This window comes from Paenibacillus sp. FA6 (genome assembly GCF_051550225.1).
Classification (GTDB): Bacteria; Bacillota; Bacilli; order Paenibacillales; family Paenibacillaceae; genus Paenibacillus_AQ.
In genome coordinates this window covers 1,095,755-1,211,097 of the sequence record NZ_CP188820.1, presented here as the reverse complement: position 1 = coordinate 1,211,097, position 115,343 = coordinate 1,095,755, and the positions used below count along the sequence as shown (strand labels likewise).

Below are 115,343 nucleotides of genomic sequence, written 5' to 3'. Positions count from 1 at the left end.
GCTGCCTTTTCAAGCACAATTAATCTTTTCCCTGTAACTAGCGTGATGTAGGTATCAGGTGTTTCTTCTACCATTTCAATGAGAAGAGCATTTAACCACATTTCGGAACCGTTTATTCTTGTTAGTGAGATCATCGTAAGCCTCCTATGAAAATTCGGGAGAAGAGATCCCCTCCCCTCCCGCTAAATCATTAGCGTTTCAAATTCACAACTTCTTGAAGGATCTCATCTGATGTAGTTATAATACGCGAGTTAGCTTGGAAACCACGTTGTGCAACAATCATTTCTGTGAACTCACTCGTGAGATCAACGTTTGACATTTCCAACTGTCCAGATATAATAGCTCCTGTTCCTTCCTCTGCATCATTAGCAGCAAATATTTCATATTCACCCTCTGGAGTTGCATTTAAGGTCACTCTATATAAGTTTCCACCAATTTTCTCAAGACCCTCCGGGTTAAGTATCTTAGCTACCCCAAGTTGTGCCCCTGGCTCTGTCGTTCCATCAGCCATTTTCTGAACAATGGTTCCATCCTGTGCAATTGAGAACGAAGTAACGTCATCCCCAAGTTGAATAATGCCACCACCAATGTCTGTCACATATAATCCATCTGATGTGACCAAATTTCGATTTGCGTCAACATGGAAATCACCCGCTCTAGTCAGAAAAGGTACCTCTTGATCTTCGGTCATTATCACAGTAAAGAATCCATCTCCATCAATCCGTAAATCTGTTGGTTGATTTGTTGTCATCGCGCTACCAGCCAAATGTATCGTATCAATGGATCCCACAGATACACCTAGACCGATCTGCTTAGCATTCACTCCACCTTGAGTTCCCTCATTGGGAGGTGTTACACCTGAAGTCGTTTGGCTCATAATATCTTTGAACATCACGCGACCTGACTTAAATCCAATCGTATTGACGTTGGCAATATTGTTACCAATAACGTCTAGTTTCGTTTGAAACCCCTTCATACCTGAAACCCCTGAGTACATAGATCTTAACATCCACTATTCCCCCTTATTAATTACATGGACTATATCAATCGATCAATAGTCCACTGGCTTCCGGTTCGGGCCAGCCAGTTATGAAATAATTACAGCACTATCAATATTCGTAAATACATTATCCTTCATTGATCCACCGTCCATTGCTGTTACAACAGTACGATTCTTAATATTCACAATCAATGCCATATCGTTCAACATTATTAGCGATTCTTTACTTCCTTTTGCTGCGGCCTGATCAACTGCATCTGATATGCGTGCTAACTGTTCTTCAGGAATAACAATACCTCTTTGCTCTAAGCGTTTTACAGCATGATTGCTGAACTTGAGCATATTTTGCTGTAACAATTGATCAAATGAGGTACTATTCACTGCCCCCTGTGAATGACGTACATTTCTAGCAATGGAAGTAGAATTTACTGGGGTAGGAAACATCTGTCCAATCATTAGCCGTTCATTCATATGATTTCCTCATTTACTTCTGGTTCTGGTTCTGGCTCAGTTACAGGAGGTTCCTCACTCTCATCCGGTTCAGTTACAGGTGGACTTTCATTCTCAACTGGATTTCCAATCTCAAGAATTAGATTTACCGGAACAGCTGTCTTTCCAACGGTTGCATACTGAACACCATCACGAATAACAATAGAATTCACAATACCTTTTAAGATTTCTGACTTACTATTATCCGATGAATCAATCCAACTTATTTCTTTACCAATCAGCCCTGAAACACTGCCTAATGATTGATTCAATGTATTTAATTGACCCGAGATATTCATCAACTGCTCAACGGACGTAAACTGCGCCATCTGAGCTATGAACTCCTTATCTTGTAAAGGTTGCATCGGATCTTGATTCTGAAGTTGCGTAATCATGATCTTAAGGAATTGGTCCTTCCCCATTGTTGTAGTATCTTTCTTACTTGCCTCTTTAACATTATTGGTAGAATAATTAGGCCAAATGTTATTGGTTCCCTTAATTTCCGAAGCCACAAGTTAACCCCCATTCTTTACGCTTTTGCTGTAAACGTATTTCCTTGTTCACCATTAACTTGTTCTGATAACCAATCGTTCATTTCCTCAGTGAGTTCAGCCACCGCTAATGAATCATCCGTTTGGTCTTCCCGTTCTTTAGATCTTTGATTCGATTGTTGCTGACCTGCACTTGGTTGACGACCTTCATTGTACATATGTGATTGAAGGGATTGGTTTTGCGTCACCTCCAGCCTCTCAACCTGTAATCCTTGAGATTGTAGTGCTGTGCGGAGTTGTGACATTTGTTGTTCAAGTAACCCCTTAGCTCCAGCATGTTCTGTCATAAAGGTAGCTATCAATTGGCCATTCGACATCGTAATTTTAATATCAACTTGCCCCAAATGTTCTGGATAAAGAGATATTTTCGCTTCAGTCATGCCATTCAGCTTCACAATATCCAATTTACTAACTAAAAGCTTTGCCACTTCTTCAGGGAATTTCTCAACAGGGACTGGCGCTGCCTTTAATGGATTCTTGATTCCTTCTCTCATCAATAGCTCTCCAGCTGTTAATATCCCTTGGTCTGGCGTAAGTTCAGTACTCTCTGTAGCTACAGATTTCTGCACCGTAATCGCAACATCTTCATCGCTTGGAATCGATGCTGTTCCTTGTAAAACTCGAATAAGTTGATCTAATTTCATTGGTGTCAACACCTGAGAACCATTAGAATTAACAACCATTTCGGTTTTATTTGGAATAGTTGTACCGTCAGCTTGTGCTAACTTATTTACATTAGACTGTAATAGCACTGATCCCTTTGCACCTTCCTTATCCGTAACTTCAACAGGAATAACGGCTGTTTGCGGTTCATCCTTATCGACTTGTTGCAATAAGTTATGAACTGAAGCCAACAATTGAATAGCTTGCGAACTGGAATTACTCGTAAGATCATTCTTCGGTAGCATAGATAACAATTGACTTACTGCATCTTGCACTGCAAATCTGATCGTTTCTGGTTGTTCTGCAAGCATGTTAGATAACAGTGCGCTCTGATCCGCTCCACCGTCCTCAGTCTCATGGGAAATTAACAATGTATTCACTTGTTGCAACCAACCCTTAAGCAACAACATAAGTGACGGATCTGCCTCGATCGCCTCATCCACTTTGGTGATTTCATCGGTAAATCCTTGTAAAAGTTGATTAAGCAAGTCCGATTCCGTCGACGTAGTCCCTTGCACAGGTACATTCTGAAGAAGACCTTCTAATAGTGAAGCTACATCTGAGGAGGTGAGTATCGTTGTCGGAGCTGACCCCTCTCCCATCATTTGCGAGAAGGTATGCTCTGCTAGCACATTAGAACCTTCAATCACATTTACAGTAGAATCACTAGACACTTTTCCACTTGTCGTTCCGCTTTTACTTGAACTCGCATTATTCATAGCCATGTTTTGAAATATTAACGTCATTTATTTTCACCTCCCTTCAAGTCATATCTATTTAAATTCACTCTACTTGCTCATGAGCTTATTAAGTATTATGGCTGTTGTAGATGGATCAATGGATGACATCTGTCCAAGTAATGACGAACGCGTGGCATCAGTAACTGATCTTAGAATCTCTAACGTCTTATCTGGACTAATCTTGTAAGTCTGAAAGAGAAGGTCAGCAGCACTTTTTGGTGTCATATTGGCAAAGGTCTGACTCAACTGGCTCTTATTCAAGTTAGTTGGAGTTGGAACTGACGTTGTATCATTCTTCTTCAAACGCGATTGCAGTGCTGCAATCTGCAAATCAAGAGCTGATTTTGTATCTTTCATCAACATAGTTACTTCAGCCGCAACTTTGGGATCCATTTTTTCAAGTATTGCCATTCTACTATCATTTTTCATTGAATTAAATAATAGAACTGTTTCTTCCAACGTCATATTTTGCAAAATTGGCGCTGCTTTACTAGGACTCATGTTGGCATACATTTTCGCAAGATCATCGATCTGTTTCTGGTACTCAACATCGATATTTTCTTCAGGAACTTCCTCAACACTTTCCTGTTTCAAGGCTTCCAACTTAGACGCTAAATCGTTCAATTGGGCTTCCTGTTGAGCATTACTCTCACGTTCTTGCTCTAATTCTGTTTCTTTAGCAACCAGCTGGTTCTTTAGTTCCTTTACTGTAGCTTCCACACTTTTCATCTCTTCTTTGCTCTCTTGCAGCTTGGTCTTTTCCGGATCGAGATTAGGTTCAGGCACCCAATTCTGTACGATTGGAACTTTTTTAGCGAATCCAAGAACTGAATTACGTATATCCATATTAAAAAGAATAAGTAATACACCTACGAGAACAATGGTGAAAATAATAGGGATAATTAACACTAAAAACCGTTCAAAGCCCCCTGCTGATTCCTTTTCGTCCTCAAAGTCTTTATCATTACGTGCCACTTTTATTCCCTCCCTAAGGGGCAAGACATTTGTACATTCTCCCGATTAAGTTTCTATCGAAGATTCATAGCAAACCTTACAGTTGCTATTTCATCAAGTTCATTTTGTTCCCGGAGTAGCGTTTCATGTTGAAATTTGTTCTTTGCTTTCTCACGAGATTTCGTCCATACTTTTTCATCCAACATCTTATCTGTTAAATGACTTTGACTCTTTCGCACAGCCACATTAGCTTTTCGAACATCCGCATGCTTTCTGATAATACATTGTTCTAGATGCTCTACATACGTTTGAATAGCTTGGACTTTCACGGCAGGAGCTGAATTCTCAATTTCCAATTGAAGTTGATTCGTCATTTCATGCCTCATATTCTCGAATTCTTGTAAGGAGTTCTCTTCTTCCTGCAACTTAGCAATGGCATTAGACAATATCCATTCTGCTTGTGTCTTCTCGTTCCCCTTTAAATTCACGATATTCTGGAATGCATAATGAAATCTCATGCTTTATCATTCATCTCCTCGAAAATTCAGAAATCAAGCGTTCCTTCACTTCTTCAAATGTTACCTTCTCATCTACCTTTTGCCTACTAAAGTCCCAGATATTCTGAATGAAATCAATAGATTCGTCGATACTATCATTTGATCCACGATGGTATGCACCTATGTTAATTAAATCCTCAGATTCCGTATATACAGCGAGCAGTCGTTTTAAATTCTCAGCAGCCTCAGTATGTTCATCTGATGAAATATCCTTCATAACTCTACTGATGCTCGCCAGAATATCAATAGCTGGAAAATGACCTTTGTTAGCAATATTTCTATTTAGCACGATGTGTCCATCAAGAATACCTCGGACCGCATCCGCAATAGGCTCATTCATGTCATCACCATCAACCAACACGGTATAAAAGGCTGTTATCGAACCCGTAGGTCCCGTTCCTGCCCTCTCTAACAATTTAGGTAGATTAGCGAACACAGATGGTGTATAACCCCTCATAGCTGGTGGTTCACCAATGGCAAGCCCCACCTCACGTTGCGCCATCGCATAACGAGTAACTGAATCCATCATTAACATGACGTTCATCCCACGATCACGAAAATACTCTGCAATCGTTGTTGCGATAAGTGCACCCTTGATACGAATTAATGCAGGCTGATCAGATGTAGCTACAATGACCACGGAACGTTTCAACCCTTCTGGACCTAGATCACGTTCTATGAAATCCAATACTTCACGACCACGTTCACCAATTAGAGCAATGACATTGACATCAGCAGAAGTATTGCGAGCAATCATTCCCATTAACGTACTTTTACCAACACCTGAACCAGCGAAGATACCCACTCTTTGCCCTTTCCCAATTGAAAGCAATCCATCAATAGCTCTTACACCAATACTAATCGGTTCAAGTACTCTGGGGCGATTCAATGGATTTGAAGGTGGTCTAAACGTTGAACTGAATGCCATTCTCGTTGGGATCAGTGACCCATCTAGGGGTTGACCTAATCCGTCCAATACTTTCCCTAGTAATTCAGACCCCACTTGTACGCTTAGTGGCTTACCTGTACCTACCACATCACAACCTGGTCCAATAGACTGAAGGTCACCAAGTGGCATTAGAAGCACCCTGTTATCGCGAAAACCTACTACTTCAGCTTGGAGTGGCTTTGTGCTTTTACTAGGATAGATATAGCAGACATCACCGATGTTCGCATCCGGACCTTCGGACTCAACCATCAATCCGATAACTTGTGTCACTTTTCCGTTGACTCTCACGGGATCTAAATGATCCAGATGATCCAAATAACGCTGACTATCAAGCACTTTCATCCTGATTTCTCCGATCGTCATTATCTAGAGCTATACGAATCAGTTCTTTCTTAATCTCGACAAGCTGTGTATCGATTCGTGCGTCAATACTTCCGAGTGATGATCGGATGACACATCCACCATCATTCACAGTAGCATCAGGTAATATTTTCAGTTCTGCCTGTGAATCAATGGCTAGACAAAGCTCTTCTCTAGCTGCTTGTACAAACTCGTAATGAACTGGAGAAACACATAAAGTGATAACTCCTTGTTCTCTCTTCCTCGCTAAATTCTTTCTGATCAAATCAATCATAAACCCACTCTCGATTGTCAATTGCTTCTCAATAATTTTTTCAGCGATTGCAGTGCTTAGTTCTACTAAGAAAGGCTCTGCTTCTTGAATAATCTCATTCTTAACACGGTATGCTTCTTCTAGAACAACCTGAGCTTCAAGCATCATTTCTTCTATCTTCTTCTGAAGCTCTTCTTCTGCCTTTATCCGACCCTCATTATGACCTTGTTCATAAGCTTCAGACTTGATAGCTTCTACCAAATGCTCATCTTGTTCTCGACGTTCATTCCACCATTGGTCGATGGACTCTGTAGCTTTAGATAACATTTGTTCAGATTCCTGAGATGACTCACGAATCTGCCGTTCTGCAAATTCTTTAGCGTCTTGAAGTATTTCTGTCTTCAGTCTTTCTGTTTCTTCATCCATCTGAATAATGACCTCTACTTGCTCAGTGGTTACTTCTTCTATGTCCAACTCCATCTCACTGGTGTTGTAATGTTTAGACAAATCCAATTCCTTCAGCACTTCCACAGGTATATACTGGGAATGCTTAATCAAATTAGACAATGATGTCATCTCCTCCACCGCGTGCAATTATTATTTCACCGGCTTCTTCCAATCTGCGTATCGTACCAACAATACGGGTCTGGGCTTCTTCTACATCACGTAGCCTTACAGGACCCATGAATTCCATTTCTTCTTTGAATGATTCGGACATACGTTTGGACATATTCCGGAATACAACATCACGAACTTCTTCACTAGCCACTTTGAGTGCAAGTTGAAGATCTACATTCTCAATATCTCTAATAATTCGTTGAATGGATCTATTATCTATATTCACGATATCCTCAAACACAAACATACGTTTCTTGATATCCTCTGCCAATTCTGGATCCTGAATTTCTAGCGCATCGAGAATTGTACGCTCAGTACCCCGGTCAACTCCATTAAGGATTTGAACGATAGACTCAAGACCACCCGCATTGGTGAAATCCTGTGTCACTGTTGATGAAAGCTTCTGTTCAAGAACTCTCTCTACCTGATAGAGAACTTCAGGAGATGTACTATCCATAACTGCAATTCTTCGAGCTACATCTGCTTGTTTCTCCTGAGGTAATGAAGATAGGATTGCCGCTGCTTGCTCGAATTGCAAATATGAAAGTACCAAAGCTATCGTCTGTGCATTTTCATTTTGGATAAAGTTCAATATCTGACTTGGATCCGCTTTTCGCGCAAAATCAAAAGGTCTTACTTGAAGGGTTGCCGTTAAGCGACCAATAACCTCAAGCGCTTTTTGTGGTCCAAGAGCCTTTTCCAAAATCTCTCTTGCGTAATTAATACCACCCTGAGAGATATACTCTTGTGCTATACAGATTTGGTGAAATTCTGCCATAATCGTATCTTTTTCTAAACTGTCTACTGTTCGCACATTGGCAATTTCAAGAGTTAATTGTTCAATCTCTTCATCGCGTAAATGTTTGAATATTTGTGCAGAAACTTCAGGTCCCAAGGTGATGAGTAAGATCGCCGCTTTCTGACGACCACTCAACCCTTGTTGATTAGTTGACTTTGCCAATATACCCACCTCTATTCGTCAGCCAGCCATGTACGCAGCAAGTTGACGAATTCGTCTGGTTTCTTTTTCGCCAGAGTTTCGAGCTGTTTACGCACTTGACTTTCATTAGTCATACTCTCCAAATTAATGGAAGGGAATTCCGTAGGAACTTGTAATGGAACATCCTCATCAAATTCTTTGCTTTGTTTACGACGACGGAATATGAAATACCCACCTACTCCTAACAGAGCTAAAACTGCTAACCCGATCCCCCACAAAAGACCGCTAGAAAGACTTATTCCTGACTTGCTAGTATCGATAGCATTATAATTTTGAGAATAAACCGAAACTTTTTTGTCCAAGTCAGCGTCTGTATATGTAATACCGGAATCTGCAACGGAAGCTCTTACAATGTTAACCAGAACATTCTTTATCGCATCTTGCGTCGCTTCATCCAAACTATTCTGTCCAGTAGGTGGTTCAACTGCCACATTAATAGTCAAATCCTTAACAGAGTAGGGACTTGATATTATATCTCTTGTAATCCGGTTAACGTCATAATTAACTGTTTCTGACAGTTCTTCAGAAGTTGTATTGCCTGAATTAGTATCACTCGGATAATTCACAATCTCTTCCGGTCCAGTTCCAACCACACCACTATCTGGAGCACTGGTACCTGAATAATTTTTCGATATCTTCTGAACGCTGATTTCTATACCTTTCATGTCTTCTTCATTTACAGGCGTAATCATTTTTTCATTACTTTGAATTTTATCGAAATTGAGCTTGGATGCTACAAGAACTTCTACCTTACCCTCACCAGTAAATTGGGTTAGAAATTTCTTCACATTCTGGCGAACTTCATTTTCAAACCTTTTTTGCAGAGCGAAGTTAGCTTCCAATGCTGATGTTAGACCACCCTGTCCACCCTTTACCGTTGATACTAGCTCAACTTCATCATTTGTAATTGTGATATTCTCAATCGGGAGATTTGGGATGGCTGTCTTCATTAGATTGTAGTAACCGTCAATGGCTTCTTGTTTGGGATGATACCCCATCTTGAACTCCAATACGGCTGAAGCTGAAGCCTTATCTTCATTTCCTGTACTCGCAAAAACACTTTCTTCTGGTAAACTGATGAGCACTTTAGCATCCCTAATACCATTCATTCTTTTTAAGAGTTGTTCTACTTCACCGTTCAAAGCGTTATTATACTTTACATTGAATTCACTGTCTGTCATTCCGATTGCAGATGAGCTCTGCTCAAAAATCTTGTAACCAATTGAACCATTCTCGATAATACCTTGAGACCCGACATCTACTTTCGCACGTGCTGCCTGAGTGCTTGGAACGGATACACTTTTTCCATCAGGACTCAATTTATAAGGAATATTGCTTTCGTCCAAATAAGTCATTATCCCTGCTGCATCCGTTGCGTTCAAATCTTTAAATGCTACTTCATATTCAGTCTTTGATAGCATCATCGTTATAATAATGATAGAAACAAAGATAAGTGATAGCGTTGAAATAAAAACTATTTTCTGATTTTTACTGAATTGATTCCAATACTGGATAATTTTATCCTTAAATCCGGAAATTCTCTCATTCACAATGTCACCCCACCCGAAGCTTAACTAAAATGCTCTATAATTGTATTCTCATAATCTCTTGATACGCCTCAATCACTTTATTTCGGACCTGTGCAGTCAACTGCAAACTTAATAAAGCTTGTTCAGCAGTGATCATGACTTCATCAACATTCGCTTGTCCAAGTAACAGTTTCTCACTCATGACACTTCCATTAATCTCTTGATTTGACACTTGTTGAATTGCATCTTCCAAGTATGCGCCGAAATTACTAAGTGATTCTATTGGAGTAGTAGAGTCTTCCCCTTTATTGCTTTGCATCTGCAGTGGTTTAACTACTTCAGTATTGAACATCATGTTTTGAATCATTCATTTCCCTCCTCTACATATCTAATAAGCCTTATTTACTACTTTCCAATCTCCAATGCTTTCATAATCATGGATTTGGATGCGTTAAGAGCTGTAATGTTAGCTTCATAAGAACGCGAGGCTGAGATCATATCGACCATTTCCTTAGTCATATCGACATTTGGCATCATAACATACCCTTCAGCATTAGCATCTTGATGCGTAGGGTTATATACAGGCTTTAATGGAGCACTATCTTCTTCAATAGACTTCACTCTAACACCAGAACCAATACCTTTTGAAGAGTTTCCGCTCATTTGAGATTGAAGCATTTTAGAAAAGTTCGTTTCATTCGGTGAAAACACAACCATTTTTCGTCGATAAGGGACTGTTTCCCCATTGACCACACTTGCTCTTGTTGTTCCTGCATTCGCAATATTAGATGAAATAATATCCATCCGCAATCTTTGTGCAGTTAACGCAGATGCACTTATTCCAAAGCTATTACTTAAGGTCATTGTCTATTAGCTCCCTTGCACTGCTGTACGCATCATTTTTATTTTATGATTAACTAGTGCTATGTAAGAATTGTAACGAAGTTGGTTATCTGCTAAAAGTGACATTTCCTGTTCTATATCGACATTATTCAAATTGTTATTCATTACCGTTGAAGAATCCAAAGTAACAACTGACGATGGCATTTCCGTTATAGGTCCAATGGCAAAATGGCGCAGGTCAGTCCTATTCCCTTTAAGAACGGGCATATCCCCATTCATTTCTTGTTGCAGTAGACTCTCAAACGAAACTACAGAACGCTTGAAATAGGGCGTCTCAGCGTTAGCTATATTATTAGAAATCACTTGTTGCCTTGTATTTGCTGCATCCAATCCACCTTGTAACTTTTGAAAAGTTGCACCATTTAACAGATTCAATTCTGTCCCCCCTCTTTCAAAATCTTTATTTTTTAATTTCCCTTTTATTTCCAGTTTTTTTTGATCATCAAGATAGTATTTCTACAAAGAAATATGAAATCCTCTTTTTTCGACAAAATTCCTTAAAATTCAATGGTTTATTACTACTTGTTGTTTGTTGGGTAATTTTGTCGCTAAGGCTAAGTTTCTTAAATTTCGAGTATTATTACAATAAGAAAAAAGCCCTATCTTTCTTTAAAAGAGGGACTATTATCTCATTTAACATTTATACATAAGTTTTGACATCAATATAGGCATATGTAAGGGGTTTCAAAATGTATTCTCGCTTATTCAGATTCTATTTCGCAACATTTTCATGACCTAATAACGCTTTACTGCCGTTATAATTAGAACCTTTGACCTATATACTATCGATATTAATAATGTTTTCACCATAGTATTAACGAATATATTTCCAACAATAGATATTTTGCAAAGTTACCTTTGATAAGATTGATGCTCACACTCTAATTCAACAAGGTTTAAAAATCTGCTTAAATGTAAAAATATACCATCATATACACTTGATCGGGGAGTCCATGTGGTAGATCGGAAGAAATACACTGCGGATAGAATATGTATCTAATCATGATAAAAAGGTACTAGCGTTCTATTACTTCCAGAATATACAATCCCAAATGAGTGTTACAACGTGCAAAGCTACGAATTCTCGAAATATCAGCGTACTAACGTTCTTTCAAAAAGACAATCTGCTTTTGAAATTAAAAAAAAAGAGCAAGACTCGTAAAAAAGAACGAGTCTTGCTCTTCGAAAACACACGCTAGCACTGGCTGAATTCAATCTTCGATGTCGAATAGGTCTTTTGATATACTCGGTAATCAAAAGATGACTTTTTGAACATCCCCTATAATATATACTGGCTCAAGTCACGATCTTGAGCTATATTAGCCAACTTCTCACGTACATATTCAGCGGTGATCGTCATGCTCTCTAGAGTTAGTTCAGGAGCCTCAAAGGATAGATCCTCCAATAACTTCTCTAGAATAGTATGAAGTCTTCTTGCACCAATATTCTCCGTATTCTGATTGACGGTTGCTGCCATCTCCGCAATAACACGAATAGCAGCTGGATCAAATTGAAGATCTATATCCTCTGTCTTTAGCAAATGAATATATTGCTTCGTCAGAGCATTCTCTGGTTCCGTTAGAATAGATACGAAATCTTCTAACGTCAAGCTATTCAATTCAACACGTATTGGAAAGCGACCTTGTAACTCTGGGATTAAATCTGAAGGTTTAGCCATGTGGAAGGCACCTGCCGCAATAAACAAAACAAAATCCGTTTTTACAGGACCATACTTTGTCATGATTGTAGATCCTTCTACTATCGGAAGAATATCTCGCTGGACACCTTCTCGAGATACATCTGGTCCACTTCCCTTACCTGTACTGGCCACTTTATCAATTTCATCAATAAATATAATCCCCGATTGCTCAGCACGTTGAATCGATTCTGATACCATATCATCCATGTCGATAAGTTTGGTTGCCTCTTCTTGAATAAGAACATCGCGCGCATCTTTAATCGGAAGTTTCCTCTTCTTTGTTTTCCGTGGAAGCAGATTACCAAACATTTCTTGCATATTCATACCCATCTGCTCATTACCTTGTCCAGCGAATAGATCCATCATAGGCGAATTAGCATCTTCGACATCAATTTCAATGTTATCGTTCTCCAGATTACCTGATAACAAATCAAACTTAACTTTTCTCCTGCGCTCAACAATGCTACTATCCTGTTCTTTCTCTTCCGGAGGAGTCTGTTGATTACTGTTATTCCCACCAAAAAGCATTTCAAACGGATTTCGCTGATTCTTAGTACCTGTAGTGCTGGATGGAACAATAATCTCTATAATACGTTCATTAGCCAATTCTACTGCTTGTTCATGGACTTTTTCCGTACGTTCCAACTTAACCATGCGAATCGATATTTCGACTAAATCCCGTACCATAGACTCGACGTCACGCCCAACGTATCCAACTTCTGTGAACTTCGTTGCTTCAATCTTCACAAAGGGAGCATTCACCAATTTTGCAAGTCGTCTAGCAATTTCTGTCTTACCCACACCCGTAGGACCTATCATCAGGATGTTCTTTGGGACAATCTCATCTCGTACATGTTCTGGAAGCTTATTACGTCTATATCGGTTACGAAGTGCTACAGCTACTGATTTCTTAGCTTGCTTTTGTCCAATAATGTATTTATCCAACTCTGCTACAATTTGTCTGGGCGTCAAAGATTGATTAATCATCATGGTTTCCTCCACCCTATAGTGTATTAACACTTACGACCTTACAATTCTTCCACCAAAATATTCCCATTGGTATACACACAAATTTCCGATGCAATTTGTAAAGCTTCTCTCGCAATATCCTTAGCTTCAAGTTGAGGTGAATGTCTTTTAAGGGCCCTACCTGCAGCTAGTGCAAAATTCCCACCCGATCCAATAGCAATCACATCATCATCTGGTTCAATGATTTCACCGCCACCAGAAATGAGTAACATCCCATCCTTGTTCAGAACAATCATAAGAGCTTCTAGTTTACGGAGAATTCGATCTTGACGCCAATCCTTAGCCAGTTCAACAGCCGCTCGTTGAAGATTCCCGTGATGTTCTTCAAGCTTACTTTCAAACTTTTCAAACAATGTAATTGCATCAGCTACTGAGCCAGCAAACCCTGCAATTACCTGACCACGATATAGTCGCCGAACTTTTTTAGCTGTCGTCTTCATAATGACACTCTCACCGAAGGTAACCTGGCCGTCACCGGCTATGGCTGCTTTACCATCATGTCGCACTGCGCAAATCGTTGTCGCGTGAAATGATAGATCCATCCTTTGACCTCCTAATTAACTACATTCGTCTCTGCCTTGAAAGTTCGAATACTCTCGAGAGCTCTTTCAGCTAAAGCCTCATTCTTCTCTTTCTTGTTACGGTACTTCTTCTCTAGGTTAGGCAAAAGTCCAAAATTAGCATTCATCGGTTGAAAATGATTAGGATCCGCAGTCGTAATATACTGTGACATACTACCTAGTGTACTCAATCGTGGGAATACTAGACATTCCTCACCAAGGGCCATTCTCGCGGCGTTAATGCCCGCTATAAGACCCGATGCAGCTGATTCAACATAACCCTCCACTCCTGTCATCTGACCGGCAAAGAAGAGATTCTCATTGTTCTTCAGTTGATAGGTAGGCTGAAGTAGTCTAGGTGAATTTATAAATGTATTACGATGCATGACACCGTAGCGAACAATTTCTAAGTTCTCAAGCCCAGGGATCATACCAAACACGCGCTTCTGCTCGCCCCATTTAAGGTGCGTCTGAAATCCAACCAAATTGTATAGGGTGCCTGCTGCATTATCCTGTCGCAGTTGAACAACCGCATATGGAAGACTGCCTGTGTGTGGATTCACCAATCCGACAGGCTTCATCGGGCCAAACAAAGCCGTTTGTCTACCGCGTGCCATCATCACTTCAATGGGCATACAACCATCAAAATATATTTCTTTCTCGAATTCTTTGAGTTCAGCAACTTCCGCCGTTACCAAAGCATCATAGAATGCATTGAACTCCTCTTCATTCATAGGACAATTTAAGTATGCCGCTTCTCCTTTATCATAACGAGAGGCCAAATATACTTTATCCATATTAATGGAATCTTTCTCTATGATCGGAGCAGCTGCATCATAGAAATAGAAATATTCCTCACCCATTAACTCTCGGATCTTAGTAGATAATGCAGGAGATGTGAGTGGACCTGTCGCAATAACAACAATCTCTGATTCAGGTATATGTGTAATTTCCTCATTAATAACTTCTATTAAAGGATGATTATGAAGGGTCCTCGTTATTTCACCTGAGAAACCATCACGATCTACAGCCAGTGCTCCGCCTGCGGGTACCGCATTTCTATCCGCTGAGCTCAAGATCAGTGAATTCAACATTCTCATTTCCTCTTTCAAGACACCTACAGCGTTACTCAAACCATTCGCCCGTAAAGAGTTACTACATACTAATTCAGCGAATTGATTCGTGTGATGGGCCGGCGTCTTTACCACAGGCCGCATTTCATACAACTTTACAGATACACCACGGCTAGCTATTTGCCAAGCGGCTTCACTGCCCGCAAGCCCTGCACCTATCACAGTTACTCTTTGTGCTTCTGTCAACTTCACTACCTCCTGCAATTGATCATTCTGTTATATCATCATCATCATCTTCAACCAATTCAACATGGTCACATGCTGTACATTGAAGCTTATCCCCTTGTTTATTACGTTTCACAATCATTAAGGACTCACAAGTAGGACACGGCTTCAATGATGGACGATCCCATGACACATAGTCACACTCTGGATATTTATCACACCCGAAGAAAATCCGTCCTTTCTTGCTGCGTCTTTCTACGACATGACCTTCCTTACATTTAGGGCAACTAACCCCAATATCCTTAATAATAGGTTTCGTATTTCGACAATCGGGAAACCCGGAGCAAGCTAGAAATTTACCAAATCTACCTATCTTATATACTAGAAACTTCCCGCACTTCTCGCAGATCTCATCAGAAACTTCATCTTCAATTTCAATCTCTTTCATTTCTTCTTCAGCTACGATGAGACGTTTCTCGAAAGACTCATAGAAATCAGCAAGTACTTTAACCCATTCTTTCGACCCTTCACCTACGTGATCTAGGTCATCCTCCATATGAGCGGTAAATTCTACATCCAGAATCTCAGGGAAAAATTGCTCCATTTGCTCGATAATGAGTTCACCGAGCTCAGTTGGCATAAATTTCTTTTCTTCCATCGCGATGTAACCACGCTTTTGAATCGTCTCCAACGTAGGCGCATATGTACTCGGACGCCCTATACCAAGCTCTTCAAGCGTCTTGACTAGACGAGCTTCCGTATATCGTGGTGGTGGTTGCGTGAAATGTTGTTTGGGTTCGACATCTTTCTTAGTTAACTTATCTCCAGGTTCAAGCGCTGGTAAGAACTTATCATCATCCGTTGTCCCATCGTCATTACCTTCTACGTACACCTTCATAAACCCAGGGAAGCGCACCTTGGAACCAACGGCTCGGAATGTCGCTTTACCTACAGTAATATCTACAGAAAGCGTATCCAGTATTGCGGATGCCATCTGGCTTGCAATAGCCCGCTCCCAGACTAGCTTGTAAAGTCGTAATTGATCACGACTTAAAAACGGCTTTACACTTTCTGGTTCTCTTAGAATAGATGTAGGACGAACAGCTTCGTGAGCATCTTGCGCATTAGCCGCTTTCTTAGAGAATTGACGTGGCGCTTCTGGTACAAAAGCTTCCCCATATTTATTCCCGATAAGTTCTTTAATTTCTTCAGCTGCGGAAGCAGCAATACGTGTTGAATCTGTACGCATATATGTGATAAGACCAACTGTACCCTCTTTGCCTAATTCAACGCCCTCATAGAGTTGCTGAGCTACTGACATTGTCTTCGCTGCGCGAAAATTAAGCTTTCTTGCTGCCTCTTGTTGCAATGAACTAGTCGTAAAGGGAGCGGACGGATGACGCTGACGCTCTTTCTCCTTAACCTCACTGACCTTATAAGAAGCACCCTTAATTTCTTTTAATACTTCCTCCACATCTGCCGCACAGGATAGATCCTTCTTCTCCCCATGGAGGCGATGGAATTTCGCTTCAAAAGTTGCGTCTCCCTTAGCCAACTGTGCAGTAATACTCCAGTATTCTTCAGGAACAAAGGCATCAATCTCATTCTCACGATCCATAATAATCTTAACTGCAACAGATTGAACACGTCCTGCAGATAAACCCTTTTTGACTTTCTTCCATAATAGGGGGCTTATTTTGTAACCTACTAATCGATCTAGAATTCTCCGAGCTTGTTGCGCATTGACGAGATCCATATTAATTTTACGCGGCGTTTTAAAAGCATCTTTAACAGCCTGCTTCGTAATCTCATTAAACACTACGCGGCAATCTCCTGTTAGATCAACATCAAGTGCCTGTGCCAAATGCCAAGCAATAGCTTCACCTTCGCGATCCGGATCGGCTGCAAGATAGACGTATTTCACTTTTTTTCTAGCATCTTTCAATTCCTTCAATATAGAACCTTTTCCACGAATCGTAATATATTTGGGATTAAAGTTATTCTCAACCTCAACGCCAATTTGGCTCTTAGGTAAATCTCTTACGTGACCCATGGATGCTTTCACAATATATTTGCTTCCTAAATATTTACCAATCGTCTTCGCCTTTGCCGGCGACTCTACGATGACTAGTGAATCTGCTGCCATTAGTTCATCCCCTTTCAAACAATCGAACCTTCAAATTCTCAAATAACCTCATTATATAATCTTATATATAGCACCAGGCAATTGGATAATCTGCTTTTTTATGATTAAAGATAACAGAACTGAATGCAAATGTCCAAAAACCCAGTGGCTTTGCAGTAATAATTCATCCACTGTAAATGGACCCTGCTCGAGTATATGGTATAGTTCAACCTCATCAGTTGTCAAATTCTCATTTATTAAACGAAGACTTTTCACTTCGCCAAGTCTCCTTAATTCCGTGTCATCGTTTCTTTCTTTGGACAGACGAGATTCATACTCCTCCAGTATATCTTTTCCACACGTGACCATCTTTGCACCTTGCTTTATCAAATTGAGAGTGCCCTTACTCTTAGGTGAAGTTACCGGTCCAGGAACAGCATAAACATCACGTCCTGCATCCATTGCAGCATCTGCAGTAATTAATGATCCACTTCGAGCATCCGCCTCAACAACTAACGTACCCACACTCAGACCAGCAATAATTCGATTACGCTGCGGAAATAGACCCGGATGCGACGGGGTGCCCAGAGGATATTCTGTCACAATTAATCCACGCTTAACAATTTGCTCAAATAATGACCGATTCTCCGCAGGATAAATAATGTCCATTCCCGTCCCCATGACTGCAATGGTTTGTCCACCACATTTCAATGCCGCTTCATGACATACAGTGTCTATTCCTTTAGCCATGCCACTTATAACCGTTATACCTGCAACGCACAGTTCTTCAGCTAAAACCGAACCTACCCTTCGTCCATAAGCTGTCGGAATACGCGTTCCCACCATAGATACAGCAAGCGTATGAAGTAACTTCTGTTCGCCGAGACAGTATAACACCCAAGGGGGTTGATGAGTTTCTTTTAATAAATAGGGATACTGCTCATCAAATATCGTTAAAACTTCAATTCCTCGTTCTACAAGCTGTACCCTACGTTGTTCAATCCGTTCTTTCGACAATTGTCTAGTAACGGTTTGGGCTTTATCTCGCGTTAATCCAGCTTTCTCCCAATCTAAGTTACTATAATCCAACATTTGAACCGAGAAATCACCATTTTTCAACAATCGTTCAATGCTCTTCCACCCAATACCATCCAATTCGTGTAACGCTATAAGCATCATTCTTTCTTCCTCAGTTCTCATAATTGCCTCCTCAAAAATAGGTTAGAATACTCTTTAACCGAATCACAAATGATTAGTACGCAAAAAAAGCAACCTTCTATTCCTCAAAAGGGAATAAAAGGTTGCTTACCTTGTGGAGCTATTATACATGAATCTATATTACTGTGTCATGCACTTATCTAGAATACCTTGTTCTTCTAAGACACTTACTAAAGTAGAGCCCATTTCTGATGGGGTAGGAGCAACCTTGATACCACATTCTTCAAGCTTAGAAATCTTCTCCGCAGCCGTCCCCTTACCACCAGAGATGATCGCACCTGCGTGTCCCATACGTTTGCCTGGAGGTGCAGTTACACCACCAATAAAGCCAACTACAGGTTTCGTCATATGCTCACGGATCCACTCTGCAGCTTCTTCTTCTGCCGATCCACCAATTTCACCAATCATGATGACAGCGTACGTATTAGGATCCTCATTAAATAGGTTCAAAATATCAATGAATTCAGATCCCTTCACGGGATCTCCACCGATTCCTACTGCAGAGGATTGACCAATACCACGAGTCGTAAGTTGATGAACCGCTTCATAAGTCAATGTTCCACTTCTTGAAACGACACCTACATGTCCTGGAAGATGAATATAACCTGGCATGATACCGATTTTGCATTCACCAGGTGTAATGACACCCGGACAGTTAGGTCCAATCAATACCGTCTTCTTACCTTCTAAATAGCGAGAGACTTTGACCATATCTAGCACTGGAATACCTTCTGTAATACAGATCACGAGTTCTAATTCCGCATCTATCGCTTCAAGGATCGAATCTGCTGCAAAAGCTGGGGGAACATAAATCACGCTTGCTGTCGCTCCCGTTGCTTGTTGCGCCTCAATCACGGTATTAAATACCGGTAAGCTAACAGTCTCTCCATTCTCCAATGTAATATCTACATTCGTACCACCCTTACCTGGAGTTACTCCACCCACCATTTGGGTACCATAATCCAACGCGCCTTTGGTATGGAATAGACCTGTTGCACCCGTAATACCTTGGGTAATAACTTTGGTATGTTTATCGACTAAAATGCTCACGATTACTTCACATCCCCTATCGATTTAAAAGTGGTTATTGTACGAGCGCGACAATCTTTTGTGCGCCATCTGCCATTGAATCTGCAGTAACGATATTAAGTCCCGACTCTGCTAAAATTTTCTTTCCAAGATCAACATTGGTTCCTTCTAATCGAACAACGAGTGGACGTGTTAAGCCAAGCTGTTTCGCAGCTTCGACGACACCATTAGCAATGACATCACAACGCATAATACCACCAAAAATATTAATAAATATCCCTTTAACTTTTTCATCGGATATAATAATTTTGAATGCTTCTGTTACCTTTTCTGTCGTTGCACCGCCCCCAACATCGAGGAAGTTAGCCGGGTCCCCACCATAATACTTAATGATATCCATCGTTGCCATGGCTAGACCAGCACCATTAACCATACAACCGATATTACCATCCAAAGCAATATAGCTAAGGTCGTATTTGGAGGCTTCGATTTCCTTCATATCTTCTTCATCTAAATCACGAAGTTCCTGAATGTCTTTATGGCGATATAATGCATTTGGATCGAAATTCAGCTTCGCGTCCAAAGCGATAATATCACCATCGCCTGTAACTACCAATGGGTTTATTTCAGCTGTGGAACAGTCCTTATCTACAAAGGCGCTGTATAACGCCGTCATAAATTTAGCGGTTTTATTCACTAGCTCATTTGGAATGTTAATAGCGTATGCTAATTTGCGGGCTTGGAACATTTGCAGCCCAATAGCAGGATCAATTAATTCTTTAAAAATCTTCTCAGGAGTGTTCGCAGCTACTTCTTCAATTTCAGTGCCGCCCTCCTCAGATGCCATCATGATAACTCGTCCTGTTGCACTATCTACAACAACACCGACGTAATATTCTTTGCGAATATCACAGCCTTCTTCAATTAGGAGTCGTTTAACCTCTTTACCAACTGGTCCTGTTTGATGAGTAACTAATACCTTCCCGAGAATTTCCTCTGCATAAGTACGTACTTCATCCAGGTTCTTGGCTACTTTAACACCGCCAGCTTTCCCTCGACCTCCAGCATGAATTTGTGCCTTAACAACCACTACTGGGCTACCCAAAGATATAGCAGCTTCTACAGCTTCTTCCACTGAGTAGGCCACTTTTCCATTTGGAACGGAAATGCCATACTGTTTCAACACTTGCTTTCCTTGATATTCATGGATATTCATTAACAAATCCTCCTATCAACATTGCTGAAAAAAGTCGAGACTCCCGAGTATAAATGATACGCTTTCTTCATTAAAAAGAGCGTATACATTTCTACAAGAAATATAAGATAAGTATTCTCTTACATGATTACTTCTTATATTTTATTGGTAATATTTATACACCAAACTCATTGTACCATGTTTTTAAAACGCTTTCCTTAATATAGCCATTTCCAATAGACACTCTTTTGATATCGGTTTAATCCCTTATTGCGAATGGTTAGAAAAATATAGGAGATTAGTCTTCAATATATGAGCTTAACTCCTTCTTAAGGCTCAAAACCAAAACTAGTGCTTGACAAAAGCTTGTGTAGGAAACCGCTGCGATGACGAATTGTCCTTACGATCGCTGTTGCACTCTGATTAGGAGATTAAGATCGCAAAATCAGAAGCAGACATTCGTCCTACCTACTTATTCAGATAAGTGTCATATTCCTGCGAAAGTGCAGGATTTTTACCATACGGTGGTTGGTGTTGGCTCTATAGAACGATAGTAAGGTGGTTCTTAGTTTACTTCACAACTGATCAAGATCAGTATAAGGTTTAGTTGAGTACAACCGTTATCGGATCTTATCGAAATAGTTAAGCGCTGATTTCAGTGTTCATCCCTTCTTAATATTGACAATAACTTCTATTCATTCTAAGATTAAAGTAACTATTCACTCAAGCAGAATTGGCTTTGCCGTCTCTGCCCAGATATAAGAAATAGAGTATCGAATGAAACTTATAATTTCATGTATTTATAAAAGGAAGCACCTTTTTTCTAATGCGGTATACAGTCTACAACGTATCCATTAATAGAAGAGAGGTGTTTTTGGGTTATGTACGGAAAAATGCATAGTGCTTGTTTATATGGAATTGATGGTGTGATCATTCAAGTTGAAGTTGATATCTCCAATGGACTACCGCAAACTGCCATTATTGGTCTTCCAGACTCAGCTATTCGAGAAGCTGTCGAGCGAGTTCGTGCGTCCATCAAGAACTGTGGATTCCGATTTCCTATGCAAAGAGTTACTATTAATCTAGCTCCAGCAGACCTGCGAAAAGAAGGCTCAGCATTCGATCTGGCCATTGCATTAACTATTCTAGTTACTAGTCGTCAGATTATTCTTCCTTCTGAACTCCGGTTACTTATGATTGGAGAGCTTGCATTGGACGGATCATTAAGACCTGTGTCCGGCGTTCTATCAATGGTAGATCGTGCGAGGCATGAAGGGTTTAATGCTGTTCTATTACCACTGGAGAATGCTGCTGAGGCAGCTTTGATTACAGATATCCAAATCTTTAGATTAGGACACTTAAATGAACTACTATATCCTAATGCCATTCAACCTAAGACTGGGAGGAAAGAAACCGATCCTCCTGTCATCCTTCATTCGTTGGACTTTCTTCTCTATTCTCCTCCCCTTGCGCCGATATCCTCAGATTCTGAGGGGGATACTGCCGGTCATGAAGATTATAGTGATGTGTTGGGTCAACAACATGTGAAACGAGCACTGACTATTGCAGCCGCTGGCATGCATAACATTCTGTTGATTGGTCCTCCTGGTACCGGCAAAACGATGTTGATCAAACGTTTACCTACGATTCTGCCTGCTTTAACAGAACAAGAAGCTCTTGAGACGACCAAAATTTTCAGTGCAGCCGGCAAGCTAAAAGAACCTTCAACAGGATTATTGAAACGGCGTCCCTTCCGCTCACCACACCATACTATTTCTGCAGGAGGACTCATTGGTGGGGGAACGATCCCAAAGCCAGGAGAAGTTAGTCTAGCTCACCGCGGGATATTATTTCTTGACGAGCTCCCTGAATTCTCCCGTAACGTCTTAGAAGTATTAAGGCAGCCTTTAGAAGACCGCGCTGTAACGATTAGTCGTGCAAGAGCTGTTCATACTTTTCCAGCACATTTCATGCTAGCAGCTTCGATGAATCCATGTCACTGCGGTTATCTTGGAAGTGATCACCCTGAGCAACGTTGTACATGTAGTAGTGCTCGTATTGCCCAATATCGCGCAAAAATATCAGGGCCTTTACTGGATAGGATCGACCTACAAGTCGATGTTCCCAGACCTAAAGAGTGGACCAAAGAAACCAAGAGCTTGTCTTCACAGAAAATGAAAGAGCAAGTGATGAAGGCTCATCGGATACAGTTACAGCGTTACAAGCATTTGCCCTTCTCTTGGAATAGTGAGCTATCTGGAAGATATCTTCGCAACTTTACTACTCTTTCCCCAGCAACGGCCACGATGCTACAAGAGACAATCGAGGCGCTTGGACTCAGCATGCGAGCCTATGACAGAATATTGAAATTAGCAAGAACCATTGCTGATCTTGAAGGTGATAGTACTATTGGAGCTTCTCACGTCGCAGAAGCGATTCAGTATCGAAATTTGGATAGGCAACAGAGTGATATGTTGTGAACTCAACTTACTAATAGCTTCTTTATTTAATAGGCTCCGTTAATGTTTAATATTGATATACAGACAAACAAAAAAACACCCAAGTAAAGGTGTTTTTTTGTTCCTTCTTCAACTAATTTTTCATTAGTTTAACTTCAAACTTTACTTATTTCTTAGAATAAAACTTTCACTTTTATGTTTCGCGATATCAAGAAAAGAATAGTAATAAGCCCTGTGCTTGAAATTTATATGTACTGATATGAGAGCTAAAATGCATCTGTGATATGTTCCAAGCTAGATACAGTCAAGTCAGCATTCAGGATTACCGCAACAACGTCAAAACGCATCATTATGGATGCGATATCTATCTGTTTATACAATAAATAAACTTCAGCCGTTTTGCGCACCTGATTCATCTTACGTACATTTACTGACTCAGCAGGTGTTCCATATCTTGGGCTTCCACTACGGCTTCGCACTTCAACAAAGACTAAGCATTCATCCGTACGGGCCACAATGTCTATCTCTCCACTGCGGCATCGCCAATTACGATCGATGATTTCATATCCATGCTGAGCTAAGTAAATGGCAGCATGCTCCTCCGCAACGACTCCCTTTTGTTTACGTGTATCCTTCTTACCACCCTCTATATCCATCAAGGAAGCCTTCTTTCCTTGGCTAGACTATCTGTACGATAAATATATGAGAGCACTTCAGCCACAAGCTGATAGAGTTCTGTAGGAATCTGTTGATCAAGATCCAATTGAGATAGAACTTCTACTAATGCTGCGTCTTCTTGGACAGGAACGCCATGTTCTTTGGCTCGCTCTAGAATAGTCTCTGCCAGTCTACCGCTCCCTTTAGCTACAACAACTGGAGCGTCAGAATCGCCTGGCATATATTTAAGCGCAACGGCCTTTTTCTTCGAGAGAGCAAGCTCCTCCTTAGACATTTCACTCATATCCGCATATCCACCCCTTTATATGATGGAGGTGTGTACTCAGACGTCACGCTACCTTGTTTGTTGTCCACGTCTGCGACGGTTGGTATAGGTAGTGGCTCTGTTTTGAGACTTAATAACTGATATCCGATGGAGTGTATCGCTTCGGATATTTCGTCACGTCGATCTTCAATAAGAGAAGTCATCCATTCATGGTCATTGTGAACTTTGAGGCTGACAATTTTGTCGACCACCTGTACATCTATAAGTGTCGTTCCGAGATGCTTCATATCTAAATCAAACCACAGATGGCAGTTCGATGCGTCTAGCTCACCTTTTTTACCACGACGAGATTGTATGTGCACAGAAGCCGTCTCTTCACCATCCTGTCCATTCAAGGGAATAAACATCGTTACTTGTGCAAAAGGGGCCGTGCGATCTGTATTCAATAATAACTGTTGCCCTGTCATATGCTGGACTAGCTGTTGAGCAACCTCTTTCAATGCTGGCGGAAGATCACTTATATCCAACATTTGAAGTAGAATACCTTTTAAAGAGTCATGATTCATGCCTAACGCTTCCGGGCTCGCGATATTCCCGACCAATGCGGGTGAGGACATCGCCGAACGGAGCATTCCTTCCGGTCCATTTATTGTTGCTTGCGGCTGCGCTACAGCCGGAATATTAGTTGCTTGCGCTGCCTGAGCCTGCGCTGCAGTTGGAGGATTAGCTGTTTGCGCTGCAGCACTAGACTGAGCTGGCGCGCCACCGTTTGCAGCTGAAGGCTGCTGTAGCACCGGCAACGCGGTGGCTGCGCTACTTTGCTGCGCGTTCCCCGCCGCAGCTTGCGCCTGCGCTGCTTGCGGCGTGGCACCGCCGCGCACGGCATGCTGCTCATGCTCCGCACCGAGCAGCTTCAACATCTGCCCCACCCACGGTGCTTCGCCGTGGGTGGGGGCAGGGCGTAGCGAAGCCCCTGCGGGCACTTCGCCCAAAGATGCCGCCACTTGCGTTGCTGGCGGCACTACAACTACTCCTGCGCTCCCTACGGGTGCAGCAGCAGTTGCACTTGCACTTGCCGGCGGCGTTGCACCGCCGGCTTGTGGGGGCACCGGCTGCGACGCTAAGCCGGTGGGATTCCCGCCACTTGGCGTAGGCGTGGCGGGTTGCCCTGTTGCCGTCGCGCTCTGCGACGGCGGGTTCACAGGCAGCTGCGTGCCGCGCAGCTGCTGTAGCACGTCCTGCAACTTCGCCAGAAGCGGCTGCAGGGATGAAGCAACTGTGGCGACGATAGGAGCCGTAGTTGCTCCCAGCGTTACAGCTCCTTTACCACCATTTTCAACCGTTATTCCTGTCGTCGTTTGCGCTCCTGCAGAACCTTGCGCCAATTGGGATCCCACTATCGCCCCAGTCTTCCCAGAGGTATCTTGACCAGCTTGTATCGCTGTCGTTCCTGATCCGCCAGTTAAGTCTTGTCCCCCTTGTAATCCTGCCGCTATTTGCGATCCTGTCATACCTTTCGCAGGTACTGCCCCCCCTGCATTCATAGCTAAGAGGCTGAGCTGTTCAGTAAGACCAGACAACAACTGATGTAGTGGCGGTCCAAAAACAGCTTGTTGTAAGCCTCTCACACTCTCAGCTGTCATAGGTAGACCACGTTGAAAGGCAATTGCAGCCGACTGAAGCCATTGCTCCGCCGGGACACCTACTGGCTTATCCATAAGAACAGCCTTAAACAAGGCTGCATTCTCTTTCGTCAAAGGCACACCACTCGCCTGAAGTGTTTGAATCATTTCACGATTAGCTTTGGTATCCGCTAAACCAACCGATTTCAATACATCTCCCACAGAATTTGGTGAGATAGATGTATAGGGAGATTCAGTAAGTGGTTTTAGAACCATCAAACCTCCCTCTTCAGGTGCTTGTACTTGCAATAAGGTCGCTTGTCCCTGCTGTAACGGTGTTTCGAGCTTTGCATGCACCTTAACACCCTGTATTTGGATTTCAGCTTCCTTCCCATCGTCAGAGACACTAAGAACTACACCACGAACAACCTGTCCTGTCTTTACATCTAATTGTTTGATATCCCCTGCTTTTTGTTCACCAAGCAGTCCGCGGATTAATGATCCGATATTCACATGGGTTCCTCCGTTTTCAAATCGCTCTTTCTATCTATATCGGTGCCAATCCCGCTTACCTTAACATTTTCTGTTCAGAGGTTATTCAAAAAGTCATCTTTTGATTACGAAGGATACCAAGAAGATTATTCGACATCGAATATTGAATTCAGCCTGTCCTAGCATATGCTTTCGAGGTATGTTTCCTTCGGAAACATTTCAGGTGCTCACGTAGGTACTGCAAGCGTAGGCTTCCGAAGTCGTTTTCTACGAAAACGTGTAGCTCCGCTCCTCACTCCCTACCTTCATCCAATCTTCTGAAGCGTTTTAAAAAAACGCAGCATCGTAAGCATATACTTTAGTACTGAAAACCTGACTTTTTGAACTCCAACTGTTCAGAATAACATTTGCTGCTCTACTTCAATATTTCTCAAGAAGCTCCGTCGATGCATCGATGTAGCACCCAATTCTGTAATTTGTCCTCTGTGTAACTTCGTTGCATATCCCTTATGAATCGCTATTCCATATTCAGGATACTTGTCATCCCATGCTCCTTCACAGAGACGGTCGCGTGTCACCTTCGCTATAATCGATGCCGCGGCGATAGATAGACTATTGGCATCACCTTTAACAATAGCAAGTTGAGGAATTTCTGAATCTACCTTTTCTGCGTCCACAAGTAGAAAATCAGGCTGCAATGACAATCCTTCCAACGCCCTTTTCATAGCAAGGCGTGAAGCCTGTTTTATATTAATGTTATCAATAGTTATAGCATCCACATATCCCACACTAACAGCCAAAGCCTTCTCCATAATGATATCATATAGAACGTCACGCTTCTTAGCGCTTAATTTCTTAGAATCATTCACACCATCCATTTGAAGCCCTTGAGGAAGGATGACCGCCGCTGCGACCACATCTCCAAATAGACAACCTCGCCCAACTTCATCTATCCCTGCAATATGTTGATAGGATTGCTCCCAGTAGCATGTCTCATATTTAAGCATATCTATGCTATTTCCCTCTTCGTTACTTATCTTATTCACAGTATTCCTCCATCTATAGGTATATATCACGATCTTATTAGACAAGCTATCAATCTAGCTTACCATGTCTATTTATAACTTCACATCATTAATATCAATACGACCGCTACCCCCACTGCCTTTCCACTTCTGTCTTCATATTTCGATGGATTTCATAGGGAGTTTGAGATCGCAAATGGGTGTGTCTTATCGCCTTATACAACAAAAAGCCACCAAGAGATCGGTAGCTTCAAACTTCTTACTTCCTATTTTAATAAGGTGCTTCCATCGAGATTCGCCCTAATTTACCAGCACGAAGTTCTCGAAGTATAATTCGGCAGGATTTCTCTAGATCGACCCGTCCGCCACTGACAATACAGCCACGTTTACGGCCGATTTCTTCCATGATCGCGACAATTTCATCAGGACCATCGAAATCTGTTGGCTGCACACTTTCTAGCTCAAAGCGCTCTTTAAAAGGAGCCCAATAGTATTTAGTAATATATTTCAGACCAAAAAATGCAACATCCTCAACATTGAGAGTTTCCTCTTTAATGGCTCCAGTAACTGCTAGACGATAACCCACATTCATATCTTCAAACTTAGGCCATAGAATCCCTGGTGTGTCCAATAATTCCATCTCGTTGCCTACTTTAATCCATTGTTGGCCTTTCGTTACCCCAGGACGATCGCCCGTTAATGCGATACTTCGTCCAGCAAGACGATTGATCAATGTCGACTTCCCAACATTCGGAATCCCCACAATCAACGCACGAATCGCTCGCGGATTAATTCCTTTGGAGATCTGCTTATCAATTTTGGCCTTCAACAATATTTTGAGCTGTGTAGGAATTTCTTTTATCCCCGTACCTGTGGATGCATCGACTGGAAAAGCCACATGCCCCTGTTTTTTAAAGAAGTCTAACCACTCTCTTGTTACTTCAGCATCTGCTAAATCCGCTTTATTCAAAATAATGAGTCTCGGTTTTCCCTGAAGAATCTCATCAATCATAGGATTGCGACTAGAGAGCGGAAGACGTGCATCTACCAACTCAATAACGGCATCTATCAACTTTAGTTTGTCTTGAATTTGGCGGCGAGCTCTGGTCATATGACCTGGGAACCACTGAATCGACACCGTCATCACCTCATCTTCTTTACTACAACTATTCCATCAATTTCATGGGTTTAATGGTTGATCCATTCTATATCTTTCACTGGCCAAAAGATTAGATCTGCACGACCTATAATGTCACCAAGTGGAACATAGCCAATCATCCGACTATCCGTACTGTCCGAACGATTATCTCCCATGACAAATATATGGCCTTCAGGCACTTTACCATCTGAAAAGTTAGCGTTCGGGAAATCTTTATTATTATAATTCAGGTTCTGTTCATGTCTACTATCAATTTCAGCTTGTATGTAAGGTTCGTCAATAGGTTCCCCATTAACATAAACGGTATCCCCTTCCACCTTAACTGTATCTCCAGCAACAGCAATAACTCGCTTAATAAAGTCTCTTCCTTCAGAAGGAACATGAAAAACAATGACCTCGCTCTTCTTCGGTGCGCGAATATCATACAGAATCTCATTTACAATTAAACGTTCCCCAGTGTGGAAATTAGGCTTCATCGAAGGTCCATCTACAATAAATGGTTTGAAAAGAAGCCAGCGAATAAGAAACACGAGAATCACAGCAATAACAATAGCCTTAAGCCACTCCATTACTTCTTTATTGCCTTGTTTCGATGATTTATCACCACGCTTATTAAATTCAGTTGAATCCTGCTGAATTTCCAAGTCCTGCTGCATCATCCACCGACCCTCTCTTGTACCTAATTTGATGAAATACAATTGGGTTGAGGAAATTTCGTTGTATTTCCGAAAAAGAAAAGCTCCTTAGCGGAGCTTTAAAGCCTGACAAGTAGTAACCTTAGTACCATTCTTTTACTTTCTAACATTGTAAATGTAGGCATCCATCATCCGTATGCCCTATTTATCCTAAAACGAAAGGGACTTGAAATCAAGCCCCTTAACGTTGTCCGTTTATTAACGGCGCTTTTCTTTAATTCTTGCAGCTTTACCGCGTAGTTCACGAAGATAAAAGAGTTTAGCACGACGAACTTTACCACGACGAGCCACTTCAATTTTCTCGAGTTTAGGCGAGTTAAGTGGGAATGTTCTTTCCACACCAACACCGTAAGAAATTTTACGTACTGTAAAAGTTTCTCCGATTCCACCACCACGACGTTGAATTACAACGCCTTCGAACAATTGGACACGCTCACGTGCTCCCTCGATAACTTTTACATGTACTTTCAAAGTATCTCCAGGGCGAAAGTTTGGCAAATCTGTGCGAAGTTGTTCTTGAGTAATTTCTTGTAGGATATTCATTTTAGAATTCCCTCCTTCCATACAGGTGTTCTTGCTTCTTCTGGAGAATTATTATTCTCCTTCATTATTGACAGAGGACCACCGTAGTCATACACAACAGCACTTATTATAGCATAGGTTTCTATCACCTTGCAAGATTTTTTGCATTCCTTTTAAGAGGCAGTTTAAATAGCTAGCTTTTGAACTTGCAGTTTTATACCTGTTTTAGAAATTCAACAATCGTTAGAAGTCCCTTATCAAAGTTATCCAAATTAAAATGTTCATTTGGTGCATGAAGATTCTCATCTGGAAGCCCAAAGCCCATCAATACAACCGGAACGGATAATAACCGTCCAAAAGTTTCGACGATCGGGATAGAGCCCCCGTCCTTAGTGAACACTGGGCGAACCCCATAGACATCATTAAATGCATCTGCTGCCTTCTGCAACATCGGTGTCGATGGATCAATCGTGAACGGATTTCCCTTTTCACGTTGAATAACCGTAACCTTAGCGCCCACGGGAACATGGGCATGAATATGACGTTCAATTTTGTCTAGAATATCTTGTGGATTCTGATATCCTACAAGACGACATGTAATCTTAGCATGAGCTTCTTTCGGAATAACGGTCTTCGATCCTTCCCCTTGGAAGCCACCATAGACCCCGTTAAGCTCCAATGTTGGACGAGCTCCTGTTCTTTCTACAAAGGAGTAGCCTTCCTCTCCATAGAGCGCTTCAAGTCCAAGACTATGTTGTAATTTATTCTCGTCAATATCTTGTTTCACAAATTCAGCTTTCATTGCAGGTGTGAGCGCAGGTACATCCTCATAGAATCCTTCTACATTTACACGACCTTGATCATCATGAAGTGTAGACAGTAGAGAAACGATCGCATGTAGTGCATTTGGTACCCCTCCGCCAAAGGAGCCGGAATGTAGATCCGTATTTGCTGTCGTAACTTGAACATCTAATGAGCATAATCCACGTAGCCCTACACAAATCGCCGGTTTACCTTTTTCAAGAAGCGACGTATCTGAGATTAGCACGACATCTGCTGCCAATTCCTCGCGATGTAATTCTAGAAAAGAAGGTAAATTCGGACTAGACACTTCTTCCTCACCTTCGATACAGAACTTAATATTAACGGGAAGACCCTTTTCTTGTTTAAGCATCGCTTCAACGGCCTTAATATGTAGGAAAACCTGACCTTTATCATCCGTTGCTCCACGAGCATAAATCTTATCTTCTCGGATCGTCGGTTCAAACGGAGGTGTCTCCCACAAATGAAGTGGATCAACAGGTTGTACATCATAATGCCCATATACGAGCACTGTTGGTCTACCTGGCGCATGTAAATGATCGGCATATACAATGGGATGACCTTTCGTTTGGTGAATCTTCACATTCTCAAGACCAGCTTGGGATAGCGAATCTGCGAGCCAATCGGCTGCGCGCAATACATCTGGTTTATGTTCAGATAAGGCAGATATACTCGGAATGGATAACCATTCTTTTAATTCAGTTAAATGTTGCTCTTTCAGGTTTTCAAAGTAGATTTTATAATCCATTTTGTTCCTCCCCTTTCATTCTGTATATCCATATAGTATGTGTTCAAAAAGTCGACTTTTCAGCACCGAGAAGATTGGATGAAGCAAGGGAGTGAGGAGCGGAGCGTAGGCAATACCTACGTGAGCACCGGAAGGACTGGCTGAATTCAATCTTCGATGTCGAGTAGCCCTCTTGATATGCTTCGTGATCAAAAGATGACTTTTTGAACAACCTCTATTAGAGGTTATTCTGAAGCTCCTGAATATATTTCATATCCTGATCCGTGAGTGCCAGCTTGTCTAGAAGATCAGGTCGTCTTGTGAAGGTACGTTTCAATGCTTGTTGTCTGCGCCAAACCTCTATATTAGCATGATGCCCACTCAGCAACATTTCAGGCACTTTCCAACCACGAAATTCTGCAGGTCGTGTATAATGCGGATACTCAAGTAGCCCTGTGCTGAATGAGTCTGTCACTGCTGACATCTCATTTCCTAGTACACCTGGCAATAACCTTACAACAGCATCGATGACAGTCATAGCTGGTATTTCTCCACCAGTTAGTACGTAGTCTCCTACGGACAGCTCATCTGTGACCAGATGTTCACGAATTCGTTCATCATATCCTTCATAATGTCCGCATATAAAGATGAGGTGCTCCTCTTGAGATAACTCTTCTGCTTTCTTTTGGGTGAACGTTTCTCCTTGCGGGCACATCAAGATCACGCGTGGAGGGTTAGTAATAGAAGTCAACACATGCTCCACCGCAGCAAAAATAGGTTCAGGCTTAAGCACCATCCCCCCACCTCCACCATAAGGCGTATCATCGACGGTATGATGTTTATTAAAAGCGAAGTCTCTGAAATTAATCGCGTTTAAAGACACAATCCCTTTCGCGTTCGCTTTCCCTAAGATACTGCTCTCAAACACGCCCTTGAACATCTCAGGAAATAGGGTAAGCACATCTACCTTCATATTTATAACAATCCTTCCATGAGGTGAATCTTAACCTTCTTGCTATTCACATCCACATCTAATACGACGTCATCAATGACTGGAATTAAAATATCTGCGCCCGAGGTAGGTTTAACTACCCACACATCATTCGCGCCTGGCTTAATAATTTCAGTAATAACGCCTAGTGGCTTATCTTCATTCTCATCCGTAAATACACTACATCCAATAATATCGTGATAGTAATACTCGTTATCCGGCAATTCAATAAGATCATCCTGAGATACTTTGAGCATACTTCCCTTGTATTTCTCTACTTCATTGATATTCGTAAATCCTTCTATTTTCAAAATATACGTATTCTTATGGAAGCGTGTAGATATTATTGTAATCCAGAACGATGGCGTGCCGTCTCCTGGAATCAAAAATAAACGTTTCCCTGAGGCGAAACGCTCTTCCGGAAAATCTGTAATCGCTAATACTTTAATCTCACCTTTAATACCATGTGTGTTCACCAATTTACCAACTGTTAATAATTGTTCAGACATATTCTCCTCCTACAAACAAAGCGCTCTTAGCGCAGAATACGACACCATCTGTCACTCTTATGTCTTTTAGCATGTACGAAAAAGAGTTAGGACATGCATCCTAACCCCCTTTTGTAAATCTTTAAGAAATGATATCCACGGTTACACGTTTGTCCATTTTGACTGCTGCAGATGTGACAACCGTGCGTAACGCTTTAGCTATCCTACCCTGTTTGCCGATTACCTTGCCCACATCTTCTGGATGAACAGACAATTCATAGACAACAAGATGATCCTTCTCTACCGTCTTCACGGTCACATCTTCCGGATGATCCACCAAAGCCTTAGCAATAACACCAACTAATTCTTCCATAGATACTCCTCACCATCAGTCATTATTTCTGTAACTTAAGTTCATGGAACTTCTTCATTACGCCTGCTTTACTAAGCAAGTTACGAACTGTATCAGATGCTTGTGCACCTTTTTGAAGCCATGCCAAAGCTTTATCTTCATCAATCTTAACTACTGCCGGTTCTTCAATCGGATTGTAGTAACCAATTTCTTCGATAAAACGACCATCACGCGGGGAACGGGAATCCGAAACCACGATACGGTAGAATGGCGCTTTATGGGCACCAATGCGTTTAAGACGAATACGTACTGCCACAAAATTCACCTCCTTCAATAAATAAACGTTATATTTTTAACGAAAAGGAAACTTCATGCCGCCTTTTCCTGTCAAACCTTTTAACTGTTTCATAGCTTTTCCTTTAGGCCCTTTAGGTCCCATCATGTCCGAGAATTGCTTCATCATACGACGCATTTCATCGAATTGCTTGATAAGGCGATTTACTTCAGCGATATTCGTTCCACTACCAGTAGCAATCCGCTTACGCCGTTTGTGATCAATAATTTCAGGGCGTTGTTTCTCTTCCTTCGTCATCGAGAATACAATAGCCTCAATGCGACCCATCTGTTTATCATCCACTTTAATGTCCTTGGCTTGCTTCATCTTACCCATACCTGGAATCATATCCATAATCTGATCAAGAGGACCTAGCTTTTTCACTTGATCCATTTGCTCTAGGAAATCGTCAAACGTAAATTCTGCATTACGCATCTTACGTTCCATTTCTTTAGCCTTATCCACATCAATGTTTAACTGTGCCTTCTCAATCAGAGAGAGCATATCACCCATTCCAAGAATCCGAGAAGCCATACGCTCTGGATGGAAAGGCTCTAACGCATCGATCTTCTCACCTAAAGCTACGAATTTAATCGGACAACCTGTTACAGCTTTAACCGAAAGCGCTGCTCCACCACGCGTGTCTCCATCTAACTTGGTCAACACTACGCCTGTCAATCCCAGTTGTTCATTAAAATTACTAGCAACGTTAACAGCATCTTGACCCGTCATCGCATCAACGACTAGTAATACTTCATCTGGTTTGATTTCAGCATGGATCTGACTTAATTCTTCCATCAGTACTTCATCAATATGAAGACGACCTGCAGTATCTACAATCAGATAATCATTTCCGTTATCCTTAGCATGCTGTAAAGCAGCTTTTGCAATTTCTACAGGGCTCACTTTATCACCGAGTGAAAATACAGGTACTTTGATCTGTTCTCCCAACACTTCCAATTGCTTGATCGCAGCAGGACGATAAATATCACCCGCAACGAGCAACGGTCGACTATTCTGCTTCTGAAGTAGCTTGGCTAGTTTCGCAGAGGTTGTTGTCTTACCAGCACCTTGGAGACCGACCATCATTATCACAGTAGGAGGCTTATTGGCTTTTGCAAGCTTTGCCTGACTTCCGCCCATCAATTCTGATAACTCTTTATTAACAATATCAATAATGACCATGCCTGGAGTAAAGCTGTCCATCACTTCTTTACCAATGGACTTTTCTTTCACTTTGGCAACGAATTCCTTGACTACTTTGAAATTAACGTCTGCTTCCAAAAGAGCAAGACGTACTTCCCGCATCGCTTCGTTAACATCCTCTTCGGATACTTTACCTTTACCACGGAGCTTACTAAATACGTTCTGCAACCTGCCTGTTAATCCCTCAAATGCCATTCGCCGCCACCTCCTTGCCTTTATTCATACACCTGTAAACGTTCCAATACTGTGATCATCTTGTCCCTATCCACTATTGACACATCGGACGTGTCAATTAACAGTCGTAACTGCTCTAATTCATGTTTGCGTCGTTCGTATTTTTGTAGTAAGCAAAGTTTCTCTTCATAAATGTCAAGAACTTGCTCAGCTCGCTTAATATGTTCATAGATAGCTTGCCGACTAATATTGAACTCTGTCGCAATTTCCCCAAGGGAAAAATCATCATGGAAATAATATTTAAGGAACATCTGCTGCTTTTCAGTTAGCAAGTGTTCATAGAAATCGAACAATTGATTAATTCTGTTTGTTTTCTCAAGTTTATCTTCCTGAGTCATTGAGGGCACCCCCTTCGTCAAGGAAAAACACTTTACACTCAACGGATTTAATAATACATAAATCCAATAAAGATGTCAAGCGAATATCCTTGTCATCTCTACTGGATATTATCCCCTTTTCCAACTACCTCTTTAATATCTATTAGTTGGGTAGTAGATATAGAAATACGGAGAAGAAATGTAGTATGCTTCCCGCTAATACGAACAGATGCCAAATGGCATGATGATAAGGGAAGGCTCTCCATACATAGAATATAGTTCCAAGTGTATACATCAATCCACCTAAGGCGAGAAGAATCATCCCTCCCGCTGGTACCGCCTCAGTCAATGGATTCCAAGCGATAACAATCATCCAACCCATCAGGATATAGAAGATCGTGGACATGAATAGAAACTTTTTAACGAAGAACGCCTTGAACAAACAACCTAGAACTGCAAATCCCCAGACAATACCGAATAAAGTCCAACCTAGCGGTCCGCGAATAGCAACGAGCATAAATGGAGTATAGGAGCCTGCAATATAAAGATAAATAGAAGAATGGTCAAAAAATTCAAATAAATCCTTCACTTTACCTTCATTAAAACTATGTACCAATGTCGAATTCAAATATAAAATAAGCATCGTTACACCGTAAATGGTAAAGCTCACAATATGCCAAGATGTTCCCTTCAAACTAGAGAACACGATGAGCAATACAAGTGCCGCGACACTTAGAACCGCTCCGATCCCATGTGTAATAGCATTAGCTACTTCCTCACGACGGGTATAGGTATGCGTATTTGCCATAAATACATTACTCCTCTTGTACAGCTGTTTCAATATGTTCTTCGTCTTCTTGTATTAATCCTGCAAATAATGCGTGCACGAACTGTTGTGAATCGAAGGGTTGTAAGTCTTCTACCTTCTCTCCCAAACCAACTAATTTCACTGGAATATTCATTTCCTGACGAATAGCTACAACGATTCCACCCTTGGCTGTCCCATCTAGCTTCGTAAGTACTAAACCCGTCACTCCACTCTTCTCACCAAAGAGTTTTGCTTGACTTAACGCGTTCTGTCCAGTCGTAGCATCCAACACCATTAATACTTCATGCGGTGCGCTTGGTATTTCACGTTGAATAACACGGAAAATTTTGTTCAACTCTTCCATCAAGTTAGATTTACTCTGTAAACGTCCAGCCGTATCACAAATCAACACATCCACTTGACGTTGTTTGGCTGCCTGTATTGCATCGAACATCACGGCTGCTGGATCTGAACCTGCCTGTTGTTTGATCACTTCCACGCCAGCGCGCTCTCCCCAAACTTCAAGTTGCTCAATCGCTCCAGCACGGAACGTATCTCCTGCTGCTAGTAGCACTTTTTTACCTTCTTGTTTAAATCGATGCGCCAATTTACCAATTGTCGTCGTTTTTCCTACACCATTTACGCCTACGAACAGAATAACAGTTATACCATCCTTATTCATGTTTAAGGCATTATCATCATCCCCGCGAAGGAGCTCCATTAGCTTTTGTGACAAGATAGGTTGTAATTCTAAGGCATTCTCAATCTTCTGCTTCTTCACTTCAACTCGTAAATCGTCGATTAAGGTCATCACGGTGTTAACCCCTACGTCTGCACCGATGAGTATTTCTTCAAGCTCTTCGTAGAATTCCTCATCAATTTTCTTACGGCGAATCATGAGGTCGGATACTTTCTCCACAAAACCCTTCCTTGTTTTTTCTAGGCCATCACGAAATTGTTTCGTCACCACTTCGGTTTTACTTGAAATACTTTCTTTCAATTTTTTAAAGAAACTCATATGATTCCTCCATCTCTATATCTAACATACTCCGTACTAAGCAATTTCCGCTTCTTCATTCTCTAATTTAACAGAAACCAGCTTGGATACGCCGCCCTCTTCCATTGTAACACCATATAGCACATCAGCTTCCTCCATAGTTCCTTTGCGATGAGTAACCACAATGAACTGAGTCTGTTCAGAGAATTCACGTAAATATTGGGCAAATCGAACGACATTGGCTTCATCAAGTGCAGCTTCCACTTCATCCAACACACAGAAAGGAACTGGCTTCACTTGAAGTATAGCAAATAAAAGCGCCATAGCGGTCAGAGCTCGTTCTCCGCCTGAAAGAAGTTGTAGGTTCTGAAGCTTCTTACCCGGTGGCTGTGCAACGATATCAATTCCCGTATCCAACATATGCTCAGGATCAATGAGAATGAGATCAGCTCTTCCTCCCCCGAACAGCTTCATAAATACGGTACCGAATTCACGACGGATAGCATCGAAAGTCGTTTTGAAACGTTTGGACATTTCTACATCCATTTCATGAATCACTTCATACAATGTTGTCTTTGCACCAATCAAGTCTTCCTTCTGTTCATTCAAGAATTGATAGCGTTCGTTCACTCGCTCGTATTCCTCAATTGCCCCAAGGTTAACCTCTCCAAGTGATGATATGCCACGTTTCAGTTCTCGAACCTCATTCTGAACTGCTGGGACATCATCCGGAATTGGATAGCGCTGTTTAGCCAATTCATAACTAAGTTCGTAATCCTCACTAAGTTTCTTAAGGATATTATCCAGCTCTACATCCAATCGGTTTACGCTAATTTCTGTCTGACGAAGCTGCTCATCAACGCTCCGAAGTTCCGAACGCTGCTCTTTCGTTTCATTTTCCTCTAGCTCCAGTTTTTTTGAAAGCTGCATGCGAGAGGCTCTTCTGAAATCGAGCTGTTGAGATGATTCTTCCTTCTTCAACTTATACTCATTCAGACTTTCAATTTGTTCATTCGCTTCCTTAGCATTCGTGCTTAAGTCTGCTTCAATCGAAGCTAGCATTCTTTTAGTCTGATTCAAATCTCGATCCTGCGAATTGAAGTCAGTCTGCAATCGACGAAGTTGCTCTTCAAGAGAGAAGCATACTTGATCTAGCTTGCCTTCTTTTACTTTTAGCTGTGTTAACTGGATTTGAAGTTCGTCTTTAGCCGACTCACTCGCTTTACGAGCAAACTCAGCTGCTTGGAGTGCTTGGTGCACGGACTGCTCTTGTTGTTCCAACTCAGCCAGCTTCTTCACAGCTTGACCACGGCTTTGTTCAAATCCTTTATTCTCTTCTGTAAATCCACTTTTCTCCTGCCCAGAAACTTCAACCTGTTCCATCACATGTCGTAGCTCATGCTGAAGTTGTTTCAAATCTCCTGCCGCTTGCTGCTCTTCAATGCGCTTCTCGTCACCCGCTTGCCGAAGTGCATCGAGTTTGGTCTGCGTTTGATTAAGTTGACTCTTCAACTTCTGGATACCTTCTTGAAGCTTAATAAGCTGCGTCTCAGTTTCCGCAATCTCTTGATCTAAGGAATCCAACTGGCGTTTGCGACTAAGTAGACTATTATTCTTCTTATGCTGGCTACCACCTGTCATTGAACCGCCCGCATTGACGATATCCCCTTCAAGTGTCACCACACGGTATCTATATTGACACTTAGCAGCAATTCTATTGGCATATTCTAGCGTTTCCGCTATAATAACATTCCCCAAAAGGCTGCCTACTACAGGAGCATACATTGCATCATACTGAACTAAATCTGCTCCAATCCCTACAAATCCGCCAACCCCTTCAATAACAGAGCGATCACTTGCCGATACATTTCTTGCCCGCATAACATCCAATGGCAAGAAAGTTGCACGTCCTAATTGACGCTGTTTCAGAAATGTTATGGCTTGACGGGATAACGTTTCATTATCCATTACGATATGTTGTAGAGATGCACCCATCGCCGTTTCCACAGCAAGTTCTAGCTTCTCGGGTACGGTAATAAGCTCCGCTACCGCTCCATGTACACCTTGAAGTACAGATTTACGGGAAGCCTTAAGGACTTCCTTAACACCTACCATAAATCCATCGAAATCGTCCTGCATTTCTTTCATGGTATCACGCCGAGAAATCTGTGCTTCTCGCTTCTGTTCCCATTTGCGATGTGTTCCTTGGCTTTCTTCTAATAACTTCTGCACGGATTGATATCGTTCACTCTCGGTAATATATCCGCCACGAAGTTCCTTTAGCTCAGTTGCGAATGTCTCCAAAGCAATATCTAGTTCTGATTTACGCTTCGTTAGTTCTTCTTTCTGGCTCTCCCACTTACCTGTCTCTTCTTCAGCTCGATTCATTCGACGGGACAACGTCTCTTGCTGCTGGTCTGCATAACGGATTTCATTACGAGCCTGCGCCATTTCATTCATAAGTTCAAGCAATGAACTCTTCAGGGTTTCTTCCTGTTGTTGGCTAATGCCACCCGTGACTCCTAAGAGCTTTGCTTCTTCGCCAGACAGATGATGACGTAGTTCTTTCAGTTCTTCTTGTAATGCCTCAAGCTTGCTCTTCGTGAGGGACAATTCTGTCTTTCTGTCCTCGACCCGCTCGTCACCAGTAGTCAACGTCTCCGTCAGTTGCTCACGATGACCTTCAAGGTTCCTCTTCCGCTCTCTGAGCACTTCACCGTAACCTTCACTTTTCTCATAGGCTTCGCTATATTGTAGCAGTGCATCCTGCAACGACTCTACTTCTTGCTCAAGCTTACGCAGATTGGAACGATCGCTTTCTAGCTTAGCATCATGTGCTGATACGACGGTTGATAGTTTAAGTTGTTGTTCTTGTAGAACAGTAAGCTTCGCCGTGGCTTCACTCCAATGACTATGAATCTGTTCAATTTGATGAACATACATGGAAATTTCTTTGCTTTTCAACTGTTCACGAAGTTGCTTGAAATGCACCGCCTTCTCAGACTGCTCCTTCAACGGACCGATCTGAACTTCCAGTTCGCTCACCAAATCATGAATTCGCAACAAATTCTGCTCCGTCTCATCAAGCTTACGCATGGCTTCCTTCTTACGAGATTTATACTTCACAATCCCTGACGCCTCTTCAAATATGCCTCGCCGATCCTCTGAACGTGTACTAAGGATTTCCTCAATACGTCCTTGTCCGATGATCGAGTAAGCTTCCTTCCCTATCCCTGTGTCCATAAATAATTCCGTGATGTCTTTAAGACGGCAGGGTTGCTTATTTATCAAATACTCACTTTCTCCACTACGATGAACTCGGCGTGTAACCGTTACTTCGTTGAAATCAAGCGGAAGTACGTGATCTTCATTATCCAAAGTTAGTGAAACCTCGCCGAAATTAACGGCTTTACGTGTATCACTGCCGGCAAATATAATATCTTCCATCTTGCCTCCACGCAGTGATTTGGCGCTTTGCTCTCCTAAGACCCAACGTATACCGTCGGAGATATTACTTTTACCGCTACCATTAGGACCGACAACAGCTGTTATGCCTCTGACGAATTCCATTTCAGTTTTATCGGCAAAAGATTTGAACCCTGCTAATTCAATCCGTTTCAAAAACATAGTTCCCAAATCACCTCTAACCCTAATGATACCACAACACTTCTAGTGAAAATACTCAAGTAGAAACGGCTATGCCGTCTTTTTTCAAGGACGGCACCCGTTTCAGCGGAAATATAAGAATTAGAGTATCAAGTGAAACTTATACTCTCTTATATTTAAATAAATAAAGAACAAAAAGCAGTCTATGACTCATACTTAAGCCCATTATACATGACTGCTCTTTGCTCTTTAATTATGATTTATTCAAGCTTTTAAACTTTATAGTTCGAGTTCAACAGATGACTTTTTGAACTTTCTCTTATAATTTACCTAGTTTCAACTGACTAAGTGCAACCGATGCCGCTTGCTGTTCGGCTTCTTTCTTAGATCGACCATTACCTTTGCCAATACATTCACTGCCCATATAAACTTCAGAAACAAATTCACGTTCATGTGCCGGCCCACGTTCTTCTACGATCCGATATTCTAACAACTCCATATTATGGTGTTGAGTCAACTCCTGTAGTTCGGTCTTATAATCGCTCATTTGGAGCTTTCCGTTCTCCGATACTTGCGGAAATACAAATCGATCCAAGAATGAACGAGCCGCTTCAATCCCTTGATCCAAATATAGGGCACCGATAAACGCTTCAAATACATCAGCGAGTAAAGCAGGACGACTACGACCACCGGTTAGCTCCTCACCTTTGCCCAGTAATACATACTGTCCAAAATTTAGAGCTTCTGCGAACTTAACAAGTGAAGGTTCACACACAATGGCTGCACGAAGCTTCGTAAGTTCACCTTCAGGTCGTGTTGGAAAAAGATTGTACAAATATTCTGATACCGTAAGCTCCAGTACAGCATCCCCTAAAAATTCTAGACGTTCATTATCTTGATGCTGACTGAAACGGTGCTCATTGACATAAGAAGCGTGGGTAAAGGCCTGCTTCAAGAGAAGCTGATTGTGAAATTGGATATGAAGTTGTTGCTGTATCTGCTTCAGATCTCCACTCAACACAACGTCTCCTTACAAGTCAAATTTTTTCAAAATAATAGAAGCATTATGTCCACCGAAACCGAATGAATTGGACATCACTACACTTAAATCAGCTTGTCTAGCAACATTAGGAACATAATCCAAATCACAATCCGGATCAGGTTCATCCAAATTAATCGTTGGCGCCAATGCTTGATGTTGCAACGAGAGCGCGCATATAACCGCTTCAACACCACCAGCCGCACCTAGTAGGTGACCTGTCATCGATTTAGTAGAACTCACAGCTACCTTATAGGCATGATCTCCCAATGCCAACTTGATCGCCTTCGTCTCTGATTTGTCACCTACACCCGTTGATGTTCCATGGGCATTGATATAATCAATATCTTCCGGTTTAATCCCTGCTGTTCTAATGGCCATCTTCATACAACGAGCAGGTCCATCAGGATCTGGATCCGTCATATGGTGAGCATCTGCACTCAGACCATATCCAATAACTTCAGCAATGATATTCGCACCACGCTTCTGCGCATGTTCCAACGATTCCAATACTAGAACACCCGCTCCTTCTCCCATAACGAATCCATCTCGCCCAGAATCGAACGGACGACTTGCCTTCTCAGGCTCATCATTACGTGTAGACATTGCGCGCATAGCACAGAATCCCGCTACGCCCGTAGGACGTATTGTCGCTTCTGCACCACCACAGATCATCACATCTGCTTCACCGTTCTGGATCCATCTGAACGAGTCACCAATCGCATGCGAACCTGATGCACAGGCAGACACGGAAGCTGAATTCGGACCCTTAGCACCTAATAGAATAGATAAGTGACCTGAGGCCATGTTAGCAATCATCATCGGGATGAAGAATGGACTTACCCGTTTGGGGCCCTTCGTAAGCAATATATTATGCTGATCTTCCCATGTTCCCAATCCCCCGATACCTGAACCAATAATCACGCCTACACGCTCTGGATCGGAATCTTTGCCAATATCTAGACCACTATTCTGCAATGCCTTCTTTCCAGCTACCGCGGCAAACTGAACGAATCGATCCATCTTACGTACTTCTTTGCGTTCAATATACTCCTCGGGATCAAACTCTTTCACCGAAGCTGCTATTCGCGTATTGTATTCACTTACATCAAAGGACTCAATCTGTGATACACCAGATTTCCCGGCCATCAGATTACTCCATAGACTTTCTAAATCGTTACCTAAGGAAGTTACAACACCCATACCCGTTATTACTACTCTTTGATTCAACCGCTTTCACCTCTATATAGACTGCATATGCCATAATTTTCGTTATTATAAGCTTGAATTATCATCTGTCATTTTATAACCGTTAAATATGGATAAGTCCCGCCTACTAGCAGGATCGGGACTCACCATTGATTCATTTAGGTATGAGATTGTATGTAGTTAACAACTTCTCCCACACTTGTAATTTTTTCTGCATCTTCATCAGAAATTTCAATATCAAATTCATCTTCCAATTCCATAACTAATTCAACAACGTCAAGAGAATCAGCACCAAGATCATCTTTAAAAGATGATTCTAGCGTAACCTCGGCTTCATCAGCACCTAAGCGATCGACGACGATGCGTTTTACACGTTCTAATACATCGGACATCCGGTTCACCTCCTCCTCTTTGGTATTATACGAGAATTTTTTTCAAAATGCTACATTACCATTCCGCCATCTACATGCAATGTCTGTCCGGTCATATATGACGCACCATCTGAAGCTAAGAATGCAACCACTTTGGCAATCTCTTCAGGCTGTCCAAGGCGAGCTAGCGGGATGTCAGCGATAAGCTTACCTCGCAAGTCCTCTGATAACTCCTTAGTCATATCTGTATCAATAAAACCAGGGGCTATACAGTTGACTGTAATCCCACGTGAAGCAAGTTCACGAGCAGCTGATTTAGTAAGGCCAATAACGCCTGCCTTTGCTGCAACATAATTGGCTTGCCCTGCATTACCAAGAACACCAACAACAGATGAAATATTAATAATCCGTCCATAACGTTGCTTCATCATGGGACGGGTTACCGCTTTTAAACAGTTAAACACACCTTTGAGGTTCGTTTCAATCACAAGATCAAATTCTTCCTCTTTCATACGCATAATTAGATTATCTCTAGTAATTCCGGCATTATTCACCAAAATATCGATACGTCCCAATGTGTTAATAGCTTCCTTAACCAAAAGTTCTGCCTGTTCGCTACTTCCGACATTCGCTTTCAGAGCCACTGCTTCTGCTCCTAGCGCTTGAATCTCGGCAACAACTTCCTGAGCTGCAGTCTCATTACCTGAATAATTGACCACAATATTTGCACCTAAGCCAGCTAAGGTTAGAGCGATACTACGCCCTATCCCGCGTGAAGCTCCTGTTACAAGTGCAACTTGTCCACTCAAAGGTTTGATCATTTCAAATTCCTCCTTTCCCCAAGTATACGCTTGTAGCACTCATAGGTAACTGAAACTTTTATAATGCCACCTCAAGGCTTTCTAAGCTATTAATGTTGATTAGCTTCACTGTCTTATCAATCTTCTTAATTAGACCTGTCAACACAGAACCCGGTCCAATCTCAATAAATGTATCCACCCCTTGTGCGATAAGATAGCGAATACTATCCTCCCACAGAACCGGTGAGTACACTTGTTCAACTAGAAGCTGACGAATGTCATCCCCAGAAGTAACGATCTCTGCAGTTACGTTAGCTACAACAGAAATCTTAGGTTCCTGAAAAGAAATGGAATTCAATTCAACTTCAAGCTGTTCAGCTGCTACTTTCATCATGGAAGAATGAAAAGGGCCGCTAACCACAAGCGAAATCGCTCTTTTACCGCCTGCTTCCTTCACTCGCTCACTTACTGCAGCAACACCAGACTGAGAACCCGAAATGACAATTTGCCCAGGACAGTTGATATTAGCTAACTCAACGATATGTCCGCTTTCACTCACCTCTACACATAGTTGCGACAGTGCTTGCGCATCAGCCCCCAACACCGCTGCCATGGCTCCTTGCCCACCAGGTACTGCCTTCTCCATAAAGTTACCCCGTGCTCGCACGATGGCTACAGCATCCTCCAGTGAAAGAACCCCTGCAGCTACAAGCGCACTATACTCGCCCAAGCTGTGCCCAGCAACATAGTCTGCTTGTATCCCTTTAGCACGTAATGCTTCTAAATAAGCAACACTTGTAGCTAATAAAGCTGGTTGTGTATTAAATGTCTGCTTCAACTCTGCATCCGGACCTTCAAAAATCATAGTGGATAAGTCGAAACCTAACACTTTATCGGCTGTTTCAAAGATTTCTCTAGAAGCAGGAACCGCATCATATATATCTTTCCCCATACCAACTGCTTGAGCCCCTTGCCCCGGAAACACAAATGCAACTTTCCCCATGTTACAACTCCTGACCTATTCATCTTTATTATGCTACCAGACAAGTACCGAAGCACCCCAGGTCAATCCGCCACCGAAGCCAACCATCAAGACGGTATCGCCTTCCTTCATCCGACCCTGCTCAGCTGCTTCCACAAGTGCAAGTGGAATCGAAGCTGCTGATGTATTCGCATATTTATCCACGTTAATCACAACTTTTTCTGGTGGTAAATCTAATCGATTCATCGCAGATTGAATAATCCGAATGTTCGCTTGATGAGGCACGAAGAGATCGATATCCTCCTTCGTCTTCCCAGCTTTAGCTAGAACTGCTTCTGTAGCTGAACCCATAATTCGTACAGCGAACTTAAATACTTCACTACCACTCATTTGAATGAAATGCCTCTTAGCTGATACCGTATCACATGATGCAGGTTCACGTGAACCTCCAGCTGCAATCGTAAGCAGATGACCACCTGCACCTTCTGCTCCCAAATCAAAGGATAAGAAGCCACGTCCTTGCGGAACTTCACCAATCACAACTGCACCAGCACCATCTCCAAACAATATGCAGGTATTACGGTCCGTATAATCGGTAATTCTAGAAAGGCAATCTGCGCCAATAATAAGTGCGTTATTATACATTCCTGTCTTTATAAAATTCGTTGCTGTTGCTAAGCTATAGACGAATCCAGAGCAAGCCGCTGACAAGTCAAAGGCAGCCGCTTTCTTAGCTCCTAACTTATCTTGAAGAATACATGCTGTAGATGGAAACATCGAATCCGGTGTAACGGTAGCCACGATGATCAAATCAAGTTCTTCTGCCTTCATCCCTGCGGATTCCAAAGCTTTAATTGCTGCTTCATAAGCAAGATCAGATGTCGCTTGATCTGATGCGGCAATATGCCGTTCTTTAATTCCTGTTCGGCTAACAATCCACTCATCATTAGTATCGACCATTTTCTCCAAATCACTATTCGTCAGAATCTTCTCTGGAACATACATACCTGTCCCTATAATCCCTACTGGACGTAAATTATTCATTATTTCACTCACTTCCCGCTAATTTCCTTCGATATACTAGAAACCAATTCATTCTTTAATGCGATCCTAGTTTGTCCGACCGCATTTTTGATGGCGTTCCCATTAGAAGAACCATGACTTTTCATAACTAGACTGCGTAGTCCAAGCAATGGTGCTCCTCCAGTTTCAGAATAATCCAACTTTTTCTTTATCCCTTTTAACTGAGGCATTAATATCGCTGCGCCAATCTTGCTCTTCAATGATTGACTAAACTGTTCTTTCAGTAAAGTAAACATCGCCCCTGCTGTTCCTTCGATCGACTTAAGCAATATATTCCCAGCAAAGCCATCGCACACAAGTACATCGCAGTTGCCTACCATAATATCCCTAGCTTCAACATTTCCTATAAAGTGAATGGGCATCTCTTGTAAAAGAGGATACGCCTCTTTGGTTAGTTCATTACCTTTACCCGGCTCAACTCCAACATTTAAAAGCCCCACTCGTGGTTTAGCTATCCCTTGAACCTTTTGACGGTACAAGCTACCCATCAAACCAAATTGGGCCAAATGCTGTGGCTTAGAGTCCATATTGGCACCCAGATCAAGCGCAAGCACCCCAACATCATCCAATGTAGGAATGATCGGTGCAAGGGCCGGACGTTCAATCCCCGCCATACGGCCCACAATAAGTAGACCTGTAGCCATAAGCGCACCTGTATTGCCAGCGGAAATCATAGCGTCAGCCTTACCTTCTTTTAATAACCGTCCTGCTACAACCATTGAAGCATCCTTTTTATGGCGCACAGCTTTAACCGGTTCATCCTCAGAAGTGACTACTTCGCTCGCATGCTGGATACTTAGATTGGAAGGAACATCCTTGCCACTTAGCAATAGTTCTATTTGAGCTTGATCCCCCACAAGTATAATCTCTACATCTTTCCACTCGGCGGTAGCTGCTAGCGCCCCATCTACATTAGATTGAGGAGCATGGTCCCCACCCATAGCATCAATGACGATTCTCATGTTGCATTCCTCCTTCGTTGATCTCTTCCCCAGTGGATCTGTAAATGAGAAAATTACCTTGAAAGACCATTTCTTCACCCACGTAGGTAAACACTTCAACTTTAGCTTTCCCTTTTTGCTCAGGCATTGATCTAACATATGCTTTAGCTATACATTTCTCACCTAGATGAACGGAACGCAAGAATCGAATATCCGATGAAGCTGTCAGTGCTATCTCATCATTAATCACAGCGACAGCTAATGAGTTTGCTTGTCCGAATATATAATGTCCACGGGCAATATGTGTTCGCGAGAATACATGCTCTTCTCGTATTTCAAAGATGGAAATACCACTCTTATCCAGCTGTAAGTCTACGATATCTCCCACAACTTCATTTAATGGCAAGGAGCGAACCTGATCATATGAATGCTCCGCCATCTGCTTCATCCGCTCACGCAATTCAGGAATCCCAAGTTCCATTCGGTCTAGACGGATCGTCTGAATGCTAACTTTCAATTGTCTAGTCAGTTCCCTGTCCGTGACGAATGGATTCGCCTCAATCAACCCCATCAAATTCTGATGACGCATCTTCTTAGGTAAACGTTCGATGACGGTACACCCCCTTGCATTTTCATACATCTTTCATAAATGAGCTATCCTACTATGATCTTATGTATTGTCAATTCATCTCACCCGTTAGAACCAGGTACTAATATCTAGTATAAATCATGCTGTCTTAAAAAGAAAGTAGTCAAAAAAAATAGTACCTCACCAAAGATGAAGTACTACTTGTTTGAAAATTATTGCGAAATGATTTCTCTTGATTTATACGTTCCGCACACTTTACATACGTGATGAGCAAGCTTCAATTCTCCGCATTGTTCACATTTCACCATACCCGGCACTGCCAGTTTAAAGTGAGTACGACGTTTGTCACGACGTGTTTTGGACGTTCTTCTTTGAGGTACTGCCATGTTCCCACCTCCTTATTTCAATCAACCCGTCACTAACGAGATGAATGTTACATGATTATTCAAATAAACCTTTCAGCGCAGCAAGCCGTGGGTCGACTACTCTCGTGTCGCAGTTGCATGTGCTTACATTCAAGTCTGTTCCGCATTTCTGGCAAAGCCCTTTGCAGGATGCTTTACATATCGGAATCTGGGGTAAATACAGCAGAAAAGCTTCTTCCACAAATGGGATTAGATCTACTACATCATTATCCACGTAAATGATATCGTCATCTTCATCCTGAATCTTCTCAGACTGCTTCACCAACTTGAAGCGTTCGTGAAACGGAATGTTCAAATGCTTATGAACTTCTGTCAAACAGCGTGAACACGCCATTTCAACTTGTCCATTAAGCTTACCTTGAACCTCTACTGTGTCGCCGCCAACATATGATGCCTGTAAATCAACAAGTACCGATTCAGCAGTAATAATATCTTTGCGATCTTTAACGACACGATCTACATTCACTTGTTCTTGAAACTGCATGGCGCCTTCTAACTTTACAATTCTGCGAAATTCAAATTGCACTATAATCACTCCAAACAAACAAAAATTATTATACCGAGTTTTGTGTAGGTTTGTCAACATGAATCACATTACATCCCATTATTATTTCTTATTATGATGACATTTATGCTATATTCTAAAGACGAGAATACATTGTTTGTGTCTCAAAAGATCAAAATTATCATACTAGGAGGTTGAACTCAAAGTTGAGTACAGTCGTTGGCATCATAGTTGAATATAATCCACTACATAACGGTCATGTACACCATTATAGCAGAGCGAAGGAACTTTCGGGTGCTAAACATTGTATAGCCATCATCAGTGGCCCTTTTTTGCAACGTGGGGAGCCTGCTCTACTAAGCAAACATGCTCGAGCAGAGATGGCTCTTGAGATGGGCGTAGACCTCGTAATCGAGCTTCCAATTCATTATGCCGTTCAGCCTGCTGAATGGTTCGCATACGGTGCTGTTTCTCTTCTAGAGGCTACTGGCATTGTCGATTACCTTTGTTTCGGAACCGAAAGTGGGTCCCTTCATCTGCTTACCCCACTAGCCAAGCAACTGGCTACAGAGAATAACATGATGCAACAGGAGCTAGCCCGGTTATTAGATCAAGGAATCAATTATCCTACGGCATATAGCGCTGCAGCTAGCACCCTATTTTCTAATGTTGATGAAAAAGAAGAAATTCTCCGTCTATTGCTACAGCCAAATCATACACTGGGTCTGCACTACCTTATAGCTTTAGAACGATTAGGAAGTTCCATTATTCCATTAACGATCCCGCGCGAGAGCGCTGCTTATCATGATACATCACCATCACCATCTCTATCAAACATAGCGAGCGCTACCGCCGTAAGAAAACTTATCTTCGAAGGGCATATTGAAGCTGCTGCCCCCTACATCCCCCGCTACACACAAGAAATCATGAAACGGGAATTCTCCGCCGGAAAAGGTCCGATTCACTGGGAATCATTCAGACAGCCTCTGATGCATCTTTTAATGACGCAAACTTTGTCACAGCTATCTCTATTGAGTGAGGTCACAGAGGGCTTAGAGTATCGTATAAAGAAGCTTCTGCCTATACTCTCACATGCCACTGTAGCAGAACTACTTCATAGCCTAAAAACAAAGCGTTACACCCATACAAAATTACAACGTATGCTAACCCATATTCTCCTTAGCCATACCAAAGAGGAAATGTCCCCCGATGAACTAGCAAAGGGGCCCGGATATCTACGAATCCTTGGCTTCAACAGTCACGGGCAACAACTCCTGAAGCAAATGAAGAAAACTTCCACATTACCTATCGTCGTGAAAGCTTCTGCTCTTACACATGATCATCTAGAGCGAGATCTACAAGCCGCTGCCGCATACGCGAATAGCTATAACCAACCACAAGCTAGGGAATTATTTCGAGATTATTATGAACCACCTATCAGGATTTGTTCAAAAAGTCAGGTTTTCAGCACTAAAGCGTATGCTTCCGATGCTGCGTTTCTACGAAACGCTTCAGAAGATTGAATGAAGATAGGGAGTGAGGAGCGGAGCGGAGCGTAGGCAGTTCCTACGTGAGCACCGGAAGGACCGGCTGAATTCAATCTTCGATGTCGAATACGCCCCCTGCTATACTTCGTGATCAAAAGATGACTTTTTGAACTACCTCTATCAGGATGCAGTATGGAGCTTCTCCATATATTTCAAGGCTTCCTCCAAAGTAGATACTGGGATTAGCTTCATAGTCGTCCCAATTTTATCTGCTTTTATTTTGGCTTCTTGATAATTATCCTTTGGTACGAAGAATAATTGCGCCTTTTCACGATCAGCAGCAACAATTTTGTGCTTGACTCCACCAATTGGACCCACTTTTCCATCCACAGCAATGGTCCCTGTACCTGCAACTCGAAAGCCTTTAGTCAGATCTCCGGGGGTCAACTGATTATAAATCTCCATCGTGAACATTAGCCCTGCGGAGGGTCCGCCTACATTCGTATTCTTGAATTCCACTTGTTTACTTGGGTCATTGGCAGTCACCTTCTGAACGGTCCCGATGACGATACCAAATCCGACTCGCATCTCATTGGTCTCGCTATCACGAATAGATACCAAGGGAACCTTTTCTTCGAGAAGATGACCCGCTCTCTCTAACTTCACGGATATAACATCTCCTACATTCCTACTCTTTAACCGGGACGCTAGATCTATTTGATCTATGATCGGATCATGATCCACTTCCATTATTTTATCGCCTGCCTGAAAGTATTGACCTCTACTAGCATCTTTAGGAGTGGAGAATACAAAGAGATATTGTGGCAATATCTGATAAGGTATATTTGCTTTCTTATATGCCGCCTCCACCGCAGAAGATTGTGAATTACTCATATAAAACAATTGTTCTGCTGCATATTCCTTTTTACTTTTATCGCCAAGTCGCGACTGCTTCTTATCCACTTCTGCATTCGAGTTAAAAGAAGAAATAGCCAGTAGTGCGATATTAGCATAGCTCGCAGATACTGTGGTCATCATAAACGTGCCTGACTCCGTTTCATCCCCACCCTTCACCGTGAGCATTGGCTTGACCTCTTCTGCACTTCCTGGCTGGTATATGATGTACGGTGTTGGCATATATACGACAACGTAACAAAGCAGGGTGATCATCAAGAGATACTTGATTCCTTGTTTCCCCCGTGATTTATTGGATACCTTCATCTTCTTAGCCTCCCCTGAATCTTACAGTACACAGCTGGTCTTATGTCTCTGCACCCAGCATAAATTGAGTATTACATAGCTTGTTCCTTCGTATTTCAGCTATGTTTACTCAATGAGGTGATTGTATGTTTAGTCGTAGTAAATATCTATTTCGTGGACCCGTAACCACTCTGATGTTAGGGCTTCTTTCATTCCTACTCGTTATTGGTATCGTTAGTTCTCCTGAACAAACTTTTCAGACATCACTTCAAGGATTATCCTTGTGGTGGCACATTGTGTTCCCCTCACTGCTTCCCTTTCTAGTATTATCCGAAATGCTTATAGCCTATGGATGGGTTCATGGGATCGGAGTCCTGTTAGAACCGCTCATGAGAAGAGTGTTCGGTCTACCTGGAGTCAGTGGATGGGCACTTACAATGGGGATGACAATCGGCTTCCCTGGAGGGGCTCAGTCCACATTGCAAATGGTGCAGCAAGGTGACCTCACCTCCCGCGAGGCAGAACGAATGACATGGTTATCTCATTTCTGTAACCCCATGACAATCATCATTGTCATCGGAATTGGTCTATTAGATCAGCCATCTTCAGGCTACTGGTTACTAGGTATCCATTGGCTATCTGGCATTCTTGCTTTCCTTACCTCAATACCATTCAGCAGGCTAATTAGAAATAAGCAGGCTGGAACGCAAGAACTTACTAGACAACTTAACATTTCTAAATTACCTTTATTTAGAAAAGTATGGTCGGCTATCAACAAGGCACATGTTCGTGATGGACGAAGCTTCGGTAAACTCCTAGGTGAATCCGTAAGTCATTCGGTTCAGACACTGATGGTCATAGGTGGATATATTATTATGATGGCTGTCTTGATTCATCTTGTCAGTTATTACATCATCCCCGGAGTACCTACCTATTATTTAGCTGGCGTATTCGAACTACATTTAGGAGCAAAGGCTATCACTTCAGCTTCTGCCCTAACACCCATTATACAATGGTCCTTGCTATCAGCCATGCTAGGTTGGAGTGGACTATGTGCAATACTCCAATCGATCTCGCCACTCATTAAAAGCGGCGTACGATGGTTTCCTTTTATAATGATGAGATTGTTACACGGTTCCTATGCCTTTGTACTAACACTGTTCCTATGGAAACCAATGAAACTTTTAGGACTTGAGGCTCAACCCGCATTCTTCTATTGGCCAAATTACGCTACAGACTTGTCACCCATTTCTGGAATGTGGTCTCGTATCCTACTCATGCTCGGATGGCAAGGAATCATATTGATCATTTTACTTCTACTATCTTGGAGTATCGTCCTTACTTCTTCCCGCCGTTCTCCTTAACTTTCTGATGCAGGGCTTGTCCCACTTCTGGAGACACCCAGTCACTCAAATCTCCATGAAAATGTGCAACTTCCTTGACTAGACTAGAACTTAAATAGGAGTATTTGGGATTGGTCATCATAAAAATTGTCTCCACATCAGGATTCAACTTATGATTCGTAGAAGCCATTTGTAGCTCATATTCGAAATCCGTAATCGTCCGAACGCCACGTACTATGACATGCGCATTCTTATCTCTCATATAATTAGCTAGTAGATCACGGAAGCTGTCCACTTCTACATTAGGGATGTCTGCTGTCATTTTTCTCAATAAATCTTTACGCTCCTCAACTGTAAACAGGGCGTTCTTACTAAGATTGTTCAGCACAGCAACAATCAGATGATCAAACTGTTTAGATGCTCGTAAAATAATATCCATATGTCCCATAGTAACTGGGTCGAAACTTCCTGGATATACGCCGATACGTGGTACGCTAATGTATTGTTCCATGATGATCCTCCTCAACCGTAACCATTTCTGTTACCATCTTATCTGACTGATATTCATAAATTGTAATGGCCGATTCACCGTATAATGCTTTACGAATACATGTAAAAAAACTGAACTCATCCGGATACTCATATTTAGAATCATGCTCAATCACAATCGTTGCATCTTCTTGAAGCAGCGACTTTTCATGCATCTGCTGAAGTAGTTCATCAGCATTCGTCAACCGATATGGAGGATCTAGAAATACAACATCAGCAAGAATTCCCCTCTTAGCTAGCAGTTTAAGTGCCTTTTCAGCATCATTGCGGAAAACTTCTCCCTGACTCTCCAGTCGGGTTGCCTTTAAGTTTGCACGTATCGTCTCAATACTCTTCGGCTCCAGATCTATAAAAATGGCATGTTCCATTCCGCGACTTAAAGCCTCGATGCCCAAACCTCCCGTTCCAGCAAATAAATCCAATACGATCCCGCCTTCGAAATAAGGACCAATCATGCTAAATATCGCTTCTTTGACTTTATCTGTGGTCGGTCTTGTCCCTGTTCCTGGGACACTCTTTAAGGGTCTCCCCTTTGCGCTTCCCGATACAACTCTCACTGATTCTATTCACCCATTCTATTTCTAAGGATCAATGCTCTAATTCGCATTTTTATGACGATATCGTACCACACTCTTGTACATTTTGAAAAACGAACGGTTCAGAAAGTACTGATTAATCATTCAATATGTATAAAAAAGGTCGTTGAGGGAATGCTTAGTTTATCGACATCAAAAGAATGTCGTAGACAACCGCGGAGATTACTTACGTTTCCCCATAAGCTCTTCGTCTGGTTTCTCCTCTCCCATGAGGACGCCCTGTAAGGGGCGTCCAATTTTTTGTGTTTACATGTAGGAACTAGTGCTTGAACAAGTAGTGAAGGGTTACAACTACAATGACGGATTATTCTTACTACTTCGTGCATGCATTAATATCAACCTCCGTTCATATTCTAGATTCTCTTAATCTATCAAACGCTTGTGTTTCCTTTTTTATAATTACCCTATAATATAGGAATAATGATAGAATAATACTGGATTTATTTAACAAAGAAATCTAATTACATGAAGTGGGGGTTCCTACAATTGACTACTACAATATATTTTTCTTCTAATAAATTAGGTGACATCACGAATCAACAATTACAATTCATGCTTGACAGATTCAATCTAGGCAAGTTTATTTCTTCAGATAGAACAGCATATGGTGTGATGCAACAGACGATGTTTGTTTCTTCCACCAAGGGTGATTTTGTTCTAAAAGGAAATCCCCTTTTCGATGCACAATTCATAGAGGAAAAGTACTTTGTAGACCAATTGCACCAACATACGAAATTAAATGTTCCTTCGCCCTATCTGATCGACAAATCAGACGATATTTTCGGTTGGCGTTATTCCCTAATGCCTCGTCTACCTGGCAGTCATATTAATGCATCTGACATTCAAGCCCAACTTACAACCATGACAGACAAAGAAAGAATAGCTGAATTAATGGCCCAAACATTAGTCGAATTACATAGCTGGAAAGTCAAACAATATGGAGAGTTCGATCCTAAGAGTTACAGAGTACGTCCTTTCGAAGGCTCGTACAGAATTTGGTTATACAACACCATTAGATATTGGATCCATGATGCAACCAAGTACTCATCTATTACCTCTCAGGACATGGATTGGGTTGAACATATACTGCAAAGTTCACAACATGTCTTTGATAGCCTTCATTCACCAAATTTCGTAATGGGTGATTTCAAACCAGAGAATTTCCTTATCAACAAGCAGAACAATGAATGGAAAATCAGTGGCGTGTTTGACTTTACCACATCCTATTTCGGAGACGGAGTCGCAGACCTACCTAAGATGACTGCTATATATTGGATGAACGGCGAAAAAAATGTAGCACAACATTTCCTATCCCGATATATGATATTATCCGAGCAACAATCCTTCAAAGAGCGATTCAAAGTCCACATGCTTCATCATTGCGTATTACTATGGGGATGCGCCAAAGCAACGAATACCGTAACATGGGAGAAAGACCTTTCTTTTGCACAGTGGGCTGAACGCTTTACCGATTCACTCATTTAGTACAGACAACAAAATGACCTGGGAGCATTCCTCTCCCAAGCCACCTATATTATATATTAATTAACACATACCTAATCCCATTGTGATGATGACCAATAAAATAAAGAGTACAAGAATCGCTCCTGACGAATTACAAGGTGCAGGTCCAATGCCAACTCCTCCAACACATCCGCTCATGAATTTTCCTCCCTTCTAAAGGAAGTCTCGTTATACTTACAGAATAAACGCACGTGTAATAATAACTAATAAGATGAATAGAACCAAAATCGCTCCTGTTGATGTGAAAGGACTCGAGCCAACACCATAGCCAATTCCGCTCATTCCAATTCCTCCCTTCCCTTTAACATATTGTAGGATATGTTTCGATGCGTTTCATTGGTCTAGTCATTCCCCCATTTAATGTATTAATCATGCCCAATTCGCATAAAAAAAGAAGCCCTATTCAGAGCTTCCAAGTGAATCTTTAATGTTGCCACTTCTCTTTTCGTCATGCCTTGAAGACGCATATCAATCACTTTCTTCTTTGTCTCCAGACTGTATGAACTGAAAATTTGCCCTTTCTTGGCCAATATGATCACGAAAGGTTAATTCATTAGCGACTTATAAGGATGTGTTGGTTGTCCTTTAATGCCCATTCTAATACGAAAAAGATTACCCGATAACGGTTGCGCTTTCAAACCCTCAGCGTTCATCCCAACACATGCCGTCGTGATATAAAGGTCTTCCAAATCTTTGCCGCCAAATACACAGGATGTCACATGACCTGAAGGTACCGAAACCACATTTAGCAACTGACCCGTGTAAGGATTCCATCGAGCCACCCGTCCCCCATTCCACTCCGCAATCCAGAGCATACCTTCTGCATCCACTGTCATTCCATCTGGATAACCTGCATCTTCCGGCATTGTAAATACTGTCCGCCGATTACGGATGGTCCCAGTAGCCAGATCATAATCAAATGCATCGACTTGACGAGTAGGAGTATCTATAAAGTACATGATCGTACCATCTGGACTCCATCCTAATCCATTTGACGTGGAGACATTCTCTACTATTTTACGGACAGATAAATCATGGTCTAGACAGTAAAGTGACCCGCAATCCGCTTGACCTTTAAGGCTCATCGTTCCAGCCCAGAATCGCCCACTTGGATCACATTTACCATCATTAAAACGATTGTTAGGGATGTCTTGTTCAGGATTGGAGATAAGCGTAAGTTCCCCTGTAGATAAATGATATTTATGAAAACCTTCAAATAAAGCTACAATAACTTCTTCTTCCCGATAAGGAACAACAGCACCAATCAATTGTCCTATATTATAAACAACATCGTTACCCGAATCAGGATAGTAAATATGCAATAGATGACCTTCAATATCTACCCACAAAAGTCTATTGTAATTCGCGTCCCAACTTGGACCTTCACCTAATGTTGCATTAGCATGAACTACCACTTTCAATGACTGCATCTATAAGAACCTCCTAAAGGTTTTTGAGCCTATGATTACCATCCTTGATTCTTAAGCCAGCTAATACATAGACTTGTCCATTTGCCTACATCTGAAAGTTCCTTTGCGAGTCCCAACCCATGTCTTCCCTCTGGAAAAACATGCAGTTCATAAGGTATATCATGTCGGCTTAAGGAAAGTGCAAATTGGAGACTATTCTCAACCGGTACAGACTGATCATTAGCCGTATGCCATATAAAAGCTGGTGGCGTATCTAATGATACACAGGTTTCTGCACTGTACTGATTCACTATCTGTTCATCAGGTGAATGACCTATTAGTTGTTCACGTGATCCTGCATGCCCAAATGACTTCATGGTAATAACAGGGTAACATAGAATCATTAAGTCAGGTCTCGAACTTACACGTTCTACTACATGATCACTTTGCGGGTTCCCCAAATCATATGTCGTTCCTGTCATAGCGGCTACATGTCCACCTGCAGAGAATCCAAGTATCCCTATTCTCTTAGGATCGATACCGTATTCATCAGCATGTGCCCTCACATATCGCACAGCCTGACGACCGTCCATTTGTGGTGCAGGTCCATGATGAGGTGCAATTCGATATTTGAGTACAAAAGCAGAAATACCATGTTCATTAAGCCATCTTGCCACAGGCTCCCCTTCATGCTCTGCTAAATGGTGGTACCCTCCCCCAGGACAAATAATGATCGCACTCGAGCTACCTTTATGTATATAAGGAACAAGATGAGGCATATCCTCTTCTCGACCTTGGACCGCAAAAGGTGCTTGCTCTTGCCAAAGAGAAATATTCATGATGCTTACACTACCTTTCTATTCCTTCATCATCGTGAAGTTTATGAAATCATTATCATTCTAAACATATGAGTCTTTACAGTCTATAGCCAAATTAATAAATGCACAGGTTAATATAATATACGATATTGCTCTGGGGTCACCCCTTCAATCCGACGGAATGTAGCTACAAAGTGGCTGACATCGCGAAAGCCCACATGATGAGCAGTATCTTTGACTGTAATACTAGAATCACCTGTCATCCTTTCCTTCGCCTTACGGATTCGAAACATAATTAAATACGCATATGCAGTCATTCTGAAAGTCTGCTTGAACATCGTATTCAAATGACGTGGACTAATCCCAATCTCTGACGCCATCAACTCAAGACCCAAATTTGGATCACCATAGCTCTTTTCCATTAAAATAAGAACGGGTTCTAGCCGCTCTATGGCGTGTGAGATAGATGGTAGATTATTAACACGACCATGTTTCTTTAACAATATAAGGAATCGATACGTATCTCCTGACACATCAAGCTCGGATACATCCCGATCACTGCTAATTGAATCTAATACCCGTGCTGCATAGTTCTGCAACTGACTTTCCAGATCCCACTGATACAATGAAGATTGATTCAGTCCAAGTGAAGAAAGAATAGCATTCGCTTGAGTTCCCATAAATGTAATATACATAGTCTCCCATATATCCGAAGTGGGTTTATATTCATGCGGCTCATTGGGGAGTAATAGAACTCCTGAATTCTCTTTTAACAGTACAGTGTTGCCTCCGAATGTGAATTCTCCTTCTCCACGTATCGTTTGTAGCCAATGGTAGCAGGGATAACCACTAGGTCTATTAAAGTTCTCTTGCGCTTGATTAAATCCAATACTTTCCATATAGAGAGGGAGTTGTCGCTCTCCCATATTGGTAAAAAATCGACGGTGTTGTGCATGCATTGAAGTCCTTCCCCCATCCATCCAAATATCGACTAATTAGTTCCGTATTATTATATACTCATTAATTATTATTATATTTTAAAGGATATATAAATGATATATCATAGTATTATTCTTATATGAAGAGGTGAAGAACATGATTAGCAGTAAACTTCCAAAAATGTTCTACGGTGGAGACTATAATCCAGAGCAATACGATCATGCAACGCATGTAGAGGATTTGCGCATGTTTAAATTAGCTGGCATCGATATGGCCACTATTAACGTTTTTGCTTGGGCACTTAATCAACCTGATGAAGATACGTATAACTTCGAGAGACTCGATCAATTGATCGACAGCTTGTATGATAGCGGCGTGTATATATGCTTGGGTACAAGTACTGCAGCGCATCCTGCTTGGATGGCAACCAAATATCCAGATGTTCTACGTGTAGACACCAATGGACAAAAACGTAAATTCGGTGGACGTCATAATTCCTGTCCAAACAGTCCTACGTATCGCAAATATTCCGAGCGTATGGCTCTTAAGCTAGCAGAGCGTTACAAAGACCACCCTGCTATTCTTGTATGGCACGTCTCCAATGAGTACGGTGGAGATTGCTACTGTGATAACTGCGCGGCCGGTTTCCGTGTGTGGCTAAAAGAACAATACGGTACAATGGATAACCTTAACCGAGCTTGGAACACGAATTTTTGGGGACATACTTTCTATGATTGGGAGGAAATTGTGCCAGCCTCCAACCTTAGTGAGCATTGGGGCAATAATAGCTCCACATTCCAAGGTATTTCACTAGACTATGCTAGATTTAATTCAGATGGGATGCTGGATTGCTACCGTCTGGAGTACGATGCCATTAAATCGGTTATTCCAGAATCATTGATTACTACAAATATGATGGGATTCTATAAACCACTTGATTACTTCAAATGGGCTAAATATATGGACATCATCTCTTGGGACAGTTATCCAGGCCTTGATACACCGATCAGCTTCACAGCGATGGCTCACGACCTGATGCGTGGACTTAAAGGTGGACAACCTTTCATGTTGATGGAACAGACACCAAGTCAACAGAACTGGCAAGCTTACAACTCCCTGAAACGTCCAGGCGTAATGCGTCTATGGAGTTATCAAGCTATAGCCCATGGTGCGGATACCGTCTTGTTCTTCCAAATGCGTCGTTCTGCTGGAGCTTGTGAGAAGTACCATGGTGCTGTCATTGAACATGTTGGCCATGAGAACACACGGGTATTCCGTGAAGTAGCCGAATTAGGTAGAGAACTACAATTGTTGGGAGATACAACATTAGATACTGTGACTGAATCCAAAGTAGGTATTCTATTCGATTGGGATAACTGGTGGGCTGCAGAGAAGTCAAGCGGGCCAACCATTGCCCTCAATTATGTAGACCAAGTTCACAAATATTATGCTGCGTTATTCCGTCGTAACATTTCTACGGATATCATCAGTATAGATAGTGACTTCAGCAAATATGATATTGTCATTGCACCTGTCCTCTATATGGTGAAAACAGGTGTTGCCAAGAAGCTAGAAGATTTCGTTCAAGCAGGTGGAACGTTCTTAACGACATTCTTCAGCGGAATCGTTAATGAGACCGATATGGTTACATTAGGTGGATACCCAGGCGAGCTTCGTAAAATGCTTGGAATCTGGGTAGAAGAAGTTGATGCACTCTACCCAGATAAGTACAACAAAATTGTTATGAAAAACACTCTTGGCGATCTTCAAGGAGAATACAACTGTGGATTGCTATGCGATCTATTGCACAGCGAAGGTGCAGAAGTATTAGCTGAATATGGCGAGGATTTCTATCAAGGCATGCCAGTATTGACTCGCAACAAATTCGGTAAGGGTGAAGCTTGGTATGTAGCATCCGATCCAGATGATAAGTTCATCGATGGTCTCTTGAAATCCATTTGTGACGCTAAAGGAATCGAACCTTTGCTTGAAACACCAACAGGTGTTGAAGTAAGCCGTCGCTCCAAGGATGGTCAAGACTTCCTATTCATCATGAATCATAATGCAACAGAGCAAGCCGTTGAATTAGGACAACTTCAAGTTCGTGACCTCCTAACAGAAACTGACCTTACAGGTTCCGTACAAATCGCTGGCCAAGGCGTTCAAATTCTAAAGATGAAGTAAATAGAACTCAAAACCAAAACTAGTGTTTGACAAACATTGGTGTAGGATGCCGCTACAATGACGGATTGTCCTTACGATCGCTGTTACCCTCTGATTTTTTTGATTATATACCGCTTTAGCGGATGAAATCAGAGGGCAAAGGCGAACGCTACCGCTTCTTCAGGACAATTCCGTTACCTGCGCTACTTCGTGCTTCTTCATATCATCCGACCCAATCCCTTTTAGTTAGGAACTTAAGAACACGGAATCAGATGGAGACATTCGTCTTATCCTCTTGTTTAAATAAGTGTCATATTCCTGTGAAAGCGCAAGTTTTTCATTCGAAACTAATGATATCGTGAAGATATCTGCATTCATGCAGGTATTTAATCATAAGTAATTGAATTTGACCCATTAATAGGAAAAAAGATATACCATTGTAGGCTTTATACCTTATGACGTTGGTGTTGACTCTATAAAACTGTAGTAGGGTGGTTTTTAAATTACTTCTCAACGGATCAAGACCAGTGTAAGCTTTAATCGAGTCCAACCGTAATCATATTTCATCGAAATAGTCGAGCGGTAATTTCCGTATTGGGCCGTAAATAGATTGACGGATTGTCAGTTATAATAATATTTAGACCATAACAAGCTAGAGCCCACCTTTGTGTATAGGAGCTCTGGCTTGTTTTCGATGACAGCATTGATAATACCACCATTCTGTTCACCCATTGATGACCCTGTGATATAATAGACTGGTTCAACCACAAAATCAGCGATTGACTATTTAGCTGAAATCAGATGGCAAAAGATCCTATCTGATTTCGTGATCTTAAGTAATATGGCTTGAAAGAAGTACGTAGCAGCGAAGGTGACGGAATTGTCCTGAAGAAGCGGTAGCGTTCGCCTTTGCCCTCTGTTTTCAACCGCTATGCGGTATACAATCAAGAAATCAGAGGGCAACAGCGATCGGAGGGACAATCCATCATCGTAGCGGCATCCTACACCAATGTTTGTCAAACACTAGTTATGGTATTGAGCAAATAGACTTAACTATAATTTGTAATCAACGGGGTTGTTTAGATGGTAGTGAAATCAATAAGAAACGTCGGTATTTTTGCACATGTGGATGCAGGAAAGACAACAACAACAGAGCATATGCTATTTGAAAGTGGTACGATACGAAGTCTGGGCAGTGTGGATGATGGAACTTCTCAGACGGATCATTTGGAGATTGAAAGACAGCGGGGAATTTCAGTCAGAGCGGCCAACATTTCGATGGTTTGGAGAGACGTCCATGTCAATCTTGTAGATACTCCAGGCCATGTTGATTTTCTATCGGAGGTGGAGCGCTCTTTAAGAGTCATGGATGGGGCTGTCTTGATCATCTCCGCCGCTGAAGGCATACAATCCCAGACAGAAACCATCTGGCATGCGCTAGCTTCACTTGGCATCCCCACGATTATATATGTGAATAAGATGGATAGAGTTGGAGTCTCCGTAGACGGTATAATGGAACAGATTGAACGCCTACTCACACCTTTGGCTGTTCCATTACAAATTCCTCAAGGTGAAGGAGAACAATTCTCTGGAATCCTTCCCGTATGGAATACACAACAAGACGATCAGAACTTTGGAATAGATCTATCCAACGTAGTAGCTTCTATTGCAGATCAGGATGATGAGATCATGTTGCGATATATTGAAGGTGAACACATCCCAGAGGATGAACTCAAGCAACGATTTCAACGTCTCGCGAAGAGTGGGCAGTTATTCCCCATCTGCTTCGGTTCGTCCCAAAAGAACATTGGTGTGATCGAGTTAATGGATACGATTGTCGAGTATTTACCGTACCCTAAAGGTGAGTATGATGCTCCTCTGTCCGGTATTATTTTCAAAATTGAACGTGATAAAACGATGGGACGCACCGCTTACGTTCGACTGTATCAAGGCAGTCTGCGAAATAGAGATCTAATCCACAATGTAACTCGAGATATTCATGAGAAAATCACACAAATTCGTAAACTCGATGGAAGAAAGTTCATCGATCTAGGACAAGTATCCACTGGAGATATAGCTGCAGTCTATGGATTAAACCAGAGTAAGATCGGTGATATTCTTGGCAGTTCTGTTGGAATACCCCCTTTGGCAAATATCGCTGTCCCTCTACTTACAGTTCAAGTACATATTCAAGATGACCATCGATATTCGGACTTAGTCGAAGCATTACAGGAGTTAACAGACGAAGACCCACTACTTGATTTACAATGGCTTCAAGATGAGCGAGAGCTTCACCTTAAGGTTATGGGAGCAATACAGTTAGAGATTCTATCGAGTTTGCTAAAAAATCGGTTCGATCTCGATGTAACATTCGATAAACCTTCAGTCATATACAAAGAAACGCCCTCACTTGCTGGAGAAGGATTTATTGCGTATACGATGCCTAAACCATGTTGGGCCGTTCTGCGCTTCCATATCGAGCCCCTTCCACGCGGAAGCGGACTCATATACCAGTCTCAAGTACGGAGTGATGATCTTCTTATGCGATACCAGAATGAAGTGGCTCGACGTGTTCCCGAAGCATTACAACAAGGACTTCACGGCTTCGAAGTTACTGATCTCAAGGTGACGCTAACTGAAGGTGAACATCATGTATGGCACACGCACCCACTTGATTTCGTAGTGGCAACACCCATGGGCATTATGAATGGTCTTGCCAACACAGGTACGACGTTGCTAGAGCCTATTCTACGATTCAGAATAACGACACCAGAGGATTACGGCGGCAAAGTTCTTAGTGATCTCGTGCAGATGAGAGCTGAATTCACTCCCCCATCTATTCTAGCAGGTAGATTTATGGTGGAAGGTATTCTCCCCGTAGCGACTTCGCTTGAATATCCTGTGAAGCTTCGCTCGATGACGAGTGGAAAAGGTGTGATGTCTTCTTCCTTTGCTGGATATCAGGAGTGCCCGGCAAACGTCCAAGTGGATCGCCCAAGACGCGGCGTGGATCCTCTCAATCAAGCCAAATATATTCTAAGTGTAAGAAATGCGCTATCGCAGTTTTAATCGATATGATTGATTATGATTTTTCTTAATCAATAATGAGGAGGATATTATGGGTAAGTTTATTGGTTTTATGCTGTTGTGGAGGTTAGTTGGAAACCCGATCATTGCTATACTTATTCTTGTTGCAGTCATCTACTTTCTAGATCGGCGGTATGTAGGAGTATTCCCTAGCTTAACGAAACCTTTCAAAAGAATGAAGAAGATTTCCAAACTGCGCTCACAAATTCTAATGAATCCAAACGATGTCTCTTCCAAACACGAGCTAGCTTGCCTCCTTATTGAACGGAAGAAATACCAAGAAGCATTTGAGATACTCAGCAGCATTCAGGTCCAATTCGAACATTCAGCAGAATATTGGGATGATTTAGGTACGGCTAACCTGATGTTAGGTCACATCGAAGATGGCGAAGGTTATATTCTTAAGGCGCTCTCCATTAATCCACGAGTTAAATACGGCCAGCCTTACCTAAGGTTAGCATCCATATATCAGCGCTCCGATCACGGAAGAGTAGAGAAATATGTTCGACAGTATCAAGATATCCATTCTTCTTCATGCGAAGCCTGCTATCTATTAGGAATGATGTACAAGGAAATGGGACTCAAGGAAGAAGCACAGACTGCCTTCTCTGATTCCATTGATATCTATCGATCTTTGCCTAAATACAAGAAACGACAAGAACGGAAATGGGCTGTTCTAAGTATTGTGAAAAGAATGGGATAGGTCAATCATAATATGCACCCATCCCCCTTTTAATTGAGGAGGATGGGTGATTTATATTCCGCAACCCCTTGATGTCGATGATAAACAAAAGAACCCTACGCAAGCGGTCTAAATCCTAACCTATTTAGTTGTTCAGCAATGATTCGATAGCCATGGCCATTGGGATGGACTTGATCCAGAGAGAGCAGTTCCCTCTCCCTTCCCCTGAAAGAACCATATATATTGGCTACGGCAAATGTTCCGCTTGTATAGCTTTCTAAATATCGATTATATTGCTGAACATAATAGGATGCCGTCTCTACTTGCGGAAAAGGATTATATAACCCCACCGCTCGGATGATGAAAGGTCGTTTCGAGTTCGTCTTCAACTGATAAATAGATTCCATTATTCGTGAGAAGTTTATTTTACAATCTCTAAGTGTTTGATTGAAATTAAATTCCGATCCCGTCCCTCTAATCGAATTCGCCGCCCGAATCAAATCGTTCCCACCAATAGAGATCGTAATGATGTCTGCCTGACTCAGTAGATGTCTAAAGGTAGTACTCTGGGATATATACCCATACAATCCATGTGAAGTTAAACCATTAATCCCTAAATTATCATGGGCGACAAAAACCTGCAGTTTATGCTCCGCTAGCCTTTTGTATACGGGTACAAATCCGTTTCCAGGCATAGCCCCAAAACCAACCGTCAATGAATCTCCAATCGCAGTGTAATGGATGACCACAATACTCAACCTCCTGAATAGATCACTTAAATCTGAATATCTAATTACCATAGTTTATGAGTGTCGACTTCCATTGGCAACGGGAGAATGTACATTGAATTTATAAAAATGTGCATAGAGTACAACTCTATAGTTTAAAAAGAAACAGAAGTGCATCCCTTTTATGGATGCACTTCTGTTTCTACGATATATATCTTCTTTATTCCATTCCCATTATTTCCTGCGAATCCAAACACTCATCTCACCCGCTTCACGGTTTCCCCAGCTATTATAAGGTATAGCGCGTAACTTTACAGGTCTAGTTACAGTCTTTAAAGGACGATATAATTCATTTCCCCAATCGCCTTGTTCATCTAGCAGAGCATCTCCTTCAATAATCATCATTCCACCTAGAAGATCAGAATCAAACCTTGCTGACAATGGCTGATCAGTCAATACAGTAATCGAGGCTAACGGAGCATCATTATCAAATTCCTCCACACAATATACCAAGGGCCCACGCTGAATCGCGACTTTTCCTGCATTAACCCGTAACTGAGGATGGGACTGTATCAGTTGGACATCCATGGCCAGATCAAGTTGTACTATATCTCCTGCTTTCCAAGTTCTCTCTACTCTTGCATAACCATCGCGCATGATATCAGAGAGTGGACATTCTTCATCATTAATACGGAGTGTTGCATGCTGACACCAATCTGGAATACGAAGACCTAGTGTGAAAGTATGCTCATTCTCTGGAGTAAGCTCAATCTTGATCCTTCCATCCCAAGGATAATTGGTCTCTTGACGTATCTCTAAGTTTTGCCCGCCAATCGTTGCGCTTGCAACTCCACCGATATATTGGTTAACAACCAGTTCAGTGTCACTGACGGAATATATATATTCTCCTAAAGATGCTACAAGCCGAGCTACATTGGGCGGGCAACAGGAACAACCGAACCATTTCTGACGTACCGATTTAACATGATGCTTACCAGGATTGCCTTCCGATGCTTTAGGCCATACCTCTAATGGATTTACATAGAAATAGTGTTTACCATCAAGCGACATGCTTCCAATGACATTGTTGTACAGTGCTCTCTCAATAACGTCAGCATACTTACTATTCGATTCTATCTGTAACATCCGTTGTGCAAAAAATATTAACCCTATCGAAGCACATGTCTCTGCATAAATCGTATCATTCGGAAGATCATAATCAAAAGTAAATGCTTCTCCATGATGCGTTGAACCAATTCCACCCGTAATGTACATTTGTTTATCTACGATGTTATCCCATAATGTACGACAGGCTTGGAGTAAACCCTCATCTCCAGTCTGCGCTGCTACATCGGCCATCGCAGTGTACATATATACAGCACGAACTGCATGTCCATGCGCTTCCTTCTGTTCTCGAACAGGGGTATAACTCTGATTGTACTTCAAGTTAGGCCGGGAAGCGGGTCCTACAGACTGGCCTGGCCAGAATGGTATTTGCCCTCTTGCCTCCCACTCTTCCACGAAGAAATTCGGTTCTTGCCCTCGCTGGTCAAGAAAGTACTGACTGAGCCTTAAATATTTTTCTTGTCCTGTTACTTTATACAACTTCACCAAGGCAAGCTCAATCTCTTGATGTCCATCATAACCTTTAATTTTCCCATCTTCTATTCCGAATACAGTATCAATATAATCTGCGAAACAACTGACGACATCGAGGAATTTCCGCTTACCCGTCGCTTCATAATAAGCAACAGCCGCCTCAATCATATGTCCAGCTACATATAGCTCATGACAATCCGCCAGATTACTCCACCTTTTATCAGGTGCTTTTATTGTAAAATAAGTATTAATATACCCATCTTCCTGTTGCGCATCTGCAATCAGATCAATAGCTTCATCTGCTATCCTCTCTAGTGACGGATCTTTAAGCGTCGTTAGCGAGTAAGCTACAGCTTCCAACCACTTCGCTAAATCACTATCCTGAAAAACAAATCCTCCAAACTGACCTACTTCTTGTCCTGCAGCAATACGAAAATTACGAATAGCATAGCTTGGTTCTGCATCAGCTATCCGATCGTTCAATGCATCCCATTGATACGGAATAACAACATCACGAATAAGCTCGCCATACTTTGACCAGAACTGGTCTTCAATTCGTACATTTCTTAAAGGTAGTACTCGATAAGTTGACTTCATAATCTATTACACTCCCCTAGTTATGGCTATTTGAACTGATATTAACATAGGAGCATTGACATTGTCGGTAGACTCAATGATACTTTAGGTGTATAAAACTGACTTTATTTATTAATGTATAGGATGGTGCTTTTCCTTGGAATATATGAAATTCAATATTTCATCCCCCCTTCAATTCACATTAGGAGGGCAGTTCGAATCCATTCACCCATGGACCCACGCCAAACGAATCATAGATACATATGAGTTAATGATTGGAAAGAAAGAAACACTCTATATGCAACAAGAGGATCAACGTCATGAAGTAAATCCAGGAGATATTATGCTACTCGAACCATATCGTCTCCACGAAGGATATGATGAATGTTGTCCAGGAATAGCCTTTGATTGGCTACATTTCCGTTCTGAACATGAGGTTGAGCTTGTCGATGAAGAAACAATACTCAGGGAAATCGCTGTGATTCCCTCTTCACCAGATTCACACTCCTCACCTAAGATTGGATTTATTTACATCCCGCTCTTCTTTTCACCGCCAATTATTGACCGTGTCAACATTCAGTTCCGCCAGCTAATGCATGTGGCCAACTCACCTGAATATAACGCCTATGCCGCTCATTACTTACTGACATCACTACTAATCGAAGTTTCAGAACAGGCTTTGCAACATGCGAAAGGAATACATAGGGGAGGTAAGGCGGATAATCAAATATCTAACATCATGGAGTGGACTCGTGTACATGCGACTGGAAAGTTAAGTGCTCATGACGTAGCTCAACATTTCAACTATAACCGTGACTATCTCTCACGCTTCTTCAAACAAAATACAGGCATCAATCTGCAAGAGTATATTCATCACCAAAAACTATTAAAAGCAAAAGAACTTCTTTCACGTAGTCACTTAACGGTACAGCAAATATCTCACGAAGTTGGTATCCCTGATGAGAAGTACTTTATGAAATTATTCAAAATGTACGAAGGAATAACGGCGACAGAGTTTCGTAGAGCCTATTATCAGACATTTATGAATAAAGAATGATCTTAATTCCACGATTACCAGCTTCTAAGACGACTCTATCCATAAATATGTCCGAACGGATTATCCGTTCGGACATATGAAATCTCTAATAAACTTTATGGTTGGACTCCCCATACTAGAGTGTCACTTTGGTGCAGCGTTACTTTGTTCCAGTTTGTATAGTTTGTTAACGTACCATTAAATGAGTAATCATTAGTGAAGTCAAAATTAGACCAATTGTTCTTTGCCACACGAATTTGAATATCACCACTTTGTCCTCCAGCTGGAATACTTCCTGCCGAAGAGCCAAATGAAATCTCTAAATACGTATCCGCACCTGCTTGATTTGGATTAATTGTTGCAAAAGAACCACTTACATGACTTGTACCCATCTGTGCCCAATCACACCAAAAGCTTAAGTCAGAACTTCCTTCATTCGTGAAGTAATATCGAAGCTTTAGATTGCTCAGGTTCACAGCCGTGGCACCTGAGTTCACAACATTAAAGCTCGCTTGTATTGTGTTACCTGTCGTGTTGGAACTGTTTGTTTTATATTGTACATTCAGATCACTTATAACTAAAACGTTTTCAGGTGTTGCAGCCGTTTGATCGGAATTCAAGCTTTCACCCTCCGAATTAACTGCACTTACTACATAATAATAAGTAATTCCATTGGTTAATCCTGAGTTCACATAATTCAGATCTGTTATACCCATTGCAATATTCGTATACGGTCCACCATTTGCCGTTGCTCTTTTTACGGTATAACTGGTTGCTCCAGTAGAGGTTGTCCAACTTAAGCCTACTTGAGTGTCTCCAGCTGTTGCAATCAATCCTATCGGTGATGTTGGTACAGTAGGATTAGTTGGACCTGCTATTGGTATAGCAGTCACTTCTGCAGAATTTGCACTTGACCCTACACCATTCGTAGCACTTACTACATAGTAGTAGGTCGTCTCATTAACCACTCCACTATCCACATAATCTGTACTAGTTACATTGGTTGCTATATCCGTATACGGCCCACTACTTATCGTAGCACGTTTCACCGTATAGCTGCTCGCTCCAGTGACCACACTCCAACTCAAACTAACTTTAGCATTGTCTGAAGTCGCTATCAATGCAGTCGGTTTGGCAGGAACTTGTGGTGTCGTACCTCCACCGCTACCTGGGATGACCGGGAAAGCATTGGTTACCAGTTGTACAAATTGATCATGAAACCAGTGACCCGACACAGGTGCATTAGGCAGTGCGTCTGTCAAAGTCCCATTTACATTGGTATACGTAGGATCACACATTCTATCAAAACCTTTGCCTTCATTATTCGGAATGGCAGAGCTTGATCCATCGGATTCTCCCGGTGGTTTCACCCATACGAACGCATCAAGATGTGATTCAGCGTAACCTGAAGGAGCTACTGTTGGAGGTATACCCATACCCGCTCCACTTGCATTACACCAGTTACCGCGATGTAAACGTTGGTCAATCCGTCCAGAATCCGCGTATGTCGTTGGTGTAGACCCACTAGCACTTGTTGGTCTTGTTGTTCCACCCCATCCGTTGCGAGATGTATCAATTAAGAAGCCCGTAGTCGTTGGCCAGCCTTTAGCAACAAAAGCAGAATACAACGCTGCAGTAAAGTCTACTTCATCAAAATACGGATTCCATTCATAGTAGTCGGCAGATCTTAGTGGCTGTCCCCCTATACTCAAATCTGCGTTTGGCAAGTTTGGCTCTTCTGTTGGAGTTGTATTGGCAGTATTAGTAATGAATCCGTCCACACTATTCAAACCAGCGGTTGTTCCATTAACGACAGTCGTGAACAGATCGACAGCAGGTTGTAGATTAGTACTCCAACCTAACCAACCAGAATGACCAATATCCATATAAGTGTACACATTTGGAATCGCATGTAATTGATCAAGTGCATATTGCGTAGCATCACGATAAATATTCGTTGAATTAGCAGCTGCGCAAGCAGGAGTATTTAAATTCGTCACAAGATTCGGTAATGAATCCGGTTCAATAATGCTAACAATCCGAATTCCATCATATTTAGGTTTGGAAAATATATCCGCAATGACGTCAATGTAATCTGTTTTGTAAGTTTGCAAACCTTCTTGGGTCAATGGAAGTTCACCATTGGATGCCAATGCGTGACAATCCCGACCAGGTAAATCATAAATTACAAACATCGCTGCGATTGGTGTATTCCCTTGTTTTTGAGTGAGTATATGATCCAAAGTTTGTTCTAAGCTTTTACGACCTCCGTTTGCCTCGCCACCGTAGATCGCTGCTATGCGATCTAACCAAATCGCTGTTGGGTATGTTTTTACAGTATTCATTTGGGCGATTAAGTTACTATCGTTCAATTGAGCAATCGAAGTGTCGATGAGGTCCGCATAATCAGGATTCACATATTGCGTTGCGCCAACGAAGGGGTTATTCACATGGGCTTCAGCGGCGAAAGTGTTACTGCCTCCTAATGGTATCCACGTAGTGATAAGAAATGTTAAGAGAACAAACAATTTAAAAGACTTCTTCCTAAATATATTTGTCATTTCTTCAGCTCCTTAAATTTTTTTTAAGATAACCCACCCAGAGAAAAGTAAACGCTTACAATTCGGTTTTTTATTCCCTTTCTCTCTTTATACACATACCAACTAAAATCATTTCAACGTATCACCTCCCTATGAATGAACTACGCCAATTCACCTCCTTTCAAGTTTCCGAGAATGCACAAAGATATAATGAAGTAACATATATACAAATTATAGTAAATACTGTCATTATCTATACTAACATGGTTTTATATTGATTTAAAGATAAATTTTAAAAAATAATAGCTTTGCTCCATACTTCAAATGATATTGTTGATTGAATGAAGTGGAGAATGATAGACCTTTCAATTCAAGTGCGTTCTCACTGAGTTTTGATTAGTAGAGTTAGTATAGAAGTTCTAGAGGAGGCGTAAATGTATGGCAAGGTTTAGCGAAGAATTTAAATACTCAATTGGAAAAGGAATGCTAAATCAAAGGAATGGCTGTAACAACCACGAAGAGATAGCCGCAGAGATACAGATTTCCAGATTTATCCTATTCCTGAGTATTTGGGGAATAATCAGTGCGATTAGCAAGGTATAGAGTGAAGTATTAAGTGCAGGTAGGAACTCTAATACCAGTAAATAGGGAATGGATTGACTCCCTACTTGCCCACGGTTTTTTTCTGACATCATACTTATCGCATATACCTCTTTCCGTTAACCCAAAGCCAATGATCCCTTTGAAGAACGAGCGGGAGTCACTACTTACCCTTTTTGAGAAGGACATGCTGATAAAAAAGTATCTTAAATTGATAATCAAGGTGAGCAGAAGAATAATGGGTGCCGCAGTCCCGCCCACTAACAGTTGGGCACCAATAAACTGACTTGCTCCGGCGTAAACTAACGCTGATAACAGAAATACTTCTAAGTTCCCCAACGATAGCGCTTTACCAACGAGCCCGAATGTGACACATGCTGGGATATATCCTATTACGATGGGAGTGAGCTCTCTCTACATTATCAGCATAGATGATCTCACCTGGTGCTGGATTCTCATATTCATCAACCTTACCGATTGGCAAATAACGTTCGTTCCCTTCCGCTCTTCGAATGACCAATTCTTGCATATCACAGATGTCACATGAAGCAATCGGAGTGCGACATTTCAGTGATATCGCATTACATAAATCCTTCGCCCAGCAGCAATAGTAGGAAGTTCACTGATCGAATCCCTTTGAAGACCAGAATTCATTATTTCTTGTTCCATATGTGTAAGTAACGCATCCACCTCAGGATCCTTGTCCACGTTTGTAACTTTGGGAGTGGCAATCAATCCAACATATAAGTCTGGTGCTATGGAAAAACATCCTTTGAAAATTCAACTTTCAACTCTCTACTGTTCCCACCATGATAACTACGCACTTGATTCATACAGCGTCCTCCTTAACTCAAATATATGTCAAATTATACCTCAATTATATTATATTTATAAATAACCAATTTCAAATGAATACACCATACCACTTTTTGTGACTACATTACCTTAATGATGTTATCGTGTTACATATGAAATCCACCACCAATCTTAATTTCTATAAATGAATACATCATGCTATTCTGTGACTATAATTAATATGATCAATGAGAAGGATATGGAGAGGAAGGATCACATGAAATTTATGCCTTCTACAAAAAGTAGACACTGGTTCCTCTGGATGGTCACTTACGGATTCATCTTGTGGCTGCTACTAGGATTGCATCGATTCGCCTTTCTAGGACAACAACTAGATATTATCATTCTCCTGCGTCTTGCTCTGTCTTCCTTCATTATCTCCGGTATACTTAATGGATTCGGTTGGCTAGGCGCGCGTCTTGTATGGCTCATTACCACTTTCGGAATTATAATCGGTCTAGTGCTTATGTTCCTGTACACGAATAGAGATATGTCGGGCTGGGAGGATCTCGCCGGATTTCTGACTTTCGCGGTGTTTATGTTGGGCGGGTTTATCCTTGGCTTATTAACAGAAGGGATATATCTCTTCATAAGAAGAACCTGAAGGAGAATTCTCCCTCAGGTTCTTTGTCTTAAGTAATTAAATTATTAATCTTCCTCATCCTCTACTTCATATACACATCGGAAGCGTTCGACTCCTGGGTGAATCTCACCTAGACTATACACAACAAATCCAATATTTCGATAAAAGTCTACTGCTTCTTCATCTGTCTCCGTGATAATTTGGGATGGATTTTGAGCTTGGATCAACTCAAGGAATATTCCCCGACCGTACCCCTTTAAGCGATTCTCAGGCAAAATAGCCAAATGATGAACTGTAAGGATTTTTTTATCATCCATCACATAACCGATCAACCCTACCAATAACTTCTCGTCTTCAAACCCATAAAGCTGTAACGACTCTGTCTCCTCATACTTCTGTATGGCAGCCTTCAAAGACTTTTCATCTGGAAAAACAGCATAAGAAAGTAGTTCTGCCACTTCCTGCTTGTGAATATAAGATTTAATGTTTAGCAACATGTTGCATACCTCCAGCCCATTTGTTCAAGTGAATTGCTCATACGTAACTGTAATAGGTTTAAAGAATAATATCAACTTTCCCTCATGATGTGAGATTGAACAAATCTCTGAAGGGATGAGAACACGTTGGTTGATTGTTCCAACCCTACTTCTTTTAACGCGTGAATAACTGCCCCTACAACCGGCACAACCTGTGCATCGCTGTAAACATAGTTTCTTCCAGTAGTATTAGAAATACTTAGTTGTTGCAATACAGCTTTTTTCATATATGTACTTAAAAGAACACTCCCTATAAATGACACTCGGATATCCGATGCATGGAACGTAGAGCCCACGAGAGAAATACCCATAACCACCGATTCTGCAGCACGATCACAGACTTCACATGCTAAGGGAACACCACCTTCTGCCGCTAAAGTCACTAGAGGCGCAAGATGTCCAAAGATACGATTCCTTACCTTAGCGTCCTCATAGAATCCTATTGCACCCATCTGAGCAAGATGATCTGCATCATCCAACTGAAAGAAATCTAATACTTCTCTTACGAAGGATAGATCCGCCTGAACATACCTGCCCGCAATGATTCGGTAAACAGCGTCGTATCCTATAAATCTGGCAGCAGCAGGTGCATAATGTTCAAATTGATAATTACGTTGTTCCTTCCCCTGCTCGTTCCGTCCATAAATAATTGAACCCGTACCACAAATCGCGACAATCCCTGATTCTCCGAGAAAAGCCCCCATCTGTGCAGGGTACGCATCATTTACTGCACTTATTGTTCCCATTATGCCAGTAGCCGCAAGTTGCTGATTCGCCCACAAATAACCCTTCTCATCATCAAGACCAGCTAAGCCCGCTGTTAGAGATACAACATCACCTGCTGTACGCCCGGCAACTTCAAGAGCTTCACGAATACCATCTTGAAGATGACGATCCGCATCTTGGTGATGATAAGGATTGGATCCCCCTGTCTCGATATAAGAAAGCGCTTGTCCACGCTGATCCACGACAAGAATTCGTGTGTGGCTTCCCCCACCGTCAATTCCAACAGCGACTTTTGTTTTCAACGCATGCATCTCCTTGTAATTATGATGTTCTCTAACATCCACCAACCATTAATATGTTGAAACAATTATTATTATACTCCATGAGAAGGACACAAGTAATACTCTTATTATCTTGATTCTGGTCGACTTACCTTCCCTTCATGTATAATGAATACTAATAACTCGATAGGGAAGATTGATAGAGATGGCTTTTGGTATCAACAGGGAAGAATTATCGAAATGGAAAGCTGCGGTGAACAGAGGTGAGATTGCTTACCTTACTCATTACTGGATCGATCCTCGATTCCCCAAATTCAACACAGTGACTAAAGTAGGTTGCGCTGATGTGACACGTTTATCTGAATGGTGTATCGCTAACGGTTTGCCACCTAAATATATTCATCATCGCACTATGTTTCCTCATTTTGATCTCCTCGGTCCTAAGCAGAAGGAAATATTAATTCAAGAGATGTTGTGGGAGCAATTGGAACGTTTCAGGATGATGTAACGAATCATAAGTAACAACAGGCACATAACAAAGGCAGCATTGAACTTTATTACCAAGTTCAATGCTGCCTTTAACTTTTTGAGGTTGTTCATAAGTATTCACCCATTACGGAACTTATTTCTGGATAATATGCTGTACACGGCCAACCTGTCCACTGGTTAAACGAACTTTAATACCGTGAGGATGCTTCGGCGAATTCGTCAATATATCCTTGACGGTTCCTCGAGTTAGCTTACCTGTTGCTTGATCTTGCTTCAGTACAATATCTACCTCAAGTCCTGCAGTTATTGTAGATCGTAGTTGACCATTCATGTATTCACTTCCCAATTCATCATTTACTTTCTGCTGAAAGTCCTAATTTCTTCAAAAGCCCAATGGCTTGCTTCTTCTCTTCCTCATCTAAACCTTCCACAGAATCAACAATAACGTTCTTATGTTGAGGAAATACGTCATCCATGAAGGCTCTTCCTTCTTCCGTTAGATCTGCAAATATAACGCGTCTATCATCTGGAGAAGCGATTCTAACAAGTAGGTTCTTATTCTGTAGTTTATCCGCTACATAAGTAATGTTCCCGCTGGAAATGAGGACCTTCTCTCCTATCTTCTGCAACGGTTGAGGGCCCTTATGATACAACAAATCTAGCACACCAAATTCTGTGGAGTTCAATCCATAACTTTGAATACTGCGAGTGGAATGAGCTATTACTGAATTATATGCCCGCACTAGCACAATAAACAAATCGAGCGAAAGCTCATTATTACTTTTGGTCTTATTAATCTCTACCACAAATTCTACCTCCAAATATATTATCTTAGTTTAAAGATAATGCAAAGTGGAGCTATTGTCAATCTTAATACGTCTTTTTCACTAACTCAGTAAGGCTCTTGAATACATAGCCCTGCTTTCTAGCATCATCAACAATCCGTCCCATCGCCTCTGCATTATCTTTAGAAACCGAATGAAGTAATATAACCGCGCCGGGATGCAGTTGATTCATCACTTGAGTATAGGCATACTCCGATCCTTTTTGGATTTGGGTATCCCAATCTTTATATGCAGCAGACCAGAATACATTGGTATAACCTTCATTTCGACTAGATTCTAACATAGCTTCATTAAAGATACCACGAGGAGCACGGAGATATTCCATCTCCTTCTGACTCGTTAAATTCGCTACTGCATCCTTCACCTTGGACAGCTCATCCTTCAATTGAGCGCTAGAAATCTGAGTAACGTCGGGATGACTCCATGAATGGTTCCCTACAAGATGACCCTCTGAGACCATTCTTAGGACCAATTCCGGCTGGCTTTTCACATAATGTCCCGTCACGAAAAAGATCGAGGGTACTTTCTTTTCTTGTAGAACATCTAATATTTTCGCTGTATACCCGTTCTCATAACCATTATCAAAGGTCAAATAAATCTCTTTTTGATTCGTATCCCCAAGAAAGATCGCTTCATGTTTTTGTAAAATAGATTTGAACCCTTCTTCATTAATGGATGGAAGTTGTCCGTCTTTACTTTTCTTGAATCCAAAGTGATAGGGACGTTGATCAGCAGTACCTGCATCTGCTCTTGTCTGTGTATATCCGAAAGCCAATATCAGGCATGCAATAAAAAGAAGAACTGGACGTTTCATTACAAATATTCCACCTCTGCACAAGATTTCAAGGTCATGAACCAAGTTAGAGGTAATATTCCACGTTCTCTCCTAAGATATGTAACGTTTAAATAATCGTCGTAAGATGCCGTAACCTATCCATACTCCGATAACATTTAAGATCACATCATCAATATCACAGCTCCCTACACGTAACAACATCTGGGATAGTTCTAGAAGCATCACGACAGGTACAAACGTCAACATTAATCTCCAGTAGGATCTCATTCTTTTGGAGATAATAGGAAGTATCAGTCCAAAAGGTACAAACACACCCATATTTCCGAATAAATTAATGATCCAAGTACGATTGGGCAAGTGATTGATATTCCGAATATAGAGCCGAATTGTCTCGAATGGTACTACGTTATAACTAAGTGGTCCACCGGAATGTCTAACCCGTCCAAAACCAATAAACATCCAGTACAAGAGACAGCCACTATAACAGATAATCAGAATCGTCAAAATGATATTTCTAGTTCTTTTTTTCAATCTCAATACCCTCATTTACGCTCCAATACTTCCACACTACCATCCCTGTGACCAATAATGGCAAGATCAGCTTGTCCGATAAATAACCCATTGTCCACGATACCTGGAATACCTAGAATTTTATTATGTAGTTCAAGGGGTAATGCAATAGATCCAAAACGGCAATCTGCGATGTAATTCCCGTTATCCGTAATGAACAAACGTTCATCATCAGTGCGCAACTGAGCACGGCAACCAAGCCCCTCTAGAGCTTTAAGCGTCCAATCTACTGCAAAGGGAATAACCTCAATCGGTAGAGGAAATTGACCTAATGTTTGTACCCTTTTACTCTCATCAGCAATAATAATAAGTCTTGCGCTATGATAAGCCACAATCTTCTCTCTAAGGAGCGCACCACCGCCACCTTTTATCAAGTGTAGATCTGTATTGATTTCATCTGCTCCATCAATCGTTACATCCAAACCATCCAATTTAGTAAAAGGTATGATGGGGATTCCAAGTTCAATGGCCAGTTTCTCAGATGCTTTAGAGGTCGCGACAGTCTGTATAGATAGACCTTCTTTCACTCGTTCTCCTAACTTCTGAATAGCCCAATAGGCTGTTGACCCCGTTCCCAATCCAACTTTCATCCCATCTTTGATATATTGTACAGCGTGTTCAGCAGCAATTCTCTTCATATTCATCCCAGTTCACACTCCCAAGAATAGTAAACATCCATTCGGTTAAACTTATCGGTCTTTCACATCTGGTTGCTCCATTAAGTCCCGTTCTAATCGAGTCAAAACTTCTTTCTCATCCTCATTCATCGCCAAGTCGAACATAGCCATACCGGACAATAAACTTCCTTTTAGCTTAGCGTGCCTAATATTATGAAGCATAACATTCTCAGCCTCGTACAGTTTCAATTCACCACGTATGCCAGTAACCCGGCAAAGATGGGCCTGAGATTCCCGTTCTTCCACGACATAGGAGGTGTGGAACAACGAAATAAGTGATAATGAATCCTGATCTTCCCATTTATCAGTCATATGAACCGTATATTGCAATGAGGATGAGCTTGGTCCTTGATCCTCATTCTTCTCTGCAATGATCTGCGAATTCTTCCATGCTAATACTCCAGCTGCAACCAAAAGCATAATACCAAGTACTAATGCAATATATATCACGCCGTACTCCCCTTTTTCATCATGTTGTCTATACAGTTTAACACGAGAGTACGCAATTAGAAGATTAATCCACTTAAAGCGAACAGTATATTCATTATAAAATGAAGGATGATTACGGGGATCAACCCTTTTGAACGGATGGCGATTCCTCCTAATAACATACCAAATATAGAGAATAAAACACATATACTCCATGGGAACCCTATAGAATAATGATACATTCCAAAACCAATACTAACGATGATGAGTCCCCATCCTTCACCTAACATATCAACGAATCGACTGAGAATGAGCCCACGCCATAATATTTCCTCTAGTACAGAATTAATCAACGCAAATAGGATGCTAGCCCACAGGAGAGATTTGATATTTGCCGGGCTAACATCAATGACAAAACTAAATGATAAAATAACAACACATGAAGCAATCAGTAGAAATCTCCAAATTGGATCCTTCACTCCATGCCATATCAAAGGAAAATGAATACTTTCTGTAAAACTCCCCTTGGCCATATAATCTGTCGTAGTCTTGTCCATCTTCTTAAAGAGAATGAATGGAACAACAAATCCAATGAGACTCAATCGCGAGCATGCAATGATTAATTCCCTAGGAAGTTCTAGATAAATAAGATAGTCGGTTATATAAGAATTCAAACTGACGGTAATCCAGTATCCCAAGGCATAAAGAGCACTCAAGAATGAAACATCACGAATACGACGAGTTACAGGTTTATACAAGTGAATCCCACATAGGATGATTATCCATCCCAAACTCATATAAACCGTTGTTATTTGAATCGAGATTACTGTTCCAACAAAAATAACAAACATAGCCATCAAAGAAATACTTGAATTATTCTTTCCATATGTAGACGTCAACATTAACCCCTAATTTCTCTTCGATTGAAGGTTTATTCAAGTGCCGATGGTAAGCCTTTCCATCTTAAAATTAGGAATCACGATTGTCAAGGCAATAAAGCTCGCATTCGAACAGTCCATATTCATCCGATTCTTTCACATACAGGAGAATACCGACCTTGACAATAAATGATCAATATCACTAAACAGAAGGAAACGGATATCAACTTAAATAGCTGGTATCTGTTTCCTTCTACTATATTAGATCCTCTCTAATCCCCAAATTTCAGAAGCATACTTACGAATCGTGCAATCACTGGAGAACTTACCGGAATGAGCGATATTTATGATGGATTTCCTTTGCCACTTCTTCGGACTACGATAGGAGCGATCAATCTGTTGGTGAGCTTCAATGTAACTTGCGAAATCCTTAAGTACAAAATACTCATCATTAGTGCTCATAATAGAATGAAATATGTCCTCGAATTCATACCCATTTAGACCGAAGTAACCTGGAGACACTAATTGATCCATCACTTCCCGCACACGCGCATCACTGTGATATACATTCTGCACCGCATAACCACCATGCTGATAATATTCAAGTACTTGATCGGATTGTAAACCGAAGATAAACATGTTGGCGTCCCCCACCATGTCATGCATCTCCACGTTAGCCCCATCCATCGTTCCAATCGTCAGTGCGCCGTTCATCATAAATTTCATATTCCCTGTACCTGAGGCTTCTTTACTAGCCGTCGAAATCTGTTCGCTGACATCTGCCGCTGGAATAATCTTCTCTGCTAAGGAAACAGAGTAGTTCTCTAAGAATATGACCTTCAACTTCTGATTCACTTTTCGGTCTCGATTAACTTGGTGAGCTACCACATTGATAAGTTTAATAATTCTTTTAGCCAACCAATAGCTCGGTGCAGCTTTGGCTCCAAAAATAAACGTGCGAGGGATCCTATCCATCGATGGATTTTGTTTCAATTGATTATACAAATACATGATGTGCAAGATGTTCATCAACTGCCGCTTATAGCCATGTAGCCTCTTCACGTGGATATCGAAGATAGAGTATGGATCAACGATGATTCCCTGTTTTTCATGAATAAAAGATGCGAGTTTCAATTTGTTATGCTGTTTAATCGCCCGAGTTCGATCTTGGAAGCCACTATCCTCACTGTATTTCAATATTCCGACCATCTCTTCAGGAGAATCTATCCATCGTGTGCCTATGGACTCATTAATCAGGTTAGAAAGTGCTGGATTAGCATGCAGCAGCCAACGGCGATGTGTAATTCCATTCGTCTTATTATTGAAGCGGTTTGGATACAGATCATAGAATAACTTCATTTCGCGTTTCATCAAAATATCAGTATGAAGTGCAGCCACGCCATTCACGCTGTAGCTACCTACAATAGCCAAGTTCGCCATTTTTAATTGATGACCATCAATAATCGACATCTGTGGCACGATTTCCGGTTGGTCTGGGTATTTCTTCATCAGCATGCCGCAGAACCTTGTATTGATCTCCTCAATAATCATGTAAATACGTGGGAGTAGTTCCTTCAGCATAGAAACAGGCCACTTCTCCAGTGCCTCACTTAAAGTTGTATGATTCGTGTAAGAGACTGTTCTCGTAGTTAACTCCCATGCTTCAGCCCAACCCAACCCTTTTACATCAATTAATATCCTCATCAATTCTGGGATGACAAGTGTAGGATGTGTATCATTAATATGGATAGCTACCTTTTCAGGCAAATGCTCAATGGATAACCCAAGCTTTTCAAATGTACGCACAATACTTTGTACACCTGCTGAACACAAGAAGTATTGTTGCTTAAGCCGGAGTAGCTTTCCTTCATACTGGGAATCGTCAGGATATAGAAATTCAGAGATAGAATCAACAGAACAATCACTCCATATCCGTAAAGTATTGACATGTTCTCCTTCATATCCAATGACAGGCATATCATAAGGTATGGCCGTGACCGCGTCATAGTTATGTGTTTCAAATACTAATTCTCCATTTTCCTTACTAATTTCAACATTTCCTTTGAAGCGTACCTCAACTTTTTTATCCGGTCTACGTACTTCCCATTCATTTCCCTTCTGAAGCCAATAATCAGGTAGCTCCACCTGGTTGCCTTCAACAATTTTCTGCTCAAATAAACCATATTTATAACGAATACCACATCCATGACCTGCGTACTGGAGAGTAGCTAGAGAATCTAAAAAGCAGGCTGCAAGTCGACCCAACCCTCCATTACCTAGACCCGCATCTGATTCTTCCTCCTCAATTTCCTCAAGGTCCCATCCCAATTCCTTTAGACCGTCCCTAACAAGCTCAAGCATACCTAAATTAAGCAGATTGTTACCAAGAAGACGACCTATGAGAAACTCCATCGAGAAATAATACACTTGCTTTTCCTGATGGGCTTGGTAATTTTGATTTGTCTTTATCCAATTCTTACTGGCATATTCACGGATCATACTACTCAGAACTTTATAAACATCTGCTTTCTGAGCTTCCATCTTTGGCTTTCCCAACTTACTGACCAGTTTCTCCTGAAAGAGTTGCTTAAACGCTTCCTTGTTGTTAAACATATTGGCATCCCTCCTGGGGGGTGATCAATCAGATGATGCTGTTCTAACTGCATGATATCACTTATGGGAATATGCAGTAATATTCAGTTTATGGCGGATATTCTATATTCATGTCTTAATCTATATATATACGTTTGAATGATCTTTTTCGTGATGAATATGTAATATCAAAAGGTTAAAACTAATAACAGGAGTCCTTATTAATCAAGATCTCCCGCCTATTAAATATATAGATTCTCATAGCTACAAGTTCCGCTAAAGGATCATGCACTTCAATAAATTCACTCTTTTTCGGCTAGCAACTCCTTAAGATAAGTGTAAAAGGGACCTCGTATTTCTTTATCTTTTAAACACCATTCTATAGATACTTTCAAATAGCCGAGTTTGTTACCGACATCATAAAGCTTACCTTCATGTAAATATGCATAAAGCGATTGTTCGCGAGCTAGTGTTTGAAGAGCATCCGTTAATTGAATCTCTTTACCTAGTCCAGGTTTTGTATTACTAAGAATTTCAAAGATCCTTGGCTCTAATATATAACGTCCCATGATTGCCATATTCGAAGAAATCTCAGTTTGGGGTTTCTCCACAAGTGTGTGAACACGATACAGTCGATCATCCATTTGTTGTCCGAGTACGATACCATAATTCCCAATTTCCGAACGATCAACTTGTTCTACTGCAATGACAGGCGCCTTCTGTTTCTGATAAACATTGATTAATTGCTTCGTGCTCGGTTGCGAATCATCCATAATCATATCTCCAAGTAGCACAGCAAATGGTTCATTTCCAATAAAGCTCCGAGCAGTCAAGATCGCATCTCCCAGCCCCAAAGCTTCTTTTTGTCTTACGTAATAAATATTAGCTATATTCGTAACGTCCTTGATTAGCTTTAATTTATCGAGCTTCCCAGTAGATTGTAAATATAATTCCAGTTCGGCATTCTTATCAAAATGATCTTCTATCGAACGTTTATTTTTCCCCGTCACGATAATTATATCTTCTATTCCTGAAGCAACCGCTTCTTCGACAATATATTGAATCGCCGGTTTGTCCAAAACAGGTAGCATTTCTTTGGGCACTGCTTTGGAAAACGGAAGAAACCGAGTGCCTAATCCTGCGGCGGGAATTATAGCTTTTCTCACCTTCATCCACAATCATCCTCCTATTAGGCACATTACTGCAGATAATTATTCTATTTGGCGAATTGCCAAACCCTGTCGCATTTAACTTAACATTCCGTCATTAATTTATAATATTGTTATATATTGATAATCAGCCATCTGCCATCTTCTCTTTCGTAAATCGTTCAGATACATACTGTCGCAACTCCTTAAGATGGTGAATCGTTTCACTCATAATCATTTTGAATAAACTTAACCATATATTCGTTATCTTCCGCCCCATTTATATTTCGAGTTAACCCGCCTATTTCGTCAAACACGCTTCCGCGAAAAAGAGCTGTAGGATGTGAGACGCAATGTTCTCCTTGCGCATATTGAATGTGGATATCATCCCCGTAACTAAGTCAGTTCGATACTATCTGTTTATCAACATCGTCATCCTCAAAAGCCATATAGTTGGTGCCAATAAGATCGATATTAGAATGTGTCTGCCGAAGTGCAAATCGCGAAATATCTGTGCACGATCTCCAATTCTGGATCCGCATTATAACAAGGTATTACCACGCTCACTAAGCGATCGATCCTTTTGTAAGCCAACGGGCACACTTCCTTTCATAATCTTGCTGTGCTCCATATTATGATCATAGCCCTCCTATTGATAGGTACACTCGTACATTTATTTGAGCAATCTATTTCCGCTAACGCCCAATCGTTTAATACATTTCATCATATAATACCACCAGAGGTTGAACGCCTTGGCAGAGTACAGCAAGTACACTGAGAGTACAGACAGTACGTACAACACGGAGAGTACTGAGAGCACCAGTTATAAAATAGATAGACACAAGAGAATTTGTTTCGCTATTCTGGTACACAGCCAAAGGTATGTCGTCATCAATTTACTCGACAACATCCGATGCTATTGTCCAGATAGCTCTGGCGTATTATTCAACGGAGGTAACGACTCCGAACTGTGTGAGGGATTGGGCTATCCCGTTTGCCCAACCAGCAGGAAATTGTCTTATGGTGTCACCTCTATCTTTACGCTAGAAGTGATGCGATGGCTTGAAGATATCAATAAATCCTATGATTATTTGGGAGTCGAAACAAAAATTCCTGATGACGATTTTTATTGCCTCATTCAACTGAGACAAGAACCCTATTATGAATCATTTAACGTAGGACAGGTCTACAGCAAAAGATTAGTAAAGTACTTGCTAACTTCTGATAAATATGACTTATTTCATAAAACCCTGCAGGAAACTCAAGCCTTTGGCGTCGACGAGCTCGTGTTCGTGACTATCGCAGATCGGCTTGGAATTGAGGTGCATCCATATCAGAAAGAAGTTTCATATATAATCCGTTATCGAACAGGAATTTAAACTAGGCTGGCACAAATTCGATCCGATGAGCTGTCTTCGTCTTGAAAAGACTTTTGATTATAATGAATTAGGCAATTCAGTGTTACGAGTTGAGGCGAAAGGCGATTTCAATGTCGATCATAATCGGAGGATTGCTTGAACTCAGCAGTGTTGTAGGATTCTTCTATGGCGTAGCAATGGCTGAACTTGCCAACGTTCCAGCCGATGTAGTTGCTAATCTTCAAACTTCCTGGATTCCATATAATGGTCTTACTACAGCTGATGCTGCAACCTTTATCCCCTATGGCGATTATATCGTTGTCAAAGATGATTCAGATTCAAATTCAGATTCAAGTTCAAGTTCTAGCGACTAGTACTAATACGATTACCAAACGATATTCAGCCTCTTTCTCCTTGAAAGGGGCTGAATATCGTTAAATATCCAAGTCTTTCTATCAACTATTGTTTAGAAAGGTGGTTATCATAACATGCTTGACCCTCTACTGAAAGCCGCTTCCTCATATTATGGTATTATCATCGAAAACTACGAGATTCTTCATAAGACCGATAGAACCTTCGTTTCATTCTAGAAGTTGAGCACTATTTAAGATCCAGAGAAACGGCCATTCCAATCAATTTCCCTACCCTAGCCGGAGAACCCTATCTAGAATGGAAAGATCATCATTATGTCCTACAGGAAAAGATACAAGGTACCTCATCCCACACATTTTCTCCAGATGCTATCGCAAGTAAAGCCACCTTATTTGGTAATATGCATGCCGCTTCTCTCGGACTTCACTCATCATTCGGTCCTGATTATGCTAACGAACACTACTGGGAACACAAATACGAAAGAAAGCTCACTGTGATCTCCAACTGGAAAGAACGATATTCGACAACACGGGCTACTAAGAAAAAGATCATTTCAGAGTATCTCGATTATTTCCATGAATCAGGAAGTTTGATGGTGCAACATCTTAGAGATCATCGCCAGTTCTAAGAGTGGAAAGATAGTCCTGTATATGAACATTATATTTCCCATGGGTATTTTCACAGCGAGAATATACTGCATGCAGCGGATCTGCTTTATATCATTGACTGGGAATTCGTTCGTTATGACCATCCATCTAAAGACATCGGACGTCTTTTATCCAGCATAATGAAACGCCATCACACCTGGGATCATACTATTTTTCAAAATATTCTACTTCATTATATTCGGGAAAACTCTTTAAACGATTGGCAATTGAAGCTGCTATTTGTGGATCTATCCTTCCCTCACACCTTTTGCCGCTTTCTAGAAAAGCGTTTGTATAAATACATGTCTGTCGAGGAATTATACAGTTTCTTAGAAAAGGAGTACGGCAAAACATGCTATTTGCTAGAACATTTGCGTGTATAGAAAATGCTCCTCCCCATCCCGCCATACTAACGATACTACGGAACCAGTATCCACGTCTTAGACGCCGTCTTTTAAGCTAAGAGAAGAGTGATCAACACTGGAAGTCTGCTACCGATGGACTCTGTGTTCTCACCCCGACTCGCGAATGACTCTGATAGAAGAAAACGGGAGAAACAGTTTCAGGGGCACACTGAAAAAAAGACACCATATTGGTGTCTTAAAATGAATATAGCAATATTCTCTTACGAAATTGTAAAGCCGGCGCTAGCATACCCAGTGATTGTATTAACAAGAGTACTCGAGGCTGAGAATACCAGTAGTAAACGTGTCTGAGGAGTTACAGGAATACTCAAACCCGTCGTAATCCCCTTCGTAATATCCCCTAAACTTATAAGTCCTGTGAGGCTTGGAGAAAGTGTTACTGTAGCCCCCGGTACTGGACTGAATACGTTATTAGGTAACACAGACTGAAACAATGAAGCAGTAATAGTTACAGTTCCAAGAACGCTTAAACCTATCGTCGTACTGAAGTAAGCAGCAATGGATGTTATCGTTCCTGCACGTGGAACTGAAAATGCAAGGTTGATAAGTGGGCCGGCAATACCACCCGTCAGATCTATATTACCACCAAGAAGAGATATACCTGTGGCAGAACTTCCAAATCCTACAAGACTCGTTGTTCCGACTAATCCGCCTAAAACTGTGGTCATAATAATAGGTCCTCCAGATGCGAGAGGTATGATTGCACCTGCACCTGCTATTCCCGTAGCTCCCCGGTCTCCTTGTGCTCCTGTTGCTCCCGGATCGCCTTGAGCTCCTGTTGCACCTGGATCTCCTTGCGCACCTGTCGCTCCTGGATCGCCTTGAGCTCCTGTTGCACCCGGATCGCCTTGTGCTCCTGTTGCTCCCGGATCGCCTTGAGCTCCTGTTGCACCTGGATCTCCTTGCGCACCTGTCGCTCCTGGATCGCCTTGAGCTCCTGTTGCACCCGGATCGCCTTGTGCTCCTGTTGCTCCCGGGTCACCTTGTGCTCCTGTTGCACCTGGATCTCCTTGCGCTCCTGTCGCTCCCGGGTCACCTTGCGCTCCTGTTGCTCCCGGATCTCCTTGTGCTCCCGTTGCTCCTGGATCGCCTTGCGCTCCTGTTGCTCCCGTTGCTCCTGGATCTCCTTGCGCACCTGTCGCTCCTGGATCGCCTTGAGCTCCTGTTGCACCTGCATCTCCTTGTGCTCCTGTTGCACCTGCATCTCCTTGTGCTCCTGTTGCACCTGGATCTCCTTGCGCTCCTGTCGCTCCCGGGTCACCTTGCGCTCCTGTTGCTCCCGGATCTCCTTGTGCTCCCGTTGCTCCTGGATCGCCTTGCGCTCCTGTTGCTCCTGGATCTCCTTGCGCACCTGTCGCTCCTGGATCGCCTTGAGCTCCTGTTGCACCTGCATCTCCTTGTGCTCCTGTTGCTCCTGGATCTCCTTGCGCTCCTGTTGCTCCTGGATCGCCTTGAGCTCCTGTTGCTCCTGGATCGCCTTGAGCTCCTGTTGCTCCCGGATCTCCTTGTGCACCTGTTGCACCCGGATCGCCTTGCGCCCCTGTTGCTCCTGCATCTCCTTGTGCTCCTGTTGCACCTGGATCTCCTTGCGCACCTGTCGCTCCTGGATCGCCTTGTGCTCCTGTTGCTCCCGGGTCACCTTGCGCTCCGGTTACTCCCGGGTCTCCCTGTGCTCCTGTTGCTCCCGGGTCACCTTGCGCTCCTGTTACTCCCGGGTCACCTTGCGCTCCTGTTGCTCCTGGATCTCCTTGCGCTCCTGTTGCTCCTGGATCGCCTTGAGCTCCTGTTGCACCTGCATCTCCTTGTGCTCCTGTTGCTCCCGGGTCACCTTGCGCTCCTGTTGCTCCCGGATCTCCTTGCGCTCCTGTTGCTCCTGGATCTCCTTGCGCACCTGTCGCTCCCGGATCTCCTTGCGCTCCTGTTGCTCCTGGATCTCCTTGCGCACCTGTCGCTCCTGGATCGCCTTGAGCTCCTGTTGCACCTGCATCTCCTTGTGCTCCTGTTGCTCCTGGATCTCCTTGCGCTCCTGTTGCTCCTGGATCGCCTTGAGCTCCTGTTGCTCCTGGATCGCCTTGAGCTCCTGTTGCTCCTGGATCTCCTTGTGCACCTGTTGCACCCGGATCGCCTTGCGCCCCTGTTGCTCCTGCATCTCCTTGTGCTCCTGTTGCACCTGGATCTCCTTGCGCACCTGTCGCTCCTGGATCGCCTTGTGCTCCTGTTGCTCCCGGGTCACCTTGCGCTCCGGTTACTCCCGGGTCTCCCTGTGCTCCTGTTGCTCCCGGGTCACCTTGCGCTCCTGTTACTCCCGGGTCACCTTGCGCTCCTGTTACTCCCGGGTCACCTTGCGCTCCGGTTACTCCCGGGTCTCCTTGTGCTCCTGTTGCACCTGCATCTCCTTGTGCTCCTGTTGCACCTGCATCTCCTTGTGCTCCTGTTGCTCCCGGATCTCCCTGCGCACCTGTCGCTCCTGGATCTCCTTGTGCTCCTGTTGCTCCTGCATCTCCTTGTGCTCCTGTTGCTCCCGGATCTCCTTGGGCTCCTGTTGCACCTGCATCTCCCTGGGCTCCTGCTACACCCTGATCTCCTTGCGCTCCTGTTGCACCTGGATCTCCTTGCGCTCCTGTTGCACCTGGATCTCCTTGCGCTCCTGTTGCACCTGGATCGCCTTGGGCTCCTGATACACCCGGATCTCCTTGCGCTCCTGTTGCACCTGGATCGCCTTGGGCTCCTGATACACCTGGATCTCCTTGCGCTCCTGTTGCACCTGGATCGCCTTGAGCTCCTGTCGCTCCTGGTACACCCGGATCTCCCTGTGCTCCTGGCATCCCTGGTACTCCTGGTACTCCTTGTACACCTGGTACTCCTTGTACACCTGGCGCTCCTGGTGCTCCTGGTGCTCCCGTTGGACCTTGTGGACCTGGTGTCCCAATAATCGGTAATCCAAGAGCTAGTGAAATAGAAACCTGAATACGTTTAATTTGAATAACCAAGTCATCCTTGCAGCAAGTGTCTACATGCATGACAAGAACAATTGCTAATAAATCTGCTAACAATTGTTGCAAGTTTGTTCCAACACTTATAACTGAGAAAGGTGTTACTTCAGTTGATACGATAGTTAATTCCAATATGGCTTGAAGCTCAGCTCGTTCTGATTTACATAACTTTGTTTTTTTCAAAAACTTCATAAGTTGTCTCAACACTCTTTGTAAATTAGCAATATGAAGTGTTGTTGGAGTTGTAAGTACTCGGGAGACCGCTTCAGAAAGCTCAATTAATATTTTCAACAATTTTTTACATTCTTTATTTTTACTTCCACCTTTTTCCCCGTGGTTGCCATCGCCTTTACTCGGTTTATCATCGCTCATCTGACTTTATCTCCTCCTTAATCTTTTAACCTGAATAACTATAAAAACCGAGAAACTGCCCCATTCGCAGATATTAACAACATATTCCGAGGAATAGCATATGTTACAACTTAACGGAAAATTTTGTCGGGAATATTTTTTTTTTGAAAAACATACAGTCTAAATATGCCTATATTCGGAGGGGTTTTATGATAACGATAAGTCTCTGCTTAATTGTGAAAAATGAAGAACAAACCCTTGATCGGTGTTTATCTTCAGTAGCAAATATAGTGGATGAAATCATCATTGTGGACACGGGTTCGACAGATCTCACCAAGATGATTGCACAGAAATACACAAAACAACTTTATGATTTCAAATGGATTGATGATTTTGCAGCTGCACGTAATTATGCGTTCAGCCAAGCTACAAAAGACTATATTCTATGGCTAGATGCAGATGATGTAGTAAAAAAAGAAGATAACCTTCGTTTGAACACTTTAAAACAAACACTGGACACATCTGTTGACTCCGTTACCATGGAATATCATTTGGGCTTCGATTCTTATGGGAATGTCACATCCAGTAACAGACGTAATCGACTTGTTAAACGAAGTAACCAATTCCGTTGGATTGGTGCGGTTCACGAATACCTCGAAGTACGTGGAAACATCATCAATAGCGATATTGCTGTAACTCATAGTAGCGTTCATCATGACAGTGATCGAAACCTTAGCATCTATGAGCAACGCCTCTCTCTTGGCGAACAATTCTCTCCTCGTGACCTTTATTATTTCGCTAACGAATTGTTAGACCATCAAATGTACGAACGCGCTATTACTTTCTACGAGAAATTTCTTAATACGAAAGAAGGCTGGATCGAAGATAATATTTCAGCTTGTGGGAAATTATCCGATTGCTACCATGGCCTAAATAATGAACAGAAAGCATTAGAATCGGCCTTAAGATCACTCCAATATGATTCTCCACGTGCTGAATTTTGTTGCAGAATAGGCTATCACTTTCTACAGCACAACCAAATTAATAACGCCATATTCTGGTACGATACAGCTACTAGACTTGAACCGGTTACTGATCATTGGGGTTTCAGAAACCTCGCTTGCTCGACTTGGCTTCCTCAACTACAGTTATGTGTTTGCTACGATCGAATTGGAAATTATGTGCTTGCTTACGAACATAACGAAAAAGCTCGACAATATCGTAATGACGACCCAAAAATTCATCAGAATAAAACCTATTTAGAATCCATTCTTCACAAAGTAGAGGTAACGACTATCCCTGGTGATGTACTATGAGTCCTCCTAAGAAACGTATATTAATTGGTAGCCCTATTCATCAAAAACCTGCCATTCTGCTGGAATTTCTCTCTTCTCTGCTTCATTTGAAACAACATCAAGTTGAACTGTACTATTATTTCATCGACGACAATATAGATCAGAAATCAAGTGATATTCTTCAACAATTCTCCCAACAATCCGAGCTCGTACTCCTACAATCTTCTGGATATTCTGACGAATATGTTCGAGATAACACTACACATTTATGGAACTCTAGTTTGATTTGGAAAGTAGCCAACTTCAAGAACATGATGATTCAGCATGCCGCTCAATTACAATATGATTACTTATTTCTCATCGACTCTGACCTCATTCTCCACCCAGATACAATTGAGCATTTGGTTGCGGCCGATAAAGATATTATATCTGAAATATTCTGGACTCAGTGGCAGCCGAACAAGATGTTCCAACCTCAAGTATGGATGCGAGACGAATACGACCAATGGGAACAACAACTTGGGGAGCAACTTTCTGCACAAGAAATCGCAATTCGATTCGAACAATTCATTACGAAACTCAAGAACCCCGGAATATATGAAGTGGGTGGCTTAGGAGCCTGTACTTTAATTAGTCAGCATGCCATTCAATCAGGTGTCAACTTCAATCCAATTCGTAATATCTCCTTCTGGGGAGAAGATCGCCATTTCTGTATCCGTGCGGCAGCATTAGACATCCCATTATATGTAGACACACATTATCCTGCACTCCATTTATACCGAGATTCTGAACTAGATAAAGTAGCTTCTTTCAAAAAGGAATCTGGAATCCTTCCTATTGACGAAATACTGTCGCCAGCAGAAATTCAAGATACACCCCATGTAGAAGTCATTCATGAGAACCACAAATTGACTCTAACGATGGTCGTAAAGAATGAGAGTTCTCGCTTTCTCAGACAAGTGCTTGAGGAACACCGTAAATACATTGATGAAGCCGTTATTATTGACGATGGCAGTAGCGATACAACCATTGATTTATGTCGTGAAGTTCTTGAAGGCATTCCTGTACGCATCATCCACAACATTGTCTCTAAGTTCTCAAATGAGATCGATCTGCGCAAGCAACAGTGGGAAGAAGTCCTGAAGAGCAACCCGGATTGGATCCTTAATTTAAATGCTGATGAAATGTTCGAACCTCGATTTGCACAAGACATCCGCCCAATGCTTCGAAATACCGAAGTAGATCTAATCTGCTTTCGTCTTTACGACTTTTGGAACAAAGATCATTACAGGGAAGATCTCTATTGGCAGGCTCACTTTCATTACCGTCCTTTTCTCATTCGATATAAACCAGACTTTGTATTCCAATGGAAAGAAACCGCTCAGCATTGTGGCAGATTTCCAGAGAATATCTTCGCATTACCATACTTCTTATCTGGCCTTCGTCTGAAGCATCTTGGATGGTCACGACCTGAATACCGTCTTGAGAAATATTTAAGATATAACGCACTGGATCCTAATGCCGAATTCGGCTGGAAGGAGCAATACGCCTCGATTCTAGACGAACATCCAAATTTAGTGCCCTGGGTAGAATGAGTACGAATCATCGATTGGAAAGGAGTTCCCAATGAGAATCATTCATACAATGCCTCTTCTTATTCGTAACGAACCTTTACATGTAGAAGATTTAACGATGGTATCCGCATGTTTTGAAAGCTTGGCCTTATCAGATGATGCTCTGGTCATTATTTATAATCAAGGTGGATTGAGTAATGACCAATTGAACCAGCTATGCGCATCCTTTAAACTACCTGCAGTCATACTCGGTCATGGGCAGAACATTGGGATTGTACGCGCAAGACAAAGCTGCTTCGAATATATTTGGAAACACTATACCGATACAGAATACATATCGGAAATTCATGTAGATATGGTGTTTCCACCGAACTGGTATGTACCTCTAATAGAATATTTAGATATCACGGATGAGCCCATGCTTTCTCCTGGAATTATTACAATGAATGGGGAATTACAGCCTATCGGACAAAATACGACCATACCTTCATCAGTCAGTGAATTAATTGCTCAATTGGAGAGTTTAAGCATAGATCTGGTCCATCCGGGATTTGTCCATCCTGTTGTACACAAAGCGACCGCCTTACGATCTATTGGTGGTTACGACATACAATTTCTTCAAGGTAAACAAGGTTATGAGGATGACAGTTTACTTCTTGGTTACTCATACTATATGGGAACGAGAAACAACTGGCGCCCCAAATGTTATTTGAAATCTTGGGTATATCATGCCACTATGGCACAGCGTATGTCCCTTCACGACAAACATATCGATTTCGCCTTAAATGCAAAGGGACTATTCCAACAATATGGTGCTTATGGTCTGAAGAGACTATCAGATATTCACTCTGATTACATTAGATTCGAACAGATCATTCAACGATTTATTAGTGAGGAGGACTAACATGGTCGATCAACAAAAAGAAGTATGGGATAAATTATGGTCACATAAGGTTTCATATCGTTGGGATTCGCTCAGTCAAGTCATTTATGATACGATCCGCAAATGGATCAACCCCATTCAAAATTTAAACATTCTGGAGGCAGGCTCTGGTACCGGTAAAATTTCATTACGACTCGCCGCTGAAGGTGCTCAAGTAACGCTTGTAGATTATTCTGCGAAAGCACTAGATAATAGTCGGGAGGCGTTCGGACACGAAAATTGCCAAGGAACATTTATTTTGTCCGACATACGCAACATACAAGTAACGGATAACAAATATGATCTTACTTGGAACGCAGGAGTATTAGAGCATTTTACATTCGAAGAGAAAGTGAACATACTAAAGGAAATGGATCGAATCACCAAACCAGGAGGAATCATTCTCATCTTAACACCCTTTGCAAAGTGTCTGCCCTATCGAGTAGGTAAAGCATATGCTGAGAAACAAGGTGTCTGGATGTATGGTGTGGAGGAGCCAGTCACAACACTAGTGAATGAATTTGAAAGTAGTGGCATTCCTCTACTTAGTGAGACAGACATTGGTTTTGTGAACAGTTTAGATTTTCTTGACTTTATTCCCCAATCAGACATCATCAAACAATCGATTATTCAATGGTATCAAGAGCTTTCAGCTGAGGATCAAAACTTCTTTCCAGGGTACTTACTCGTAAGTGTCGGTAAAAAAGAAGAGTAGCGTATACTATTTTCATATTCATTTATATGTGAAAAAAGGACCGAATCGATGACATATCATCGGAAACGGTCCTTCTCTTCGTAAAGTATTTATGGTGCTTCTACGGAATATATTGTTGAACAATTCGAACCACAACGCCATCTTCTATCGTCAAATGATAAGGAAATTGACTTAAATCCATGAACTCGTTATTCTCGAATAGCGATTGAAACTTATTTAGAGTAATAGACTCATTCCAGATGATATCCATTCCTTCATACGTACCGTCACGGTCATAAATTTGCATTAGCACTTCAACGTTGTCTGAAACTTTATATGTTGCCAGTTCTTCGCTGTCATTTAGGATATAGTATCCATCTGGTGGGCCATCTAAATCACCTGTTTCTTGTTCGCGTTCCAGAAATACCTTACTCGCAACTTCACCTTCATACCATTGTATAGCGTCTGCCTCGATAAACAACTGACCCTCTTTATGTTCAAGCATTGTAATATAAGCTGTGATTGTATCCTGCTTCACCTGTATTGGCTCATATCCAACTGCACTTACCGATGTGATAAAAGGTAAAAAGACAACCATCATAATCATCATGATTAGAGTAGATTTTTTTCTCATGGAAATTCTCCTTTGGTTACGTAATCATTACGTAACAATCAACTTCTATACTAAACCTTTACCCTATTAAAAATATTTCGAACCACTTTTTTCCTATGGATGACCCTTCTTATAATATAGACGATTCATCATGGCCAAACGTTGCAATATAGTTACATATTTATTTAAATATTGTTCTTTTCAAACTCGCTATTATTTATCACAAATACCCCTCTGTAATACAGAGGGGTATTTAAGATTTCTCATCTACCATTTCGAAACATATCGGTTTATCAAGCCGTTCGAAAGTACTGAGCAAGCACCCCATGCTTTGGTGAACATAAGAAACTAATCATAAACACTAGACCTGTTGCAAAAGCCATTGAACCTGAAATTGAAGTATCAAGGAACACCGCTATATAATACCCACCAATGGCAGATAGAACACCGAATGTTCCACTCAGAACTAACATGATCGACAGCCGATCTGTCCATAAATAGGCGGCAGCCGCGGGTGTAATAAGCATAGCAACAACCATAATGGCTCCCACAGCATCAAAAGCCGCGACAGTTGTAACGGATACTAATGTCATGAACAGATAATGCATCAGCGCCACTGGAATACCAATACTTGCTGCAAGCATTGGATCAAAGGACGTGATCTTCCACTCCTTATAAAAGGCCAGGATCGCAACAAGTACGATAATTAATACAATAATAAGGATTAGGGTAGCCTCAGGTATGTCACCTATCCAAGGCAATTGTACAACATTCCAAGGAACGAACGTGATTTCCCCCATGAGTGCGTGTTTTACATCAAGATGTGCATTCCCAGCCTGTGTCGCAATCATAATGACTCCAATGGCAAATAACGTAGTAAATACAACACCAATCGAGGCATCTTGCTGCACCCCACGTGAATTAAACCATTGAACTAACACCGCTGTTAGAAGACCCGCAATAATCCCCCCAACCATCATGTGCCAACCACTCAGTTCACGTGTAATCAAATATGCGCTGACAATACCAATTAATACAGAATGACTAATTGCATCTGCCATCATAGCCATTCTTCGAAGGATAAGAAAGACACCCATCAATCCACAAGATAATCCAACAAGGGATGCAGTGAGTAAAATCCATGCGGTATACGACATGTTATTCCCCCCCTTGCTTAATATTAAATTGTGAAGATACATGCGCTTTTCTCTGCGTGCGAAGCTGTAACGCTTGAATCAATAGCCCCTTCTGGGCACCAAATACGAGCGATATGACAAATAATGTAGATGAAGTCACTATTATAAATGGTCCCGTGGGCCATCCCTTACCCAGTGTACTAATGATCGTTCCGATCATTCCAGCTCCACCCCCAAATAGCGCCGATAAAATAAGCATCCATTTGAAGGATTGTGTCCAATACCGTGCGCTGACTGCTGGTATAATAAGTAGTGCTGACATGAGAATGACGCCAACAACCTGAATTCCTGTAATAATAACAAGTACTAGCACCGTTAAATAAATGGCGTTCATCAGTCGACCTGAAAGTCCGAGTCCTCTCGCGAAATCAGGATCAAACAAGAATATCTTCCATTCCTTAAATCCAATAAATAAGACCAATATCACCAGTACTGCAAGCAAGAGCATCGTATACACATCTTTCCGAACCATCGAAGCCGCTTGCCCAAAAATAAAACTGTCTAACCCACTCTGATTCCCACCTGGCATCCGATTTACCATCGTAAGGAGCATAATCCCAAGTCCGAAGAACACAGACAGAATGATACCCATTGCTGTATCCTCTTTAATTCGGGTTGAGGAACGGATCCATTGAATGAGGAAAGCCGCAATAACCGCACTGATCGCTGCACCTGCCATCATCACCGGTAAACTCTTCACACCGACCAACGCAAAGCCTATAACAACGCCTGGGAGGGCGGCATGGGATAAGGCATCACTCATCAGACTTTGCCGCTTCCAATAGGAAAGACACCCCATCATACCTGATGCCATACCTAGAATTAATGTACTAAAAATAACCCATTGTGCATTATGTGACAGTATAATATTCATGTTGCTGCCTCCATCATCCAACGGAGTGTTCCTCCATACGTTTGGTAGACATTATCCTTTGTAAAAACTTCCTTTGTTGTGCCATGGGCTACAACTGTACGGTTTAACAACAGCACATGATCGAAATAATCCTCGACTGTTTGCAAGTCATGATGTACGACCATCACTGTTTTCCCCTTCATTTTTAACTCATTAAGAATCGTCATGATCGCCTGCTCTGTAGCCGCATCTACTCCAGCCAATGGCTCATCCATGAAGTATAGGTCGGCTTCCTGCACAAGGGCCCGAGCCAAGAATACACGCTGTTGCTGTCCGCCAGAGAGCTGACTAATTTGACGACCAGCATAATCAGCCATCCCCATTTTCTCAAGCGACTCCATCGCCTTTTCCCGATGCTCGCGCTTCGGCCATTTCAGCCAACCAACCTTTCCGTACAATCCCATTAACACAACATCAAGTGCGTCCGTTGGGAAGTCCCAGTCGACAGATCCACGCTGTGGTACATATCCCACTCTTGTTTTCATCTTGTTCAACGTTGAACCGAAGAAAGCAACTTCCCCAGAAAGCTTAGGATGTAGTTCTAGCATTACTTTCAACAGTGTGGATTTCCCAGCTCCATTTGGGCCTACAATACTCGTTAACGAACCAGGTTGCACATTGAAGGATACATCATTCAACACTTTGTTCTTCCGATATGAAGCTGTTAGATCATTTACATTTAATACGTCCATAGTCACTCACCTTTTCCTGTTAAAGCTTGATAGATAACTTCTACATTATGTCTATTCATTCCGATATAAGTTCCCTCCGCTGTTCCATCAGCACCCATTGCATCCGAGAACAACTCGCCCCCTAATTTCACCTTGAGCCCAGCGCTTGAAGCACCCTCTATTACTGCCGTAATAGAACTCTTATTAATGCTACTTTCCACGAAGACAGCAGGGATCTGATACTCAATTAGCAGATCAATCGTCGATTGAATGTCAGATATTCCGATTTCAGCCTCCGTGCTCAAGCCTTGAAGACCCACTACCTTCATATCGTACATCCGTCCAAAGTATCCGAACGCATCATGTGCAGTAACGAGTACCCGTTGTTCGACGGGAATCTGTGATAGCTTATCTTCCGTTTCTTTCTTCAATGCATCTAATTGCTCGAAGTAGGCCGTCTTATTCGTTTCAAAATATACTGCATCCTCGGGAGAAATCTTCTTCAATTCTTCCGTTGCAGCTTGTAATCCTTGCTTCCAAAGATCAATATCGAACCATATATGGGGGTCGATCGCTCCTGCTACGTCCTTAAGTAACTCTTCCTCAGGAATACCTTCCGTAATTCCTAAAACAGGCTTAGTCTTGTTTATTTGTTCGAAAATCTCTCCCATCTTCCCCTCAAGATGATGTCCACTGTAAAAAATAACATCTCCGTTTGCAAGCTTCTTAATATCCCCTTGCGTGGCATTATACAGATGGGGGTCAACCCCCGGTCCCATTAAGCTCACCACATGTACACGATCTCCACCGATGATCGATATCGGTTCAGCGATCTGACCAATCGTGGTCACGACTTTAATTTTATTACCATCTACAGAGTTCTCAGCAGTAGAACTACATGCCGATAACAAAAGTGACAATCCTAAACCCATCAAGAATACAAACTTCAACTTCCTCATTCTTCCCAGCATTCTCTTCCACCCCTAACTTTTCTTAGTATGTAATTTATATTTCAGCTTACGAAAGTTTCACCTCAGCCACAAGTGTTGCACCAGTGCAAAATTTGTTGTCATATACAAAAGTAATTCCAAACGGTCATTTTGTCAAGACTTTTTTATTATTTCTCTTGCTCTTTTTTTATAAAGCTAGGTCCATATTACGTTATCTATACATTGGGCTTCGGTTTGGGTTTGAGCAAAAAGAATAGAAGACCCTTGGCTTTGAAGTAAGCCAAAAGTCTTCTATTCTCCTTCTATATGTACTAAATAAACCAGGAACTAAGATGGTCTGTCATCTTATAGTAAAATAGAGCTATACAAATTCTAATAATCCATTTTACTCTAATAACTTCCTGCTGGTATTTTGTATAGAATATAATCTCCAGTCCACATCGTTCCCGTTATAATAATCCGTTCGTTATTTTCAAAAAATATCCCAGCACCCTCATAAGAGTCATACTTTAATCCCCGATCTTCCATTTCCTTTATGAGATTGTCTCTTCCTTCATGTTGGTTCCCTCTAAAACCTAGCCAATAAAAACCATCAACTTTTGCTAATTCAACTAGTTCATTCATACTCTTATCCAGCTTTTCAACAACTTCTTTCTTTGATCCCCCTTCAAAAGGAAGCGCTGGATAATAAGTTTTACTAGAGTAAAGCCAAACACTTATTAAGACAAATACAACTAATATAGAGACAATTAGTAACAAAAGATTCTTATTTGCTTTCACGATGTCGTTACTCCTTATCTAAAATAATGATGTCCTTCAAATAGGTAAAACAATATACAACGGAATAGCTTAACAATGTAACAGCGAATATCAACCCCGTAAAAGGAATGATACGTTGTAATTGTTCTTGGTCCGTTAGCATTAGAATCGTATCACGATAGATCACATACGGATTCAAAAATACATCCCAGCTATTCCAACGGACAAATCTCCCGATATAAATTCCAAAACTACTTAGCAATAAGATAATTACAGTAAACATCCACCCTGTGATCCTACCGAATGTTCTCCTCACCAACCCTTGCACCATAAATAAGGAATAAATACTTAGGAACAATCCTATGATTGCCGAAGAGAAAAAAAGGATCAGATGGTACCAAAATTCAATGTCATGTGTAAACCGAGTACCTGGTTCAGGTTTATAATGAACGAAAGGATGCAACATATCCGTAATCAAGTATGCTGAGTTAGGATAGAAGAATAACCAAGCAACACCTATCGATATTATTAATATCCATCTCCATGTACGATTCTTGTTCACGTATACATATACGATGTTCATTAACAACGTAAATCCAATAGGTACCCAGGCTAAAAACATATCCCAGTTCAAAAATAAATATATGTTCCTTTGCGTATAGCCTCTTATATACTCTGCCAATGACAGACATCCTATCGTCGAAATCAATAGCAGTCCCAGAATGATGATATTACCTTGCACATTTTTTCGCCTTAAACTCTTCAACTTGATACCTCCATATTATTAATTCTAGGCTATATCTACTCATCCCCACCTAACGTGGTAAATATCTCACTTACATATAAAAACTCCAAAAACATTAAAATAGCGCCTACAGTAACCGTTAGTAATAATAATATGCCATGATATCTATGTCTCTTAAAATCACTTACAAAGAGGATACTTGCAATAAATCCACAACATCGTCAGATATATTGTTGCAACCTCACCATATCTCTACACTGTAATCCATTCTCAATTATCAGCTCATCATAATGATGCGTGAAATAATCCTTATCGATACTTACGATTCTAAAACCGCATTTCTGATATAGATATAACTGTGCGATGCTAGAGTTACCCGTTCCAATCTCCATACATGTATACCCTAATTCCTTGGAAGTCTGTATAGCATGATGAATTAATTGTTGACCGATCCCCTTACCTTGTGAAGACTCCTCTACAGCTATATTCATAATCTCCATCGTGTGCGGTCTTGTCGGTAGTAAGACATAGGTTCCTACCATGTTCCCATCTACCTCTTTTACAAAACACTTACTTCTTGTGATATAAGCTTGTATGGCTTGCTCTTCTGGATCGGCCAGTAATAATAGCTCCATCGGATACTTATCCGGATTAGTTACTTCAACTATCGTCATGCTAATCTCTCCTCACCTCTTCACCAAAGATATCCTTTAATTTCTCAACCGTATTCACAATATATGTCGGCTCACACTCCAGCAATTCCTCACGACTACCATAACCATATTCAACAGCAATCGAGGCAATGCCATTATGATTAGCCCCAATAATATCGTACTTACGGTCTCCAATCATGATCATGCGCGATTTATCCAGGTCGTTCTCATCAATAATCGACCGAATGATGTCACTCTTATCAGACCGAGTATTATCTAGATTACTTCCATAGATTTGTTGAAAAAACGAGTCCATCCCGAAGTGTCGAATGATCTTCTCCGCGTATACCGTTGGTTTCGACGTTGCTACAATTAACGTCTTCTTCTGATCGACCAATGTTTGCAGCAATTCAGGAATACCTGCATATACTTCATTCTCATATAAACCTTGATCTGCGAAATATTCTCTATAATATCCAATAGCCTTTTGGCAATCCAATTCCGAGAATCCATAAAACTCAGCAAAAGAATACGATAAGGGCGGACCTATGAATGGTTCTAAACTATCCAAATCATCTTCCACAATGTCAAATCTGTTCAGAGCATATTGGACACCCTGCGTAATACCCATCTTAGGGTCTGTAAGCGTGCCGTCCAAGTCGAATAGTATATATTGAAATTGCATTTTAACACCCCTTCAAATTAACATTTTGGTCCTTCTATTATTCCCTAAACCTTCAACCCATAATGAACATAAACTTCATCTTTATTTATTCCATTCTCTACTAACAATCTATTATATACATAATATCTCATTTCGTAGATATATCTCCATTAGATTTTCATCCAATCACTTCCCAATCTATCAACATATATTGTTATTAGAAAGGTGGTTGATCAAATGATAGATTCCAAACAAGTAAGTATATCTCAGACTTTTCCCCGTCTCACCGTTTATTCTGAAGAGAATTTTCTTGGATCACAACGAATTCTCAGGGGGAATTTAGGCATTCGTGATCTTGATAACATTCTAGGCGGAATTGAAAGTCTCAAATTCTTCTCTACAAGTTCTAATGCAACTTTAGTTTTGTTTACAAACACGAGATTTCGTGGAAACTTCCGCGTTATTCGTGGAAACCGCATCATCCGAGATTTAGATGATTTAATCGCTGGGAATGATGTAGAATCGTTAATTTCAAGTAATCAAAGATTAACTTTAGCCCAAATCCGAATTATTCGTAATAGTGGCAACTTACCAAGTGGATACCGTTTAATCTAGCCAATATTTCACCGATCCAAAAAGGCTGTTTCTCTGTCAGATTTGACAGGAAAACAGCCTTTTTGTGTCATTTAAACAAGTAGAAACGGCTATGCTGTCTTTTTTCAAAGACGGCACCCGTTTCAGCGGAAATATAAGGAGTAAAGTATTAAGTGAAACTTATGCCTTCTTATATTTTTAAAATCACCTTTATTCATTCATTCTCGCAGCTTCCTTCAAAAATGTCAGATCTCTCTCTTTAATAAACTTTCCAGCATAATTTCTAGGCTGGTCATTCTCCAATAAAGAAATAGCCTCCGCCAAATCCACCCATTTCAATACAAATCCTTTACTTCTCTCGTCTTTCGTTAAAGATGGTTCTACTAATTCACCTATCATTTCAGTGGCATAACAATTCGATATTTGAAGGAGTCGATGATCCTTCCTATACTCAATAATCATACCTATTTCACCGAGCACAGTAACTTCTACACCTGCTTCTTCCATCAATTCCCGATTCAAGGCGCTCATGTAATTCTCGCCCTTCTCAATTCCACCACCTGGCAGCTTGTGATACTTATCCTTTGATACATAAATGATAGCAATTTGCTTTGATGAATTTGAGACAATTGCCCTCGATGATTTTCTTACATTAAATGTAATGTCCTGCATATTCATCTCTTCTCGGGTAATAACAGTATCGTCTATCTCTCGGATTAATCTCATTCTATGTTCTCCTCCTTTTCGTAATGTTCCAATCGCCGCTTCGAAAAAATACTTATCCCATAATATTATATGACTTACTCTTTTGAATTAGTCACTTTTACACTAACATTACATTTAATAATTCGTTAGAATTGTATAAATATCCTTTATTTATTATTCAAAATAAATGAAGGATCAAAAAAATAAATAACCCACAAGATGTTCACCTTCTTTTCAGAGTGTCCATCTTATGGGTTTTTCCAAATCCAGAATTACAACAATCGAAGTGCTAATATACCAATTAACGATATCGCCATGCCCGTTACTTCTAATCTACTGAATTTCACTTTCACAAATACTCGGGTATATAGAAGAATCATGAGTACGTTAATGGCCACAACGGCTGAGACAAGACTAGTAACGCCGTACTTAAATGCAGTAATAATTAATATCATTCCGAAGAAATTGGTTAGACCAATCAACATCCCCCATAAGAACGTTCGCTTCTCAGACCAACCACCTTGCTTCACTTGAACAACTTCAGTGGTAGTAACAGTCTTACTCTTCTTATTCTTGTCAACAAGCCACCATACTGCGAAAAAGAATGAACCAATCGTAAACATATAAGATAGCGTTGGGAATAGCTCTGCTTCCAATTTAGTGGAGTATTTGCCTGCCATATCATTCATTCCAAAGAACAACATAGCCAGCAGTCCCCACTGAGCACCTTGAAGATTACCTATCCGCAGGTCATTTGAATAACGCACTGTCAAAATACCAACAACGATGAGAACAAAAGCAAACAGTTGCCCTAATGTTAATGTTTCTCCCCATAATACATATGCTAGAACTACAACAACCACCGGCGGAAGTCCTGTTAAAATCGCAATGAGTGATGACTTCCCTACAGCGAATCCCTGAAACATACATGCGTTAGCAACAAATGAGAATGTCCCCATAAACAGACCTGTTAACGCACTAGCTGTCCAATCCTGACCAAAGATAAAACTAGCTGATACACTAGCTACAGCGCCTGTGAAAAACACGCCGAACAGCATCAAATTCCGATCTATTCCTTGCTGTGAAGACCAATGATAGAAAATACCCCTTAGCCCGAAACAAAGGGCTGAAAGGGCCGCGAGTAACAGCCACATGATAGATTATTCTCCTTCAACTTGTTGTTCAATTCATACATTTCTACTTATATCGTCCATTCATCATGGATAATGCCTACCAAAACCCATGTATCAGCTTCGCTCTCAAATACAAGACGTAAGCTCTGCCAGTCCATTCCTTCATACTGTGGATCAAATCCATCGTAATAATATTCAACAACGATGGCGTTAGGATAGATAACTCGGACATTATTCAATGTATTACCAGTACCAAGCGTCTGGTTGTAACTAATCTGCGGCGCTTTAGCGAAATCACCACTGTACACAAATCGTTTATAATAGGAATCAAATGTCCTCGAAATTGGAGTTCCAGTCCCATCTTCCAATCCCCAAATATACTTCTTATTGTCGTCAAATCCTTCGGCGATCCCCTCATGAGTTAATACTCTATCTTCCTTCAGATTAACATGACCATAGGGAGAGAATCGAATACCCTTGTTCAGACTGCTCATATTCGACAATGTTATCAAATCTTTATTCTTTAAAGCTTGAATCGCCTTTTCCGCTGTATCCGCAATCACTGACTTGGCTTGGGCTGATGAAAGGGTTGACTCAATAGCAGCTGTGCGTGTCGCTGCATCCCATTTAATTCTAGCGCCGAAGCTTTCAATAGAGAATCGAAGGGGTATGAATACTCTTCCTTCTCTAATCTCTGCCGCTTCCTTCAATATAGCTTCTTTATCATTGACGAAAGCTTGCTTACTCCCTACGGTAAGATGTACCTTGTGCTCAGCATTGCTGACATTGACCTTCCGTTCTGCGGGCAGCCAGCTCACCGTTGAACCTAACGCTTCGGTTACAACTCGAATAGGTACCATGATCGTTCCGTTCCGTTGGAATGGAATCACTTCGCTCTGCATCGTTGCACCATCTATCGTTATTTGAAATGGTTGGTCGTTCGTATCCGCATGAATGACTCCAACACCTGAACCCGCACTAACAAGTAACAGTAATCCTATAACGCCAATTTTCCCCAGGGATTTCCTAAGCTTGATTATCTTTTTCATAAATAATCCCCTCCTACTCCTATAATACCCTATTTCAATATATTAGGTCAGTCTATCTACGATGACACATACAAAACAAGCCACAGAATATATTCTGGGCTCGTTATCCTCTAATAGTACACTCTATATTTTAGGAAACCGATTTACATGTCTCACTAATATGATTGGCTTTACAGGAATGGCATATCCCTTGAAAATCAAGACGGTGATCGGTTACTGTGAAGCCAAATTCACGTTCAACCCGTATCTCTAACGGTAACAACCAATCTTCCAAGATTTCTTGCACAGCTCCACATTCCGTACAAATGATATGATGATGGAAATGAGGCTGATCCTTATTACGCAAATCAAAACGTGCAATACCGTCACCAAAGTTAACTTTCTCAACTACACGAAGTTCTTTCAATAACTCCAAGGTTCGATATACTGTGGCAATGCCCACTTCCGGAACGATACTTTTAACAATCATATAGATCTCTTCCGTCGTTAAATGGTTTTCTTCATTCTCTAACAAGACTTTTACCGTTGCTTCCCGTTGCGTTGTGAGCTTAAACCCTTTAGCAGTCAATTGTTTTCTGATATCCTCGATGCGCTCTTTAATCATGGATCAACGACACCTCCTCAATCTTTTCTCATAATATGTTAGTTCTCGATTTTATTTATAATTATTATTATCTGATAATAACATGAATCTAGTTGTATATCAAGATCAATGGTTACAGCTTGCAATCCAAATCAATATATCGTAATATTACGTTATAACGTTATTAAGAAGAGGTGAGCCTTTTATATGGATAATAATTTTCAAGCTTACAACGAAACCGCCGATATATTGAAAGCCTTAGCGCACCCTGTTCGCCTCTGTATTGTTCGAGGACTATTAGAGAAAGGAACATGTAACGTCTCTCATATGCAAGAATGTTTAGATCTACCGCAATCAACAGTCTCTCAACATCTTCAGAAGCTACGCAGTATGGGAATCGTACGAACAGATCGGAACGGTCTCGAAGTGAACTACAGCGTAGTTGACCCTAGAATCAAGATCATAATAAGCACTTTTTTGGGAGGAGAAATGAATAATGAGTAATAAAGTTCTGATCGTAGGTGGCGTCGCTGGTGGGGCTTCCGCTGCTGCAAGGCTTCGTCGTTTGGACGAAGACGCACATATCGTTATGTTCGAAAGAGATTCCTACATTTCCTTCGCTAATTGTGGACTCCCTTACTATATCGGAGACTCCATCAAAGAACGCTCGAAATTATTAATTCAGACGCCAGAAGCCATGTATAACCGATTTAACATTGATGTTCGAATTAACAGTGAAGTTATTTCAATCGATCCAGCTAAAAAAACGGTAACTGTGCGAAGCAAGGAACTTGGCGTATATGAAGAAAGTTATGATAGCCTTATTCTGTCACCTGGAGCCAAGCCAATCCAACCTAACTTACCCGGTATTGAGAGCTCTAGAATATATAAAGTTCGTAATATTCCAGATACTGACCGAATTAAAGAAAAGGTAACTGCAGATAGAACTCGTTCAGCTATAGTGATCGGCGGAGGATTTATCGGTGTAGAAATGGCTGAGAATTTGAAAGAGATTGGACTACATGTCACTTTAATAGAAGCAGGATCACATATCCTAGCTCCATTTGACGCTGAGATGTCCAATAATCTAATGAAGGAACTGGAAGATCATCAAGTGAATCTAGTCCTCTCCAACAGTGTTCAATCCTTTCGTGAAACAGAGGAGCAGATTGAAGTCCATTTAGCTAGTGGTGATGTACTATCCAGTGATATGGTGATTCTAGCCATCGGTGTAACGCCTGACACAAACTTTTTAAAGACAAGCGGATTAGAGTTGGGACCTCGCGGCCATATTATTGTGAATGAAAAACTTGAAACGAACTTAGAGAATATTTATGCCGTCGGGGATGCCATTGAAGTTGTGGATTACGTGAACGGGACCAAAACAGCTATTCCATTAGCTGGTCCTGCTAACAAACAAGGAAGAATTGCTGCTGATAATGTGTGTGGATTAGGCACCGTATACAAGGGTACTCAAGGAACTTCCATTATAAAAGTATTCGGTTTAACGGGAGCTGCTACCGGGAATAACGAGAAGACATTGCAACGTTTGAATATTCCTTACCATGTAATATATGTTCACCCAAGTTCTCATGCTACTTACTACCCTGGAGCTACCCCGATGACGATTAAACTTCTGTTCAACGATGACGGAACGGTTCTCGGAGCACAAGCCGTCGGGTTCAACGGGGTTGATAAAAGAATCGACGATATCGCCACTGTCATCCATTTTCATGGAACGGTCACAGATCTAACTGAGCTTGAACTAACGTATGCCCCACCCTATTCTTCCGCTAAAGATCCCGTCAATATGGCAGGATATACGGCTGAGAATCTGTTAAGTAACAGAACCTCCGTCTTTGTTCCAAGCGATTTAGAAACCCGGGATATGGAGAATACACTTCTAGTAGATGTTAGATCCGAGATTGAGCACAATAATGGTCACATCCCTGGTTCATCGCTAATTCCAGTAGATGAGCTTCGAGGTCGCCTACAAGAATTGGATCCTAACAAAGAAATTTGGGTTTACTGTCAAGTAGGACTACGTGGATATACGGCTTCACGAATTTTAACTCAACGGGGGTTCAAGGTACGTAATCTCACAGGGGGTTACAAAACTTATCAAATGTCGAAGTACAAGCCGACGTCGAAAGAATATGAACCGCCTATTCATAATGACATAGCAGTACATGAAGAAATAGCCACCACCATTGAGACCATTATTCATGCAGATGTGGTACTAGATGCCTGTGGATTAAGCTGCCCAGGACCTCTTATTCAGCTAAAAATAAAGATGGAGCAACTTAAACACGATGAAGTGCTGCGAGTGACTGCTTCTGATCCTGGATTTTATGAAGATGTGAAGGCTTGGGCACAGATGTCTTCACAGCATATACTTCAGGTCAATAAGACCTCGAATGGATTGATCGAAGCCTATCTAAGAAAGCAAGAAGCAACATTACCAACACAACCTTCTTCTGAAGCAGGTTCCCCTACCTCTGCAGGTACATCAATGGTCGTATTCAGCGGGGATCTTGATAAAGCCATCGCTTCCTTTATTATTGCCAATGGTGCTGCAGCGAGCGGTAAAAAGGTCACCATGTTCTTCACATTCTGGGGTCTCAATATTATCCGTAATCCTGATAAAATAAAGGTCGACAAAACCTTCATTGGACGGATGTTCGGAGCCATGTTGCCCCGCGGAAGTCGTAAATTATCGATGTCCAAAATGAATATGATGGGCATCGGCCCAAAAATGATTCGTGGCATTATGAAAAAAAATAACGTTTTTTCTCTAGAGGAATTAATTGAAACGGCCATCGAGCAAGGTGTGGAAATTGTAGCCTGCCAAATGTCTATGGACATCATGGGAATCACACGAGAAGAATTAATCGATCACGTTCAGATCGGTGGAGTTGGTTATTACTTAGGAAAAGCAGACCAATCTGGCATTAATCTGTTTATCTAAGTAGAGGCAGCTATGCTGCCCTTGGCGAAAGAGTTCATGTGGTGGGTAGGAAGGGATAGATATGGGCTACATCCGCTGTTAAATCCGGAACGTAAACTTCATACCTATCCCCTTCTTTTGTTCTATTTCGAAGGGATTATTACTTCTGGATTTGCTTCTAACCGGTCATCACTATTTAATCCCCTTAAACAGGAAATAGCGATACTTTACTCCAACCTTTAGGGCCCAGCCACTTCAAGATAAAAGAATCTATTGAATGATCATACTTATCTAGACTATAAGCAGAAGTCATGTCGAATCGTTTTAAATATATGTTACCATTCATATCATTCACAACCATATAATAATCAGTCTCGATCACTTTACCTTCACTCTCATAGGCCAGCTGTAATGTCCAAATCTGTTGGATCTGATGAACAAGAGGCATCCCAGCGGGATCACCGCTATCTAACCAGTTCTCTATCTTTTTTAATTCTTCAGAACTATAAAGAACATTGACCAGTTCAGGCTGAGGTTTATTGGAATCATCACGATAAAGAGACATATTTACTGATGTAATCTCACTACTCGTTGAGGTATTAAAAGTATTCACTACAATATAAGTCGTCAATGTGATAACACATACGCTTATGAATAGGAGTAGCCTTTTCAAGACTTGTCACATCCTAATCTAACAAAATCTCTTTATTTGGATCTCTGAGAAATTTAAACAATTCTTTTATTTGCTTCTCGGTAACTCGTTCTTCTGACAGGACTGGTAATTGATTCTCCTTAAAGAAATTCACTTCAGAAGTTTCTACTCCGCCAGAGGCATCCCCACCGGTAATCTCACACAGAATATATATTTTGTACACATGTAGCGCAGACGGTGGATGATCATGAAATTTCGTATCCAATATTCCTAGTAATCGAATGGTTCTAACATCATAGCCAGATTCTTCTTTTATTTCTTTAATAACGACCTCACGTGGTGAGAGTCCTATATCTGCCCATCCCCCAGGTAATGCCCACGCCCCATCAAGCCGTTCTTTCACAAGTAAGATTTCATCATTCTGAAAAACAACTCCTCGTACATCCACTTTAGGTGTTGCATATCCCTTCTCACTCGCAAACAGTGTTCTGATCTTATCAATCTCCACATCTGTATATTCATTCAATATCGTAATACTAAGATCCCTTAATTGTTCGAAACGTTCAAGATCATAGACATCCTTGGAATATGCAAGCCCATTCTGACTAATTGCCTGAATTTGCTTCGCCCATTCGAGCCATTTCAGGTTCACATCAATCACTCTCCTTGATTTCTTCAATTAATTCCTTCGAATCATTCTTCACATTTCCTACAGCAGTTGACACCGGATAGGCATGCATCTTATCGGTCTCATATGGACGAAGTAACGCCATTAGTGACGATTCATCATGATTATCTCGACTCAACCATTCCGCCTCGTCGTCGCGCCGCAAAATAACTGGCATGCGATCATGTATGTCTGCGATGAGACTATTAGGTGTTGTCGTGATGATCGTACAGGTACTTAGTTTCTTACCATCGGAATCTATCCAAATATCATATAACCCTGCCATTGAGAAAATGTCTTCATCACGCATGACGATTCTCATCGGTTGTTTGCTACTGCCTTGCTTCTTCCATTCGTAGAACCCATCTGCAGGGATAATGCAGCGTCGGGTACTAACAAGACGCTTGAACGAGGCTTTCTCTAATAACGTTTCTGCTCTTGCATTGATCATTTTACTGCCCAACTTCTGATCCTTCGCCCAGGACGGGACAAGACCCCAGCGGAGTTCTCCTAATCTATTCTCTGAGCCATTATGTATGACAGCTGGGATGAATTGCATTGGGGCTGCATTATATTTCGGAGTGTAGTGGAGCATGGTTGAATCTTTCGTTAAGTATCTGATCAACAGCTTTTCCATAGAGTTCGTTATCGTATAGCGACCACACATGTCAACACCTCCACAATATATTAAATTACCCGCGTATCAGAATTTTTCATTCTTCTGCTCCGATATTTCCTTCATTCGCTGCTTTACTTGCAAAAAGTTCTTGAACCTCCCGATATGCCTCATGAGTCCCTATATCATAGCTATCCCCATCGGCATCGTATGCCCGAATCTCTTTTCGAGAATGTAACCATTCCGGGAAATAGCTAGGAGCGTCTGGATTATGACCTTCACTTAAATACTGATCGAATAAAGGTAATGTATCTTTCCTATAGATATAAATAGCAAACACACCTATATTCGTTTTCGGATGAACAGGCTTCTCCTCAAAGGATAGTACTCTTTGTTCGTTATCTAGCTCCACAACACCCACTCGTTGCAGGTCTTCTAGTTTATCTAATTGCTGTACTAGAATACTGTCCCTATATTCCTTATAAAAGAATTGGATATAATCTCGAAGATCGAATGTGAAGATATTATCACCCGCTAGCACCATGAGATCATCTTGGATTTGCTCTTTCTCAATCACATAGTGAATATCTCCAACTGCCCCTAATTTATTCTCCACTGTTGTGGTGCCATCGTTAATGATATGAAGCCTTGTATTCGTCGTTCTTGAGTCGGCCCAGTCTACGAATGCTTGGTAAAATTTATCGTTACTCACGATATAGATTTGTGATATCTCGTCAAGTTGTTCTAACTCATCTATCATATAGTCCAAGATCGTCTGATTGCCAATAGGCAGCAACGATTTAGGCTGATTTAATGTGAGTGGATACAGTCTCGTTGCATACCCAGCAGCTAGGATTAATGCGATCATGATATTCTCCTTCCGGATAGCTCTCCTATTGTATCAATAATGCTTCTCTCAACATTAGCTCCCAGCGGTATACTTTCCGTGGCATACTCGCCCAGTTCAGGATGATTACCAATTCTAACGGAATGCAGCGCCTCTTTAAACATACTAATATCATTGGCATCATTCCCAAAAGCTATAAATTGTTTCTCTTCAACTCCTATGGTTTGTAAAGCACTCCACTTATGAATGTTTCTAGGACTAATATCGAGCACGTTCTCGTCTTTATGTTTATGCACAACCACATCAAGCTCCACTAACTTTTCCGATAATTGCTCCATATCGGTCGCCGATAATATAAGTATTTTAACGATCTTTTCAAGTGATTCGACGGAAACTCTCTTAGCCAATTTCATGGAATCTACATTATTTAAAATAGGATGGTCCATTGCTCCAGTATACGCGTAATCCCAGTCACTATCGATCAAATAGGTAGCCTCATGTTCTTGAATAAGATCCATGATCAGCCCTATTTGTTCCACCATAAATGAGTTTATGTGGATCACTTTTCCTTCTTTTGATATAAGAGAACCATTACCACCTATTAAAATATGATTATGGAGCCTTTCATGAACAACGGGAAGCATATCGCGAATGGGTCGAGCTGAGGCGAAGATCACCTCATGACCTTCTTCTATTAGCAATTCTAAACGCTGTACTATCCCTTCTGAAATCGGTTGCCCTTTGAAACAAATCGTTCCATCCAAATCAAATACAAATTTCAAAATTTCATCTCCTGATGTACTTCTTTTTATTTTATCGCGACCACTCGTATTCTCTTATAATCCGCATTCCAAGTCGTACCGTCAAATAATGACTTTCTAGCGGTAGCAGCTATTTTTTCGAAAACACTTTTCTTGTCTGACTCCGTAAAACCTTTAAAAAACACATCGGCAGCAAGTCCATTTAACCAATGCGCTAGCCCATTCTCTCCATCTTCCAGTTGTGTAGGACGGTCAAAGTGAACAGCGTAGGTTACTCGGAAGCCCTGTTGTTCTAACAATTGGCTATATACTCCTATACTCGGAAAATACCAAGGGTTAAGCTCGTTCGCATCAATACCATAATCTTGTGCTAACACATCGGTAATAGACTTTACGATCATCTCTATATTACCCTTCCCACCAAATTCTGCAACAAAACGGCCACCTTCTTCTAAAGCATTCCAGACACATGATACAACGTTCTCTGCATTCTTGATCCAATGTAAAGCAGCGTTCGAGAATACAGCATTCACAGGTTCATCCAATGAGAAATTTTCAGCATTACCACTCATAAATTTGATGTCAGGGTACTTTCTTCTCGCTCTTCCCATCATTTCTTCAGACAAATCCATCCCTGTGACTGAAGCCCCTAATTGTGAAATTTCATAACTTAAATCTCCCGTTCCACACCCCAAATCAAGAATTCTCTCTCCCTGCTGAACATTTAATATCTCCAATATTCCTTTTCCGTACTGTGAAACAAACCCCAATTTATCATCGTATAATTCCGGTTTCCATTCATGAATTGATCCCATATCATATTTCCTCCTCCATAACAATAATGTTATTGAAGGTATTATTACATAAAAATAGTTATTGGTGAAATATATAAAACAAATAGTGCTTATAGTTTAATCGTATAAGCACTCTTACCAGATAAGCTCGAAACTAACATGATTTCATTATTCAAACCATCCATGTGTAGGTATCTCAATCAGCACTTTTCCAATCAACTTTCCCTTTTCAATAAAAGGGTAATCCCATGCATGAGAGTCGAAACTATCGTTGCGATTATCTCCTAAGAAGAAGTACTCATTTACAGGTACTACTACAGGTCCAAAATTGTAGTTCATTCTTTCTTGAATATAGGGTTCGCTAATTAACAGTTTGTTTCGATAAAGTTCTCCATCTTTTATTTCCACTTCATCTCCGGGTAATCCAATTAATCTTTTTACATATCTTTTGTCTTCGGCTGGAGCCTGAAATACAATGATGTCTCCATGATTTAAACTTGTCATCCACATTAATTTTTCTACAAGAAGATGATCATTGATTTGAATCGTAGGAATCATAGAACCGGTGGGTACCTTCATAGCTTCTGCAACATACGTTCTAATAAATATGGACAAGATGAACGCGATTATAATCGTAGGCAAATATTGCTTCAATATTTTCATCATCATAATTCCTCCTAATTAAATTCATATGTACCTTACTTCATTCGTTAAAACGACCGATGTTTGGATTTGTTTATCCGGGACATTCCAGTATTTACGTAATAGCTCCTCTTTAGATTCATTAGATACGACCTGGAACCCATATTTCTCATAGAATCCAATTGCCCAGAATGCTGACTCCCAGGTGCCGATGAGTAAAGGCTTCTTTGTTAAAGAAACCAAATAAACTAATAACTTACCACCCAAACCGTAGTTACGTTGATTGGTCCTCACATAAGCATGGCGTATAAGGGAAACATCACCTTTTTCTTGCAATCCCATCACGCCAACAACCTCGTTATCCACTTCATACCCCCAGAATAGTACACCATTATTAATTTCTTCATTTAACTCTTCTAGAGACATATAAGGTTCGTGGTATCTATCTTCTGGGATGATCCCTTTATATGCTTGAGCAGCATCATTTATGATGTCATATATGGACTTCACATCTTGTTCATTACATAACCGAATCATGGACACAACACCTCCGTTTATAAAAAACCTCTTTAATTACTAAATTTGAAATATAATACATTATGTATTACATTATATAGAATAAATTGTATATCAGTCTAGTTAATCAATAATGAATTCGATAGACTTATCCAAATTATATAAAAAATTCATTTACGCTATTGACTATAACACTAGTGTCATAGTTTAGAGTAGAAAGGTGGAGATATATGAACTTACTGCGTTGATACTACCCATTACAAAGAAGCCCAGGCTGACATTACATTAGCCTCTGGACTTCTTTCCCTATCTCGTCTATAACAGGTTCAACCTAAATATCGATGATACAAGCTTTTAGCTTCAGCAATATCATTCGTTCCGTGTACCAACACTCTTCCATCTTGAAAAATAGCCAACCGATGATTACCCGTATACAACGATACTAGGTAAGGATTATGCTCCACTCGGTGTCCTTGTTGAGCGAAGATTGCAACGAGTTCCACTAAATTTCGCTTCATCGGTACGGGTGGTCGAATCTGAACCGTATCTCTCCCACATAAAACAGCCGTTCTCGTATGATTCGACGCAGAAAGATAAGGATAGGTCCGGTCATCGCCGCAGGAAAGACACGATAGCCTCTTCATGCTATGTACATTTATGGAAGAGTGCTGATTACTCCACAGATCGAAAGAAGTAAGTCTATTACGCAATGAAGATCGATCACCTACCAATAATTTCAAAGCTTCTGCCGACTGATAAGCGATAACCATTTGTACAGCTGGACTAATAATACCAACCGTGTCACAGGTAGCTCCAGCTAACGGTACCGTTTCGAGTAAGCAGTTCAGGCAAGGAGTATCCCCTGGAATAATGGTGTATGTGATCCCATAACTACCAACGCATGCCCCATAAATCCAAGGTACTCGGACCTTTTGAGAAACATCGTTCATTAGCAACCGAGTATCGAAGTTATCTGTCGCGTCAATGATCAGATCGACACCCGAGACCATATCTTCGATCTCGCTTGTCGTTACATCCATCACATATGCGCTCACTTCCACCGTGGAATTAATCTCCATGAGTCTTTTCTTTGCTGCAATAGCCTTCGGTATGCGTAACTCTGCATCCGCTTCACAGTATAGTTGTTGGCGCTGCAGGTTACTCCACTCTACATAATCTCGATCCACAATCGTTAACTTGCCCACACCTGCTCTTGCAAGTGCCTCAGCATTTCCTGTACCTAATGCCCCTGCGCCGATAATAAGGACATGCATCGTTCCAAGCTTAAGCTGTCCCGCTTCTCCTATGGGTGTAAATAACTTCTGTCGTGAATATCGCTCATTCAAGTGCTAATCCATCCTTCCATCGGACTACTAGCAGAAGCATAGCGCTTCTTCGGAATTCGACCCGCTTCAAATCCTAATCTCCCCGCTTCAATCGCGAGCTTCATTGCTAAAGCCATCTTCACGGGATTCTGCGCCCCTGAAACAGCGGAATTCAGCAATACGGCATCGGCTCCAAGCTCCATAGCGAAAGCCGCATCAGCAGGACTACCTATGCCTGCATCTACAATGATGGGTACCGTTGCTTGCTCGATAATAAAACTAAGATTCAATGGATTAATAATACCCTGACCCGAACCAATCGGGGACGCACCTGGCATGATGGCATGAACACCCAGTTCCTGTAATCTCTTGGCCAACAACACATCATCAGATGTATAGGGAAGAACGATAAACCCTTCCTCTAGAAGCATTTCAGAAGCTTTTAACGTCTCCAGTGGATCTGGCAACAGCGTCTTCCAATCACCAATCACTTCGACTTTAATCATATCGCACAGCCCAGATGCTCTCGCTAATTTAGCGATGCGAACAGCTTCTTCTGCCGTTGAAGCACCTGCTGTATTCGGGAGTAATGTATATCTACTAACATCTAGCATTTCCAGAAAATTAGGCTGAGTCGCCTCAAATATGTTCATCCGTCTAACCGCAAACGTTAAGATTTCTGTCTCAGATACATCAACGGCTTCCTTTTGAATCTCAAAGCTTGGGAATTTCCCTGTTCCTAATAACAATCTTGAACTAAATTCATGTGTTCCTATCTTCAACAAATTAGCCACCCCCTACAAAATGTACAATCTCAATTCGGTCTCCATCCGTCAAGCATGTTGTCTCATGATCTGATTTCTCCAAAATATGCTGGTTCCACTCAACAATAACAACTTTGCTCTCTAGCCCGAAATATACAAGTAAATCGACGACCGTCTTGCAGTTATTTGATACTTCAACCTGTTCACCAT

The 115,343-nt window shown here is 41.5% G+C and carries 117 protein-coding genes (2 of these 117 running past the window's edge); 21 read left to right on the top strand and 96 right to left on the bottom strand.

What is annotated here, in order from left to right; translation table 11 throughout:
- The 21 genes from ACP8HI_RS05610 to sucC all read right to left on the bottom strand — a co-directional run.
- Positions 1-134: the 5' portion of a flagellar FlbD family protein gene (locus ACP8HI_RS05610; protein ID WP_438350142.1), read on the bottom strand. 91 nt of this gene lie to the left of the window's left edge; 134 of the gene's 225 nt are visible here — the first part of the coding sequence; the start codon lies at positions 132-134; the stop codon falls past the left edge of the window.
- A 56-nt stretch (positions 135-190) separates the two neighbouring features.
- A complete protein-coding gene (flgG, locus tag ACP8HI_RS05605; RefSeq protein ID WP_438350141.1) occupies positions 191-1,009 on the bottom strand; it encodes a flagellar basal body rod protein FlgG in 819 nt (272 codons plus the stop codon).
- A gap of 78 nt (positions 1,010-1,087) precedes the next feature.
- Positions 1,088-1,471 (bottom strand): TIGR02530 family flagellar biosynthesis protein, encoded by a 384-nt coding sequence (locus ACP8HI_RS05600; RefSeq protein ID WP_438350140.1) that lies wholly within the window; start codon positions 1,469-1,471, stop codon positions 1,088-1,090.
- Positions 1,468-2,001: a flagellar hook capping FlgD N-terminal domain-containing protein gene (locus ACP8HI_RS05595; RefSeq protein ID WP_438350139.1), complete on the bottom strand. Its 534-nt coding sequence runs from the start codon at positions 1,999-2,001 to the stop codon at positions 1,468-1,470. The genes ACP8HI_RS05600 and ACP8HI_RS05595 overlap by 4 nt, the downstream gene beginning before the upstream one ends.
- A 17-nt stretch (positions 2,002-2,018) precedes the next feature.
- Positions 2,019-3,449 (bottom strand): flagellar hook-length control protein FliK, encoded by a 1,431-nt coding sequence (locus ACP8HI_RS05590; protein ID WP_438350138.1) that lies wholly within the window; start codon positions 3,447-3,449, stop codon positions 2,019-2,021.
- Between the two features lie 42 nt (positions 3,450-3,491).
- Complete coding sequence (locus tag ACP8HI_RS05585) at positions 3,492-4,418, bottom strand: MotE family protein (RefSeq protein WP_438350137.1); 927 nt, start codon at positions 4,416-4,418, stop codon at positions 3,492-3,494.
- Between the two features lie 53 nt (positions 4,419-4,471).
- Positions 4,472-4,915: a flagellar export protein FliJ gene (fliJ, locus tag ACP8HI_RS05580; protein WP_438350136.1), complete on the bottom strand. Its 444-nt coding sequence runs from the start codon at positions 4,913-4,915 to the stop codon at positions 4,472-4,474.
- Positions 4,916-4,925: 10 nt separating this feature from the next.
- On the bottom strand, positions 4,926-6,245 hold the full coding sequence (gene fliI, locus ACP8HI_RS05575) for a flagellar protein export ATPase FliI (RefSeq protein ID WP_438350135.1): 1,320 nt from the start codon (positions 6,243-6,245) through the stop codon (positions 4,926-4,928).
- Positions 6,232-7,083 (bottom strand): FliH/SctL family protein, encoded by an 852-nt coding sequence (locus ACP8HI_RS05570; protein WP_438350134.1) that lies wholly within the window; start codon positions 7,081-7,083, stop codon positions 6,232-6,234. Before ACP8HI_RS05570 ends, fliI begins: the two co-directional genes overlap by 14 nt.
- A complete protein-coding gene (gene fliG / locus ACP8HI_RS05565) occupies positions 7,076-8,095 on the bottom strand; it encodes a flagellar motor switch protein FliG (RefSeq protein ID WP_438350133.1) in 1,020 nt (339 codons plus the stop codon). The genes ACP8HI_RS05570 and fliG overlap by 8 nt, the downstream gene beginning before the upstream one ends.
- Positions 8,096-8,106: 11 nt before the next feature.
- Positions 8,107-9,684: a flagellar basal-body MS-ring/collar protein FliF gene (fliF, locus tag ACP8HI_RS05560; protein WP_438350132.1), complete on the bottom strand. Its 1,578-nt coding sequence runs from the start codon at positions 9,682-9,684 to the stop codon at positions 8,107-8,109.
- A 34-nt stretch (positions 9,685-9,718) separates the two neighbouring features.
- Positions 9,719-10,030 carry a flagellar hook-basal body complex protein FliE gene (gene fliE / locus ACP8HI_RS05555; RefSeq protein ID WP_438350131.1) on the bottom strand — a complete coding sequence of 104 codons (312 nt, stop codon included), beginning with the start codon at positions 10,028-10,030 and terminating at the stop codon, positions 9,719-9,721.
- A 38-nt stretch (positions 10,031-10,068) separates the two neighbouring features.
- Positions 10,069-10,527: a flagellar basal body rod protein FlgC gene (gene flgC / locus ACP8HI_RS05550; RefSeq protein ID WP_438350130.1), complete on the bottom strand. Its 459-nt coding sequence runs from the start codon at positions 10,525-10,527 to the stop codon at positions 10,069-10,071.
- Between the two features lie 6 nt (positions 10,528-10,533).
- Positions 10,534-10,941, bottom strand: coding sequence for a flagellar basal body rod protein FlgB (flgB, locus tag ACP8HI_RS05545; RefSeq protein ID WP_438350129.1), 408 nt, complete (start codon positions 10,939-10,941; stop codon positions 10,534-10,536).
- Positions 10,942-11,845: 904 nt separating this feature from the next.
- Complete coding sequence (gene hslU / locus ACP8HI_RS05540; protein ID WP_438351716.1) at positions 11,846-13,252, bottom strand: ATP-dependent protease ATPase subunit HslU; 1,407 nt, start codon at positions 13,250-13,252, stop codon at positions 11,846-11,848.
- Between the two features lie 41 nt (positions 13,253-13,293).
- On the bottom strand, positions 13,294-13,836 hold the full coding sequence (gene hslV / locus ACP8HI_RS05535) for an ATP-dependent protease subunit HslV (protein ID WP_438350128.1): 543 nt from the start codon (positions 13,834-13,836) through the stop codon (positions 13,294-13,296).
- An 11-nt stretch (positions 13,837-13,847) separates the two neighbouring features.
- The gene (trmFO, locus tag ACP8HI_RS05530; protein ID WP_438350127.1) at positions 13,848-15,173 is read right to left on the bottom strand and encodes an FADH(2)-oxidizing methylenetetrahydrofolate--tRNA-(uracil(54)-C(5))-methyltransferase TrmFO; all 1,326 of its coding nucleotides are present in this window, start codon (positions 15,171-15,173) and stop codon (positions 13,848-13,850) included.
- Between the two features lie 22 nt (positions 15,174-15,195).
- Positions 15,196-17,298, bottom strand: coding sequence for a type I DNA topoisomerase (gene topA, locus ACP8HI_RS05525; RefSeq protein WP_438350126.1), 2,103 nt, complete (start codon positions 17,296-17,298; stop codon positions 15,196-15,198).
- Positions 17,299-17,349: 51 nt separating this feature from the next.
- Positions 17,350-18,477: a DNA-processing protein DprA gene (dprA, locus tag ACP8HI_RS05520; RefSeq protein WP_438350125.1), complete on the bottom strand. Its 1,128-nt coding sequence runs from the start codon at positions 18,475-18,477 to the stop codon at positions 17,350-17,352.
- 138 nt (positions 18,478-18,615) lie between these two features.
- A complete protein-coding gene (gene sucD, locus ACP8HI_RS05515; RefSeq protein WP_438350124.1) occupies positions 18,616-19,545 on the bottom strand; it encodes a succinate--CoA ligase subunit alpha in 930 nt (309 codons plus the stop codon).
- A gap of 34 nt (positions 19,546-19,579) precedes the next feature.
- Positions 19,580-20,740: an ADP-forming succinate--CoA ligase subunit beta gene (gene sucC, locus ACP8HI_RS05510; protein WP_438350123.1), complete on the bottom strand. Its 1,161-nt coding sequence runs from the start codon at positions 20,738-20,740 to the stop codon at positions 19,580-19,582.
- Positions 20,741-21,600: 860 nt separating this feature from the next.
- On the opposite strand from sucC, the gene ACP8HI_RS05505 reads away from it, so the two are divergent.
- On the top strand, positions 21,601-23,199 hold the full coding sequence (locus ACP8HI_RS05505) for a YifB family Mg chelatase-like AAA ATPase (protein WP_438350122.1): 1,599 nt from the start codon (positions 21,601-21,603) through the stop codon (positions 23,197-23,199).
- Between the two features lie 245 nt (positions 23,200-23,444).
- Here ACP8HI_RS05505 and ACP8HI_RS05500 read toward each other — a convergent pair whose 3' ends face one another.
- The 27 genes from ACP8HI_RS05500 to ACP8HI_RS05370 all read right to left on the bottom strand — a co-directional run bounded on the left by ACP8HI_RS05500 (position 23,445) and on the right by ACP8HI_RS05370 (position 48,483).
- Entirely contained in the window at positions 23,445-23,834 is a 390-nt protein-coding gene (locus ACP8HI_RS05500) for a YraN family protein (RefSeq protein ID WP_438350121.1), read from the bottom strand.
- Entirely contained in the window at positions 23,834-24,139 is a 306-nt protein-coding gene (locus tag ACP8HI_RS05495) for an EscU/YscU/HrcU family type III secretion system export apparatus switch protein (protein WP_438350120.1), read from the bottom strand. The genes ACP8HI_RS05500 and ACP8HI_RS05495 overlap by 1 nt, the downstream gene beginning before the upstream one ends.
- Positions 24,136-26,256: a hypothetical protein gene (locus ACP8HI_RS05490; protein WP_438350119.1), complete on the bottom strand. Its 2,121-nt coding sequence runs from the start codon at positions 26,254-26,256 to the stop codon at positions 24,136-24,138. Before ACP8HI_RS05490 ends, ACP8HI_RS05495 begins: the two co-directional genes overlap by 4 nt.
- Positions 26,257-26,630: 374 nt before the next feature.
- Entirely contained in the window at positions 26,631-27,308 is a 678-nt protein-coding gene (locus ACP8HI_RS05485) for a ribonuclease HII (RefSeq protein WP_438351715.1), read from the bottom strand.
- Between the two features lie 223 nt (positions 27,309-27,531).
- The gene (gene ylqF, locus ACP8HI_RS05480) at positions 27,532-28,398 is read right to left on the bottom strand and encodes a ribosome biogenesis GTPase YlqF (protein WP_438350118.1); all 867 of its coding nucleotides are present in this window, start codon (positions 28,396-28,398) and stop codon (positions 27,532-27,534) included.
- 50 nt (positions 28,399-28,448) lie between these two features.
- Positions 28,449-28,988, bottom strand: coding sequence for a signal peptidase I (lepB, locus tag ACP8HI_RS05475; RefSeq protein ID WP_438351714.1), 540 nt, complete (start codon positions 28,986-28,988; stop codon positions 28,449-28,451).
- 324 nt (positions 28,989-29,312) lie between these two features.
- Entirely contained in the window at positions 29,313-29,657 is a 345-nt protein-coding gene (gene rplS, locus ACP8HI_RS05470; RefSeq protein ID WP_438350117.1) for a 50S ribosomal protein L19, read from the bottom strand.
- Between the two features lie 193 nt (positions 29,658-29,850).
- On the bottom strand, positions 29,851-31,206 hold the full coding sequence (locus tag ACP8HI_RS05465; RefSeq protein WP_438350116.1) for a dipeptidase: 1,356 nt from the start codon (positions 31,204-31,206) through the stop codon (positions 29,851-29,853).
- A gap of 217 nt (positions 31,207-31,423) precedes the next feature.
- Positions 31,424-32,158 carry a tRNA (guanosine(37)-N1)-methyltransferase TrmD gene (gene trmD / locus ACP8HI_RS05460; protein ID WP_438350115.1) on the bottom strand — a complete coding sequence of 245 codons (735 nt, stop codon included), beginning with the start codon at positions 32,156-32,158 and terminating at the stop codon, positions 31,424-31,426.
- 2 nt (positions 32,159-32,160) lie between these two features.
- Positions 32,161-32,685: a ribosome maturation factor RimM gene (rimM, locus tag ACP8HI_RS05455; protein WP_438350114.1), complete on the bottom strand. Its 525-nt coding sequence runs from the start codon at positions 32,683-32,685 to the stop codon at positions 32,161-32,163.
- Between the two features lie 121 nt (positions 32,686-32,806).
- Positions 32,807-33,037 (bottom strand): KH domain-containing protein, encoded by a 231-nt coding sequence (locus ACP8HI_RS05450; protein ID WP_438350113.1) that lies wholly within the window; start codon positions 33,035-33,037, stop codon positions 32,807-32,809.
- A gap of 22 nt (positions 33,038-33,059) precedes the next feature.
- The gene (gene rpsP, locus ACP8HI_RS05445) at positions 33,060-33,332 is read right to left on the bottom strand and encodes a 30S ribosomal protein S16 (protein WP_438350112.1); all 273 of its coding nucleotides are present in this window, start codon (positions 33,330-33,332) and stop codon (positions 33,060-33,062) included.
- A 36-nt stretch (positions 33,333-33,368) separates the two neighbouring features.
- A complete protein-coding gene (gene ffh, locus ACP8HI_RS05440) occupies positions 33,369-34,751 on the bottom strand; it encodes a signal recognition particle protein (protein ID WP_438350111.1) in 1,383 nt (460 codons plus the stop codon).
- Positions 34,752-34,771: 20 nt separating this feature from the next.
- Positions 34,772-35,128 carry a putative DNA-binding protein gene (locus tag ACP8HI_RS05435; RefSeq protein WP_438350110.1) on the bottom strand — a complete coding sequence of 119 codons (357 nt, stop codon included), beginning with the start codon at positions 35,126-35,128 and terminating at the stop codon, positions 34,772-34,774.
- 142 nt (positions 35,129-35,270) lie between these two features.
- Positions 35,271-35,915: a PAQR family membrane homeostasis protein TrhA gene (gene trhA, locus ACP8HI_RS05430; protein ID WP_438350109.1), complete on the bottom strand. Its 645-nt coding sequence runs from the start codon at positions 35,913-35,915 to the stop codon at positions 35,271-35,273.
- 7 nt (positions 35,916-35,922) lie between these two features.
- Entirely contained in the window at positions 35,923-36,933 is a 1,011-nt protein-coding gene (gene ftsY / locus ACP8HI_RS05425) for a signal recognition particle-docking protein FtsY (protein WP_438350108.1), read from the bottom strand.
- A 36-nt stretch (positions 36,934-36,969) separates the two neighbouring features.
- Positions 36,970-40,539: a chromosome segregation protein SMC gene (gene smc / locus ACP8HI_RS05420; protein WP_438350107.1), complete on the bottom strand. Its 3,570-nt coding sequence runs from the start codon at positions 40,537-40,539 to the stop codon at positions 36,970-36,972.
- A 298-nt stretch (positions 40,540-40,837) separates the two neighbouring features.
- Positions 40,838-41,536, bottom strand: a complete 699-nt coding sequence (rnc, locus tag ACP8HI_RS05415) for a ribonuclease III (RefSeq protein ID WP_438350106.1) — start codon at positions 41,534-41,536, stop codon at positions 40,838-40,840.
- A gap of 12 nt (positions 41,537-41,548) precedes the next feature.
- On the bottom strand, positions 41,549-42,787 hold the full coding sequence (gene fabF, locus ACP8HI_RS05410; RefSeq protein ID WP_438350105.1) for a beta-ketoacyl-ACP synthase II: 1,239 nt from the start codon (positions 42,785-42,787) through the stop codon (positions 41,549-41,551).
- A gap of 137 nt (positions 42,788-42,924) precedes the next feature.
- Positions 42,925-43,158, bottom strand: coding sequence for an acyl carrier protein (gene acpP, locus ACP8HI_RS05405; RefSeq protein ID WP_044877691.1), 234 nt, complete (start codon positions 43,156-43,158; stop codon positions 42,925-42,927).
- Positions 43,159-43,208: 50 nt separating this feature from the next.
- Entirely contained in the window at positions 43,209-43,958 is a 750-nt protein-coding gene (fabG, locus tag ACP8HI_RS05400; protein ID WP_438350104.1) for a 3-oxoacyl-[acyl-carrier-protein] reductase, read from the bottom strand.
- 58 nt (positions 43,959-44,016) lie between these two features.
- Positions 44,017-44,940, bottom strand: coding sequence for an ACP S-malonyltransferase (fabD, locus tag ACP8HI_RS05395; protein WP_438350103.1), 924 nt, complete (start codon positions 44,938-44,940; stop codon positions 44,017-44,019).
- Positions 44,941-44,973: 33 nt separating this feature from the next.
- A complete protein-coding gene (locus ACP8HI_RS05390; RefSeq protein WP_438350102.1) occupies positions 44,974-45,963 on the bottom strand; it encodes a beta-ketoacyl-ACP synthase III in 990 nt (329 codons plus the stop codon).
- An 8-nt stretch (positions 45,964-45,971) separates the two neighbouring features.
- A complete protein-coding gene (gene plsX, locus ACP8HI_RS05385; RefSeq protein ID WP_438350101.1) occupies positions 45,972-46,964 on the bottom strand; it encodes a phosphate acyltransferase PlsX in 993 nt (330 codons plus the stop codon).
- Positions 46,948-47,583, bottom strand: a complete 636-nt coding sequence (gene fapR / locus ACP8HI_RS05380; protein WP_438350100.1) for a transcription factor FapR — start codon at positions 47,581-47,583, stop codon at positions 46,948-46,950. Before fapR ends, plsX begins: the two co-directional genes overlap by 17 nt.
- A gap of 161 nt (positions 47,584-47,744) precedes the next feature.
- Complete coding sequence (gene rpmF, locus ACP8HI_RS05375) at positions 47,745-47,918, bottom strand: 50S ribosomal protein L32 (RefSeq protein ID WP_036645943.1); 174 nt, start codon at positions 47,916-47,918, stop codon at positions 47,745-47,747.
- Positions 47,919-47,973: 55 nt separating this feature from the next.
- Positions 47,974-48,483, bottom strand: coding sequence for a YceD family protein (locus tag ACP8HI_RS05370; protein ID WP_438350099.1), 510 nt, complete (start codon positions 48,481-48,483; stop codon positions 47,974-47,976).
- Positions 48,484-48,668: 185 nt separating this feature from the next.
- Here ACP8HI_RS05370 and ACP8HI_RS05365 point away from each other — a divergent pair, with 185 nt between their 5' ends.
- Positions 48,669-49,985, top strand: a complete 1,317-nt coding sequence (locus ACP8HI_RS05365; RefSeq protein WP_438350098.1) for a nucleotidyltransferase — start codon at positions 48,669-48,671, stop codon at positions 49,983-49,985.
- Between the two features lie 144 nt (positions 49,986-50,129).
- Here ACP8HI_RS05365 and ACP8HI_RS05360 read toward each other — a convergent pair whose 3' ends face one another.
- Complete coding sequence (locus ACP8HI_RS05360; RefSeq protein WP_438350097.1) at positions 50,130-51,170, bottom strand: YlbL family protein; 1,041 nt, start codon at positions 51,168-51,170, stop codon at positions 50,130-50,132.
- A gap of 125 nt (positions 51,171-51,295) precedes the next feature.
- Here ACP8HI_RS05360 and ACP8HI_RS05355 point away from each other — a divergent pair, with 125 nt between their 5' ends.
- Positions 51,296-52,513, top strand: a complete 1,218-nt coding sequence (locus ACP8HI_RS05355; RefSeq protein ID WP_438350096.1) for a nucleoside recognition domain-containing protein — start codon at positions 51,296-51,298, stop codon at positions 52,511-52,513.
- Here ACP8HI_RS05355 and coaD read toward each other — a convergent pair.
- Positions 52,488-53,003 (bottom strand): pantetheine-phosphate adenylyltransferase, encoded by a 516-nt coding sequence (gene coaD, locus ACP8HI_RS05350; RefSeq protein WP_438350095.1) that lies wholly within the window; start codon positions 53,001-53,003, stop codon positions 52,488-52,490. The two genes, ACP8HI_RS05355 and coaD, sit on opposite strands and share 26 nt — an antisense overlap.
- Positions 52,987-53,598: a 16S rRNA (guanine(966)-N(2))-methyltransferase RsmD gene (gene rsmD / locus ACP8HI_RS05345; protein WP_438350094.1), complete on the bottom strand. Its 612-nt coding sequence runs from the start codon at positions 53,596-53,598 to the stop codon at positions 52,987-52,989. The genes coaD and rsmD overlap by 17 nt, the downstream gene beginning before the upstream one ends.
- 525 nt (positions 53,599-54,123) lie before the next feature.
- On the opposite strand from rsmD, the gene ACP8HI_RS05340 reads away from it, so the two are divergent.
- On the top strand, positions 54,124-55,122 hold the full coding sequence (locus ACP8HI_RS05340) for an aminoglycoside phosphotransferase family protein (RefSeq protein ID WP_438350093.1): 999 nt from the start codon (positions 54,124-54,126) through the stop codon (positions 55,120-55,122).
- A 213-nt stretch (positions 55,123-55,335) separates the two neighbouring features.
- On the opposite strand, the gene ACP8HI_RS05335 is transcribed toward ACP8HI_RS05340, so the two are convergent.
- From ACP8HI_RS05335 to ACP8HI_RS05320, 4 genes are all read right to left on the bottom strand, one after another.
- Complete coding sequence (locus tag ACP8HI_RS05335; RefSeq protein ID WP_438350092.1) at positions 55,336-55,443, bottom strand: YjcZ family sporulation protein; 108 nt, start codon at positions 55,441-55,443, stop codon at positions 55,336-55,338.
- A 263-nt stretch (positions 55,444-55,706) separates the two neighbouring features.
- Positions 55,707-56,591, bottom strand: coding sequence for an SMP-30/gluconolactonase/LRE family protein (locus ACP8HI_RS05330; RefSeq protein ID WP_438350091.1), 885 nt, complete (start codon positions 56,589-56,591; stop codon positions 55,707-55,709).
- Positions 56,592-56,626: 35 nt separating this feature from the next.
- The gene (locus tag ACP8HI_RS05325) at positions 56,627-57,409 is read right to left on the bottom strand and encodes an alpha/beta hydrolase (protein WP_438350090.1); all 783 of its coding nucleotides are present in this window, start codon (positions 57,407-57,409) and stop codon (positions 56,627-56,629) included.
- A 110-nt stretch (positions 57,410-57,519) separates the two neighbouring features.
- Positions 57,520-58,347, bottom strand: coding sequence for an AraC family transcriptional regulator (locus tag ACP8HI_RS05320; RefSeq protein WP_438350089.1), 828 nt, complete (start codon positions 58,345-58,347; stop codon positions 57,520-57,522).
- Between the two features lie 136 nt (positions 58,348-58,483).
- Here ACP8HI_RS05320 and ACP8HI_RS05315 point away from each other — a divergent pair, with 136 nt between their 5' ends.
- The 3 genes from ACP8HI_RS05315 to ACP8HI_RS05305 all read left to right on the top strand — a co-directional run bounded on the left by ACP8HI_RS05315 (position 58,484) and on the right by ACP8HI_RS05305 (position 64,280).
- Entirely contained in the window at positions 58,484-60,511 is a 2,028-nt protein-coding gene (locus ACP8HI_RS05315; RefSeq protein ID WP_438350088.1) for a beta-galactosidase, read from the top strand.
- A gap of 1,062 nt (positions 60,512-61,573) precedes the next feature.
- Entirely contained in the window at positions 61,574-63,559 is a 1,986-nt protein-coding gene (locus ACP8HI_RS05310; RefSeq protein ID WP_438350087.1) for a GTP-binding protein, read from the top strand.
- A 49-nt stretch (positions 63,560-63,608) separates the two neighbouring features.
- Positions 63,609-64,280 carry a tetratricopeptide repeat protein gene (locus ACP8HI_RS05305; protein WP_438350086.1) on the top strand — a complete coding sequence of 224 codons (672 nt, stop codon included), beginning with the start codon at positions 63,609-63,611 and terminating at the stop codon, positions 64,278-64,280.
- 95 nt (positions 64,281-64,375) lie between these two features.
- Here the strand turns inward: ACP8HI_RS05305 and ACP8HI_RS05300 are convergent, their stop codons facing one another.
- A complete protein-coding gene (locus tag ACP8HI_RS05300) occupies positions 64,376-65,008 on the bottom strand; it encodes a GDSL-type esterase/lipase family protein (protein ID WP_438350085.1) in 633 nt (210 codons plus the stop codon).
- Positions 65,009-65,221: 213 nt separating this feature from the next.
- On the bottom strand, positions 65,222-67,183 hold the full coding sequence (locus ACP8HI_RS05295; RefSeq protein ID WP_438350084.1) for a glycoside hydrolase family 127 protein: 1,962 nt from the start codon (positions 67,181-67,183) through the stop codon (positions 65,222-65,224).
- A 145-nt stretch (positions 67,184-67,328) separates the two neighbouring features.
- Here ACP8HI_RS05295 and ACP8HI_RS05290 point away from each other — a divergent pair, with 145 nt between their 5' ends.
- Entirely contained in the window at positions 67,329-68,219 is an 891-nt protein-coding gene (locus ACP8HI_RS05290; protein ID WP_438350083.1) for a helix-turn-helix transcriptional regulator, read from the top strand.
- Between the two features lie 95 nt (positions 68,220-68,314).
- On the opposite strand, the gene ACP8HI_RS05285 is transcribed toward ACP8HI_RS05290, so the two are convergent.
- A complete protein-coding gene (locus tag ACP8HI_RS05285) occupies positions 68,315-70,759 on the bottom strand; it encodes a glycoside hydrolase family 6 protein (RefSeq protein WP_438350082.1) in 2,445 nt (814 codons plus the stop codon).
- A 417-nt stretch (positions 70,760-71,176) separates the two neighbouring features.
- Between ACP8HI_RS05285 and ACP8HI_RS05280 the strand changes: the two genes are divergently transcribed.
- Positions 71,177-71,341, top strand: coding sequence for a hypothetical protein (locus ACP8HI_RS05280; RefSeq protein ID WP_438350081.1), 165 nt, complete (start codon positions 71,177-71,179; stop codon positions 71,339-71,341).
- Positions 71,342-71,350: 9 nt separating this feature from the next.
- On the opposite strand, the gene ACP8HI_RS05275 is transcribed toward ACP8HI_RS05280, so the two are convergent.
- Both ACP8HI_RS05275 and ACP8HI_RS05270 read right to left on the bottom strand, forming a co-directional pair.
- The gene (locus ACP8HI_RS05275) at positions 71,351-71,722 is read right to left on the bottom strand and encodes an AzlC family ABC transporter permease (protein ID WP_438351713.1); all 372 of its coding nucleotides are present in this window, start codon (positions 71,720-71,722) and stop codon (positions 71,351-71,353) included.
- Positions 71,688-71,867 carry a hypothetical protein gene (locus ACP8HI_RS05270; protein ID WP_438350080.1) on the bottom strand — a complete coding sequence of 60 codons (180 nt, stop codon included), beginning with the start codon at positions 71,865-71,867 and terminating at the stop codon, positions 71,688-71,690. Before ACP8HI_RS05270 ends, ACP8HI_RS05275 begins: the two co-directional genes overlap by 35 nt.
- Before the next feature lie 543 nt (positions 71,868-72,410).
- Between ACP8HI_RS05270 and ACP8HI_RS05265 the strand changes: the two genes are divergently transcribed.
- Positions 72,411-72,797 carry a hypothetical protein gene (locus ACP8HI_RS05265; protein ID WP_438350079.1) on the top strand — a complete coding sequence of 129 codons (387 nt, stop codon included), beginning with the start codon at positions 72,411-72,413 and terminating at the stop codon, positions 72,795-72,797.
- A 44-nt stretch (positions 72,798-72,841) separates the two neighbouring features.
- On the opposite strand, the gene ACP8HI_RS05260 is transcribed toward ACP8HI_RS05265, so the two are convergent.
- Together ACP8HI_RS05260 and ACP8HI_RS05255 are read right to left on the bottom strand one after the other, a co-directional pair.
- A complete protein-coding gene (locus ACP8HI_RS05260) occupies positions 72,842-73,273 on the bottom strand; it encodes a GNAT family N-acetyltransferase (protein WP_438350078.1) in 432 nt (143 codons plus the stop codon).
- Between the two features lie 71 nt (positions 73,274-73,344).
- On the bottom strand, positions 73,345-74,340 hold the full coding sequence (locus tag ACP8HI_RS05255) for an N-acetylglucosamine kinase (RefSeq protein WP_438350077.1): 996 nt from the start codon (positions 74,338-74,340) through the stop codon (positions 73,345-73,347).
- Positions 74,341-74,524: 184 nt separating this feature from the next.
- Between ACP8HI_RS05255 and ACP8HI_RS05250 the strand changes: the two genes are divergently transcribed.
- Positions 74,525-74,827 (top strand): hypothetical protein, encoded by a 303-nt coding sequence (locus tag ACP8HI_RS05250; RefSeq protein WP_438350076.1) that lies wholly within the window; start codon positions 74,525-74,527, stop codon positions 74,825-74,827.
- 114 nt (positions 74,828-74,941) lie between these two features.
- Here the strand turns inward: ACP8HI_RS05250 and ACP8HI_RS05245 are convergent, their stop codons facing one another.
- The 9 genes from ACP8HI_RS05245 to galU all read right to left on the bottom strand — a co-directional run bounded on the left by ACP8HI_RS05245 (position 74,942) and on the right by galU (position 82,767).
- On the bottom strand, positions 74,942-75,139 hold the full coding sequence (locus tag ACP8HI_RS05245) for a YwbE family protein (protein ID WP_438350075.1): 198 nt from the start codon (positions 75,137-75,139) through the stop codon (positions 74,942-74,944).
- Positions 75,140-75,158: 19 nt separating this feature from the next.
- Positions 75,159-75,605, bottom strand: coding sequence for a MarR family winged helix-turn-helix transcriptional regulator (locus ACP8HI_RS05240; RefSeq protein ID WP_438351712.1), 447 nt, complete (start codon positions 75,603-75,605; stop codon positions 75,159-75,161).
- Positions 75,606-75,678: 73 nt separating this feature from the next.
- A complete protein-coding gene (gene pdaA / locus ACP8HI_RS05235; protein ID WP_438350074.1) occupies positions 75,679-76,467 on the bottom strand; it encodes a delta-lactam-biosynthetic de-N-acetylase in 789 nt (262 codons plus the stop codon).
- A 72-nt stretch (positions 76,468-76,539) separates the two neighbouring features.
- Positions 76,540-76,980, bottom strand: a complete 441-nt coding sequence (locus ACP8HI_RS05230) for a VanZ family protein (protein ID WP_438350073.1) — start codon at positions 76,978-76,980, stop codon at positions 76,540-76,542.
- A gap of 11 nt (positions 76,981-76,991) precedes the next feature.
- Positions 76,992-77,663, bottom strand: coding sequence for a ribose-5-phosphate isomerase RpiA (gene rpiA / locus ACP8HI_RS05225; RefSeq protein ID WP_438350072.1), 672 nt, complete (start codon positions 77,661-77,663; stop codon positions 76,992-76,994).
- A 45-nt stretch (positions 77,664-77,708) separates the two neighbouring features.
- Positions 77,709-78,146, bottom strand: coding sequence for a hypothetical protein (locus ACP8HI_RS05220; RefSeq protein WP_438350071.1), 438 nt, complete (start codon positions 78,144-78,146; stop codon positions 77,709-77,711).
- A gap of 56 nt (positions 78,147-78,202) precedes the next feature.
- Entirely contained in the window at positions 78,203-78,982 is a 780-nt protein-coding gene (locus tag ACP8HI_RS05215; protein ID WP_438350070.1) for a CPBP family intramembrane glutamic endopeptidase, read from the bottom strand.
- Between the two features lie 282 nt (positions 78,983-79,264).
- Complete coding sequence (locus tag ACP8HI_RS05210) at positions 79,265-81,616, bottom strand: glycogen/starch/alpha-glucan phosphorylase (RefSeq protein WP_438350069.1); 2,352 nt, start codon at positions 81,614-81,616, stop codon at positions 79,265-79,267.
- A 281-nt stretch (positions 81,617-81,897) separates the two neighbouring features.
- The gene (gene galU / locus ACP8HI_RS05205) at positions 81,898-82,767 is read right to left on the bottom strand and encodes a UTP--glucose-1-phosphate uridylyltransferase GalU (RefSeq protein ID WP_438350068.1); all 870 of its coding nucleotides are present in this window, start codon (positions 82,765-82,767) and stop codon (positions 81,898-81,900) included.
- Positions 82,768-83,495: 728 nt separating this feature from the next.
- Between galU and ACP8HI_RS05200 the strand changes: the two genes are divergently transcribed.
- The 3 genes from ACP8HI_RS05200 (at position 83,496) to ACP8HI_RS05190 (ending at position 85,503) form a co-directional block, all read left to right on the top strand.
- Entirely contained in the window at positions 83,496-84,122 is a 627-nt protein-coding gene (locus tag ACP8HI_RS05200) for a hypothetical protein (protein WP_438350067.1), read from the top strand.
- A 110-nt stretch (positions 84,123-84,232) separates the two neighbouring features.
- Positions 84,233-84,475 carry a hypothetical protein gene (locus ACP8HI_RS05195; RefSeq protein ID WP_438350066.1) on the top strand — a complete coding sequence of 81 codons (243 nt, stop codon included), beginning with the start codon at positions 84,233-84,235 and terminating at the stop codon, positions 84,473-84,475.
- Positions 84,476-85,134: 659 nt separating this feature from the next.
- Positions 85,135-85,503, top strand: coding sequence for a phosphotransferase (locus ACP8HI_RS05190; protein ID WP_438351711.1), 369 nt, complete (start codon positions 85,135-85,137; stop codon positions 85,501-85,503).
- 242 nt (positions 85,504-85,745) lie between these two features.
- Here ACP8HI_RS05190 and ACP8HI_RS05185 read toward each other — a convergent pair whose 3' ends face one another.
- Positions 85,746-88,910, bottom strand: a complete 3,165-nt coding sequence (locus ACP8HI_RS05185; RefSeq protein WP_438350065.1) for an exosporium glycoprotein BclB-related protein — start codon at positions 88,908-88,910, stop codon at positions 85,746-85,748.
- 188 nt (positions 88,911-89,098) lie between these two features.
- On the opposite strand from ACP8HI_RS05185, the gene ACP8HI_RS05180 reads away from it, so the two are divergent.
- Genes ACP8HI_RS05180 through ACP8HI_RS05165 form a run of 4 tightly spaced genes read left to right on the top strand, consistent with a single transcriptional unit; the run spans position 89,099 to position 93,395 of the window.
- The gene (locus tag ACP8HI_RS05180; protein WP_438350064.1) at positions 89,099-90,205 is read left to right on the top strand and encodes a tetratricopeptide repeat-containing glycosyltransferase family 2 protein; all 1,107 of its coding nucleotides are present in this window, start codon (positions 89,099-89,101) and stop codon (positions 90,203-90,205) included.
- The gene (locus tag ACP8HI_RS05175; protein ID WP_438350063.1) at positions 90,202-91,779 is read left to right on the top strand and encodes a glycosyltransferase family 2 protein; all 1,578 of its coding nucleotides are present in this window, start codon (positions 90,202-90,204) and stop codon (positions 91,777-91,779) included. The genes ACP8HI_RS05180 and ACP8HI_RS05175 overlap by 4 nt, the downstream gene beginning before the upstream one ends.
- A gap of 31 nt (positions 91,780-91,810) precedes the next feature.
- Positions 91,811-92,662 (top strand): hypothetical protein, encoded by an 852-nt coding sequence (locus ACP8HI_RS05170; protein WP_438350062.1) that lies wholly within the window; start codon positions 91,811-91,813, stop codon positions 92,660-92,662.
- 1 nt (position 92,663) lies between these two features.
- Positions 92,664-93,395, top strand: a complete 732-nt coding sequence (locus ACP8HI_RS05165; protein ID WP_438350061.1) for a class I SAM-dependent methyltransferase — start codon at positions 92,664-92,666, stop codon at positions 93,393-93,395.
- A 100-nt stretch (positions 93,396-93,495) separates the two neighbouring features.
- Here ACP8HI_RS05165 and ACP8HI_RS05160 read toward each other — a convergent pair whose 3' ends face one another.
- The 9 genes from ACP8HI_RS05160 to ACP8HI_RS05120 all read right to left on the bottom strand — a co-directional run bounded on the left by ACP8HI_RS05160 (position 93,496) and on the right by ACP8HI_RS05120 (position 100,559).
- A complete protein-coding gene (locus ACP8HI_RS05160) occupies positions 93,496-94,008 on the bottom strand; it encodes a hypothetical protein (protein WP_438350060.1) in 513 nt (170 codons plus the stop codon).
- A 272-nt stretch (positions 94,009-94,280) separates the two neighbouring features.
- Positions 94,281-95,144: a metal ABC transporter permease gene (locus ACP8HI_RS05155; RefSeq protein WP_438350059.1), complete on the bottom strand. Its 864-nt coding sequence runs from the start codon at positions 95,142-95,144 to the stop codon at positions 94,281-94,283.
- Position 95,145: 1 nt separating this feature from the next.
- Entirely contained in the window at positions 95,146-96,057 is a 912-nt protein-coding gene (locus tag ACP8HI_RS05150) for a metal ABC transporter permease (protein WP_438350058.1), read from the bottom strand.
- Complete coding sequence (locus ACP8HI_RS05145) at positions 96,054-96,788, bottom strand: metal ABC transporter ATP-binding protein (RefSeq protein ID WP_438350057.1); 735 nt, start codon at positions 96,786-96,788, stop codon at positions 96,054-96,056. Before ACP8HI_RS05145 ends, ACP8HI_RS05150 begins: the two co-directional genes overlap by 4 nt.
- Positions 96,789-96,790: 2 nt before the next feature.
- On the bottom strand, positions 96,791-97,738 hold the full coding sequence (locus ACP8HI_RS05140; protein ID WP_438350056.1) for a metal ABC transporter solute-binding protein, Zn/Mn family: 948 nt from the start codon (positions 97,736-97,738) through the stop codon (positions 96,791-96,793).
- 369 nt (positions 97,739-98,107) lie between these two features.
- Positions 98,108-98,497 (bottom strand): hypothetical protein, encoded by a 390-nt coding sequence (locus tag ACP8HI_RS05135; protein ID WP_438350055.1) that lies wholly within the window; start codon positions 98,495-98,497, stop codon positions 98,108-98,110.
- Positions 98,498-98,504: 7 nt separating this feature from the next.
- Positions 98,505-99,242 (bottom strand): DUF1361 domain-containing protein, encoded by a 738-nt coding sequence (locus tag ACP8HI_RS05130; RefSeq protein WP_438350054.1) that lies wholly within the window; start codon positions 99,240-99,242, stop codon positions 98,505-98,507.
- A gap of 200 nt (positions 99,243-99,442) precedes the next feature.
- Entirely contained in the window at positions 99,443-99,895 is a 453-nt protein-coding gene (locus ACP8HI_RS05125) for a GNAT family N-acetyltransferase (protein WP_438350053.1), read from the bottom strand.
- Between the two features lies 1 nt (position 99,896).
- Positions 99,897-100,559: an HAD family hydrolase gene (locus ACP8HI_RS05120; protein WP_438350052.1), complete on the bottom strand. Its 663-nt coding sequence runs from the start codon at positions 100,557-100,559 to the stop codon at positions 99,897-99,899.
- Between the two features lie 216 nt (positions 100,560-100,775).
- Here ACP8HI_RS05120 and ACP8HI_RS05115 point away from each other — a divergent pair, with 216 nt between their 5' ends.
- Entirely contained in the window at positions 100,776-101,153 is a 378-nt protein-coding gene (locus ACP8HI_RS05115) for a hypothetical protein (RefSeq protein ID WP_438350051.1), read from the top strand.
- 189 nt (positions 101,154-101,342) lie between these two features.
- Here ACP8HI_RS05115 and ACP8HI_RS05110 read toward each other — a convergent pair whose 3' ends face one another.
- From ACP8HI_RS05110 to fur, 4 genes are all read right to left on the bottom strand, one after another.
- Positions 101,343-101,858 (bottom strand): NUDIX domain-containing protein, encoded by a 516-nt coding sequence (locus tag ACP8HI_RS05110; RefSeq protein WP_438350050.1) that lies wholly within the window; start codon positions 101,856-101,858, stop codon positions 101,343-101,345.
- A 251-nt stretch (positions 101,859-102,109) separates the two neighbouring features.
- Positions 102,110-102,991: an EamA family transporter gene (locus ACP8HI_RS05105; protein WP_438350049.1), complete on the bottom strand. Its 882-nt coding sequence runs from the start codon at positions 102,989-102,991 to the stop codon at positions 102,110-102,112.
- Positions 102,992-103,038: 47 nt separating this feature from the next.
- Positions 103,039-104,019 carry a copper amine oxidase N-terminal domain-containing protein gene (locus tag ACP8HI_RS05100; RefSeq protein WP_438350048.1) on the bottom strand — a complete coding sequence of 327 codons (981 nt, stop codon included), beginning with the start codon at positions 104,017-104,019 and terminating at the stop codon, positions 103,039-103,041.
- Between the two features lie 130 nt (positions 104,020-104,149).
- Positions 104,150-104,620, bottom strand: coding sequence for a ferric iron uptake transcriptional regulator (gene fur / locus ACP8HI_RS05095; protein WP_438351710.1), 471 nt, complete (start codon positions 104,618-104,620; stop codon positions 104,150-104,152).
- Positions 104,621-104,809: 189 nt separating this feature from the next.
- Between fur and ACP8HI_RS05090 the strand changes: the two genes are divergently transcribed.
- Both ACP8HI_RS05090 and ACP8HI_RS05085 read left to right on the top strand, forming a co-directional pair.
- Complete coding sequence (locus tag ACP8HI_RS05090) at positions 104,810-105,106, top strand: ArsR/SmtB family transcription factor (protein ID WP_438350047.1); 297 nt, start codon at positions 104,810-104,812, stop codon at positions 105,104-105,106.
- Positions 105,099-107,570, top strand: coding sequence for an FAD-dependent oxidoreductase (locus tag ACP8HI_RS05085; protein ID WP_438350046.1), 2,472 nt, complete (start codon positions 105,099-105,101; stop codon positions 107,568-107,570). Before ACP8HI_RS05090 ends, ACP8HI_RS05085 begins: the two co-directional genes overlap by 8 nt.
- 184 nt (positions 107,571-107,754) lie before the next feature.
- Here the strand turns inward: ACP8HI_RS05085 and ACP8HI_RS05080 are convergent, their stop codons facing one another.
- From ACP8HI_RS05080 to thiS, 11 genes are all read right to left on the bottom strand, one after another.
- Entirely contained in the window at positions 107,755-108,222 is a 468-nt protein-coding gene (locus tag ACP8HI_RS05080; RefSeq protein ID WP_438350045.1) for a hypothetical protein, read from the bottom strand.
- A gap of 13 nt (positions 108,223-108,235) precedes the next feature.
- Positions 108,236-108,853: an NUDIX hydrolase gene (locus ACP8HI_RS05075; RefSeq protein ID WP_438350044.1), complete on the bottom strand. Its 618-nt coding sequence runs from the start codon at positions 108,851-108,853 to the stop codon at positions 108,236-108,238.
- A 1-nt stretch (position 108,854) separates the two neighbouring features.
- Positions 108,855-109,535, bottom strand: a complete 681-nt coding sequence (locus ACP8HI_RS05070) for an SOS response-associated peptidase (RefSeq protein ID WP_438350043.1) — start codon at positions 109,533-109,535, stop codon at positions 108,855-108,857.
- A 46-nt stretch (positions 109,536-109,581) separates the two neighbouring features.
- Entirely contained in the window at positions 109,582-110,352 is a 771-nt protein-coding gene (locus ACP8HI_RS05065) for a nucleotidyltransferase family protein (protein WP_438350042.1), read from the bottom strand.
- Positions 110,349-111,113 (bottom strand): HAD-IIB family hydrolase, encoded by a 765-nt coding sequence (locus ACP8HI_RS05060; RefSeq protein ID WP_438350041.1) that lies wholly within the window; start codon positions 111,111-111,113, stop codon positions 110,349-110,351. Before ACP8HI_RS05060 ends, ACP8HI_RS05065 begins: the two co-directional genes overlap by 4 nt.
- A gap of 26 nt (positions 111,114-111,139) precedes the next feature.
- The gene (locus ACP8HI_RS05055; RefSeq protein ID WP_438350040.1) at positions 111,140-111,907 is read right to left on the bottom strand and encodes a class I SAM-dependent methyltransferase; all 768 of its coding nucleotides are present in this window, start codon (positions 111,905-111,907) and stop codon (positions 111,140-111,142) included.
- Between the two features lie 147 nt (positions 111,908-112,054).
- Complete coding sequence (gene lepB / locus ACP8HI_RS05050; RefSeq protein ID WP_438350039.1) at positions 112,055-112,555, bottom strand: signal peptidase I; 501 nt, start codon at positions 112,553-112,555, stop codon at positions 112,055-112,057.
- An 18-nt stretch (positions 112,556-112,573) separates the two neighbouring features.
- Entirely contained in the window at positions 112,574-113,065 is a 492-nt protein-coding gene (locus ACP8HI_RS05045; protein WP_438350038.1) for a GNAT family N-acetyltransferase, read from the bottom strand.
- Positions 113,066-113,370: 305 nt separating this feature from the next.
- Positions 113,371-114,390 carry a thiazole biosynthesis adenylyltransferase ThiF gene (locus ACP8HI_RS05040; RefSeq protein WP_438350037.1) on the bottom strand — a complete coding sequence of 340 codons (1,020 nt, stop codon included), beginning with the start codon at positions 114,388-114,390 and terminating at the stop codon, positions 113,371-113,373.
- The gene (locus ACP8HI_RS05035) at positions 114,387-115,154 is read right to left on the bottom strand and encodes a thiazole synthase (RefSeq protein ID WP_438350036.1); all 768 of its coding nucleotides are present in this window, start codon (positions 115,152-115,154) and stop codon (positions 114,387-114,389) included. Before ACP8HI_RS05035 ends, ACP8HI_RS05040 begins: the two co-directional genes overlap by 4 nt.
- A gap of 1 nt (position 115,155) precedes the next feature.
- On the bottom strand, positions 115,156-115,343 hold the 3' portion of the coding sequence (thiS, locus tag ACP8HI_RS05030; RefSeq protein ID WP_438350035.1) for a sulfur carrier protein ThiS. Its footprint extends 16 nt past the window's final position; 188 of the gene's 204 nt are visible here — the last part of the coding sequence; the start codon falls outside the window, past its right edge; it ends in the stop codon at positions 115,156-115,158.

Coding starts and splice junctions, on each gene's coding strand:
- ACP8HI_RS05175 (WP_438350063.1), top strand. CDS start 90,202: ATGAGTCCTCCTAAGAAACGTATATTAATTGGTAGCCCTATTCATCAA.
- ACP8HI_RS05590 (WP_438350138.1), bottom strand. CDS start 3,449: ATGACGTTAATATTTCAAAACATGGCTATGAATAATGCGAGTTCAAGT.
- ffh (WP_438350111.1), bottom strand. CDS start 34,751: ATGGCATTTGAGGGATTAACAGGCAGGTTGCAGAACGTATTTAGTAAG.
- ACP8HI_RS05600 (WP_438350140.1), bottom strand. CDS start 1,471: ATGAATGAACGGCTAATGATTGGACAGATGTTTCCTACCCCAGTAAAT.
- ACP8HI_RS05465 (WP_438350116.1), bottom strand. CDS start 31,206: ATGGATTATAAAATCTACTTTGAAAACCTGAAAGAGCAACATTTAACT.
- ACP8HI_RS05305 (WP_438350086.1), top strand. CDS start 63,609: ATGGGTAAGTTTATTGGTTTTATGCTGTTGTGGAGGTTAGTTGGAAAC.
- lepB (WP_438350039.1), bottom strand. CDS start 112,555: ATGATGATGAAAATATTGAAGCAATATTTGCCTACGATTATAATCGCG.
- ACP8HI_RS05070 (WP_438350043.1), bottom strand. CDS start 109,535: ATGTGTGGTCGCTATACGATAACGAACTCTATGGAAAAGCTGTTGATC.
- ACP8HI_RS05265 (WP_438350079.1), top strand. CDS start 72,411: ATGAAATTTATGCCTTCTACAAAAAGTAGACACTGGTTCCTCTGGATG.
- ACP8HI_RS05390 (WP_438350102.1), bottom strand. CDS start 45,963: ATGAATAATTTACGTCCAGTAGGGATTATAGGGACAGGTATGTATGTT.
- ACP8HI_RS05170 (WP_438350062.1), top strand. CDS start 91,811: ATGAGAATCATTCATACAATGCCTCTTCTTATTCGTAACGAACCTTTA.
- fliI (WP_438350135.1), bottom strand. CDS start 6,245: ATGAAAGTGCTTGATAGTCAGCGTTATTTGGATCATCTGGATCATTTA.
- galU (WP_438350068.1), bottom strand. CDS start 82,767: ATGAAGGTGAGAAAAGCTATAATTCCCGCCGCAGGATTAGGCACTCGG.
- ACP8HI_RS05330 (WP_438350091.1), bottom strand. CDS start 56,591: ATGCAGTCATTGAAAGTGGTAGTTCATGCTAATGCAACATTAGGTGAA.
- dprA (WP_438350125.1), bottom strand. CDS start 18,477: ATGAGAACTGAGGAAGAAAGAATGATGCTTATAGCGTTACACGAATTG.
- flgG (WP_438350141.1), bottom strand. CDS start 1,009: ATGTTAAGATCTATGTACTCAGGGGTTTCAGGTATGAAGGGGTTTCAA.
- ACP8HI_RS05310 (WP_438350087.1), top strand. CDS start 61,574: ATGGTAGTGAAATCAATAAGAAACGTCGGTATTTTTGCACATGTGGAT.
- ACP8HI_RS05210 (WP_438350069.1), bottom strand. CDS start 81,616: ATGTTTAACAACAAGGAAGCGTTTAAGCAACTCTTTCAGGAGAAACTG.
- ACP8HI_RS05250 (WP_438350076.1), top strand. CDS start 74,525: ATGGCTTTTGGTATCAACAGGGAAGAATTATCGAAATGGAAAGCTGCG.
- topA (WP_438350126.1), bottom strand. CDS start 17,298: ATGGCAGCAGATTCACTAGTCATCGTAGAGTCGCCGGCAAAGGCGAAG.
- ACP8HI_RS05120 (WP_438350052.1), bottom strand. CDS start 100,559: ATGCAATTTCAATATATACTATTCGACTTGGACGGCACGCTTACAGAC.
- ACP8HI_RS05085 (WP_438350046.1), top strand. CDS start 105,099: ATGAGTAATAAAGTTCTGATCGTAGGTGGCGTCGCTGGTGGGGCTTCC.
- ACP8HI_RS05055 (WP_438350040.1), bottom strand. CDS start 111,907: ATGGGATCAATTCATGAATGGAAACCGGAATTATACGATGATAAATTG.
- flgC (WP_438350130.1), bottom strand. CDS start 10,527: ATGACCTTAAGTAATAGCTTTGGAATAAGTGCATCTGCGTTAACTGCA.
- pdaA (WP_438350074.1), bottom strand. CDS start 76,467: ATGAAACGTCCAGTTCTTCTTTTTATTGCATGCCTGATATTGGCTTTC.
- ACP8HI_RS05150 (WP_438350058.1), bottom strand. CDS start 96,057: ATGAATATTATACTGTCACATAATGCACAATGGGTTATTTTTAGTACA.
- ACP8HI_RS05450 (WP_438350113.1), bottom strand. CDS start 33,037: ATGGAAGAATTAGTTGGTGTTATTGCTAAGGCTTTGGTGGATCATCCG.
- rpiA (WP_438350072.1), bottom strand. CDS start 77,663: ATGAATATGAAGAGAATTGCTGCTGAACACGCTGTACAATATATCAAA.
- ACP8HI_RS05360 (WP_438350097.1), bottom strand. CDS start 51,170: ATGAAGGTATCCAATAAATCACGGGGGAAACAAGGAATCAAGTATCTC.
- ACP8HI_RS05105 (WP_438350049.1), bottom strand. CDS start 102,991: ATGTGGCTGTTACTCGCGGCCCTTTCAGCCCTTTGTTTCGGGCTAAGG.
- rplS (WP_438350117.1), bottom strand. CDS start 29,657: ATGAATATCCTACAAGAAATTACTCAAGAACAACTTCGCACAGATTTG.
- ACP8HI_RS05260 (WP_438350078.1), bottom strand. CDS start 73,273: ATGTTGCTAAACATTAAATCTTATATTCACAAGCAGGAAGTGGCAGAA.
- fabG (WP_438350104.1), bottom strand. CDS start 43,958: ATGATCAAACCTTTGAGTGGACAAGTTGCACTTGTAACAGGAGCTTCA.
- ACP8HI_RS05290 (WP_438350083.1), top strand. CDS start 67,329: ATGAAATTCAATATTTCATCCCCCCTTCAATTCACATTAGGAGGGCAG.
- coaD (WP_438350095.1), bottom strand. CDS start 53,003: ATGGAACAATACATTAGCGTACCACGTATCGGCGTATATCCAGGAAGT.
- ACP8HI_RS05270 (WP_438350080.1), bottom strand. CDS start 71,867: ATGCAAGAATTGGTCATTCGAAGAGCGGAAGGGAACGAACGTTATTTG.
- ACP8HI_RS05325 (WP_438350090.1), bottom strand. CDS start 57,409: ATGAATATTTCTCTTTGGCAAGAGCAAGCACCTTTTGCGGTCCAAGGT.
- ACP8HI_RS05065 (WP_438350042.1), bottom strand. CDS start 110,352: ATGATCGCATTAATCCTAGCTGCTGGGTATGCAACGAGACTGTATCCA.
- ACP8HI_RS05495 (WP_438350120.1), bottom strand. CDS start 24,139: ATGAGTGAAATGTCTAAGGAGGAGCTTGCTCTCTCGAAGAAAAAGGCC.
- acpP (WP_044877691.1), bottom strand. CDS start 43,158: ATGTCCGATGTATTAGAACGTGTAAAACGCATCGTCGTCGATCGCTTA.
- fapR (WP_438350100.1), bottom strand. CDS start 47,583: ATGTATGAAAATGCAAGGGGGTGTACCGTCATCGAACGTTTACCTAAG.
- ACP8HI_RS05280 (WP_438350081.1), top strand. CDS start 71,177: ATGGCAAGGTTTAGCGAAGAATTTAAATACTCAATTGGAAAAGGAATG.
- hslU (WP_438351716.1), bottom strand. CDS start 13,252: ATGATTAATCAATCTTTGACGCCCAGACAAATTGTAGCAGAGTTGGAT.
- ACP8HI_RS05145 (WP_438350057.1), bottom strand. CDS start 96,788: ATGGACGTATTAAATGTAAATGATCTAACAGCTTCATATCGGAAGAAC.
- lepB (WP_438351714.1), bottom strand. CDS start 28,988: ATGGAGTGGCTTAAGGCTATTGTTATTGCTGTGATTCTCGTGTTTCTT.
- smc (WP_438350107.1), bottom strand. CDS start 40,539: ATGTTTTTGAAACGGATTGAATTAGCAGGGTTCAAATCTTTTGCCGAT.
- ACP8HI_RS05335 (WP_438350092.1), bottom strand. CDS start 55,443: ATGAGCGGAATTGGCTATGGTGTTGGCTCGAGTCCTTTCACATCAACA.
- ACP8HI_RS05140 (WP_438350056.1), bottom strand. CDS start 97,738: ATGCTGGGAAGAATGAGGAAGTTGAAGTTTGTATTCTTGATGGGTTTA.
- ACP8HI_RS05160 (WP_438350060.1), bottom strand. CDS start 94,008: ATGAGAAAAAAATCTACTCTAATCATGATGATTATGATGGTTGTCTTT.
- ACP8HI_RS05115 (WP_438350051.1), top strand. CDS start 100,776: ATGATAGATTCCAAACAAGTAAGTATATCTCAGACTTTTCCCCGTCTC.
- ACP8HI_RS05125 (WP_438350053.1), bottom strand. CDS start 99,895: ATGACGATAGTTGAAGTAACTAATCCGGATAAGTATCCGATGGAGCTA.
- fliJ (WP_438350136.1), bottom strand. CDS start 4,915: ATGAGATTTCATTATGCATTCCAGAATATCGTGAATTTAAAGGGGAAC.
- ACP8HI_RS05500 (WP_438350121.1), bottom strand. CDS start 23,834: ATGGATATAGAGGGTGGTAAGAAGGATACACGTAAACAAAAGGGAGTC.
- ACP8HI_RS05505 (WP_438350122.1), top strand. CDS start 21,601: ATGTACGGAAAAATGCATAGTGCTTGTTTATATGGAATTGATGGTGTG.
- ACP8HI_RS05295 (WP_438350084.1), bottom strand. CDS start 67,183: ATGAAGTCAACTTATCGAGTACTACCTTTAAGAAATGTACGAATTGAA.
- ACP8HI_RS05045 (WP_438350038.1), bottom strand. CDS start 113,065: ATGATTCGGTTATGTAATGAACAAGATGTGAAGTCCATATATGACATC.
- hslV (WP_438350128.1), bottom strand. CDS start 13,836: ATGGATCTATCATTTCACGCGACAACGATTTGCGCAGTGCGACATGAT.
- ACP8HI_RS05110 (WP_438350050.1), bottom strand. CDS start 101,858: ATGAGATTAATCCGAGAGATAGACGATACTGTTATTACCCGAGAAGAG.
- plsX (WP_438350101.1), bottom strand. CDS start 46,964: ATGAGAATCGTCATTGATGCTATGGGTGGGGACCATGCTCCTCAATCT.
- ACP8HI_RS05320 (WP_438350089.1), bottom strand. CDS start 58,347: ATGCATGCACAACACCGTCGATTTTTTACCAATATGGGAGAGCGACAA.
- fabD (WP_438350103.1), bottom strand. CDS start 44,940: ATGGGGAAAGTTGCATTTGTGTTTCCGGGGCAAGGGGCTCAAGCAGTT.
- sucC (WP_438350123.1), bottom strand. CDS start 20,740: ATGAATATCCATGAATATCAAGGAAAGCAAGTGTTGAAACAGTATGGC.
- rimM (WP_438350114.1), bottom strand. CDS start 32,685: ATGTCTGAACAATTATTAACAGTTGGTAAATTGGTGAACACACATGGT.
- ACP8HI_RS05285 (WP_438350082.1), bottom strand. CDS start 70,759: ATGACAAATATATTTAGGAAGAAGTCTTTTAAATTGTTTGTTCTCTTA.
- fliE (WP_438350131.1), bottom strand. CDS start 10,030: ATGATTCAAAACATGATGTTCAATACTGAAGTAGTTAAACCACTGCAG.
- ACP8HI_RS05155 (WP_438350059.1), bottom strand. CDS start 95,144: ATGTCGTATACCGCATGGATTTTACTCACTGCATCCCTTGTTGGATTA.
- ACP8HI_RS05165 (WP_438350061.1), top strand. CDS start 92,664: ATGGTCGATCAACAAAAAGAAGTATGGGATAAATTATGGTCACATAAG.
- ACP8HI_RS05435 (WP_438350110.1), bottom strand. CDS start 35,128: ATGACTCAGGAAGATAAACTTGAGAAAACAAACAGAATTAATCAATTG.
- ACP8HI_RS05180 (WP_438350064.1), top strand. CDS start 89,099: ATGATAACGATAAGTCTCTGCTTAATTGTGAAAAATGAAGAACAAACC.
- ACP8HI_RS05090 (WP_438350047.1), top strand. CDS start 104,810: ATGGATAATAATTTTCAAGCTTACAACGAAACCGCCGATATATTGAAA.
- rpmF (WP_036645943.1), bottom strand. CDS start 47,918: ATGGCAGTACCTCAAAGAAGAACGTCCAAAACACGTCGTGACAAACGT.
- ACP8HI_RS05215 (WP_438350070.1), bottom strand. CDS start 78,982: ATGGCTATGTTTGTTATTTTTGTTGGAACAGTAATCTCGATTCAAATA.
- ACP8HI_RS05315 (WP_438350088.1), top strand. CDS start 58,484: ATGATTAGCAGTAAACTTCCAAAAATGTTCTACGGTGGAGACTATAAT.
- ftsY (WP_438350108.1), bottom strand. CDS start 36,933: ATGAGTTTCTTTAAAAAATTGAAAGAAAGTATTTCAAGTAAAACCGAA.
- ACP8HI_RS05100 (WP_438350048.1), bottom strand. CDS start 104,019: ATGAAAAAGATAATCAAGCTTAGGAAATCCCTGGGGAAAATTGGCGTT.
- trmD (WP_438350115.1), bottom strand. CDS start 32,158: ATGAAGGTAGATGTGCTTACCCTATTTCCTGAGATGTTCAAGGGCGTG.
- trhA (WP_438350109.1), bottom strand. CDS start 35,915: ATGGCAAATACGCATACCTATACCCGTCGTGAGGAAGTAGCTAATGCT.
- ACP8HI_RS05195 (WP_438350066.1), top strand. CDS start 84,233: ATGTCGATCATAATCGGAGGATTGCTTGAACTCAGCAGTGTTGTAGGA.
- ACP8HI_RS05245 (WP_438350075.1), bottom strand. CDS start 75,139: ATGAATGGTCAACTACGATCTACAATAACTGCAGGACTTGAGGTAGAT.
- ACP8HI_RS05185 (WP_438350065.1), bottom strand. CDS start 88,910: ATGAGCGATGATAAACCGAGTAAAGGCGATGGCAACCACGGGGAAAAA.
- ACP8HI_RS05355 (WP_438350096.1), top strand. CDS start 51,296: ATGTTTAGTCGTAGTAAATATCTATTTCGTGGACCCGTAACCACTCTG.